Annotated in this window: 97 protein-coding genes, 3 rRNA genes and 1 pseudogene (2 of these 101 running past the window's edge); 78 read left to right on the top strand and 23 right to left on the bottom strand. The window is 65.4% G+C overall.

What is annotated here, in order from left to right:
- Together ispF and cysS are read left to right on the top strand one after the other, a co-directional pair.
- Window positions 1-456, top strand: partial view of a 2-C-methyl-D-erythritol 2,4-cyclodiphosphate synthase gene (gene ispF, locus BN3560_RS04515; RefSeq protein ID WP_096227165.1) — the 3' portion only. It extends 48 nt beyond the left edge of the window; the window shows 456 of its 504 coding nt (coding positions 49-504); its start codon lies off the left edge, out of view; its stop codon occupies window positions 454-456.
- A 112-nt stretch (window positions 457-568) separates the two neighbouring features.
- A complete protein-coding gene (cysS, locus tag BN3560_RS04510; RefSeq protein WP_096227164.1) occupies window positions 569-2080 on the top strand; it encodes a cysteine--tRNA ligase in 1512 nt (503 codons plus the stop codon).
- Window positions 2081-2198: 118 nt separating this feature from the next.
- On the opposite strand, the gene BN3560_RS04505 is transcribed toward cysS, so the two are convergent.
- Complete coding sequence (locus BN3560_RS04505) at window positions 2199-3410, bottom strand: ATP-binding protein (protein ID WP_096227163.1); 1212 nt, start codon at window positions 3408-3410, stop codon at window positions 2199-2201.
- Between the two features lie 224 nt (window positions 3411-3634).
- On the opposite strand from BN3560_RS04505, the gene BN3560_RS04500 reads away from it, so the two are divergent.
- From BN3560_RS04500 to BN3560_RS04475, 6 genes are all read left to right on the top strand, one after another.
- Window positions 3635-4882 carry a U32 family peptidase gene (locus BN3560_RS04500; protein ID WP_096227162.1) on the top strand — a complete coding sequence of 416 codons (1248 nt, stop codon included), beginning with the start codon at window positions 3635-3637 and terminating at the stop codon, window positions 4880-4882.
- 332 nt (window positions 4883-5214) lie between these two features.
- Window positions 5215-6051 carry a TspO/MBR family protein gene (locus tag BN3560_RS04495; RefSeq protein ID WP_087191556.1) on the top strand — a complete coding sequence of 279 codons (837 nt, stop codon included), beginning with the start codon at window positions 5215-5217 and terminating at the stop codon, window positions 6049-6051.
- 169 nt (window positions 6052-6220) lie between these two features.
- Complete coding sequence (locus BN3560_RS04490) at window positions 6221-7153, top strand: methylenetetrahydrofolate reductase (protein WP_096227161.1); 933 nt, start codon at window positions 6221-6223, stop codon at window positions 7151-7153.
- The gene (locus BN3560_RS04485) at window positions 7153-7848 is read left to right on the top strand and encodes a vitamin B12 dependent methionine synthase (protein ID WP_096227160.1); all 696 of its coding nucleotides are present in this window, start codon (window positions 7153-7155) and stop codon (window positions 7846-7848) included. The genes BN3560_RS04490 and BN3560_RS04485 overlap by 1 nt, the downstream gene beginning before the upstream one ends.
- Entirely contained in the window at window positions 7841-10486 is a 2646-nt protein-coding gene (locus BN3560_RS04480) for a homocysteine S-methyltransferase family protein (RefSeq protein ID WP_096227159.1), read from the top strand. The genes BN3560_RS04485 and BN3560_RS04480 overlap by 8 nt, the downstream gene beginning before the upstream one ends.
- An 85-nt stretch (window positions 10487-10571) precedes the next feature.
- Window positions 10572-10871, top strand: a complete 300-nt coding sequence (locus tag BN3560_RS04475; protein WP_015538660.1) for a hypothetical protein — start codon at window positions 10572-10574, stop codon at window positions 10869-10871.
- 169 nt (window positions 10872-11040) lie between these two features.
- Here BN3560_RS04475 and BN3560_RS04470 read toward each other — a convergent pair whose 3' ends face one another.
- Both BN3560_RS04470 and BN3560_RS04465 read right to left on the bottom strand, forming a co-directional pair.
- Window positions 11041-11388: a hypothetical protein gene (locus BN3560_RS04470; RefSeq protein WP_087191560.1), complete on the bottom strand. Its 348-nt coding sequence runs from the start codon at window positions 11386-11388 to the stop codon at window positions 11041-11043.
- 9 nt (window positions 11389-11397) lie between these two features.
- Window positions 11398-12177 (bottom strand): SDR family oxidoreductase, encoded by a 780-nt coding sequence (locus BN3560_RS04465; protein ID WP_087191561.1) that lies wholly within the window; start codon window positions 12175-12177, stop codon window positions 11398-11400.
- A gap of 470 nt (window positions 12178-12647) precedes the next feature.
- Between BN3560_RS04465 and BN3560_RS04460 the strand changes: the two genes are divergently transcribed.
- Window positions 12648-13091, top strand: coding sequence for a DUF3788 domain-containing protein (locus tag BN3560_RS04460; RefSeq protein ID WP_096227158.1), 444 nt, complete (start codon window positions 12648-12650; stop codon window positions 13089-13091).
- Entirely contained in the window at window positions 13088-13546 is a 459-nt protein-coding gene (locus BN3560_RS04455) for a pyridoxamine 5'-phosphate oxidase family protein (protein WP_087191563.1), read from the top strand. The genes BN3560_RS04460 and BN3560_RS04455 overlap by 4 nt, the downstream gene beginning before the upstream one ends.
- Here the strand turns inward: BN3560_RS04455 and BN3560_RS04450 are convergent.
- From BN3560_RS04450 to BN3560_RS04440, 3 genes are read right to left on the bottom strand one after another with little or no spacing between them, the layout of a single operon-like run.
- Window positions 13474-13986, bottom strand: coding sequence for a hypothetical protein (locus BN3560_RS04450; RefSeq protein ID WP_087191564.1), 513 nt, complete (start codon window positions 13984-13986; stop codon window positions 13474-13476). The genes BN3560_RS04455 and BN3560_RS04450 overlap by 73 nt on opposite strands.
- A gap of 50 nt (window positions 13987-14036) precedes the next feature.
- The gene (locus tag BN3560_RS04445) at window positions 14037-14468 is read right to left on the bottom strand and encodes a hypothetical protein (RefSeq protein WP_087191565.1); all 432 of its coding nucleotides are present in this window, start codon (window positions 14466-14468) and stop codon (window positions 14037-14039) included.
- Between the two features lie 54 nt (window positions 14469-14522).
- Window positions 14523-14960 (bottom strand): LytTR family DNA-binding domain-containing protein, encoded by a 438-nt coding sequence (locus BN3560_RS04440; RefSeq protein ID WP_096227157.1) that lies wholly within the window; start codon window positions 14958-14960, stop codon window positions 14523-14525.
- 177 nt (window positions 14961-15137) lie between these two features.
- Here BN3560_RS04440 and BN3560_RS04435 point away from each other — a divergent pair, with 177 nt between their 5' ends.
- The gene (locus tag BN3560_RS04435; protein WP_096227156.1) at window positions 15138-16184 is read left to right on the top strand and encodes a proline racemase family protein; all 1047 of its coding nucleotides are present in this window, start codon (window positions 15138-15140) and stop codon (window positions 16182-16184) included.
- Window positions 16185-16205: 21 nt separating this feature from the next.
- Here the strand turns inward: BN3560_RS04435 and BN3560_RS04430 are convergent, their stop codons facing one another.
- The 4 genes from BN3560_RS04430 to BN3560_RS04415 all read right to left on the bottom strand — a co-directional run bounded on the left by BN3560_RS04430 (window position 16206) and on the right by BN3560_RS04415 (window position 18886).
- Window positions 16206-17120 carry an SPL family radical SAM protein gene (locus BN3560_RS04430; RefSeq protein WP_096227155.1) on the bottom strand — a complete coding sequence of 305 codons (915 nt, stop codon included), beginning with the start codon at window positions 17118-17120 and terminating at the stop codon, window positions 16206-16208.
- Window positions 17117-17821: a GyrI-like domain-containing protein gene (locus tag BN3560_RS04425; protein WP_096227154.1), complete on the bottom strand. Its 705-nt coding sequence runs from the start codon at window positions 17819-17821 to the stop codon at window positions 17117-17119. The genes BN3560_RS04430 and BN3560_RS04425 overlap by 4 nt, the downstream gene beginning before the upstream one ends.
- Window positions 17822-17842: 21 nt before the next feature.
- The gene (locus BN3560_RS04420) at window positions 17843-18307 is read right to left on the bottom strand and encodes a zinc ribbon domain-containing protein (RefSeq protein ID WP_096227153.1); all 465 of its coding nucleotides are present in this window, start codon (window positions 18305-18307) and stop codon (window positions 17843-17845) included.
- Between the two features lie 111 nt (window positions 18308-18418).
- Window positions 18419-18886 carry a GyrI-like domain-containing protein gene (locus tag BN3560_RS04415; protein WP_096227152.1) on the bottom strand — a complete coding sequence of 156 codons (468 nt, stop codon included), beginning with the start codon at window positions 18884-18886 and terminating at the stop codon, window positions 18419-18421.
- Window positions 18887-19065: 179 nt separating this feature from the next.
- Between BN3560_RS04415 and BN3560_RS04410 the strand changes: the two genes are divergently transcribed.
- Window positions 19066-19893: a transposase gene (locus tag BN3560_RS04410; RefSeq protein ID WP_096227151.1), complete on the top strand. Its 828-nt coding sequence runs from the start codon at window positions 19066-19068 to the stop codon at window positions 19891-19893.
- 136 nt (window positions 19894-20029) lie between these two features.
- On the opposite strand, the gene BN3560_RS04405 is transcribed toward BN3560_RS04410, so the two are convergent.
- Together BN3560_RS04405 and BN3560_RS04400 are read right to left on the bottom strand one after the other, a co-directional pair.
- Window positions 20030-20944 (bottom strand): helix-turn-helix transcriptional regulator, encoded by a 915-nt coding sequence (locus tag BN3560_RS04405; protein WP_096227150.1) that lies wholly within the window; start codon window positions 20942-20944, stop codon window positions 20030-20032.
- Window positions 20945-20953: 9 nt separating this feature from the next.
- Window positions 20954-21574 carry a GNAT family N-acetyltransferase gene (locus BN3560_RS04400; protein WP_197702172.1) on the bottom strand — a complete coding sequence of 207 codons (621 nt, stop codon included), beginning with the start codon at window positions 21572-21574 and terminating at the stop codon, window positions 20954-20956.
- 359 nt (window positions 21575-21933) lie between these two features.
- On the opposite strand from BN3560_RS04400, the gene BN3560_RS04395 reads away from it, so the two are divergent.
- From BN3560_RS04395 to BN3560_RS04375, 5 genes are all read left to right on the top strand, one after another.
- Window positions 21934-23067 (top strand): serine hydrolase, encoded by a 1134-nt coding sequence (locus BN3560_RS04395; protein WP_096227149.1) that lies wholly within the window; start codon window positions 21934-21936, stop codon window positions 23065-23067.
- A gap of 9 nt (window positions 23068-23076) precedes the next feature.
- Complete coding sequence (locus BN3560_RS04390) at window positions 23077-24309, top strand: coiled-coil domain-containing protein (protein ID WP_096227148.1); 1233 nt, start codon at window positions 23077-23079, stop codon at window positions 24307-24309.
- A 631-nt stretch (window positions 24310-24940) separates the two neighbouring features.
- Entirely contained in the window at window positions 24941-26002 is a 1062-nt protein-coding gene (pheS, locus tag BN3560_RS04385) for a phenylalanine--tRNA ligase subunit alpha (RefSeq protein ID WP_096227147.1), read from the top strand.
- A gap of 281 nt (window positions 26003-26283) precedes the next feature.
- A complete protein-coding gene (gene pheT, locus BN3560_RS04380) occupies window positions 26284-28761 on the top strand; it encodes a phenylalanine--tRNA ligase subunit beta (RefSeq protein WP_096227146.1) in 2478 nt (825 codons plus the stop codon).
- A 104-nt stretch (window positions 28762-28865) separates the two neighbouring features.
- Entirely contained in the window at window positions 28866-29729 is an 864-nt protein-coding gene (locus tag BN3560_RS04375) for a DegV family protein (protein WP_197702171.1), read from the top strand.
- A gap of 77 nt (window positions 29730-29806) precedes the next feature.
- Here the strand turns inward: BN3560_RS04375 and BN3560_RS04370 are convergent, their stop codons facing one another.
- A complete protein-coding gene (locus BN3560_RS04370) occupies window positions 29807-30634 on the bottom strand; it encodes a hypothetical protein (protein WP_096227145.1) in 828 nt (275 codons plus the stop codon).
- Between the two features lie 159 nt (window positions 30635-30793).
- On the opposite strand from BN3560_RS04370, the gene map reads away from it, so the two are divergent.
- From map to BN3560_RS04350, 4 genes are all read left to right on the top strand, one after another.
- Window positions 30794-31678: a type I methionyl aminopeptidase gene (map, locus tag BN3560_RS04365; RefSeq protein ID WP_096227144.1), complete on the top strand. Its 885-nt coding sequence runs from the start codon at window positions 30794-30796 to the stop codon at window positions 31676-31678.
- Between the two features lie 87 nt (window positions 31679-31765).
- On the top strand, window positions 31766-32485 hold the full coding sequence (locus BN3560_RS04360) for a TVP38/TMEM64 family protein (RefSeq protein WP_096227143.1): 720 nt from the start codon (window positions 31766-31768) through the stop codon (window positions 32483-32485).
- A gap of 340 nt (window positions 32486-32825) precedes the next feature.
- A complete protein-coding gene (locus BN3560_RS04355; protein WP_096227142.1) occupies window positions 32826-33698 on the top strand; it encodes a hypothetical protein in 873 nt (290 codons plus the stop codon).
- A 5-nt stretch (window positions 33699-33703) separates the two neighbouring features.
- Window positions 33704-33958 carry a hypothetical protein gene (locus BN3560_RS04350; protein ID WP_123649878.1) on the top strand — a complete coding sequence of 85 codons (255 nt, stop codon included), beginning with the start codon at window positions 33704-33706 and terminating at the stop codon, window positions 33956-33958.
- A gap of 53 nt (window positions 33959-34011) precedes the next feature.
- Here BN3560_RS04350 and BN3560_RS04345 read toward each other — a convergent pair whose 3' ends face one another.
- From BN3560_RS04345 to BN3560_RS04335, 3 genes are all read right to left on the bottom strand, one after another.
- A complete protein-coding gene (locus BN3560_RS04345; RefSeq protein WP_015538641.1) occupies window positions 34012-34440 on the bottom strand; it encodes an FKBP-type peptidyl-prolyl cis-trans isomerase in 429 nt (142 codons plus the stop codon).
- A 216-nt stretch (window positions 34441-34656) separates the two neighbouring features.
- The gene (locus BN3560_RS04340) at window positions 34657-35091 is read right to left on the bottom strand and encodes an FKBP-type peptidyl-prolyl cis-trans isomerase (protein ID WP_096227140.1); all 435 of its coding nucleotides are present in this window, start codon (window positions 35089-35091) and stop codon (window positions 34657-34659) included.
- A gap of 99 nt (window positions 35092-35190) precedes the next feature.
- On the bottom strand, window positions 35191-36504 hold the full coding sequence (locus BN3560_RS04335) for a glutamate-cysteine ligase family protein (RefSeq protein ID WP_154270455.1): 1314 nt from the start codon (window positions 36502-36504) through the stop codon (window positions 35191-35193).
- Window positions 36505-36632: 128 nt separating this feature from the next.
- On the opposite strand from BN3560_RS04335, the gene BN3560_RS04330 reads away from it, so the two are divergent.
- From BN3560_RS04330 to BN3560_RS14285, 13 genes and pseudogenes are all read left to right on the top strand, one after another.
- Window positions 36633-38480: a polysaccharide biosynthesis protein gene (locus BN3560_RS04330; RefSeq protein ID WP_096227139.1), complete on the top strand. Its 1848-nt coding sequence runs from the start codon at window positions 36633-36635 to the stop codon at window positions 38478-38480.
- Between the two features lie 477 nt (window positions 38481-38957).
- Window positions 38958-39578 carry a recombinase family protein gene (locus BN3560_RS04325; protein ID WP_096227138.1) on the top strand — a complete coding sequence of 207 codons (621 nt, stop codon included), beginning with the start codon at window positions 38958-38960 and terminating at the stop codon, window positions 39576-39578.
- Between the two features lie 252 nt (window positions 39579-39830).
- Window positions 39831-40421 (top strand): transcription termination/antitermination NusG family protein, encoded by a 591-nt coding sequence (locus tag BN3560_RS04320; protein WP_157780543.1) that lies wholly within the window; start codon window positions 39831-39833, stop codon window positions 40419-40421.
- Between the two features lie 198 nt (window positions 40422-40619).
- On the top strand, window positions 40620-40862 hold the full coding sequence (locus tag BN3560_RS14665; protein ID WP_194167079.1) for a hypothetical protein: 243 nt from the start codon (window positions 40620-40622) through the stop codon (window positions 40860-40862).
- A gap of 105 nt (window positions 40863-40967) precedes the next feature.
- The gene (gene wecB, locus BN3560_RS04305) at window positions 40968-41525 is read left to right on the top strand and encodes a non-hydrolyzing UDP-N-acetylglucosamine 2-epimerase (protein ID WP_269456907.1); all 558 of its coding nucleotides are present in this window, start codon (window positions 40968-40970) and stop codon (window positions 41523-41525) included.
- On the top strand, window positions 41522-42430 hold the full coding sequence (locus tag BN3560_RS04300; RefSeq protein ID WP_096227136.1) for an ATP-grasp fold amidoligase family protein: 909 nt from the start codon (window positions 41522-41524) through the stop codon (window positions 42428-42430). The genes wecB and BN3560_RS04300 overlap by 4 nt, the downstream gene beginning before the upstream one ends.
- Window positions 42423-42899 (top strand): annotated as a pseudogene (locus BN3560_RS14975) (glycosyltransferase); the annotation flags it as partial. The gene BN3560_RS04300 and the pseudogene BN3560_RS14975, both read left to right, overlap by 8 nt.
- 154 nt (window positions 42900-43053) lie before the next feature.
- Window positions 43054-43494: a glycosyltransferase family 4 protein gene (locus BN3560_RS04290; RefSeq protein WP_096227134.1), complete on the top strand. Its 441-nt coding sequence runs from the start codon at window positions 43054-43056 to the stop codon at window positions 43492-43494.
- 16 nt (window positions 43495-43510) lie between these two features.
- The gene (locus BN3560_RS04285) at window positions 43511-44716 is read left to right on the top strand and encodes a hypothetical protein (RefSeq protein WP_096227133.1); all 1206 of its coding nucleotides are present in this window, start codon (window positions 43511-43513) and stop codon (window positions 44714-44716) included.
- Window positions 44709-45872: a polysaccharide pyruvyl transferase family protein gene (locus BN3560_RS04280; RefSeq protein ID WP_123649879.1), complete on the top strand. Its 1164-nt coding sequence runs from the start codon at window positions 44709-44711 to the stop codon at window positions 45870-45872. The genes BN3560_RS04285 and BN3560_RS04280 overlap by 8 nt, the downstream gene beginning before the upstream one ends.
- Complete coding sequence (locus BN3560_RS04275) at window positions 45862-47067, top strand: Coenzyme F420 hydrogenase/dehydrogenase, beta subunit C-terminal domain (protein ID WP_096227131.1); 1206 nt, start codon at window positions 45862-45864, stop codon at window positions 47065-47067. Before BN3560_RS04280 ends, BN3560_RS04275 begins: the two co-directional genes overlap by 11 nt.
- Complete coding sequence (locus BN3560_RS04270) at window positions 47051-48490, top strand: oligosaccharide flippase family protein (protein ID WP_096227130.1); 1440 nt, start codon at window positions 47051-47053, stop codon at window positions 48488-48490. The genes BN3560_RS04275 and BN3560_RS04270 overlap by 17 nt, the downstream gene beginning before the upstream one ends.
- A 6-nt stretch (window positions 48491-48496) precedes the next feature.
- Entirely contained in the window at window positions 48497-48991 is a 495-nt protein-coding gene (locus BN3560_RS14285) for an LbetaH domain-containing protein (RefSeq protein WP_123649880.1), read from the top strand.
- Between the two features lie 284 nt (window positions 48992-49275).
- On the opposite strand, the gene BN3560_RS14970 is transcribed toward BN3560_RS14285, so the two are convergent.
- Window positions 49276-49494, bottom strand: a complete 219-nt coding sequence (locus BN3560_RS14970) for a transposase (protein ID WP_227115054.1) — start codon at window positions 49492-49494, stop codon at window positions 49276-49278.
- A gap of 263 nt (window positions 49495-49757) precedes the next feature.
- On the opposite strand from BN3560_RS14970, the gene argC reads away from it, so the two are divergent.
- The 9 genes from argC to BN3560_RS04225 all read left to right on the top strand — a co-directional run bounded on the left by argC (window position 49758) and on the right by BN3560_RS04225 (window position 61392).
- The gene (gene argC / locus BN3560_RS04265; protein ID WP_096227129.1) at window positions 49758-50828 is read left to right on the top strand and encodes an N-acetyl-gamma-glutamyl-phosphate reductase; all 1071 of its coding nucleotides are present in this window, start codon (window positions 49758-49760) and stop codon (window positions 50826-50828) included.
- 54 nt (window positions 50829-50882) lie between these two features.
- Complete coding sequence (gene argJ, locus BN3560_RS04260; protein ID WP_096227128.1) at window positions 50883-52214, top strand: bifunctional glutamate N-acetyltransferase/amino-acid acetyltransferase ArgJ; 1332 nt, start codon at window positions 50883-50885, stop codon at window positions 52212-52214.
- Window positions 52211-53203, top strand: a complete 993-nt coding sequence (argB, locus tag BN3560_RS04255) for an acetylglutamate kinase (RefSeq protein ID WP_087192065.1) — start codon at window positions 52211-52213, stop codon at window positions 53201-53203. The genes argJ and argB overlap by 4 nt, the downstream gene beginning before the upstream one ends.
- A 90-nt stretch (window positions 53204-53293) precedes the next feature.
- Entirely contained in the window at window positions 53294-54562 is a 1269-nt protein-coding gene (locus BN3560_RS04250; RefSeq protein ID WP_096228578.1) for an aspartate aminotransferase family protein, read from the top strand.
- A 264-nt stretch (window positions 54563-54826) separates the two neighbouring features.
- Window positions 54827-55255, top strand: coding sequence for an arginine repressor (locus BN3560_RS04245; RefSeq protein WP_015538624.1), 429 nt, complete (start codon window positions 54827-54829; stop codon window positions 55253-55255).
- A 246-nt stretch (window positions 55256-55501) separates the two neighbouring features.
- Window positions 55502-56833: an argininosuccinate synthase gene (locus BN3560_RS04240; RefSeq protein WP_096227127.1), complete on the top strand. Its 1332-nt coding sequence runs from the start codon at window positions 55502-55504 to the stop codon at window positions 56831-56833.
- Window positions 56834-56847: 14 nt separating this feature from the next.
- Window positions 56848-58236 (top strand): argininosuccinate lyase, encoded by a 1389-nt coding sequence (gene argH, locus BN3560_RS04235; RefSeq protein ID WP_096227126.1) that lies wholly within the window; start codon window positions 56848-56850, stop codon window positions 58234-58236.
- A gap of 266 nt (window positions 58237-58502) precedes the next feature.
- Complete coding sequence (locus BN3560_RS04230) at window positions 58503-60812, top strand: transglycosylase domain-containing protein (RefSeq protein WP_231897342.1); 2310 nt, start codon at window positions 58503-58505, stop codon at window positions 60810-60812.
- Window positions 60813-60888: 76 nt separating this feature from the next.
- Window positions 60889-61392 carry a hypothetical protein gene (locus BN3560_RS04225; protein ID WP_015538621.1) on the top strand — a complete coding sequence of 168 codons (504 nt, stop codon included), beginning with the start codon at window positions 60889-60891 and terminating at the stop codon, window positions 61390-61392.
- 118 nt (window positions 61393-61510) lie between these two features.
- On the opposite strand, the gene BN3560_RS04220 is transcribed toward BN3560_RS04225, so the two are convergent.
- Window positions 61511-63763, bottom strand: coding sequence for a transglycosylase domain-containing protein (locus tag BN3560_RS04220; RefSeq protein ID WP_096227124.1), 2253 nt, complete (start codon window positions 63761-63763; stop codon window positions 61511-61513).
- Window positions 63764-63897: 134 nt separating this feature from the next.
- Between BN3560_RS04220 and BN3560_RS04215 the strand changes: the two genes are divergently transcribed.
- The 16 genes from BN3560_RS04215 (at window position 63898) to BN3560_RS04140 (ending at window position 84402) form a co-directional block, all read left to right on the top strand.
- Entirely contained in the window at window positions 63898-66387 is a 2490-nt protein-coding gene (locus BN3560_RS04215; RefSeq protein ID WP_096227123.1) for a U32 family peptidase, read from the top strand.
- Between the two features lie 151 nt (window positions 66388-66538).
- Window positions 66539-67750 carry a tyrosine--tRNA ligase gene (gene tyrS, locus BN3560_RS04210; RefSeq protein ID WP_096227122.1) on the top strand — a complete coding sequence of 404 codons (1212 nt, stop codon included), beginning with the start codon at window positions 66539-66541 and terminating at the stop codon, window positions 67748-67750.
- Between the two features lie 153 nt (window positions 67751-67903).
- Entirely contained in the window at window positions 67904-68395 is a 492-nt protein-coding gene (locus tag BN3560_RS04205; protein ID WP_096227121.1) for a hypothetical protein, read from the top strand.
- 24 nt (window positions 68396-68419) lie between these two features.
- Entirely contained in the window at window positions 68420-68911 is a 492-nt protein-coding gene (locus BN3560_RS04200) for an RNA polymerase sigma factor (protein ID WP_015538618.1), read from the top strand.
- Window positions 68908-69750, top strand: coding sequence for an anti-sigma-I factor RsgI family protein (locus BN3560_RS04195; protein WP_096227120.1), 843 nt, complete (start codon window positions 68908-68910; stop codon window positions 69748-69750). The genes BN3560_RS04200 and BN3560_RS04195 overlap by 4 nt, the downstream gene beginning before the upstream one ends.
- A gap of 488 nt (window positions 69751-70238) precedes the next feature.
- Window positions 70239-71746: ribosomal RNA gene (locus tag BN3560_RS04190) — 16S ribosomal RNA — on the top strand.
- A gap of 281 nt (window positions 71747-72027) precedes the next feature.
- Window positions 72028-74992, top strand: a 23S ribosomal RNA gene (locus tag BN3560_RS04185).
- A 112-nt stretch (window positions 74993-75104) separates the two neighbouring features.
- A 5S ribosomal RNA gene (rrf, locus tag BN3560_RS04180) occupies window positions 75105-75219 on the top strand.
- The 16S, 23S and 5S rRNA genes sit together here, the layout of an rRNA operon.
- Before the next feature lie 217 nt (window positions 75220-75436).
- The gene (locus tag BN3560_RS04175; RefSeq protein ID WP_096228577.1) at window positions 75437-76045 is read left to right on the top strand and encodes a hypothetical protein; all 609 of its coding nucleotides are present in this window, start codon (window positions 75437-75439) and stop codon (window positions 76043-76045) included.
- 294 nt (window positions 76046-76339) lie between these two features.
- The gene (gene acnA, locus BN3560_RS04170; RefSeq protein ID WP_096227119.1) at window positions 76340-79018 is read left to right on the top strand and encodes an aconitate hydratase AcnA; all 2679 of its coding nucleotides are present in this window, start codon (window positions 76340-76342) and stop codon (window positions 79016-79018) included.
- Between the two features lie 101 nt (window positions 79019-79119).
- Complete coding sequence (locus BN3560_RS04165; protein ID WP_096227118.1) at window positions 79120-81054, top strand: MFS transporter; 1935 nt, start codon at window positions 79120-79122, stop codon at window positions 81052-81054.
- A 394-nt stretch (window positions 81055-81448) separates the two neighbouring features.
- Window positions 81449-81970: a 50S ribosomal protein L10 gene (gene rplJ, locus BN3560_RS04160; protein WP_096228576.1), complete on the top strand. Its 522-nt coding sequence runs from the start codon at window positions 81449-81451 to the stop codon at window positions 81968-81970.
- 90 nt (window positions 81971-82060) lie between these two features.
- The gene (rplL, locus tag BN3560_RS04155; protein WP_015540270.1) at window positions 82061-82438 is read left to right on the top strand and encodes a 50S ribosomal protein L7/L12; all 378 of its coding nucleotides are present in this window, start codon (window positions 82061-82063) and stop codon (window positions 82436-82438) included.
- 240 nt (window positions 82439-82678) lie between these two features.
- Window positions 82679-83620, top strand: a complete 942-nt coding sequence (locus BN3560_RS04150) for a DUF4013 domain-containing protein (protein ID WP_096227117.1) — start codon at window positions 82679-82681, stop codon at window positions 83618-83620.
- A 209-nt stretch (window positions 83621-83829) separates the two neighbouring features.
- The gene (locus BN3560_RS04145; protein WP_096227116.1) at window positions 83830-84030 is read left to right on the top strand and encodes a hypothetical protein; all 201 of its coding nucleotides are present in this window, start codon (window positions 83830-83832) and stop codon (window positions 84028-84030) included.
- A gap of 90 nt (window positions 84031-84120) precedes the next feature.
- Window positions 84121-84402, top strand: coding sequence for a hypothetical protein (locus tag BN3560_RS04140; protein ID WP_123649852.1), 282 nt, complete (start codon window positions 84121-84123; stop codon window positions 84400-84402).
- A gap of 33 nt (window positions 84403-84435) precedes the next feature.
- Here the strand turns inward: BN3560_RS04140 and BN3560_RS04135 are convergent, their stop codons facing one another.
- On the bottom strand, window positions 84436-84861 hold the full coding sequence (locus BN3560_RS04135) for a hypothetical protein (protein WP_096227114.1): 426 nt from the start codon (window positions 84859-84861) through the stop codon (window positions 84436-84438).
- Between the two features lie 245 nt (window positions 84862-85106).
- Between BN3560_RS04135 and BN3560_RS04130 the strand changes: the two genes are divergently transcribed.
- Window positions 85107-86273 carry an iron-containing alcohol dehydrogenase gene (locus tag BN3560_RS04130; RefSeq protein WP_096227113.1) on the top strand — a complete coding sequence of 389 codons (1167 nt, stop codon included), beginning with the start codon at window positions 85107-85109 and terminating at the stop codon, window positions 86271-86273.
- On the opposite strand, the gene BN3560_RS04125 is transcribed toward BN3560_RS04130, so the two are convergent.
- Window positions 86270-86491: a hypothetical protein gene (locus BN3560_RS04125; protein WP_096227112.1), complete on the bottom strand. Its 222-nt coding sequence runs from the start codon at window positions 86489-86491 to the stop codon at window positions 86270-86272. The two genes, BN3560_RS04130 and BN3560_RS04125, sit on opposite strands and share 4 nt — an antisense overlap.
- Before the next feature lie 128 nt (window positions 86492-86619).
- Between BN3560_RS04125 and BN3560_RS04120 the strand changes: the two genes are divergently transcribed.
- The gene (locus BN3560_RS04120) at window positions 86620-87009 is read left to right on the top strand and encodes an MGMT family protein (protein ID WP_227153696.1); all 390 of its coding nucleotides are present in this window, start codon (window positions 86620-86622) and stop codon (window positions 87007-87009) included.
- Between the two features lie 171 nt (window positions 87010-87180).
- Entirely contained in the window at window positions 87181-87984 is an 804-nt protein-coding gene (locus BN3560_RS04115; protein WP_096227111.1) for a rhomboid family intramembrane serine protease, read from the top strand.
- 4 nt (window positions 87985-87988) lie between these two features.
- Here BN3560_RS04115 and BN3560_RS04110 read toward each other — a convergent pair whose 3' ends face one another.
- Window positions 87989-88627 (bottom strand): hypothetical protein, encoded by a 639-nt coding sequence (locus BN3560_RS04110; RefSeq protein WP_096227110.1) that lies wholly within the window; start codon window positions 88625-88627, stop codon window positions 87989-87991.
- A 558-nt stretch (window positions 88628-89185) separates the two neighbouring features.
- Between BN3560_RS04110 and BN3560_RS04100 the strand changes: the two genes are divergently transcribed.
- From BN3560_RS04100 to BN3560_RS04025, 16 genes are all read left to right on the top strand, one after another.
- Window positions 89186-91807, top strand: a complete 2622-nt coding sequence (locus BN3560_RS04100) for a DEAD/DEAH box helicase (protein ID WP_096227108.1) — start codon at window positions 89186-89188, stop codon at window positions 91805-91807.
- 238 nt (window positions 91808-92045) lie between these two features.
- The gene (locus BN3560_RS04095) at window positions 92046-92606 is read left to right on the top strand and encodes an RNA polymerase sigma factor (protein ID WP_096227107.1); all 561 of its coding nucleotides are present in this window, start codon (window positions 92046-92048) and stop codon (window positions 92604-92606) included.
- Window positions 92603-93406, top strand: coding sequence for a hypothetical protein (locus tag BN3560_RS04090; RefSeq protein WP_096227106.1), 804 nt, complete (start codon window positions 92603-92605; stop codon window positions 93404-93406). The genes BN3560_RS04095 and BN3560_RS04090 overlap by 4 nt, the downstream gene beginning before the upstream one ends.
- 17 nt (window positions 93407-93423) lie before the next feature.
- Entirely contained in the window at window positions 93424-94098 is a 675-nt protein-coding gene (locus tag BN3560_RS04085) for a hypothetical protein (protein WP_096227105.1), read from the top strand.
- Window positions 94095-94874, top strand: a complete 780-nt coding sequence (locus tag BN3560_RS04080; protein WP_096227104.1) for a hypothetical protein — start codon at window positions 94095-94097, stop codon at window positions 94872-94874. Before BN3560_RS04085 ends, BN3560_RS04080 begins: the two co-directional genes overlap by 4 nt.
- Window positions 94875-94896: 22 nt before the next feature.
- On the top strand, window positions 94897-95754 hold the full coding sequence (locus BN3560_RS04075; RefSeq protein ID WP_096227103.1) for an ATP-binding cassette domain-containing protein: 858 nt from the start codon (window positions 94897-94899) through the stop codon (window positions 95752-95754).
- A gap of 142 nt (window positions 95755-95896) precedes the next feature.
- A complete protein-coding gene (locus tag BN3560_RS04070; RefSeq protein ID WP_096227102.1) occupies window positions 95897-97099 on the top strand; it encodes an NADP-dependent isocitrate dehydrogenase in 1203 nt (400 codons plus the stop codon).
- Window positions 97100-97419: 320 nt separating this feature from the next.
- The gene (locus BN3560_RS04065) at window positions 97420-98259 is read left to right on the top strand and encodes a transporter substrate-binding domain-containing protein (RefSeq protein WP_096227101.1); all 840 of its coding nucleotides are present in this window, start codon (window positions 97420-97422) and stop codon (window positions 98257-98259) included.
- A gap of 14 nt (window positions 98260-98273) precedes the next feature.
- Entirely contained in the window at window positions 98274-101345 is a 3072-nt protein-coding gene (locus BN3560_RS04060; protein ID WP_096227100.1) for a mechanosensitive ion channel domain-containing protein, read from the top strand.
- A 302-nt stretch (window positions 101346-101647) separates the two neighbouring features.
- Complete coding sequence (locus BN3560_RS04055; protein ID WP_096227099.1) at window positions 101648-104239, top strand: YhgE/Pip domain-containing protein; 2592 nt, start codon at window positions 101648-101650, stop codon at window positions 104237-104239.
- Window positions 104236-106422: a YhgE/Pip domain-containing protein gene (locus tag BN3560_RS04050; RefSeq protein WP_096227098.1), complete on the top strand. Its 2187-nt coding sequence runs from the start codon at window positions 104236-104238 to the stop codon at window positions 106420-106422. Before BN3560_RS04055 ends, BN3560_RS04050 begins: the two co-directional genes overlap by 4 nt.
- 72 nt (window positions 106423-106494) lie before the next feature.
- Window positions 106495-108282: an ABC transporter ATP-binding protein gene (locus tag BN3560_RS04045; RefSeq protein ID WP_096227097.1), complete on the top strand. Its 1788-nt coding sequence runs from the start codon at window positions 106495-106497 to the stop codon at window positions 108280-108282.
- Window positions 108283-108557: 275 nt separating this feature from the next.
- Window positions 108558-109496 (top strand): NAD-dependent epimerase/dehydratase family protein, encoded by a 939-nt coding sequence (locus tag BN3560_RS04040; protein WP_096227096.1) that lies wholly within the window; start codon window positions 108558-108560, stop codon window positions 109494-109496.
- A 148-nt stretch (window positions 109497-109644) separates the two neighbouring features.
- The gene (locus BN3560_RS04035) at window positions 109645-110970 is read left to right on the top strand and encodes an FAD-dependent oxidoreductase (protein WP_096227095.1); all 1326 of its coding nucleotides are present in this window, start codon (window positions 109645-109647) and stop codon (window positions 110968-110970) included.
- A 100-nt stretch (window positions 110971-111070) separates the two neighbouring features.
- On the top strand, window positions 111071-112408 hold the full coding sequence (locus BN3560_RS04030) for a Y-family DNA polymerase (RefSeq protein WP_096227094.1): 1338 nt from the start codon (window positions 111071-111073) through the stop codon (window positions 112406-112408).
- The gene (locus BN3560_RS04025; RefSeq protein ID WP_096227093.1) at window positions 112401-112760 is read left to right on the top strand and encodes a YolD-like family protein; all 360 of its coding nucleotides are present in this window, start codon (window positions 112401-112403) and stop codon (window positions 112758-112760) included. The genes BN3560_RS04030 and BN3560_RS04025 overlap by 8 nt, the downstream gene beginning before the upstream one ends.
- Here the strand turns inward: BN3560_RS04025 and BN3560_RS04020 are convergent.
- Window positions 112757-113659, bottom strand: a complete 903-nt coding sequence (locus BN3560_RS04020; protein WP_096227092.1) for a Fic family protein — start codon at window positions 113657-113659, stop codon at window positions 112757-112759. The two genes, BN3560_RS04025 and BN3560_RS04020, sit on opposite strands and share 4 nt — an antisense overlap.
- A gap of 60 nt (window positions 113660-113719) precedes the next feature.
- A protein-coding gene (locus BN3560_RS04015; protein ID WP_096227091.1) for an excinuclease ABC subunit UvrA crosses the window boundary here: on the bottom strand, window positions 113720-115343 show its 3' portion. 899 nt of this gene lie beyond the right edge of the window; the window shows 1624 of its 2523 coding nt (coding positions 900-2523); its start codon lies off the right edge, out of view; its stop codon occupies window positions 113720-113722.

Genomic DNA, 115343 nt, shown 5'->3' with positions numbered 1-115343 from the left:
GACGTGCATGCGTTCGCCGAGGGGCGCCGGCTCGTTCTGGGCGGCGTGGACATACCGCATGCGCGCGGGCTCTTGGGGCACTCGGATGCCGACGTGCTCGCGCACGCCATTGCCGACGCCCTGCTCGGCGGCATCCGCGGGGGCGACATCGGGAAGCTCTTCCCCGACACCGACCCGGCCTTCAAGGATGCGGACTCGCTCAAGCTCTTGGCCGCCGTGGCCGACAAGGTGCGCGAGGAGGGCTACGCCATCCTCGACGTGGATTCCGTCATCGCCGCTCAAGCGCCCAAGCTCTCGCCGCACCGCGATGCCATGCGCGCGAACCTGGCCGCCGCCATGGGCATCCCCGTGGAGAACGTGGGCGTGAAGGCCACCACCACCGAGCACCTGGGCTTCGAGGGCCGCGAGGAGGGCATCTCCGCCACGGCCGCGTGCCTGCTCTGCCGATGTAGCTAGAAGGCCGGTTCCTTCGGGAAGCCGGCCCGCTCGGCCCGCTGTGCTAGAATTTCAGGTTGACGCGCGCCCGCATGGGGCGGCGTTTCGGACAGGCAGGATGCGAGGACACTCTATGATCAGGCTCTACGACACCAAGGTCCGCGAGAAGGTGGACCTCGAGACGCTCGAGCGCGGCAAGGTCGGCATGTACGTGTGCGGCCCCACCGTGTACAACTACATCCATGTGGGCAACGCGCGCACGTTCATCAGCTTCGACAACATCCGCCGCTACCTCATGTGGCGCGGCTTCGACGTGAAGTTCGTGCAGAACGTCACCGACGTCGACGACAAGATCATCGGCAAGTCGCTCGAGGAGGGCCGCCCGGCCGCCGAGGTGGCCGCCGAGTACACCGAGGCGTTCATCGAGGACATGCGCCGCGCGAACGTGCTCGACCCCGACGTGCGCCCGAAGGCCACCGAGGAGATCCCCGAGATGATCGAGCTCATCGGCGAGCTCGTGGACGGCGGCCACGCCTACGAGGTGGAGGGCGACGTGTACTTCAGCGTGCGCTCGTTCCCGGACTACGGGGCGCTCTCGGGCCGCAACGTCGACGAGATGGAGGGAGGTCACCGCGAGCTGCGCGCCGACGGCAAGGGCGTGGAGGACCGCAAGCGCGACCCGCTCGACTTCGCGCTGTGGAAGGCCGCCAAGCCCGGTGAGCCGGCGTGGGAGTCGCCGTGGGGCATGGGCCGTCCGGGCTGGCACATCGAGTGCTCGGCCATGTCGCGCAAGTACCTGGGGCTGCCGTTCGACATCCACGGCGGCGGCGGCGACCTCGTGTTCCCGCACCACGAGAACGAGCGCGCCCAGAGCGAGGCCGCGTGCGGCTGCACGTTCGCGAACCACTGGATGCACGGCGGCATGCTGCAGATCAACTCCGAGAAGATGAGCAAGTCGCTGGGGAACTTCAAGCTGCTGCGCGAAGTGCTGGAGACGACGCGTCCCGAGGTGCTGCGCTTCCTCATGCTGCAGACGCACTACCGCAGCCCCCTCGACTTCTCCGCCGACCGCCTGGACGAGGCCGCCTCGGCGCTCGGCCGCATCGAGAACGCGGTGAAGAACCTGGACTGGCTGCTGGCCAACGCCGAGGACATCCCCTCGCCGCTCGACCTGCGCGCGCTCACGGACCGCACGCGCCAGGCGAAGATGGGCTTCATCCTTGCCATGGACGACGACTTCAACACGTGCAAGGCGCTGGGCGAGGTGTTCGACTTCATCGCCGACGTGAACGCGCAGGCGGCGGGCAAGACGCTGTCGCTGTCCGACGTGCCGCCCGTGCGCGACGCCCGCGCGCTCATCGTCGAGCTCATGGGCGTGTTCGGCATCGACGTGGAGGCCGCCGCCGCGGATGCGGCGGGCGAAGGCTCTGCGTACCCCGCCGAGGTCGTGGCGCTGGCCGCCGACATCGCCGGCTACGAGGGCTCGGATGCCGCCGAGGCCGTGGACGCGCTCCTGGCCGCCCGCGCCGACGCCCGCGCCGCCAAGGACTGGGCCCGCGCCGACGCCGTCCGCGACGGCTTATGCGGCCTCGGCTTCACCATCGAGGACACCCCCCAGGGCGCCCGCGTGACGTACGAAGGGTAGGGCGGCGTCAAAGGATTCGCATGCGAAGGACGGCTCCGAGGGGCCGTCCTTTTCGTGTCGGAAGTTTTCCTGTTAGGGGACAAGGGGGCGGTTCTCTTGTCCCTCTCCTTGGATTTTCTCAGGGAAGCGGCGCTCCCAGCAGGAAATCGTACAGGTTCACGTGGCGCACGCCGTCGCGGCCGTAGTCGGTGCGGTCTTTCGTGATCAGCACGCGAGGGAATCCGTCTGAGAGCTTGGCGAAGGGGGTGAGCTCGCGTTCGAGCGTGGTGGGATCGAGCACGGTCTCGCTCACCTGAACATAGCTAATGCTTCTCCCGTCCTGCACGACGAAATCGATCTCGGCGTTGGGAAGCGTTCCGACACTCACGTCGTATCCCCGGCGGATGAGCTCGAGGAACACCATGTTCTCCGTCAGATGGCCGCGGTTGCCGGCGCGCAGCCCCAAGACGCGGTTGCGAAGGCCGGGGTCGACGACGTAGTATTTTCCGTTCGTGCGCAGGCGCTCCTTGCCGCGGATGTCGTAGCGGTCGCAGCGGTAGATGAGGTGGGCCTTCTGCATGAGCGAGAGGTAGTTGTCGATCGTCTCGGCGCTCACTCTGTGGCCGCCTGCCCTGAGGGCCTTCTCGATAGCCGAGGCGGAGGTTTGGTTGCCGACGTTGTCGAGCACGAACGAGGCCACGCGCGCGAAAGCCGCCTCGTTGCGAATCCTTCCGCGCAGCAGGATGTCTCGCGTGAACACGGAGTCGTAGATGCCGTCGAGGATGGCGTGCTTGAGGGCGTCGGTGGGGGCGAGCGCCACGGCGGGGAAGCCGCCTTCCCGCACGAGGAGCTCGTAGGCGTCTTCGGCCGCCTGGCGTTCGGAGACGTCGATGCCGACGAACTGGCAGAGCTCCGCTAGGGAAAGCGGCAGGACGTGCAGGCTCACGTAACGGCCGGAGAGGTACGTCATGTCCTCGCCCGAGAACATCCTCGCGTTCGATCCGGTGACGTAGATGTCCAGCCCGAATTCCGCGCGAAGCCCGTTGATCGTCGGTTCCCAGCGATCGAGCTCCTGCACCTCGTCGACGAAGAGGTACTTAGGGCCCTCGCGGTTCGCACGCTCGGCGACGTGGGCGATGAACGCGTCCGGATCGGTGAGGCTGCTGTTCGAGGGGAGCTCGAAGTCGACGTAGATGATGGAGTCGGGGGAGGTGCCGCCTTCCACCAGGTCGTTGCGGAGCTGTCTCATGAGGGTCGACTTCCCGCAACGGCGCACGCCGACGATGGCCTTGACGAGCTCGGGGGCCTTCAAGTCTTCGAGCTTGTTCATGTAAAGAGGGCGGCGAATCATAAAGGCTCCTTGCTCTATGGGTGATTTTAGGATAGCAGGTTTTCCGGTTAGCACTTGGAAAATTATCGAAAATGAAAAGTTTTCCAAGTGCTAACCGGAAAACTTCTCCATTTTTAAAGTTATCCGGTTAGCACTTAGAAAACTCGTGATAGTGAAGCCTTCCTCCGCGCTTGAGCTTTTGGCGATGGGTCGCGCCGCCGTCGTCCTGCGCTACAATACGGCGCATGCGAAATCAGACGGCACATATCCCGGAACTCCTCGCGCCGGCCGGCGGGCGGGCGCAGCTGGAGGCGGCGGTGCGCTTCGGGGCGGACGCCGTGTACTTCGCCTGCGATCGCTTCGGGCTGCGCCAGCGCGCCTCGAACTTCGCGCTCGACGACGTGCCGGCGGCGGTGGCCTGCGCTCATGCGGCCGGCGCGAAGGCCTACGTGGCCGTGAACGCGCTCATGGACGCCGACGATGTGGCGGCGCTGCCGGCGTACCTGGAGGCACTCGACGCGGCCGGCGCGGACGCGCTCATCGTGAGCGACCTCGGCGCGTTCTCGCTCGCGCGCAAGCACGCGCCGCATGCGGACCTGCACGTGAGCACGCAGGCGGGCGTCATGAACGCCGTCGCGGCCCGCATGTGGCACGAGCTGGGGGCGAGCCGCGTGGTGTGCGCCCGCGAGATGAGCGTGGAAGACATCGCGCGGATGCGCGCCGACGCGCCGCGCGATCTGGAGCTGGAGGCGTTCGTGCACGGGGCCATGTGCATGGCCGTGTCGGGGCGCTGCCTCTTGAGCTCGGCCATGGCCGGCCGCTCGGGCAACAGGGGGCACTGCGCCCAGCCGTGCCGGTGGAGCTACGCGCTGGTGGAGGAGCAGCGCTCCGGCGAGTTCTACCCGGTGGAGGAGGACGTGCGCGGCACCTACGTCATGAACGCGCAGGACCTGTGCATGGTGGAGCACCTGGACGATCTGGCCGCCGCCGGCGTGGACTCGCTCAAGATAGAGGGGCGCAACAAGAAGGCGTTCTACGTGGCATCGGTCGTGCACGCCTACCGCCGCGTGCTCGACGGGGCCGACCCGGCCGAGGGCGCGGCCGAGCTCGCGTGCGTGTCGCACCGTCCGTACTCAACCGGCTTCTACTACGGGGCCGCCGAGCAGTCGCCGGAATGCGACGGCTACGTGAGGGAGTGCCTGCATGCGGCCGACGTGCGCGTATGCGCCCCCGCCGGGCACGGCGCCTGGCGCGTGGAGGCGGTGTGCCGCAACCGCTTCTGCGAGGGCGACGAGCTGGAGGCCGTCGTGCCCGGACGCGCATCCTTCAGCGTGCGGGTGCGCAACCTGGCCTGGCTGCCGCGACCCGATGCGGACGATCCGCACCCCGCGCCCGTCCCCGCAGCTGTGGCGAACCGCTCCGCCGAGGCGTACGCGTTCACGGTCGCCGAAGAGCTCTCCCCGGGAGACTTCCTGCGCATAAGGACACCGTAGGCGATCTCCTCGTCATCCCATCAGCCGGCCGAGAGCTCGTGTGCTAGGGGAGCTGTCCGGCGCATACGGCAATCCCCGAGGTTGACCGCATGCGCCGGGGCGGCCGTCTCTGGTCGCATGGTTTCGGCTGGCTGATATGAGGGGGGACCTCCGGTTGGTGCGGGAAGGGCGGCATCTTCGTCATCGTTGAGCTTTGCGCCCCTCATCTGCGCCGAAGCGATGGATACCTGCCATGTGGCCGTAACGGCCCGGCCTCGGCGCCGCGCTACACTGGGCTGCACCAATCGAATCGAGGGCGCTCTCGGCGCCCCCTTAGGAAAGCGAGGTGCATCATGCCCAACCATGCCTATCATGCCACGGCGGCACCGGGCGTCGTGCAACGGGCTCGCAGCACGAAGGCCGGCCGCAAGCTTGAGCGCGGCGGCTACCTGACTGCCGAGACGGTGACGATGTGGGTGGTCTACGCGCTCACGCTCGTCGGCAACGCGGTTATCGAGGGAGGCCAGGTAGGGGGCAACACATCGGCCACCGTGGCCTACGGCGTGTTCACCTGGTTCACGCCGGCGGGCTACGTGTTCTCCATCTGGTCGCTCATCTACGTGGCGCTCATCGCGTGGCTCGTGTCCTACACGCGCGAGGCGCCCTTGCGCGCCAAGCGCTTCACCCCCGTGTCCGTGCTGTTCATCGGCAGCTGCGTGCTGAACGTGCTGTGGCTGGCGCTGTGGCACTTCGAGCTGGTGGGCATCTCGTTCATCGTCATCCTGGCCGAATGGGCGGTGCTCGCAGCCCTGTATCTGAACGTGCGCCGGTCGGCGAAGTCGGGCTGGGGCTGGGTGCCCATCTCCATCTACACCGCCTGGGTCACGGTGGCCGCGCTGGCGAACATGGCCATCCTCGTGACGCGCGCTTTGGACGGCGGCATCGCGTTCTTCAACGGGCTTTCGGTGCTGGCCCTCACGGCGGGCGTGCTGGCCCTCGGCTACGTCATGCGCAAGATGTACGACGACGTGGCGTTCCCCCTTGTGTTCCTGTGGGCCCTCATCGGCGTGGGCATCCACGTGGCCGAGGCGTCGTGGCTCGTGTCCTCCCTCGTGTTCATTCTCGTCATCGCGGGCGCGGTGCTCACGTTCGTGCCGCTGGGCAAGCTGCGCTCCGCCGTGCGGGGGTAGGCGGGCTTCCGGCGCGAGGGCGTTCGTCCGAGGCCTCGCAGGTGCTCCGGCGCCCTTCTTGACGGATGCCTGCGAAGGCTCGAGGCCGGCGCCGCCGATGGGGCCCCTTCCGGCGCGCCCGGGCCGCGGGGGTTTGCCGCGGCCCGGGCGCTTCCGTATAATGACCCCCATGAGAAGCGTTTCAGACATATATGCGGCCGCCCGCGCGGCGGGCCGCCAGCCGGTCTCGTTCGAGATATTCCCGCCGAAGGGCGATCTCACGCTCGAGACGGCGCACGAGGTGGCGGCCGAGCTGGCCGACCTGCTGCCCGATTTCGTGAGCGTGACGTACTCGGCGGGCGGCAGCGGCAACCGGCAGGCCACGGCCGACGTGGCCGCCATGATCCACGATGATTTCGACATCCCCACGGTGGCGCACCTCACCTGCCTGGGTGCCACGGAAGAGTCCATCTCGCGCGCCATCGACGACCTGAAACGCAAGGGCATTGCCAGCGTCCTCGCGCTGCGCGGCGACCGCACGGCCGACGCATCGGCGGCGGAGGGGCCGTTCCGCTTCGCGAAGGACCTGGTCATGCGCCTGGCAGACGAGGGGTTCTGCGTGGGTGCGGCGGCGTATCCCGAAGGGCACATCGAATGCACGGACTTCCGCGCATCCGTGGCGCACCTCAAGCAGAAGCAGGATGCGGGTGCGTGCTTCTTCGTCACGCAGCTGTTCTTCGACAACGCGTACTTCTACCGTTTCCGCGAGGCGGCCGACGCGGCGGGCATCTCCGTGCCAATCGCGTGCGGCGTCATGCCGTTTTTAGGGAAAGCGCAGATCCAGCGCATGGTGTTCATGTGCGGCGCCTCGCTGCCGTCGCCCATCATCAAGCTTCTGGCCAAGTACGAGGACGATGCGGTCGCACTGCGCGCGGCGGGCATCGAGTACGCTTGCGCCCAGCTGGTGGATTTGCAGGAGCACGGCGCGGACGGGCTGCACGTGTACACCATGAACCAGCCCGACATCGCCCGCGCCTGCGCGGGCGCGCTGCGTGCGACGTGGCGCCCGGCGGGCGAGGTGGCCGTGCGCGGCGCCGGGGAGCCTGTCGGCGGGCGCGCCTGATGGCGACGGAGGGCCTGCGCGTCGACCGCGACGAGGCGCTGCGCTACTTGGGCTACGACGGGCAAAAGCTCGACGCCGACCTCGCGCGCCGCTTCGACGAGGCCGTGGCCGCCTGCGAGCGCCTGCGCCCGCGCTGCCTCCATGCCGTGTTTCCCGTGGACCATGCGAGGTCGGATGCCGGGCACGTGGCGTTGGAGGGGTGCGGCCTCGTGCTGGAGGGACGCGACATTGCCCGCCATCTGGACGGTGCCGGCGAGGCAGTGCTCATGGCATGCACGCTGGGCGCCGAGAGCGAGCGGGCGCTGCGCCTGCGCACGGCCACGAGCCCTGTGGACGCGCTCCTGTACGGGGCTGCCGCGTCGGCGCTCGTGGAGGCGGCGGCCGACTTGGAGGAGTCCCGCATCGTGGCCGAGGCCGCCGCGCGCGGCCTGCGCACGAACTTCCGCTTCAGCCCCGGCTTCGGCGACCTGCCGCTTGCCGTGCAGCCCGCGTTCCTTGCGGCGCTCGATGCGCCGCGCCGCATCGGCCTCACGGCCACCGCGGGCAACCTGCTCGTGCCCACGAAGAGCGTCACGGCCGTCGTGGGCCTGTTCGAGGGCGAGCCGTCGAACGCCTCGGCGCGCTCGACGTGCGCTTCCTGCGCGCTGGCCGGACGCTGCGCGCTCAAAGACCAGGGAAGGACCTGCCATGGATGAGAACAAGCCCGCTGCTTCCGCCCCCGCCCGCTCGGGCGCGGGGCGTGCCGCTGGCGCTACCGCCCGCACCGCCGTTTCCGCCCCCGCCGGCCTGCCCGACCCGCTCGCGGGGCTGCGCATTGCCGACGCGCACCTCGAGCGCGTGCTGCGCGGGCAGGACTTCCTCGTGCAGGACGGCGCCATGGGCACGCTCTTGCAGGAGCGCGGCCTCACGGCGCACGGCGAGCTGCCCGACCTGCTGAACTTGCATGACCCGGACGCCATCGTGGACATCCACGCCGGCTACGTGCGCGCCGGGGCCGAGATGATCACCACGAACACATTCGGCGCCAACGCGCACAAGCTGGAGGGCCGCGCGACGGTGGCCGACGTCTACCGTGCGGCGGCGGCCAACGCCCGCACGGCCGGCGCCCGCTACGTGGCGGGCGGCCTCGGCCCCATCGGCGTGCTGCTGGAGCCCCTGGGCACGCTGCCGTTCGAGGCGGCCTACCAGATATTCGCCGAGCAGGTGCGCGCCGTGGTCGAAGCCGGGTGCGACATCGTGCTCATCGAGACCATGACGGACCTGCGCGAGGCGAAGGCGGCGGTGCTGGCGGCGAAGGACTTCTCCGACCTGCCTATCTTCGCCTCCATGACGTTCGGCGAGGACGGGCGCACGTTCCTCGGCACGCCCCCGGGCGTGGCGGCGGCCGTGCTGTCGTCGCTGGGCGCTCATGTGGTGGGCGTGAACTGCTCGCTGGGACCTGCGGAGCTGGAGCCGGTGGCTCGCGAGCTGGTGCGCTGTGCGCGCTGTCCCGTCGTGGTGCGCCCGAACGCCGGGCTGCCGCACGTCGTGGAGGGGCGCACCGTGTACGACGTGGAGCCTGCGGAGTTCGCAGCCGTCATGGAGCGCATCGTGGAGGCAGGCGCGAGCGTGGTGGGCGGCTGCTGCGGCACGAACCCGGCCTTCACCGCGGAGCTGGCGGCGCTCGTGGCGGGCCGCACGCCGGTGCCGCGCACGCCGCCGTCCGCGTTCACGGTGACGAGCGCCCAGGAGGTCGTGGAGCTGTCGGAAGGGCGCGCGGACGCGGTCGTCATCGGCGAGCGCATCAACCCCACGGGCAAGCCGAAGCTGAAGGCGGTCCTGCGCGAGGGCGATTACGACTACCTGGTGGGCGAGGCCGTGGCCCAGCAGGAGGCGGGCGCCGCCATCCTCGACGTGAACGTGGGTCTGCCGGAGCTGGACGAGCCCGCCGTGCTCGCGGCGGCCGTAGGTCGCCTGCAGGCCACGGTCACGGCGCCTTTGCAGGTGGATTCGAGCGATCCGGCGGCCATCGAGGCGGCCGTGCGCGGGTATGCCGGAAAACCGCTCGTGAACAGCGTGAACGGCAAGCGCGAGAATCTGGATGCCGTGTTGCCCGTGGTGGCGCGCTATGGCTGTGCGGTAGTGGGCCTCACGCTCGACGAGGACGGCATCCCGCCCACGGCAGAAGGGCGGCTCGCCGTGGCCGAGCGCATCGTGGCGGCCGCGGAGGCCCACGGCATCCCGCGCTGCGACGTGGCCATCGACTGCCTGGTCATGGCGGCGGCCACGAACCAGGACGAGGTGCGCGAGATCCTGCGTGCCGTGCGCCTCGTGAAGGAGCGCCTGGGCGTGCGCACGGTGCTCGGCGTGTCGAACGTGAGCTTTGGCCTGCCGCAGCGCGGCCTCGTGAACGCCACGTTCCTGGCCGCGGCGCTCGCGGCGGGGCTCGACCTGCCCATCCTGAACCCGCTGAACGCCCGCTGCCGCGACACCGTGGAGGCATGGCGCGTGCTGAACGGCCAGGACCGTGGGGCGGCGGCCTACGTGGAGCGCTACGCCGGGGCGCCCGACCCGTACGCGGTGCGTGGCGCGTCCGGGGCACCCGGGGGCGTTGCAGATGCCGGGGCCGCGGCGCCCGAAGGGGAGCGCAGTCCCGTGGCGGGGCCGGACGGAGCGGCAGGCATGCCGGTGCCGCCCGCCCTCGCGGACGCGGCCGAGGAGGTGCGCGCCATGGAGCGCCTCATCCTCACGGGACGCGCGACCCCCATGGCAGCCGCGACCGAGCGGCTGCTGGAGGGCCACGACGCGCTCGACGTCATCGACGGCGTGTTCATCCCGGCGCTCGACGCCGTGGGCGAGCGCTTCGAGCGTGGCGAGTTCTTCCTTCCGCAGCTCATGGCCTCGGCGGAGGCGGTGAAGGCCGGCTTCGACGTGGTGCGCTCGCGCCAGGGGGAGGCTGCCCCGACCGACGACGGCAAGGCCATCGTGCTGGCCACCGTGCAGGGCGACATACACGACATCGGCAAGAACATCGTGCGCATGCTCTTGGAGAACTACGGCTACCGGGTGATCGACCTGGGTCGCGATGTGGCTCCCGAGCGGGTGGTTCAGGCGGTGCGCGAGCACGGCGCGCGGCTCGTGGGCCTCTCGGCGCTCATGACCACCACGGTGAAGGCCATGGAGCAGACCATAGCGCTCTTGCACGAGCAGGTGCCGGGCACGGCCGTGTTCGTGGGCGGCGCCGTGCTCACGGCCGACTACGCGCGCGAGATAGGCGCGGACTACTATGGCAAGGACGCCGCCGAGGCCGCCCGCATCGCGGAGCGGTTCTTCGCCGCGCACCCGGCAATATGAAAACGAGATGCTTTTGCGGGTGCAACCTTCAGGAGTTCTTGCTATGATGTGTGCCAAGGCTTATTCCCGAGGAAAGGGGTCTGCTATGGGTGTGAAATCGGCGGAGGCGCTCGACGTTTCGTTCGACGAGCTGCCGAACTACCTGCACGCCAAGCATTCGGTGTACATGGAGGTCGGCGGCGCAACGTATTACCTGACCGATGTGAACGACCGCTACTGGCGCGCACAGGACACGGCCCAGTTCAACGACAAGGGCCACTACGTGGACGCGAGCGAGCTGGTGCCCACGGTGAGCGAGTTCATGACGCTCCCCTTCGTGGACGGCAAGTCGATAGGGGATGTGTTCGAGGAAGCAACCTTCTACGCCTCGGAAAAAACCGAATAGTGAAAACAGGGACGGCCGCGCAAGCGGCCGTCCTCCGTTGAGCGTGACAAGGGGACGGGGATAATGTCACGTCTCCGGGAGTTTTGCGGCCCCGCGCCCAGCGAGGAACGGGACATCATCCTCCCCGTCCCCTTGTCACGCGGCGCATGCCGTTGGCTCCGATGCGCGCCTATGCCGGGCGGATGACGAGCTCTTTGATAAGGCTGTCGTCCAGGCTGCATACGCCGTCGTTGCAGTTCTCGATCTGCGCGAGGGCGTGGATGATGGTGCCGTTGTAGTCGGCGTAGAAGTTCACTGTGCGCTCGTTCACGATTCTCGGGTCGCGCATGGTGAAGCCGCCGAACATGAACTTGTTGTGGAACGACATCTCGATGGCGTTGCGCCCGTACAGAAACGTGTTCTGCCGCTTCACCATGGAGGGGCAGTAGTCCACGAGGCGGCTGTCCTCGGTGAAGCATGCCGCGAGCCCCTTGTGGTCCTTGCCCTGCATCGCGGTGACGAAATCGTTGATGACCATGTGCGCCTCCTAGTAGACTTTCTCGGAATTGAGCAGGGCGTCGGTGCCGCCGTCCACGAACAGCACCACGCCGTTGATGCCGCTGGCCTCGGGGCTGGCGATGAACGCCATGGCGTTCGCTATCTCGATGGGCTCCATAAGCGGCTCCTCGCCGAAGTGCGTCGGCACGGGGATGGCCTCCATGGCCGCGCGTTGCTCGGGCAGCATGTTCGCGGTCATGGCCGTGCGCACGTTGCCCGGCGCGATGGCGTTCAGGCGCACGCCGCGCGAACCCCAGTCGGGGCTCATGCGCCGCACCCAGCGGGCGAGCGCGTACTTCGTGGAGGCGTAGTACACGTGCCCGACGGCCGGATCAACGTCCTTCACGAGCTCCAGGATGCGGTCCTCGTCGGCCTGGTTGTTCAGCATGCCTGCCACGTCCATGCGCGCCGCGCCCTGGGCGATGGAGTTCGACGACGTGATAACGCAGCTGCCGCCCCTCTTCTCCAGAAGGTCGCGCACGCCTTTGGCCATCTCGGTGGCGCCGAAGTAGTTGAGCGAGATGATGAGCGAGATGGGCACCTTGCCGCCCGATACGCCCGCGTTGCAGATCATGGCGTCGATGCCCTCGGGATAGCGCTCGTGCAGCTCGGCGATGGCGCCGGCACGGCCCTCCTTCGTGGCCAGGTTCGCCTCGATGTCGCCGTCCTTGAGGTCGATGTTGACCACCTCGTGGCCTCGTTCGCGCAGGATCTCGGCCGTCTTCGCGCCGATGCCGCTCGACGCGCCGGTGATGACGTAGATGCCCATGCGTCCTTCCTTTCATGCGGGGCCGCGCGCAGCACAGCCCTTATCGATACGCATTACTATTACGGGGTAAATCATATACCATGGCCCACGGCGTCCTGCCTGCGCCGGGGCCAACGGTAGCCGAGGCGTCATCCGCGGCGGCTCCCTTTCGGCCGGCGGCCTCGGCGGCTGTCGAAACCGTTGGAGGGGCAACAGCTGCGGGGTGGCGGGCACCTCGGGAGCATGGGCGGCGGGCAGGCGATCGGCTGTCGGGCGTCGTGGGCGGGCAGAGAAGGGGTTCGAAAGCCTACGGAGACGGGGTGCCTGCCGGGACCCGGCTGCCACCTCGGGCCTGCGAACCGGCCGGGGCGGGGAGCTCTGCTCCTGCGTGTCGTTCAAAATAAGGAACATAAGTTCTTAAATTCCCGATCATAAGCTCTAAATCCATGCTATACTGCCCCTAACCGCCCCATGACTCTTGGAGGATGCCCATGGTTGCTTGGCACGAGCTGTTTCCCGTAGGCCGCGAGCCGTCGATGGAGGATGTTGCCGACTACGTCGGCAACCCCTTATGGGATGCGTTCATTAGGTTCGTCGACGAGGCCTACGGCGCCCAGCCCCGTATCGAGTACAGCCGCTGCGGGGCCGCGCCGGGCTGGAACGTGAAGTACAAGGCGCGCGGGCGGGCGCTCTGCACGGTGTACCCGCACGACGGTTTCTTCATCTGCATGGTGTCGGTGGGATCGAAGGAGAAGCCCGAGGCCGAGGGACTGCTGCCCGCGTGCGATCCGTACGTGCGCGCGCTGTACGAGAGATCGGCCGACAGCAGCATGGGCCGCTGGCTCATGATCGAGGTGACGAGCGAGGCCATCCTGCGCGACGCCGAGGCGCTCATGATGCTGCGCGCCGCGCCGAAGAAGGAGGCGCGCTCATGATGCGCGACCCCGAGCAGACCATCGGCAACCTCGTCGACCACCAGAACGCGTCGTTTATCGGCTCGGTGGACGGGGACGGCTTCCCCGAGATCAAGGCGATGCTCCCGCCGCGCCGGCGCGAGGGCATCCGCACGTTCTACTTCACCACGAACACCTCGTCGATGCGGGTGCGACACTATCGCGCGCACCCGCAGGCGTGCCTCTACTTCATGGACCGGCGGTTCTTCCGGGGCGTCATGCTCAAGGGCACGATGGAGGTGCTCGAGGACTCGTGGGCGAAGGAGCTTATCTGGCAGGACGGCGACACGACGTACTATCCGCTGGGCGTGACCGATCCTGACTACTGCGTGCTGCGCTTCACGGCCGATGCGGGGCGGTACTATCAGAACTTCGGGTCGGAGGACTTCGTCGTGCCGGAGCCTGCTGGCGAGGAACCGGGCGCACCGGAGGCGTGACGCGCAGGCCGCTTGACCCACCAGGTTGCGGCCACGCTGAACAGGAGCGTCTGCGCGAGTATCTCGAGCGTTCCTCCGATGCTGATGCCCAGGGGCGCGTCCGTGGGCGCGAGGTAGATGAAACCCTCGATGGAGTCGGGCGAAGGGGCCGGCGTGTTGAAGATGCCAACGATGGCTATGACCGCCCACACGACGAGCCAGCCGTGCTTGCGCTCCATGAACGCGGGGCGAATGAGCCAGAGCACGAGGGCGAACAGAGCGCCGCGCACGATCTGGAACACAGGGGCCAGCCCGACGATGGGGTCGTCCAGGGGGCGCATGCCGATGGCCTCTACCGAGGATTGGTAGTCGAACAGGAACATTGCCGCAAAGCCGCACAGGGTGTAGGTGAGGACGTGCGCGACCGTGACCTTCGTGCCGAAGGCGAGCTTCTCTTTCATGGGTATGCCTTTCTGTTGGGTGATAGACGGGCGGGTGCAGGCGGCCGCGCTCAGCGGCGGTTCTTCTCGCGGTAGCGGGCGAGGGCCTGGTCGTAGCCGCCGGCAGTCTTCTTGAAGTAGACGGTGTAGCCCGCCGTGACGCCCGCGAGGATGAACAGGTACACGATGGCGAAGGCCGCCCAGACGCCGGGATCGTCGAGCGGGAACCACGGGCCCGCCCAGGCGCAGAGTGCCAGCACGGGCAGGCCGCAGGCGCCGAAGCCCGCTATGCGCGCCGGGTAGGCGAGCTTCCTGAACACGGCGCCGGTGAACCAAAGCGCCTGGAGAGCCGCCATCCCGAAGGCGGCGCCGAACACGCTCATGGTGAGGTTGAGCCCATAGCTCGGCCCGGCGAACAGGTAGCCCATGCCCGTGAACCACAGCATGACGATGGTGAACATGATGCACGCGGCGGAGGCGGCTTGGACGATGATCTTCTTCATGGCGAACTCCTTCGAAATGAGACACGGGGACGGGGTTGACGTCTCATGCGGTGGCTACAGCCCGAGCTTCCGCTTGATGGCGGGCGCGTACTGGCGCGACACGATGACGGCCTCGCCGTTGTCCAGCATGAGCTGCAGGCGCGCGTTCAGGGCGGGCCGGATTGACGCGACGTGGTCGAAGTTCACGAGCATCTGCTTCGATGCGCGCACGAACTCGGTGCTCGCCAGCCGCTCCTCCAGCTCGTAGAGCTTGAACGGCGCCTGGTACACGGCATCGGCCGTGTAGAGGAACGTTTTGCCGTCCACGGTCTCGGCGTAGCAGACGTCGTCGACGTCGAGCCGGTACGTCGCCCCGTCGCGCTCGCCGACGAGCACGCGGTCGAACGCGCCGAGCGCAGACACGATGCGCTGCACGCGCTCGTCGATGCGCGGGCATGCGATGGCGACTTCGACGTCGTCGAGCGCGGGGTTCTCGGTGATGGTCACGTTCATGGTGCGCGCCTTCCGTCGTCAGGTTGCGGTGGTTGGCCAACGACGCCAGTATGCCCGACCGCGCGGGGCCCGCGCAAGGCCGTCGGGGCCCAGTTGCATGCGGGGCCGCGCAAGTTGCACGGACGCGTCGTGTGGTATGCTCGGGAAGCAAGGCGAGGCAGGCGAAGGGGAGGGCGCATGGACGTGGAGGCGAACGTGGATCTGGGCCGGTTCGAGGCGGCCGTCAAAGTGGTGGACGTGCATGCGGCCGGGGAGCCCTGCCGGGTGGCCGTGGGAGGCTTTCCGGAGCCTGCGGGCGCCACGATGATCGAGAAGCGCCGCTGGATGGAGCGGCACGCCGATGACTTGCGGCGGGTTCTCATGCTGGAGCCGCGCGGCCACCACGACATGTTCGGCGCGTTCCTGTGCCGGCCGGTCGACCCCCGGGCCGACGTGGGCGTGCTGTTCATGGACACGGGCGGCTACCTCAACATGTGCGGGCACGGCGCCATCGCCGTGGTCACAGCCGTGCTGGAGGCCGGGATCGTGGAGGCGCGCGAGGGTGGGAACGAGGTCGTGCTCGAGGCCCCCGCCGGGCTTATCCGTGCCACGGCCTTGGTGCGCGGCGGTGCGGTGGAGTTCGTGTCGTTCGAGAACGTGCCGTCGTTCGTCTACCGGGACGATGTCGCGGTGCAGGTGGAAGGGCGCACCGTGCCGCTGACCATCGCCTTCGGCGGCAGCTTCTTCGCGCTTGCGGACGCTGGCGGCCTGGGTCTCGGCGACATCGGCCCCGAGACGGCTCCCGCCTACGCGCGCCTCGGCATGCTCGTGCGCGACGAGGTGAACCGCACGGTGGCCGTGAGCCATCCGGCGCTCGACATCGACACGGTGGACCTCGTGGAGTTCTCGGCATCGGGGGCGCCTGCGGCACCCGATGCCCCGGCGGCGCTGCGCCATGTGGTGGTGTTCGGTGCCGGGCAGGTGGACCGCTCGCCGTGCGGCACGGGCCTGAGCGCAAAGCTCGCCGCACTCCACCGCGCGGGCAAGGTTGCCGTGGGAGAGCCGGTGGTCTGCGAGAGCGTGATCGGGACCCGCTTCACCGGCACCATCGACCGGACGACGCAGGTTGGCGACCGTGCGGCAATCGTCCCGCGTATAACGGGCAGCGCCTACCTCACCGGCTTCGGCACCTGCCTCGTCGACCCGAACGACTCGCTCGGCCATGGCTTCCTGCTGCCGCGTTGACCTTACCGTGCTGTCGCCCGGTCAGAACAGGCTGCCCTGCGTGCCGATGGGCTGGGCGGGCTTGTACGCCTTGACGATGTCGGACATGCGCCATAGCAGGCCGTGCTTTTTGCAGAGGGCGCGGAACAGGGAGCGATTTTCGTTTGCGCGCGGGCTGTTGCAGAAGTAGCGCTCACCGTACGCAGTGCGGTAGCGCTCGGGCAGCGCGGGGTCGACGGCGGCGATGCGCTCGAGGAAGTGCTCGCGCTGGCGGTCGCGCATCGTGACGCCCGTCATGTGGAAGACGAACCGCGCGCCGGCCGCCGCCGCGCCCTCAACGACGCCGCGGATCGTGGCGTCGTCGTCCGTCACCCAGGGCAGCGTCGGCGTGAACAGCACGCCGCAGAACACGCCGGCGTCCGCCAGCTCGGCCAGCGCTGCGAAGCGCTCGCTCGGCGAAGGCGCGTGCGGCTCGATGATGCGCGCAAGCTCGTCGTCGGCCGTGGTGACGGTGACCTTCGCGATGGCGCCGCCCACGCGCCCGATGGCGCTCAGCAGGTCGGCGTCGCGGGTGACGAGGGTGCTCTTCGTGTCCACCGAAACGCCGAAGCCGAACTCCTCCACCAGCTCAAGCGCTCCGCGCGTCACGCGCAGCTCCCGCTCGAACGGGTTGTACGTGTCGGACATGGCGCCGATGCCCACGACCCCGCGCACACGGCGGCTGCGCAGCTCGCGTCGCAGGATGGCCAGCGCGTCGAACTTGACGCTCACCTGGCCGAAGTCGTCGATGCGGTAGCACTCGCTTCGGCTGTCGCAGTAGATGCAGCCGTGGCAGCAGCCCCGGTAGAGATTCATGTTGTAGTCGATACCGAACCACTCGTCGCCGTGTGCGCGCACCTTCTGGAGGATCGACCGCGCGCGCACGACGGGGCAGGGGCTTGGCGCGGCATCGCTCATGCGGATGCGGGCTTCACGGGGTGGCGCAGCACGGTGCGCAGGTTCTCCGGCTTCGTGCGGCGCGGATCGCCCAGGTAGATCTCGTGGTGCAGGCGCACCGAGGGAACTCCGCCGTCCGCGTCGAGCGCGTCCATCAGGGCCTCGGCGCTCGGCGGGTCGGCGATGTCCCCCGCGCGTCCCGTCGTGCGGACGAACTCCTCGAGAGCGGCAACCGTGGCGGGCTCGTCGTCGTAGGGCCCCTTGTGCATGATCTGCGCGCAGGGTCCTTCGGCGAAGCGCACGAGCCGCGCACGGCCGACGTCGAGCCCGGGCTTCTTCGCCGCGACCTGCTCGCGTGCCCAGCGATATACCTCCGGCCTGACGAAGTCGGGCTGGCGGATCATCGACACCCAGTTGAGCGCGTCCTTGTCCTCGATGCGCCCTCCGTCGAAGCCGCCTCCCCACCACAGCCCTTCGAGCGGCGGCACGACGTAGTCGAAGTAGCCTTCCGGCTGCCAGTCGCCCATCTTCGCCATCTTCACGGTGAACGAGAAGGCGTACAGGAGGCCGAGTGCCTCGGCGTAGTCGCCATTCTCCTCGTTGGGGTTGCCCGAGCCGGCGACCGCGATGAACGACATCGCCGGCACGTCGATGAGCATCGGCTTCGTCTTCGGCAGGTAGAGGTCCTTGTATTCCTTCTTGAAATCGAATGCTGCGCCCATGGGGTCCTCCTTCTTCGTCGTTCAGTCGGCGGCTGCGCCTTTCCAGCGTTCGAGCGTGGGCAGCAGCGATTCCATGTAGGCGCGCGCCTCTTCCTCGGTGAAGGGCGCCTCGGGGCCGGCCATGTTCTCCACGCAGATCTCAACCATGTCCTCCATGGTGCATTCGCCCAGGTAATCGCCGTTCGCATAGCACCACTTGCAATGATGTTCGCTGGGCGAGCCGTCCGCCTCCGTGCCCAGCAGGCTTGCGTCCGCGAGGGGCATGCCGCAGCTCTGGCACACGGCCTGCAGGGGCATGTCGAGCAGCTTCTCGATGGGCACGTTAAACGTGGTGGCGATCAGTTTGAGCGCGTCGACGCCTGGCTGCGTGTCTCCGCACTCCCAACGCGACACCGCCTGGCGCGTGACGAACAGGCGGTCCGCCATCTCCGCCTGGGTGAGGCCGTTTCGCTCCCTGATCTCGATGAGCGTGTCCTTGATCGCCATGAAGGGCTCCTTTTCCCGGTGTCGATACTCAGGTTCCATGGAACCATGGCGCACGCGGCCCCGTCAAGCAACAGCCGGTTGCCCGACGGGGCCGCGCGTTCGGCGCGGGCGTTATCGCAGGGCCACGTACACGTCGATGTCGGCGCAGGACATGTCCTCGCCCGGAAGGTACGCCTCGAAGTCCACGGTGTACGCGCGCTGCGCCGTCAGCTCCTCGTCGGCCCAGATCTCCTCCCAGGCCTTGGCCACGCTCGCCACGCAGTCGCCGCCGCGGATGGCGATCTTCGCGTAGCGGCCTGCGGCGATGGTCTGGGCTTCCATGCCCTCGGGCGCGTCAGCGGGCGTCTCGCAGCCCACGAGCATCGTGTAGCCCATGTCGCTCATATCGTAATCGTAGTACAGCCCGAAGCAGCCATACGGCTCGACGCGCGTCTCGGGGATGGTGCGGTCCATGCCCTCGCCCATGAAGCGTCCCCACAGCTGGCCGATCGCGGCCACTTCCTCGGGGGAGTTGTTCGACGTGCGGATGGTGGGGCCCACGATGGTGCGCTCGGGAAGCTCGACTATCTCATACTGCATGGTTCGTTTCCTTTCGAAGCGGTGAATGTTGACAAGGAGCACGATACCGAACATAACCGGACAGGGCGTGTCCGGTTATGCGGGAAAGTTAGAAAAGACAAGGGGAGACAAGGGGACGGTTCTCTTGTCTTGCTCGGCGATTTCAGCTCCGTCGTGGATACGAGGACGCTATAATTAAAATGATGCAAAGCATCATCTTCTTCATTCAGGGAAGGGAGATGCGCATGCCGAGACAAGCACGTAGGAAAAGCGAGTCGGGCCTGCACCACGTGATGGTGCGCGGGATAAACCAGACGCAGCTCTTCTACGACGATGAGGACCGGCGGGCGTTCATGGAGCGACTCCGCCGCTATAAGCTCGAATGCGGTTTTATGCTGCATGCATGGTGTCTGATGGGGAATCATGTCCATCTTCTTGTCGAGGAGGGGAGGATCGATCTGTCCTCGATGATGAAGAAGATTCTTCTGAGCTATTCGCACTACTTCAACAGGAAATATGATCGAAGGGGCTATCTTTTCCAAGATCGTTACAAAAGCAAGCCGATCGAGGGCGACGAATATCTTTTGTCCGTTGTCCGCTACATACACAGGAATCCGCTCGAGGTGGGGCAGACGACGGCGTACTGGACGAGCTTCGACGAATATATGAAGACGCCCCGACTTGCCGACACGGAGCGCGTGCTCGATATGCTTGACGCTGATCCGAGCAAGGCCAAGTCGGCTTTCAAACTTCTCGTGGAAGGCGAATCGGATGGCGGCCTGCCGCCTTGCGGGACCGACAAACCGGCGTGGGTGAGCGATCGGGAGGCGATGTTGCTCATCCGGGAGCTTGCCGGTGTCTCGGAATGCGCCGAAGTATGTTCGCTCGACAAGGCAAGGCGAGAGGAGGCGGTGCTTCTTTTGCGGGCGCGCGGTCTCTCCATCAGGCAGATTTCCCGACTCACGGGATTGAGCAAGGGGATCGTCGAGCGAGTGAAAGCGGGAAAAGGCCAACTTCCTCGCGGCTAGCTGGAGCAGGCGAAAAGGATAAGCAGGACAAGAGAACCGTCCCCTTGTCCTGCCTCCCTTGTCCTGCCTTGGGGCGTGTCCGGTTATGCGGGAAAGTTTGGGAAATCGTCGCAGCGTCGCGCGTTGGGCGCTAGGGTCAATCCTCTGCGTAGCGCTGGGCGACGGCTTCGCCCTGCTCGCGCAGCCAGGCGCGCACATCAGCGGGTTCGAGCACTTCGAGCAGCTCGCCGAATGACAGCAGGTAGTAGCGCGTGCGCTCCCCGATGTCGCAGACGAGCGTCACCAGCCAGCTGCCGTCTGCCTCGCGCTCGATCGTCTCCGGAGCGAACTCCTCGCGCACCCGTGCTTCCGCTTCGGGGGCGAAGCGCATGACCAGCCGGTCGCTTCCCCTCATGTGGCCGCCCTCGTCGAACGCGGGCATCGGGCGCGCCTCGAACGTGTCGGGCGTGACGCTGATCGTCTCCCAATCGATGCGGAACAGCTTGAACGTGCGCCATGCCTCGCGTTCGCGGCACCAGGCGCGCAGGTACCACGACGATTCCTTGAACACGAGCTGCGCGGGCTCCACCGTGCGCTCGGTGCGGTTGCCGGCGGCGTCGAAGTACGCAAAAGACAGCGGGTGCCGGCCGATGGTGGCGCTGCGGATGGCATCGAACGCGGCGCGGTAGTTCGGCGGCGCGCCCCAGAACGAGAAGTCCATGTCGAGCCAGTCGACGTTCTCGCGCTGGAACAGCCGTCCGAGGCGCGCAGCCGTCTCGTCGCTCGCCTCGTCTGCCGCGCCGGTGCGGTTGAGCGCCGAGAGCGCCGCCATGATGTCGCTCTGCTCGCGCTCGCTCAGCACCGAGCGGTCCAGCACGTAGCCGTCCATGAGGTGCACGCCGCCGCCCTTGCCGCGCGTCATGTACACGGGCACGCCCGCCGCCGACAGCGCGTCCACGTCGCGACGCACCGTGCGTTCGGACACTTCCAGCTTGGCCGCCAGCTCCGCCGTGGTGGAGGTGCCGCGGTCCATCAGCAGGTAGACGATCTCGAACAGGCGCTGGGGCTGCATGGCGGTTTCCTAAGCGCGCTGACGCTGCGCGGCCGCGGCGTTCGCGCGGGCCAGCACGTCGTCCACGACGGCAGCGTCGCGGCACAGCAGGGCGGGGAAGGGGACGGGCGCCTCCGGTGCGGGGTCGAAGGCCGCCAGGGGCAGGAAGAGCCATGCCACGTCGCGCCAGGCGCCGCAGGTGTAGCCGGCGTTGCGCTGGATGCCCATGAGCTGGAAGCCGAACGCCTCGTGCAGGCGCTCGCTGGCCGCGTTCGGCAACGTGACGCGCGCGTAGGCGCATTTCATGCCCTGCAGGCGCACGAGCTCGATCAGGGCTCCGTAAAGCGCGCTTCCCTGCCCGGCGCCTTGGGCGCCGTGGGCCAGGTACACCGACAGCTCGGCGTTCCAGGCGTAGGCCGCCCGCTCGGCCTGGGCGTGCGCATAGGCAAAGCCCACCACGCGTCCGTCCTGTTCGGACACAAGGTACGGGTAGCCGGCGAGCACGCCTGCGACCCGCTTGCGGAACGCTTCGGCCGAGGGCGCCTCTTCCTCGAACGTGACGGGTGTGTCCAGGAAGGGCGCGTACACGGCGAGGATGGCGTCCGCGTCGTCGGCGGTCGCGAGGCGTATGCGGGTGGGAGCGGGTCTCACGTGACGTCTTTCCGGTCGGGGAGGGGCATTGTCCCGCCCATACTACCACGGAGCCGTCGCCGTCGCCCATGGCAGGGCGGTGCAGGCGTCGGCCAAGAGGGGCGCTCGCTCTCGGAAAACACCGTCCCCGAGGAACGAAAGCGCTGGTGATAACAAGCGTTCAATCCCCTTTCCCCCGCGGGGGGGACCATGCGAACAGACCGTGGCGCTGTTGTGTTGTTCGGTTGCGTCGTCTTGTCGTTGCCCGGCTGTTACGGAATACTCGGTGGGGAAAAGGGCAGAACAGCCGCCCCGGAAAGCGCGGCGCGTTAGAAGCACGGCGCAGGGTTGCGGCAGGAAGGAAGCGAAACGGCGAAACCATGGGGAAGGGTTCGGGCATACGGCGGCTGCGCCGACGGATAAGGCACCTGCCGACGTGGTCGAAGGCGGCCGCGCTTGCGCTCGTGGGCGTCGTGGCCTTCTTCGGCGTGGCGATCGGGGCGGGGGCTGCCGCCGAGCGCCCCGAGGAGCCGGCCGTGTCGCTGGGTGCGGCCGACGCCGCTCCGGATATCCCTGTCGCCGTGGCGGACGAAGCGGTCATGCCGCCCGACACGGCGACGGCATCGGCACCCGCGGCGAGCGACGTGGAGCCGACGGTGCTCGACGCGGCATCTGGCACGGCCGACGTCAACCTCTTCGACGCCTCGGGGGCCCAGCGTCCCGTCGACCCGTCCGAGGTCCCCGACGTGGCTACGGCGCTCGAAGCGTTCCGCAGCGCTGGTTGCGACGCCGGCTTCGTCGTATACGATTTCGCCTCCCAGCGCGGCCTTGGCTGCAACGCCGATGCGGCCTTCTCCTCGGCGAGCACCATCAAGGCACCGTTCGTCACGTACGTGGCCCAGGCCCTGGTCGACGAGGGAAGGGCGGCGCTCGACGACGTGGTCTTCGAGGACACGGTCATGGAGGGCACGGGCATCATGGCCTCCGACGGCCAGAGCACCTACGACCTGGCCACGGTGCTCACGGACACCATCGTCTACTCCGACAACACCGGTTACGCGCTGCTCCGCAACCGCTACGGCGAAGGCTTCGAGGCGTGGACGGCGGCGGCCGGCGTGGACGCTGCGGCCTGGGGTGGCGAGTGGTACCCCTCCTACACGCCGCGCGACTTGGCGAAGCTCTGGCTTGGCGTGGGCGGGTACCTCGGGGGCGGGGGCGGCTTGGCCTCCTTCTGCGAAGGGCTGTTCGCGCAGACCGGCACCTCGTTCATCCGCGAGGTGCTCGGATCCGACCATCAGGTGCTCTCGAAGGCCGGCTACGAGATCGACACGCCCCTGTACGACATGGGCGCGCTCAACGACGCCGGCATCGTCGAGTCCGTCGCAGGCGACTACCTGGTGGCCGTCATGTCGGATGCCGACTACGATGACGCGTACTTCACCGACAACGAGCCGCTCATCCTTAACCTGATCGCCGCGCTCGACGAAGCGCACGACCGGCTGCTCGCAGCCTAAGGACTTCTTATGAACCCGAACGCGTACCCGGCCACGAACGTCCCGTCCGCCGAACCCGCCGGTCCGCAGCGCCGGCGCCCCGTTACTCCGTTTGCCGCACGCGCAGTGCTGGGCTGCCTGCTGGCGGCGCTTCTGGCCTGCGGGCTCGTTCCCTTCGCGCCGCGGGCGGCTGGGGCCGACGAGGTTGACGAGGCCGCCGTGGCCGAGGCCGAGCGCTCCGTGGAGGAGGCCCAGAGCGCGCTCGACGGCGCCGAGTCGAGCCGGCAGGGCATCGCCGCCGACCACGAGGCGCTCGTCCAGGAGGTCGCCGAGCTGCAGAAGCGCATCGACGAGACTACGGCCCAGGCTCTGGAGGCCCAGCAGGAGGTCATCGACGGGCGCGCAGCCCTGGCCAAGGCGGCGGTCTACGAGTACCGCGGGGGCTCGGCCCAGTCGCTCGTCATGCTGCTGCTGGAGGCGCAGAGCTTCGACGAGCTCGTGCGCAACCTGGTCTACCTCTCGAGTGTGGTGCAGTACCAGGTGGATGAGGTCGAGGCGCAGAAGGAGCGCTCGGCCCGCTTCGACGCGCTCATGGAAGATCTGAACGCGCAGAAGGACGAGCAGGAAGGGAAGCTGGCCGAGCTCGAGGAGAAGAAGGTTCAGGCCGAGCAGACGGTGTCCGACGCCTCGACGAGGCTGCAGGGGGCGCAGAGCGAATACTCCTCCATGTTGGAGGAGCTGCAGCGCAAGATCGAGGAGGCGGAGGCCCAGGGCTCCGCGCCTACCGAGCCGGTGGCCGTCGACGAGTCGAACACGAACACGTCGCGCCCGGGCGACCAGATGACGGACGTCGCGCCCGACCCGTCGCCCTCTCCGGCACCCGACGGCGGCTCGGGGTCCGATCCGGCGCCGGAACCCGCGCCCGATCCCGGCGTCGGCTGGTCCACGGGAGTCGCCTCGGCGTACGGCGGTTCCACCGACCCCTACACGCCCAATCCCGGCACCACGGCCACGGGCGCCGTCTGCGACGACTGGTCCATGGGCGTGGCCGTGCCGATGGCGTGGCCACGGTACTGGCAGTACTACGGGCGCACCGTCGAGATCTCCTACGGCGGCATGACGGTGCTCGCCACCGTGAACGACTGCGGCTACATGGGCGGCGGCAGCCGCTCCCTCGACCTGCAGCCCGGCGTGTGGAAGGCGTTCGGCTTCTCGTCGTGCAACGACTGGGGCCTGCGCACCGTGAGCTACCGCTTCCTGTAGGGGCGTGGCAAAAGCCCGGGGATGATTTCGCACGGAGACGATGTCGTGTTAGGGGGGGCGACGCCATGCTCCCCGACGCCAGGGTTCTGCGAGATTGCCGAGAATGCGACATCGTCTCCGGGGATGACGCAGCAGGATGACGCAGGACGGGGATAATGTCGTCAAATCCGATACCTCGGATTTGACGACATTATCCCCGTCCCCCTGTCTCGTTTGTGCTAAACTGCAACGTTACATGCGATGACGAAGACAGCGCCGTGCGGCGCGGTTGCCATCAGAGACGGGTGCCACCGGCTGAGAGCACCCGGGCGGCCAGTGCGGCGATTCCCTTCCGAGCAGCGCGTTTGAATGCGGATGCGGCCCGGCGGCAGCGGGGCGGCAAGACGTGCAGTAGGACGCGACGGGTGCTCCCGTTACCGAGCGCAAGAGCGGGCGGCTTTAAGCCGCACCCCGTGTCGCCGTAGGGCGGGCGGGTGTGCAGCGAAGGCACGCCAACCGAGGTGGTACCGCGAGAGCCTTCTCTCGTCCTTGGACCGGGGCCGTGCCCCACACGACAAGGACGAGAGAAGGCTCTTTTTCATTGCGCCGGCTGCGGCGGGCGCGGGGAGAGACGGAAAGGAAGCACGAGGACATGGGTATCGTGGACGAAGTGGCGGCGCTGCGCGAGCAGACGCTCGCCCGCATCGCGGAGGCGGCCGACACCGCCGCGCTCGAGCAGGTGCGCATCGGCGTGCTCGGCAAGGCCGGCACGCTGACGGGCTATCTGCGCAGCATGGGACAGGTGCCGAAAGAGGAGCGCGCGGCCGTCGGCAAGACGGTGAACGAGGTGCGCGAGGCGGTGGAGGAGGCGCTGGCCGCACGCAAGGCGGCCCTCGATGCCGCCGAGCTGGCCGCGGCCATCGACGCGGCGGCCGTGGACGTGACGCTGCCGGGCCGCGCCCAGCAGATGGGCACGCGCCACCTCATCAACCGCATCACCGACGAGATCTCCGAGATATTCCTCGGTCTGGGCTACACGGTGGCCGAGGGCCCCGAGGTGGAGACCGACTACTACAACTTCGAGGCGCTCAACGCCCCGGCCGACCATCCCAGCCGCAGCCTGGCCGACACGTTCTACGTGGTGGACCGCTCCGGCGACGAGGCCGCCGTGCGCGGTGAGTCCGACGTGCTGCTGCGCACGCAGACCTCGGGCGTGCAGGTGCACGCGATGGAGGACAACGAGCTGCCCATCTTCGTCATCGCGCCCGGCAAGGTGTACCGTCGCGATGTGGCCGACCCGTCCCACCTGCCCCAGTTCACGCAGATCGAGGGCTTGGTGGTGGACGAGGGCATCACGTTCGGCGACCTCAAGGGCACGCTCGACTACCTGTGCAAGCAGCTGTTCGGCGAAGAGCGCAGGACGCGGTTCCGCGCCCACTACTTCCCGTTCACGGAACCGTCGGCCGAGGTGGACGTGAGCTGCGGTATCTGCCACGGCGAAGGCTGCCGCTTCTGTAAGGGCACCGGCTGGCTGGAGATCCTCGGCTGCGGCATGGTGGACCCGAACGTGCTGTCCATGTCCGGCATCGACCCCGAGAAGTACTCCGGCTTCGCCTTCGGCATGGGGGTGGAGCGCATCGCCTGCCTGAAGTACAACGTGCCGGATCTGCGCATGCTGGTGGAAGGCGACATGCGCTTCCTTCGGCAGTTCTAGGGTTTCTGGCGGCGACGGCGGGGCGGCGCCCAGTCGCTCGAACAGTCCTCGCTGCGCTGCGGAACTCGCTTGGTGGGCGCCGCCCCGCCGTCGCCTTCACATGGTTGACGTTGTTGCGGCTCGCCTGATGACCGGTGTTCGGACTCGGGCCGAAGGGGGTCAGGCAGGCGTGGGCATGGTGAGAGGGGTTGACCTGCGCGTTTTGCTTTCTTGGGAGGCGCGAGGGGCGGGAGTGGTTCGGAATAGTATGCGCGACGCGCATAGACGATAGGAAGAACGATATGAAAGTATCTTTGAAGTGGCTGAGCGAATATGTGGACGTGCCTTCGGACACGAAGGCGTTCTGCGATCGGCTCGATCTGACGGGCACGGGCGTGGAGGCGGTGGAGAGGACCGGCGCGGCGCTCGACGGGGTGGTCGTGGGGCACGTGCTCACCTGCGAGCTGCACCCGGACAGCGACCACCTGCACGTCGTGACGGTTGACGTGGGCGCAGGCGAACCCGTGCAGATCGTGTGCGGCGCGCCGAACATCGCGGCGGGCATCAAGGTGCCGGTGGCCACCGTGGGCGCGGTGCTGCCGGGCGACCTCAAGATCAAGAAATCGAAGCTGCGCGGCGTTCCCAGCTGCGGCATGTGCTGCTCGCAGCGCGAGCTGGGGATGGGCGGCGATCATGCGGGCATCTGGATCCTGCCCGAGGACGCGCCCGTAGGCATGCCCATCGCCGATTTCGCGCAGCTCTCCGACACGGTGCTCGACCTGGAGATCACGCCGAACCGTCCCGACTGCCTTTCCATGGTGGGCATGGCGCGCGAGGTGGGCGCCATGTACCGCACCGACTACGAGAGCCCGCTCGGGCGCATGGCGGGCAAGCTCGTGCTGGACGCCTCCTCGGCGCCCGTCGACGAGACGGTGAGGATCACCATCGAGGACGCGGTGCGCTGCCCGCGTTACACCGCGCGCGTCATCCGCGGGGTCAAGGTCGGGCCGAGCCCCGACTGGATGGTCGAGCGCCTGGCGGCTATCGGCCAGCGCTCCATCAACAACATCGTGGACGTGACGAACTATATCCTGTTCCTGTTCGGCCAGCCGCTGCACGCCTTCGACCTGGACAAGCTCAAGAATGCGGACGGCGTGGCGCATATCGTGGTGCGCGCGGCCGCCGAAGGCGAGCGCCTGACTACGCTCGACGGCGAGGATCGCGCGCTCACGTCCGATATGACGGTCATCTCCACGCCGGAGCTCGGTGCCGTGGCGCTCGCGGGCGTCATGGGCGGCCTGGACACCGAGGTCACGGACGGGACGGTGGACATCCTGCTGGAGGCCGCCACGTTCGAGCCGGGCCGCACGAGCCGCACGAGCCGCAACCTGGGCCTGTTCAGCGAGAGTTCCATGCGCTACGAGCGCGGCGTGGACGACCACGGCATCGAGGAGCGTTCGGCCGCGGCCGCCGCGCTCATGGTGGAGGTGGCCGGGGGCTCGGTGAGCGCCGCCGTCCGCAACGGCGAGGGCATCGTGGACGAGTGGCCGGCGCCCTCGACGGCGCCCGATTTGCGCTTCCGCATCCCGCGCTTCTGCGCCATGATGGGGGCTGACATCCCGCGCGCCGACATCGAGGACATCCTGCGCCGTCTCGGCTGCGCGGTGGCCGACGATCCGGCGGGCAATGCCGACGTTCTGCCCGTGACGGCGCCCACGTTCCGCCCGGACCTCGAGCGCGAGATCGACCTGTACGAGGAGGTGCTGCGCCTGTGGGGCATGGACCGCATCCCGGCCACGCTGCCTGGCGGCCCCGGCCGCGTGGGCACGCGCTCGCAGATGGAGCACGTCATGGGCACGGTGAACGCCGTCATGCGCGCGAGCGGCCTCAACGAGACGATGACCTACTCGTTCGCCGAGCCGGGCGACCTCGACCGCCTGCGCATGCCGCACGAGGGCCTGGGCGAGCCTGTCGAGCTCATCAACCCCCTGAACGCCGACCAGTCCGTCATGCGCCAGAGCATCGTGCCGGGCCTTCTGCGCAGCGTGGCCTACAACCAGAGCCGCGGCGTGAAGAACGTCCAGCTCTACGAGGCGGGCGCCGTGTTCTTCGCGGCCGAGGGGCGCAAGCAGCCCAAGGAGCGCCGACGCCTGGCGGGCGTGCTGGCGGGGGCCATGGGCGATACGGGCTGGAACGCCGCGCCGGCCCCGTTCGACTTCTTCGACGGCAAGGGCGTCGTCGAGAGCCTGGCGCGCGAGCTGGCGCTGCCGAAGCTGCGCTTCAAGCCGCTTTCCGCCGAGGAGGCCCCGCACCTGCAGCCCGGGCGGGCCGCCGCGGTGCTGTCGGGCGGAGCCGAACTCGGTTGGGTGGGCGAGCTGCACCCGCTGGCCGTGGAAGCCTTCGAGGCGGACGCGCCGGTGGTGGCGTTCGAACTGGACGTGGAGGCGCTCGCGAAGGCGTCGCGCCCCGCGCGCGACTACCGCGACGTGCCCACGTTCCCTGCCGTGACCATGGATGTGGCGTTCGTCGTGGACGAGGGCGTCGCGCACGAGAAGCTCGTGCAGTGCATGACCTCGGCGGGCGGCAAGCTGCTGGAGGACGCGCGCCTGTTCGACGTGTACCGCGACGAGGAGCGTTTGGGCGCGGGCAGGAAGTCGATGGCCTACGCGCTCACGTACCGCGCGACCGACCGCACGCTCACGAGCGACGAGGTGGACAAGGCTCATGAGCGCTTGGTGAAGAAGGTGTGCACGGCCACCGGTGCCGAGGTGCGCGGCTAGCCGATCGGCCATAATGGTAGGGTAAGCAAGAGGGACGGGATTCGGGGCCCGTCTGCATCGGGCGGCGGGGGAATCCCGTCGCCTGCTGTCTGGGAGGGCAACAGGTGGAAAAGAGCATCGCAGTCGCGACGGACACGAACAGCGGCATCATGCAGGAAGAGGCCGAGCAGCTGGGCGTGCACGTGGTGCCCATGCCCTTCGTCGTGGACGGGGAGGAGTGCTTCGAGGGCGTGAACCTGGACGCCGAGCGCTTCTATGCGCGCCAGACCGCAGGCGCGGACATCGTCACGTCGCAACCGTCCATCGTCGATCTGGGCAAGCGCTGGGCCGAGCTGCTCGAAGCGTATGACGAAGTCATCTACATCCCTATGTCCAGCGGCCTGTCCGGCTCGTGCGAGACGGCGTGCCAGGTGGCCCGGCACTGCAACGGGCGCGTGCACGTGGTGGACAACCAGCGCATCTCGGTCACGCAGCGCGAGGCGGTGCTCGACGCGCTGCGTTGGATCGGCGAAGGTCGCACGGCGGCCGAGACATGCGCGCTGCTGGAGCGCACGAAGCTCGACGCCAGCATCTACCTCATGGTGGATACGATGGCCTACCTGCAGAAGAGCGGGCGTATCACGCCGGCTGCCGCGGCCATCGGCTCCGTGCTCAAGATCAAGCCGGTGCTGCAGATCCAAGGCGAGAAGCTCGATGCCTTCTCGGTTGCCAAGTCGTTCAAGGCCGCGAAGCGCACCATGGTAAAGGCGCTCTCGCGCGACGTGAGGGAGCGCTTCGGCGGCGTGGACGGCGTGCACCTCTACGTGGCGCATACGAACCGCGACGAGGACGCCCAGGCGTTTGCCGACGAGGTGCGCGCCCACTTCGGCACGGACGACGTCTACGTCGACCGCCTCCCCCTGAGCATCGCCTGCCACGTGGGCCCCGGCGCCCTGGGCATCGGCTGCGCCAAGAAGCAGTTCGCGTAGGGCTGCAGGTTGCCGAGCTGCCCATCTTAACGATTTTTCGGCAACGGCGCAGCCGAGGATTCCTTTTATGCGGCCTGTCAGCTCGGTGAAGTGTCCATTTTGTCGAAGATGCCGATGGCTTCCAGCAGGCTCTGGTTCTGGGAGGCCAGCACGCCCTCGCGCGTGTAGACGGTGAGCGTGTAGGAGGTGAAGCCGTACGCAGCCGATTCCCCCTGCAATTGCTGGCTCGACACGCTCATGCGCCACAAGACGCCGGCGCTCCCTGCCGGACAGCTCCCGATGCGGGTAACGGTGCGCCAGTCGAAGCGGTGGCTCTCTTCCACGGTGCGGGACAGCTCGTCTCCGAGGCCGGCCGCCTCCAACAGCGATGCGCATACGGCCTCCGCCTCATCCTCGCCGGCGAGCGGGGCCATGATGCCCATGCCCACGGCCTGCGGGCGCCTTCCCTCCAGCATGAGCTCGGGTGATGTCTCGCCCCCTTCGACGGCGAAGAAAAGGCGCGTCCTGGAGCCCGCGGGCGAGCACGGCGTTTCGGCGGAAATGCTCTCCCAGGCTCCCGTGGGGGCTCCCATCTCGTATTCGAACCCGAGTCTCTCCAGCGTGGCAGGGATCCAAGCCGGGTTGAGCAAGAGGATGGCTTCAAGATCGTAGGCCGAGCAGACTGGAGCGGAGTTGGAAGAGGGCGCTGCCGCCGGTCCTCCGTCGCAGGCGTCCCCTGATGCGGGGAGGCCTTCTCCAGCATCGGGCTCCTGGTCGCGCGCTTCTTTGCCGAATGCATCGGCTGCGAACGGAACGCCCTCGTCGACGGGCCTTTGCGCAGGGGCGGCGCATCCGGCGATGGCTGCGCAGGCGAGGGCTATCGCCGCGCACCGGGCGATGGTGGTCGGTCGACGCTGGTTCGGCATGAGGCGTCCTTTCCGTTCGGCCTTTCGGCGCGCCATCGGGAGGACGGGCGCCTACCCCCTATACACGATCCAAGCGGTCGAATTGTCGGGACTTTCCTTCCGCCCGCTGCCGCTCGCGGCGTTGCGCGGTACAATAGCCCGCGAGCGAAAGGAAACCGCATGTATGACGGAGTGGAGCAGCCCGGTCGCAACGACGTATGCTGGTGCGGCAGCGGGCGTAAGTACAAGAAATGCCACCTGGCCTTCGACGAACGTCTCGAGCAGCTGTACGATCAGGGGTGCGAGCTGCCTGGGCGCGAGCTGCTGAAGTCGGCGGACGACCTCGAGGGCATCAAGCGCAGCGCGGCCATCAACGTCGGCGTGCTCGACTACGTGGCCGAGCGCATCGGCGTGGGCACCACGACGGGCGAGATCGACCGTTGGGTGCACGACTACACGGTTGAGCATGGCGGCATCCCGGCCGATCTGGGCTTCGAGGGGTATCCGAAGAGCGTCTGCACGTCCGTGAACGACGAGGTGTGCCACGGTATCCCGTCCGACGACGTCGTGCTCCGCGAGGGCGACATCGTGAACGTGGACTGCTCGACCATACTGGACGGATACTACTCCGACTCATCGCGCATGTTCTGCCTAGGCGAGGTGTCCGAGGACCGTCGGCGCCTGGTGGAAGAGACGAAGAAGGCGCTGGAGGCGGGTCTGGACGCCGTGAGGCCGTGGGGCTTCCTGGGCGACGTGGGCGCAGCCGTGAACGCTCATGCGCAGTCGTGCGGCTTCTCGGTGGTGCGCGAGTTCGGCGGCCACGGCATCGGCCTCGATTTCCATGAGGATCCGTTCGTGAGCCATGTGGCCGAGGCAGGTACGGGCATGGTGCTGGTTCCGGGTCTCGTGTTCACCATCGAGCCCATGGTGAACGCCGGCGGACCCGATATCGACATGGGCGATCCGAACGGCTGGACCGTGCGCACGGCCGACGGTTCCGACACGGCCCAGTGGGAGGTCCAGGTGGCCGTGACCGAAGGCGGGTACGAAGTGCTGTCCTGGTAGGAACGGCAAGGGCTGCGTGCGGAATCGTTTTCCGTCCGTTGACGGGCGGCGACCTTTCGCGCTTTCCCGGGGCGCACAATCTGCCCCATGGAAAAGAACACTCCCAAGGACGCGGGACGACGGCGCATAGGGCGCATTGTCGTAATCGCCGTGATCGCGCTGGCGGCGGCGTCCATCGCCTGGTGGCTGCTCGTGTACGGGCGCGACGTGCTCGCGCTGCTCACCGACGGGCGCCGGGTGCAGGAGCAGGCCGCGCGCCTCGGGCCGCTGGCCCCGGTGGCCCTGGCGGGGCTTGTGGCGGTGCAGCAGCTATCGGCCGTGCTGCCGGCCGAGCCGCTCGAGCTGGCCGCCGGGTACGCCTTCGGCTTCTGGAAGGGCGCGCTCGTCTGCTTCGCGGGCAGCCTCGTGGGCGCCGTAGCCATCATCGTGCTCGTACGCCTCGTGGGCGACCGGGCCCTCGCGCTCTTCCTCTCGCGCAAGCGGCTGGACGACCTGGAGCGCTTCGCGGCCTCGCCGCGCTTCGAGCTCATCCTGTTCGTGTACTTCCTCGTGCCCGGACTGCCTAAGGACCTCATGACGTACGCGGCCGCGCTTGCCCGCGTGAAGCCCCTGCGCATCCTTCTCATCACTTCGGTCGGCCGCGTGCCGTCCATCGCGGCGTCGGTGCTGGCCTCGTCGTTGGCCGCCGACGGGGATTGGCGAGCCGCAGGAGTCGTGCTGGCCGGCATCGTCGTTCTTGTGCTTGCGGGCGCAGCCGTGTATGCACGCGTCAGGATGCGCCATCGCTCCCGTTCGCAAAGTCCCTAGCATTTAAAACAAATGTTCGTAAAAATGTGCTATACTGCTAGCGAAACGAAGGAGCCAGTGCAAGCGCTGTTTCGTCCGCCGCGGCAGAAGGCGGGCGCAGCCCATAGATGGCGGCGGTGTTCCGCGCCGCCCGTACCACGCTTGCAAGATCCTCCCAGCCCAGGAACCGAAGGGAAGCGAGGTGTCTTGCCATGTTCGCATGCGCGTCTACGGCAGGGTGCGCGAAGGCGGCCGCGAAAGCCCGCCATGATGACCATCCCTCGAAAGCGGGGCCGCATGTTGCCGTGACTGCATGTTTCGAGGGCAATGCTGGGCCGCGCCGTAGCGAGGGGAGGCTGCCATGAGCGGCGGGAGCCTGTGGGAGCGTGAGCACCTGCGTCCGCGCGACCTGCCCAGCCTCCAGGAGGTGCTCGGCGCATGTGACCGGTCCCTTCTGCGGCGCGTGATCATTGAGGATTTCGCCGAAGTCCATGCCTGCGCTGACAAGGCTCGTCGCAATGCGATGGCGCAGCGGCTCGACGGCTCGCTCGATGCCATGGCCTCCCTCGAGGTGCGGCGCGGGCCGACGAGAGGCTGGGTGCTGGCCCCGCGGGAGTCGTATGTGCTCGATGCCCGAGGCGGCACGCTGACATGGCGGCTCCACGCCGCGCTCGTCCCGTTGCTCAATGTGGCAGCAGCCGAGCGCCTCGTCCGTGTCGCTCAAATGCCCGCGACGACGTATGCCCAGGCGAGGAAAGTCGACAAGCGCCTGCGGTCCCTTGCGGTGCGCGCGGCGGACGTGAAGGGCAGCGCAGGCGACGTGGACGACTGGGGCGAGCGCTGCTACGCGCTCGCCCCCTGGGAGGAAACGCTCGGATGCAAGGTGTGGCTCGGCGGGGATTGGTGCTGCCGTGAGCGCTACCGCGTGCTCGCAAGCGCGTTCTGGGAACTCACGTTCTACGGATTCGAGTACGACCTGGTTCGTGCGCGCACCGCCCGCGAGAAGGCTGCGCGGTTGATGGGCGGGTCCGATCCGACAGGCGAGGAGGCCGGCGCCCGCATTACGGCGTCCCCCGGAGGCTTGGCGGCCGCTTGCGGCCTGCAGCCGCCCGACCGCTTTACCGGCGAGGCGCTCGGCCGCCTCGCCCAGCGCGTCGCCGTGCTGAACCACCAGGCCCACTGCGCCTTCTTCGAGCAGATGCTCGATTTGGCGCGCCGCATGGAGAGGGGGTGAGCAGCATGGACGTCTTGCAGCTGTCGCACACGGGGAGCGTGCGGACCCTCTGCCGGCTGATCCAGGGGATGGATCGGCCGGTCGTGGTCGCAGACGGGGCCGATGAGGTCATGGTCGTGTTGTCCCCGTCTGCTTTCGAGGGCGTGCTGCTGCGAAGCGGGCAGGGAGGACGGGGAGGTCGCACGTTTGGCGCCGGCTGCGCCTCGGAGGGCCGCGCCGAGGACGCCTGCGGATGCGGAGCATGCCGTCTTGCAGAATGACGGAAGGCGCCCTCGGGCGCCTTCCGTGGTCGTTGCCATGTTGGGGGGTGGCGTTAGCCGGCGACCTCCACCAGCGTGATCTCGAAGTTCAGGTCCTTGCCCGCCAGCTCGTGGTTCATGTCGAACGTGACGATGCCGTCCTCGATGGCCTCCACGAACACGGGGAACGACTGGCCGGCCGGGCCGCGCATGTACACGGTCTGGCCCACGGGAAGCTGGTCGCCGTTGGGAATCTGGCTCACGGGCACCTTCTGCACCATTTCCTCACGGCGCTCGCCGTACGCCTCGGCGGCAGGGATGTGCACGGTCTTGGTCTCGCCCTGCTCCATGTCCTTCACCGCTGCGTCGAAGCCGGGGATCATCTGGCCGGCGGCGCAGGTGAACTCGATGGGCTCGCCGCGATCGACCGACGAGTCGAACTTCGTGCCGTCGTCCAGCGTGCCCGTGTAGTGGACCTTGACCTTCTTGCCTTCGTTGCTCATGAACGAGCTCCTCTCGATTTGAAACAAAGTAGATCCAGTCTACCCCACTGCAGAACGCGGCCCCTCCGCTGGACGCAAACCCTCTCCAAGTTGCCACAAGTTCGCCCAGGGGGGAGTTCGCCAAGAGCTGCCTGCGATGTCGGAGCTGGGATAGCGCAGGCAGCTCTTGGCGAACCCCCCCCTTTTTTTTTTCTTCGAGGGTGCGGCGCGCGGGCCTCAACGGCTCGGCAGCTCGCTCACGTCCAGCAGCGTCATCTCGAAGTTGAGCGCCTTCGCGATAGCCTCGTGGTTCAGGTCGAACACGGCCTTCTCGTCCGTGAGCTCCACGAGCCTGGCCGGGTAGGTCTGGCCCGTGGGGTCCTCCAGGTTCACCATCTCGCCCACCACGAGCTTCACCGAGGCGGGTATCTTCGCGCGCTCCACCTCCATCACGCGCTCGTCGGTGCGCTCCTCGTAGGCCTCGTTCGCGCCCACGTGCACCTGCCGCGTCTCGCCCACGGCCATGCCCCGAACGGTGTCGATGAACGCCGGCGGCATCCATCCGTCCAGGCAGGGAAACTCGACGGGCTGCTCCGTCTGGTCGATGAACACGGAGCCGTCGTCGAAGAACCCCTTGTACGCCACCTTCACCATCTTGCCCGTGTTGTCCACGTCGGGCCTCCTCTCCTCGTGTATTCCGCTCGCATGCTGGAAGGTCGTCCCTCCATCGCGCTGCTGCGGCTGTTGCGGCTTCGAGATGCGGACGCCGGTTTAACCCTTGCGCTCGGCCAGGTCGGCCAGCGTGACGCGCTGCGCTGCCAGCTGCGCGAGCGGCTCGAGGAAGCCCTGCTCGCCAGCTGCTAGGCCCCGCCGTGCCAGCGTCATCACCTCGTCGACCAGCTCGGCCGCAGGCCTTCCGTACACCTCGGCCTCGTATCCTGCGGCCATAAGCGCATCCTTGGCCGCCTCCACGGCCGCGCCGTCCACGCCTTCGAACAGCGCGTCGAGCGCGTCGAGGTTCTCCGCATGGTAGAACAGCCCTTTGATCAGCGCCGCGTACGCCACCACGTAGGGCACGGGCATCGCGTCGGCCGGCCTGATCTCGATATAGGTCTTCAGACGCACGTCGTTGAAGAACATGGACACGGCGTGCTCCACCTCGGCGCGCGTCATGGTGCGCTCGGCGTATATCTCGCCGAAGGTGCGCTCGGAGTAGCACCACTGCTCCTTACGGCACGGTATGAGGATAGCAGGCGTGTCCAAAAGGTACTCGGCATAGCGGCGCAGGTCGAAACCCGGGTCCATCACGCCGGGCACCAGGCCGCAGCGGTCGGGGTCGCAGAACCGCCAGATCTCGGTCCGCACCAGCTCGTGGGCGCGCGGCGCGCCCTCGAACACCGGCGAGTTGTCGCAGACGAGCGAGAACAGCGGCACGAGCGCGAACGCCAGCCGCAGCTTCCGCAGGCAGTCCGCCGTCGACCAGTAGTCTATCGACACCTGGGTCGACGCGCTGCCCCGCATCATGCGCGGCCCGAACGGCCCCTTCTCGCCCAGGTACAGGTTCATGAACTTGTAGCGCCGCTTGGGGATGAGCTCCAGGTCGAGCGCCTTGGCGGAGGGGTGGTAGCCCACCGTGAGCGCGCGCTCGCCGTGCGGCGCCAGCGCGTCGTCCAGCGTGCGCTCGAACCGCTCGAACGTCGCCCGCGCGTCCTCGAGGCTCGCGAACGGGCCCGCCGAGAGCTCAACCTGCGCCGCCGGCTCGATGGTCACGGCCTCGCCGGGCCGCGCCACGCCCAAGAGGTCGCCCTCCGGGTCGCGCGTCGTGCGGGGGAACTCGGCTTCCAGCTGGCCCAGCAGCCATTCCACGCCGTAGGGCCCGCTGTACGGCACGGGGCTCATGTCGTCGTGCACGAGGGTGTGCTCCAGCTCGATGCCCAGCTCGCCGGCTGCCCCGGCCGGCGTGATGCCGCTCTCGAAATAGGCTACGATGGCGTCGATGTTGCTTGTGCGTGCAGGCTGGTCGCTGGGGGTTTCCGGTTCCCCGGGGGCTGCGATGGCTGTGCCGGGAACGGCTGTTTTATTCATGTAGCAGGCTCCTGTAAAGCATTGGTCCGTGCAAGGTTACGTTACTTTGTATACAATACCCTTTTGGTTGCCGCGCTTGTCGGCAAAATGGCATCAATTCGCTTTTCCACTCGGGGACGAGGCTGCGCTTGGACGCTCATATCACAAAAAGAACAGCGGTCCTGCTGCTGCTCGACATCGTTGCGACGTACGCCGCCTACTGGCTCGCATCCTTGCTCACCGCCGTCGAGGACGAGGTCTTCGTAAACAACGAGATCTACTTCATGCTGGGCATCCTGGCGCTCATCAACGTGGCGGTGCTCGGCCTGTTCCGCCTCTACAACAACCTGTGGGAGTACGCGAGCGTCGACGAGGCCATCCAGATCATGCTCGCGGTGGTGCTGTCCACGCTCATCGGCGCCGTGTTCCTATGGATCATCGACGTGCGCCTGCCCATACGCGTGTTCTTCGTCTCGTGCTTTCTGCTCATATTCTTCATGGGGGGCATACGCTTGGTATTCCGCGTCATGCGTCAGAAGAAGCGCGTGCTGGGGTCGGCACAGCGCGCCTGTGACCGGCCGCGCACGCTCATCGTGGGCGCGGGGGAGACGGGCTCGCTCGCCATCGGCCGCATGGCCTCGAAGGATCCGCTCATGCCCGGCGTGGCCATCGTGGCCACCGACGACGACGTTTCGAAGCGCGGCAGCCGCATTCACGGCGTGAAGGTGGCCGGCACCACGGACGACATTGTGGAGCTGGTGGACCGCTACGACATCGAGCAGATCGTCGTGGCCATTCCCTCGGCCTCGCTCGAGGAGCGCAAGCGCATCTACGGCGAGTGCACGAAGACCGAATGCAAGCTGCGCACGCTGCCCAACATTCGCGAGCTGTCGCTCGACGAGATAGGCGACGTGCGGCTGCGCGATGTGGACGTGGCCGACCTTCTGGGGCGCGAGGAGATCATCCTGAACACCCGCGCCGTGTCCGGATACATCGCCGGCGAGTGCGTGCTGGTCACGGGCGGCGGCGGCTCCATCGGCAGCGAGCTCTGCCGGCAGCTGTGCCGCGTGGCGCCCGCGCGCATCGTCATCTTCGACATCTACGAGAACGACGCCTACATGCTGCGCAACGAGCTGCTGTCCGAGTACGACGACATCGAGATCGTCATCGAGATCGGCAGCGTGTGCGACGAGGCCCGCGTGGCCGAGGTGTTCGCGAAGTACCGTCCTGGCGCCGTGTTCCATGCCGCGGCGCATAAGCACGTGCCGCTCATGGAGGCGTGCCCGCGCGAGGCGCTGCACAACAACGTGTTCGGCACGCTCAACGTGGTGAAGGCGGCCGACGCGTTCGGCGCCGCGCGCTTCATCTTCATCTCCACCGACAAGGCCGTGAACCCCACGAGCGTCATGGGCGCCACGAAGCGCATGGGCGAGATGGTGATGCAGCTGTACGCGCGCACGTCCAAGACCGTGTTCTCCGCCGTGCGCTTCGGCAACGTGCTGGGCTCGAACGGCAGCGTCATCCCTGTGTTCCAGCGCCAGATTGCCGCCGGCGGCCCCGTCACGGTCACGCACCCCGAGATCGAGCGCTTCTTCATGACCATCCCCGAGGCATCGCGCCTGGTCATCCAGGCAGGCGGCATGGCGCATGGCGGCGAGATATTCATTCTCGACATGGGCGAGCCCGTGAAGATCGTCGAGCTGGCGAAGGGTCTCATCCAGCTGCAGGGCCTCGTGCCCGACGTGGACGTGAAGATCACGTTCACGGGCCTGCGCGACGGCGAGAAGATGTACGAGGAGCTGCTCATGGACGAGGAGAGCACGCTTCCCACCGACAACAAGTCCATCATGATATCCACCGGCCAGGAGATCAGCTACGACGAGGTGGCCGCCAAGCTCGGCGAGCTGGAAGCCGCCATCGGCAAATCGGACGAGGAAGCCGTCCACATCCTGGAATCCGCCGTCCCCACCTACCACCACACGAAGAACTGCGCGTAGGCCGCGCCGCCCGCGAAGCGGTGCGCCCAGTCGCAATAAAAGTGTAGCGCGGCTTCGCCGCTTCTTAAGCTTCCTAATAAAGAAGAACGAGAAAGGCGAGCTCCCAACTTTTCCGATGGCTAGGTCCCGCTTCGAACTCCCCGTCGATCGTTCGCTCCTTCTCAATATCAGCCGGCCGAGACTATGCGCGCAGAAAGAGCCATCCGGCGCACTCGGAAACACCCGAGGTTAATCGAGAGCTCCTCGAACTGTTCCCGCCCCCAGCCCCTCTCGCCTTTAGAAACCTGACCACCCGACTCTCCAATGTTGTCGCTGCGGATTCCCTTGCCGACCCTGCCCTCGGAACGGCCCGGACGGCTTCCGTTCGCGATAATTGCCCCATGCCGACCGGCCGTGCGCCTGCCGGCATCTCTTTTGGCGGCCGATGGCAAAGCGGCCCGGAGGGGGCTCGCTTTGACGGGAACGATGGGGTGAGCGATGGAGCGAGAAGGAATCGTGTACGGGTATGCGCGCGTGTCGGCGAAGGACCAGAAGCTCAGGCGGCAGATCGACGCCCTCACGGGCTTTCCCGTGGCGGAAGAGCGTATCTACGCCGACAAGGCGAGTGGCAAGGACTTCGAGCGGCCGGAGTACCGCAAGCTGGTCAAGCGCCTTCGGCCCGGCGACGTAATGGTGGTGAAGAGCATCGACCGGCTGGGGCGGAACTACGACGAGATCCTCGAGCAGTGGCGCATCCTCACGAAGGTGAAGCGGGCGTTCGTCGTGGTGCTCGACATGCCGCTTCTCGACACGCGCAACGACCAGCACGGCATCACCGGCGTGTTCCTGGCCGACGTGGTGCTGCAGCTGCTCAGCTATGTTGCGCAACTTGAGCGCGAGAACATTCGGCAGCGCCAGGCGGAGGGGATCGCGGCGGCTCGGGCGCGTGGCGTGAGGTTCGGCCGGCCGGCCATCGAGGTGCCGAGCGCTTATCGGCCGATCAAGGCCGCATACCTATCGGGCCAGATCACGCGCAAGGAAGCGGCGGAGCACCTCGGTGTTTGCCCCCGGACGTTCGACCGGTGGCTGAAGAGGGACGCCGAGGGGGAAGTTGCTTAGCGTTTATGGCGACCGGGGTGTTGAATAACCCGCTCGGCATGGTTTTCGTTGCCAAAACGTAGACTTTTTGGCGGAGATGCCCGATAATCTCATTCGAAAGAGAAACAGCAGATCGGATGGGCGCCCTTGCATGAGGGCGGGCAAGTTTTACGTGAGACAAAAAGTCTACGTTCTTGCGGCCGTCGGTGCGGCAGCAACGTGCACCGACGGCCGCAGCATCCGATTATGCGAGCGAGCGTAGGAGAGGGCGTAATGGCAACGGAGGCACGGCAGCGCGAGGGTTTGCCGACGGGTTTCCTGTCCGAAGGGCCGTCGCGCGACGGCGACCTGCGCTGGTACGCCATTCATGTGCCCGAGGGTCGCGAGGACGCGGTGGCGGGCAAGTGCCGCCAGCTCCTCGGCTCCGACCTCGTGGAAGACTGCTTCGTTCCCAAGTACGAGCGGTACATGAAGCGCGAGGGCGCCTGGCGCATCGTCGTGCACCCCATGTTCAGCGAGTACGTGTTCGTTTCCACGCGCGACGTGCGCGCGCTTGCCAAGGCGCTCGGGCAGCTGTCGTTCCCGGCACCGCTCGTGGGCCGGAGGGGCCGCACCTACGCGCCGCTCTCGCCGAGCGTGCAGGCGTGGCTCGAGTCGGTCCTCGACGAGGCGCACGTGCTGCGTGCGAGCGAGGGCCGCATCGAGGGCGGCGTCCTGCAGGTGGAGCGGGGCCCGCTGCGCGGCTGCGAGGGCCGCGTGCGCAAGATCAACCGCCACAAGCGGATGGCCTACCTCCGCTTCGACGAAGGGGGCGAGGGCGACTGCGTGCTGCAGGCCGCCCTGAACGTCCCGGTGAAGAACTAGCACGACCCCGGTTTCCCGCCGGGAGCCCAAGGCGCAAGGCGTTGGGCTCCCGGCGGGAAACCGCGACGAACATATCCTGAGCAAGCGCAGGCGGTGCCATCGGCGGGCCAAGCGGAACCAGGGGAATGAATACTCTCGATGCCGCGGGCCGGAGGCCCGAATGGCGAAGCTATGTCCGCCTGAGCGAGGAGGCCCTCCATGTGGTATGTGATTCAGGTTCTTTCCGGGCAGGAGGACAAGGCGTGCGAGCTCATCAACCTGCATGCGGCGGGGCAGCGCTCGAAGGACGGCAGACCCGTTCTCAAAGAGTGCTTCGTGCCGCGCTACCAGGTGGAGCTCGCTCGCGCCTCCGAGGTCATGCGCGAGAGCGGGATCCCGCCTACGTCGTCGGCGCGGTGGAGTCGGTCCTGGACGTCGCGCCCGAGGGCGCGGTCGTGGTGATCGAGTCTACGGTGTCCCCGGGCACGATCGACCGCTACGTTCGCCCGGCGCTCTCGGAGCATCTGGGTTACGGGCAACACCGGCATCGACGCCCTGCGAACCACAGTGAGGGAGGGTTACTCCCATTCGGTTCTCGACTGGGCCGCAGGGTCTCGCCTCGTGCTCATCACGGCGCATCGCCGCGAGAACCTGGGTGCGCCCATGCGCTCCATGTTCCGCGCCATCCGGCGCGTGATGGAGGAGCGTCCCGACGTCAAGGCGGTCTATCCCGTTCATATGAACCCTCTTGTGCACGAGGCCGCCCACGCGGAGCTCGACGGCTTCGACCGCCTGCGGATGATCGAGCCCTTGGAGGTTCTCGACTTCCACAACCTGCTCGCGCGCTGCCATCTCGTCCTGACCGACTCGGGCGGCATCCAGGAGGAGGCTCCCTCGCTCGGCAAGCCCGTGCTCGTCATGCGCGATACCACCGAGCGTCCCGAGGGCGTGGAGGCTGGGACTTTGAAGCTTGTAGGTACCCAAGAAGACGCAATTTGCCGCGAATTCGATCGCCTGCTTTCCGACGAGAGGGTTTATTTGGCCATGAGCCATGCGTCTAACCCATACGGAGATGGTCATGCCAGCGCGCGGATAGCGGACGTGCTCGAAGGAAGGCGCGTATGAGGCTCAAGAAACGCTTCATGCTATCCTTGAAGAACAGCCTCAGGTTCCTTCCCGACAGGCAGTACATCAAGATTTACTACTGTGCAAAGTTCGGCGGCTTACCGAATATCGACGAGCCGTCGACGTTCAATGAGAAACTGCAGTGGATGAAGCTCAACTGTCAAGATCCTCGCATGGTTTCTCTTGTGGACAAGTGCAAAGTGCGTGACTTCGTCGAAAAGCGGATCGGTTCGCAGTATTTGGTACCGCTTATTGGCGTCTATAATACTGTTGAAGAGTTCCTCGGTGCCGACTTGCCTAATGAATTTGTCGTCAAGTGTACACACGATTCCCAGAGCGCTCACATCTGCATAGACAAAGCGACCTTCGATTTCGGGGCGGCGGCTCGTGGATTAGAGACGGCGCTCAAGCGCAATTGGTACTGGCAAGGACGCGAATGGGCGTACAAGGGCGTGAAGCCTCGCATCATTGTCGAGGAGTATCTGAGAGATCGAGAACGAGCAACGCCTAATGATTATAAGTTTTATTGCTTTGATGGTGTCTGTAAGATGATCCAGTGCGACGCCGATCGTTTTGAAAACCACAAAGAGCAGTTCTTTTCACCTGCTTGGGAGTCTTACGGCGATTGGCATGTCAGCCATGTGCCAGAAGGCGAGCTGCTTGCTAAGCCGGACGGTTTTGAAGAAATGCTGACGCTGTCGCAAAGTTTATCCGAAAGCTTCCCTCACGTTCGTGTCGATTGGTACTGCATTGAAGGAAAGCCTTTCTTTGGTGAACTCACTTTTTACACAGGCGGGGGGTTTGATCCTTTCCATAGCAAGGAAGATAAGCTTCGCGATCCATTAGATAGATATCTTGGCGATTGCTTGGTACTGCCAGAACAAGTGCGGACTCTTTATGTATAAAATTTTAATGATAGGCCCAGATAGCTCCCGCGCGTCCGGCGGAATGGCGTCGGTTATTCGGTCATTGAGTAAAAGCGAAACCTTAGCTTCCCGCTTCACAATTTTAGAGTTTCCCTCTTGCAGGGACGGAAGTCTTGCATCTCGGCTTTTCTTCACCGGGGTGCAGTATATGCGCTTTATCATTAAGCCTTTGAAAGCTGACATATGCCATATACATATTGCATCATATTCGAGTACCTGGAGAAAACTTTTGTATGGGAAAGCCGCGAAACTCAAGGGATCTCGAGTTGTTTATCATGTACATGGTGCCGAATACAAAAAGTTTTTTGCGTCATTAAGCGAACGGGGGCAGAAACGCCTTCGGCATAGTTTTTCGCAAGCAGACGCGGTGATAGTTCTTTCAAATTCATGGAAATGTTTTTTTGAAAACACTCTCGATCTGAAAAACGTTGTTGTAATAAATAACTCGATAGACTGCGCGAAATCGAACTTTAAGCACGGATTTCCGGCAAGCATCGCTTTTGTAGGACGCCTTGGCGTTCGCAAAGGCGCGTACGACTTAATTAAGGCATTGGGCATGCTACAGAGTAAGGGGATGAGGTTCTTCTGCACGTTTGCGGGTGATGGAGAAATTGAAAAGCTGCAAGAAGCGGCCAAGGTTGCTGGTGTTTTCGCAAAGTACGCAATTCACTGGATGGCTTGGCGAGGAAAAAGTCCAGGACATCCTCTCGTCATCCTCCATCATGGTTCTGCCCTCGTACGATGAAGGCTTTCCCGTCTCGATCATTGAGGCGATGGCTGCTGGCAATGCCGTGGTCAGTACCTGTGTTGGGGGTATACCCGAAGAAGTATGCCGTGCGGGTAGTGTGCTGATCGGGCCAGGTGATGTAAGCGCCTTGGCTTGTGCCCTCGAGGAACTGCTTGTTGATCAAGATCGAGCTTATCAGATGGCGGATGCAAACCAAGAGTATGTTTTAGGCAAACTTGACAACAAGGTTGTCCATACGCAGTTAGCTAATTTGTATTTGAGATTGCTGGATGACGATGCTGAGCAGAATACCTAACAAGTTTAAACATGACATGACTTGCATTGAGCTTTTAGCTCTGATTGCCTTTAACTTACTGCTATTCCAGCCGATCATCGAGATAATTCTGCCTCCTTTTTCTTATTATGATGAGATTTTGGCGGTATCCTCGCTCCTTTCTCTGTTCTTTTCCATGGCGATGCGCAAATCTCGTTTTACGAGGGAAATGAAGATCGCGCTGTGCCTGTTATTTGCGATCGTCGTTATTGGGCTTTTTGGAAACTTTCTTTCTGGCATAGTTTCCGATACTTTTTTTATTCTGGTCGATATATTAGCTTGCTCAAAGTTCTTTATCATTTACTTTGCCCTGAAATCTATTCTCGGAAACACTTCTTATTTCGTTAGCTATATGGCCAGAGAGAGCAAGGTCCTTTTAGTATTGATGCTTGCATGCTTGGCGATTAATCAATTCGTAGACATTGGAATGACATATGAGATGCGCTACGGCTTGAAGGCTTTCCAATTTGTATTTATTCATCCTACTCATATGGTCACCCTCTCTCTTGCTTGTATGGCGTTTATTTATTCGGATGCCAGTAACGGGTGGAAAAAATATATCGGTATCGCTTTGATTCTGATGGCGATGTCTCTACGAAGCAGGTGGGTAGCGCTTGCATTGGTGATCGTTCTGATTATTATATTTGTAAGAAAGGGGTCTACGCGCGCTCCCTTTGTCGTAATTGGTGTAGGATCGGTTTCTGCTTTCCTCGTCGGGCAAGCGCAGATGTCCGTGTATTACGGTAGCGCTTCCGAGTCTGCGCGAGGTCACCTGATGACAACTGCTCTTTCAGTGTTTCAAAACTTTTTCCCTTTGGGTGCTGGTTTCGCTTCTTTCGGGTCGGGAGTCACGAAGACAATTTATTCCCCACTTTACTATCAATACGGCTTGCAAAACGTCTACGGATTGGCTCCAAATAATCCTAGCTACTTAACAGATACATTTTGGCCTGTCGTGTTGGCTCAGTTTGGCTTTTTAGGACTGATCATTTGGCTTCTTCTGCTAATCATGCTCGTAGTCGACTTTTATCGTTTAGGGATTGCCTCGGGGATGCTGGTCCTATCGCTTACGATGATCGCGGCGATTCTCATCTCGACTACTGCTTCTGGGTCGATTTTTTCGATGCAGATGATCACATTGCTCGTTGCTTTTATGACCGCTATGAAAGCCAATATAGATAGAGAAGCTTGTGAACGTGCCTAAGCTTGGACTTTGCGCATGCTATAGCAACCATAATTTCGGGAGTATGCTCCAGGCTCTTGCCACATGCAAAGCCATTGATGCTCTGGAAGTTGAGTACGAGCTCATCAGGTACAAAAAGAAAATTTCCCCCCTAAGAGTTGTCCAGATCGCTCGTAAGGTTATTACTGCAGATGCTTGGCTGGGCTTAACCGCAGAACTTAAGTGGAGAGCGTATTTAAGCAAACATAGCGCTCAGAAGGCGAAACAAGAACTGAGATCCGAATCCTTTGGAGAATACTGTGATCGTAGATTCACCAAACTAAGCCCCGTATACGAAGGGTACTCTGCCTTGCAAGATGGCTCAAAAAAGTATGATGCAGTCTTGGTTGGCAGCGATCAACTGTGGTTGCCTTCTGGGTATAGCTCTGGTTTTTACACTCTTGAATTCGCTTCTGAGGGGGTCAGGCGAATCTCATATGCGACCAGCTTCGGCATTTCCTCAATGCCGAAGTCTTCTGCCGCTAGGGCCGCGCGATTCATATCCAAAATCGATTATTTGAGTGTTCGGGAAAAAAGTGGGATTGAAATAGTGGCCAGCGTTACGGGCGGCGATGTCAAGCCAAAACTGGTCGTTGATCCCACTCTGCTGTTCGATCAGGCTGGATGGCTCAATATCATTCCCGAAAAAAGGATCGTCGAAGGGGATTATATCCTGTGCTATTTCTTGGGCATCAATCCTGAGTCAAGGCGTATGGCTGCTGAGCTCAAAAAGAGGACGGGACTTCCGGTGGTGATGCTGAAAGATTGGCGTTATCATCTTGACGAAGACGATCTTATCAATGACTTTGATTTTTACTCGGCCAATCCTGACGATTTTGTAAATCTGATACGGCATGCGAATTATGTTCTGACGGACTCTTTTCATGGAACAGTGTTTTCGCTTATTCATCATAAAAAGTTTGCGACCTTCTATCGTGATATCGATGGGGGTAATAGCAGAAACACACGAATAGACAGTCTGTTCTCTCAGCTAGATCTCCGCTGCTGCTTGATGGATCATGCGGATCCGGGGCGTCTTGAAAGCTTGGTGGTTGATTTTGCAACCGTTGATGAGAGTTTAGACAATTGGCGTTGCGATTCTTGGAATTTTTTGAAAGAAGCTGTCGATGGTCTGTAGGTCGAACGTTTCCATTATGGATGAATCAAGTTGCTCGGGGTGCGGGTTGTGCTCGTTCGTCTGTCCGATGCGCTGCGTTGAAATGAAAGAAAACGAAAGAGGCTTTATTCTTCCGGCTGTTGGAAATAATTGCATAGCTTGCGGCAAGTGTTTGGCTGATTGTCCATCAATCAACCCTCCGGTTTCAGATTATCTCGATATTGGGCTTGTTGCACAATCGGGCGTCAGTGAAAACTTGGTCGCATCAACCGGGGGCGGAATGCATCTCCATCTCGCGAATTCGATGATGGCGCTCGGTGGTGTTTCGTACGGCGCTGCTTTTTCTGACGAATGGGCTGTTGAACATATCGAGTGCCATACTGCTGAGGAAGTGATGAGGTGTCGTGGATCTAAGTATGTTCAAAGCAGCTTGACGAACAAGGTGTTCGCCAGTATTAAGAAAAACTTGGAACAAAATATCCCCGTTCTCTTCACCGGCTTGCCGTGCCAGACGGCCGCAGTAAAAACTGCCTTCGGCGACAATGCGAGCCTTTTTCTTGTTGACTTGGTTTGCCACGGGGTCGCTTCGCCTATGGCCTGGCGGCAATATTTGTCAGATATGCAATTTGGGCGAATCGAGTCAATAAGATTTCGCAACAAGACTTACGGGTACCATATGAGCACAATGAGAGTTGTCTATGAGAGCGGAGTTTATAGCAAAAGCGGAAGAATCGACCCGTATTTGCGAGCTTTCTTTTCTGGCATCGCTCACAGGAAATCTTGCAACGAATGTAAGTTCAAGGGAAGGCGACGCTATTCCGACATAACGCTCTTTGATTGCGGGCGGTATTGTGAGCTGACTGGAGACAACGATGATGATCTTGGCCATACAAGTGTTTTAGTTAATACGAAGAAGGGCGAGAAGCTGTTACTTGAGCTTGGAAAAGAAGAGGTCGTTTTTTCGGCAATTGATAGAGGGATGGGCGAGCAGTTAAATGGCAAGATGATAGAGGGCTGCACCCCGAAGCATCCGCGATCGGATTCCTTTTACTCTCAAATTCTTTCAAACTCTTTTTCTTCGGTGGTTCAGAGCTATCTGCCTATTAAGCTTTCGGACTATTGCATCGAAGCCGTCAAGGGGTTGGCATGCAAAACGGGCATCCTCACGTTTCTTCGAAAAGCAAAAGAAAGAAAACTGCTTGTCACCAAGCATTAAAAAGAACTTTGCCTTCAGCCTAGCGTATGAAGTGCTTGCTTTTGCAATTCCTCTAATCACGGCACCCTATCTTTCCCGTATTCTGGGTCCAGACGGAATTGGGGCCTATTCATATTCTTATAATGTTGCATATTACTTTGGAATGTTTGCGACGCTGGGAATGCTGCGCTATGGGACCAGGAGTATTGCCTCAGTCAGGGATCTGCAGGCTACGAAAGATCAGTTGTTTTGGGAGCTCTTTTTTACCCAGCTTCTTACGGCTGGGTTTGCACTCGCCTTGTATTTGGTCTATCTTTTCCTATTTGGTGATTCGCTTAGTGCAATATGGATACTTTACATTTTGTCAACCGCTTTGGATGTAACTTGGCTATTCAGGGGCGAAGAGGATTTCAAGATTACAGTTGTTCGCAATTCAGTAATAAAGTGCTTAACCGCTTTCTGCATCTTTGTATTCATTAAAGGTCGTGACGATGTTTGGTTATATGTCGCGATAATGTCGCTCGGATACTTTATTTCTCAGGTGGTGCTGTGGCCCTATGTGAAGAAGCATATCGCAAGTTTCCACATCCCAAAGTTTTGTAAGCTGATACGGCATTTAAAACCAAGTGTGATTTTGTTCGTTCCCCTGATTGCTACAAGCGTATATAGGGTGTTGGACAAGATTCTCATCGGCTTGCTTTCAAGCAGCGCCCAACTCGGTTTTTTCGATTGCGCGGACAAAATCATCATGGTTCCTCTAGGCGTGATTTCCGCGCTTGGGGCGGTGGTACTTCCGAGGATGTCGTATTTAATATCGACGGGCGAAGAACGAAAGGGGGTCAAGTTCATCCGCTCGACCATGTCCTTTTCGATGATTATTGCGATTTGTCTCATGTTCGGCTTGATTGCTACAGGCGATCTATTTGCAGTGGTCTATTTTGGCGACAATTATACAGAGACGGGATATCTGCTCGTTGTTATGAGCGTGACCGTGCCGATGATTGCTTGGGCCTCAGTGATCAGGGAACAATACTTAATTCCGAAAAGATTAGACAAACAGTATATTTCCTCGGTTGCGGTGGGCGCGGTCTTCAACATCATGCTAAATCTATGGGCGATTCCGAGGTGGAATGCGCGGGGCGCTGCATTGGTGACTATAGCAACAGAATTGCTCGTTTGCGTAATGCTTACTGCTTCAGCTAGAAAGTATTTGGATATAAAACAATATGTTTCCGATTCTCTCCCGTACCTTGGGATCGGGGTTTTGATGTGCATCTCGGTGAAGGTCTTAGCTCGGGTTCTGTCGATTGGCAAGGTGAGCCCCCCGCTTCTTTTAGTTCTTGAAATCATCTTTGGGCTGATAGTTTTTGGAGCGCTTCTCGCTGTATTAGCGAGGCATAGCACGAGCCATAGAGCGATTATAGGATCACTAATAAAAAAGTAGGCTTGCATGTTCTCAGTTTCTGCCCTCGTGCGTCTTTATCGGTATCCCATTATTGGGCATCTTGCTCAACGAATGGTATTGCGAAGAGGCGCCGATATTCCGCGCAGCGTTAAAATCGGCCATAGGGTTTCGTTCCCGCACAACGCTTTGGGGACCGTTTTGCATCCAGACACAACCCTCGAAGACTACGTCAAGGTCTATCAAAACGTGACTATTGGTAGAGGGAATATTTGGCTCGACTATCATGCTGAATCGCGCTTGCGCTTTACGGTTAAAATGGGAGCAATCTTGTGTGCTGGATGCAAGATTATTTGCAGCGAAGATGAACTCGTCGTTGGAAAAAACACGGTGATTGCCGCAAATGCCGTGCTAACCCGCTCAACAGGGGACAACGAGATATGGGCGGGAATCCCTGCAAGAAAAATTCGTGATCTGGGAGTTGGTTCTGAACAAACTACGATAATCAACTCGCCATCAGGCAAAACTTTTGAAATTGATTGATTCTTTGACAACCAAAACCCCTGTTCAAATCCAAATCTGGCACAACGATTTGCGCCTTTGACAAGGCAGTTTTTTGCAAGCATTATTTTCAGTGCCTTCGGGGCGCGTCTAGGCCATACGCATCAGCTTCCCTTGGCGCAGAAGCGCAGTTTTGCTCAAGAGCCTCACCTCCTGGTTTGCAAGGATGATTTGCTAGAGTCTTAGATCCTCGAACTTCACCCCGTTGAGCCTTATGCCGCGCTTGATGATGCGCATGTAGCCAAGCGAGAGCAGGCAGCACCTCCTCATGCGTTTGAAGGTCTTGATCCGTGGCTCATCCGCTTCATCGCCTTGATGGGGCTGTTGAGCCCCCCGGCGGTGACGTTGGTTTTGTTGAGCTTATAACTGTTCGGCACACCTTCGCGGTTGCGCTTCAGGGTCTTGGCTGCCGCTTCATCTCGAAGACGCCGCTTCTTTGGGCGAGGCTTATCCAATTGGCGAGCGAGTCGCGCTTGTCTGCGCACCACGGCATGTCCGGCCAGCCGCGGAACAGGTGCATGAGCTCATGGACGTTGAGGTCGGGGTCGGCTTCAAACAATCAACTCTCACAACCACGCTCCCGGTCTTCATGTAACTATTTCATTTCCCACCTTGTCAAACCGGTGGTTCTTTCTTACGATGATCCGTAATGATGTCGTGGCGCGTTTTTGTGCAGGTGCACGAAAGTAGCTTCGCGCCCGGCAGGTTGGACAACACGTCCGGCGCAACAAGCAAGCGAGGGATCGACATGGCCATCAAGACGGGTATCGTGGGTGCGGCGGGGTTTGCGGGCATCGAGCTGGTGCGCCTCGTGCTGCGCCATCCCGACCTCGAACTCGTGGTCGCCACGTCCAACGAGCTGGCCGGCACGCGCGTGACCGACGAGTACCCCGGCTTCGCCGGCGCCACCGACCTCGCCTTCGCCACGCACGACGACCCGGCGCTCGACTCATGCGAGCTCGTGTTCCTGGCCGTGCCGCACACGGCGGCGCTCGCCATGGCGCCGCGCCTCGTGGCAGGCGGCGCGACCGTCGTCGACCTCTCGGCCGACTTTCGCCTCAAGGACCCCGCCGTCTACGAGCAATGGTACAACACCCCGCACACGGCAACCGAGCTTCTGGCCCGCGCGGCATTCGGCCTGCCCGAGCTTTTCCCCGATGACTTGGCGCGCGCAGCCCGCGCCCGCGCCAACGGCGAGCCCGCGTTCGTCGCCTGCGCCGGCTGCTATCCCACGGCAACCTCGCTCGCGGCGGCGCCCGCAATCCGCGCCGGCCTCGCGGCTCCAGGCGGCACCATCGTCGTCGATGCCATCTCGGGCGTCACGGGCGCGGGCAAGAAGGCCACGGCGCGCACGCACTTCTGCTTCGCCGACGAGAACCTGGAGGCCTACGGCGTGGGCACGCACCGCCACACGCCCGAGATCGAGCAGATCCTCGGCATCGCAGGGCAGGGGCGCCTCGTGTTCACGCCGCACCTCGCCCCGCTGAACCGCGGGCTGCTCTCCACGGCGAACATCCCGCTCGCGCCCGACGCGCCCGATGACGCGGCCTTCTACATCGACCAGTACCGCGCCTTCTACCGCGAGAGCCCCTTCGTGCACGTGCTCGACGCCGGCTCCCTGCCGAAGACGTCCTCGGTCGCCGGCACGAACAACGCCCATATCGGCCTTGCCGTGAACGCGCCGGCGCGCATGCTCGTCGCCGTGTGCGCCATCGATAACCTGGGAAAAGGCGCGGCCGCTCAGGCCGTGCAGTGCGCGAACATCGTCTGCGGCCTGCCCGAGCGACGAGGCTTCGACGCCGTCGCCGTACCCGTCTGATCGAAGGAACCCGCTAGCGAACAGCCTAAGCAACGCAACCAGAAAGAAGCCGCCATGACCGACACGCATGCCGCATCCGCCCCGTCATCCACCAGCAGCGTAACGCCGCTGCGCGCGGAAACCGCCGCGCAGCTTCCCGACGCCCTCGCGGTTGTCGAGGGCGGCGGCGTCACCTCGGCGCGCGGATTCCGCGCGGCCGGCGTCCATGCAGGCTTCCGCAAAGATCCCAACCGCCTCGACCTTGCGCTCGTGGCCGCTGACAAGCCGTGCGCATGCGCGGCCGTGTTCACCCAGAACGTGTTCTGCGCGGCGCCCGTCGCGGTGTCCCGCGAGCATTTGGAGGACTGCGGCTACGGCATCGCGCAGGCCGTGGTCGTAAACTCCGGCAACGCGAACGCCGCCACGGGGGAGCGGGGGCTCGCGGCCGCGCGCGAAACCGCGGCCATTGCAAGCGACGTCCTCGGCTGCGCGCCTGCCGAGGTGCTGGTGGCCTCCACCGGCGTGATCGGCGAGCACCTGCCGCTCGAGCCGTTCGCCACGGGCATCCCCCTCGCCGCCCTCGAGCTCTCGGTGGTCAGCGGCGGCGCCAACGCGGCGCGCGCCATCATGACCACCGACACACGCCCGAAGGAGGTGGCGGTCACGTTCTCGGGCGACGGCATCGGCTACGACGGCTGCACGTTCACGGTGGGCGGCATGGCGAAGGGCTCGGGCATGATCATGCCGAACATGGCCACCATGATAGCCGTGCTCACCACCGATGCGCCGGTGCGCCCCGACGCGCTGCACGCCGCCCTCTCCCGCGCAGTGGGCGTGAGCTTCAACAAGGTCACGGTCGATTCCGACACGTCCACGAACGACTCGTGCTTCCTGTTCTCCAATGGCGGCGCCACGTCGAGCACCGTTCCCTTCCACCCGGGTTCCCCGGCGCTCGCCCGCTTCGAGCAGGCGCTCGACGCCGTATGCCAGAACCTCGCGCGTCAGATGGCCGCCGACGGCGAGGGCGCCACGCGCCTCGTCACCGTGAACGTGACGGGCGCCGCCACGCCGGCCGACGCCGACGCCGCCGCACGCGCCGTCGCGAACTCCCCGCTCGTCAAGACGGCCGTCTACGGCCACGACGCCAACTGGGGCCGCGTGGCCATGGCCATCGGCAAGTCGGGCGCCGCCTTCCGCCAAGAGGATGCCGCCATAGACATCATGGGCCTGCCCGTGTGCCGCGGCGGGCTCACCGTCCCCTTCGACGAGGACGAGGCGCTCCGGCGCTTCGAGAACCCCGAAATCGCAATCGACGTCGACCTCGGCGCCGGCGATGCCGCCGCCACGGTTTGGACCTGCGATTTCAGCCACGATTACGTCACGATCAACGGAGATTACCGCTCATGAAGTACGCAAAGGATACGCGCCCGAAAGGCGTATCGCACAAGGCCGCGGAAGTGCTCGTCGAGGCCCTTCCCTGGATCAAGAACATCACCGGCAAGACCGTCGTCATCAAGTACGGCGGTTCCGCCATGGTCGATGCGCAGCTGCGCGCCGACGTCATGAACGACATCGTGCTGCTGAAGATCGTTGGCGTGAACCCCGTCATCGTGCACGGCGGCGGCAAGGCCATCACCGAGGCCATGGAATTCGTGAACCTGCCCGTGGAGTTCAAGGACGGCCAGCGCGTCACCACGCCCGAGGCCATGGATCTCGTGCGCACCGTGCTCATGGGCAAGGTGAACCAGGAGCTCGTGGAGGCCCTGAACGAGCACGGCAACTTCGCCGTGGGCGTGTCCGGCGCCGACGCGGGCGTCATCGTGGCCGAGCAGGCCAGCCCCGACCTGGGCCGTGTGGGCCGCATCACGCGCATCAACCGCCCGCTGCTCGACGACCTCGTGAACGCCGACTACATCCCCGTGGTCGCGTCGGTTGCGCTCGGCGAGGACGGCGGCTTCTACAACGTGAACGCCGACATGGTAGCGGGCCACATCGCGGCCGCCATCGGCGCGCACAAGGTGGTGTTCCTCACCGACGTGGACGGCCTCTACGAGAACTTCGAGGATAAGTCCACGCTCATCTCGAACCTCACGCTCTTCGAGGCCCAGTACATGATCGAGAACAACGTGGTGTCCACCGGCATGATACCCAAGCTGAAGTCGTGCGTCACCGCGCTCGACGCCGGTGTGTTCCGCGCGCACATCCTGAACGGCACCACGCCGCACTCGCTGCTGCTCGAGCTTCTGACCAGCACCGGCGTGGGCACCACCATGCACTCCACGGAGGAGGCGTGCAAGTTCGACTCCCATCCCCTGGGCAACTTCGCCTCCAAGCTGCTGGAGAACCGCGAGCAGGCGGCTGCTCAGGCAGCCGCTGCCGAGCGCTTCGCCGGCTGACTGACCGCCATCGCCGACCGTCGAAGGGGTCGGCCCTTCCCCCTGCTTTGCGCGAGGGGGATGCTGCAGCAACCGAACGGAAGGACCGACATGAGCCTCGAGGAACAGCAGGAACTGGAAGAGAGCTACGTCATGCACACGTTCGGGCGCAAGCCCGTCGAGTTCGTGCGCGGCTGCGGCATGGTGCTCGAGGACGACAAGGGCCGCGAGTACCTGGACTTCATTGCCGGCATCGGCGTCATCAGCCTGGGGCATTGCCATCCGGCCGTCGTCCGCGCGCTGCAGCAGCAAGCGGAAAAGCTCATCCACGTGAGCAACTACTACTATATCGAAGGCCGCGGGGAAGTGGCGCGCCGCCTCTCCGACCTGCTCAACCACGGCGCTCCCGCCGGCGCGGAGCCCTGGCAGAGCTTCTTCGCGAACTCGGGCGCCGAGGCCAACGAGTGCGCCATCAAGCTGGCGCGCCTGCATGCCCGCAAGCTCGCGGAGGCGCAAGCGCTCGCCGACGGGGCGGGAGAGGACGAGGCCCGCGCCGCTGCGTCCGCCGCACCCCGCGTCATCGTCACGCTCGACCGCAGCTTCCACGGGCGCACCATGGCCACGCTGGCCGCCACGGCCCAGCCCGCCAAGCAGGAGGCCTTCCGGCCGCTGCCCGACGGCTTCGCCCATACGCCGCTGAACGACGTGGCCGCGCTCGAGGCCCTGTTCGCCGAGCGTGGCAGCGAGATCTGCGCCGTCATGGTGGAATGCGTGCAGGGCGAGGGCGGCGTGCATCCGTGCACGCCGGAGTTCCTGCAGTCTGCGCGCCGCCTTACCGAGGAGCGCGGCGCGCTGCTCATGTGCGACGAGGTGCAGACGGGCGTCTTCCGCTGCGGCGCGCCGTTCGCGTTCCAGCGCTTCGGCATCGTGCCCGACGTCGTGACCATCGCCAAGGGCGTGGCCTCGGGCATGCCCACGGGCATGTGCGCGGCCCGTGCCGACGTGGCCGCCTCGTTCGCTCCCGGCGACCACGGCTCCACGTTCGGCGGCAGCAACCTGGCAGTCGTCGCCGCGCAGGCCACGTTGTGCACGCTCGCGGACGAGGGCTTCGGCGAGCGCGTCGAGCGCGTAGGCGCCTACCTGCGCGCGCGCCTGGCCGAACTGACCCACGTCGTGGAGGTGCGCGGGCTGGGGCTCATGGTGGCTGCCGACCTGGCCGAGGGCGTCGATGCGAACGACGTCGTCCTGCGCGCACTGGGCGAGGGCCTCGTCATCAACGCCACCGGCCCGCATACGCTGCGCTTCCTGCCCCCGCTCGTCTGCGAGGAGCAGCACGTGGACCAACTCGTCGAGCGCCTGCCCCGTTTGCTGGGCGCATAGGCTGCGCGCGACGGAGCGCACGGCCCGGGAGTGCCTGCTGGCTCCCAGCCCGTGTGCGTCCCGCCCGTACCGTCGTTCCACCGGCCAGCAACGACCGCTTCGCCGAATTTTTCGTACTTTTGGAAATTCCTGCTTCGCAAACGCAGCGTCATGAGGTACTATTCACTGCATAAATTTTGCCGGTCTTGCGCTTTTCTGCATAACCGTGCGAATGGCTGTGAAACTGTATGTGATAGTGCTCCGCAAGGACAGAGAGTCGAGGGCATGAGGAAACGTCAGCAACGGCATGACATCATCCGCGATATCATTCGCGAGCATAATGTCAAGACGCAGCGCGATCTCGCTGATCAGCTGCAAGCCGCAGGCTACGATTGCACCCAGGCCACCATCTCTCGGGACATCATGGACATGGGCCTGGTGAAGTCGCGCGAAGGCTATTACGTGCTGCCGGAGGAAATGCGCCTCCAGCGCATGGTTTCCGAACTGGTTGAAGAGGTACACGTGGCAGGCAATCTCATCGTGGTCAAGACGTTCTCCGGCGGAGCCGCCGGCGTCTCCGCTGCGCTCGATAAAGCGAGCTTGCGCGGCGCGCTCGGCACCGTTGCCGGCGACAACACGATCATGATCGCTGCCGAGAGCCCCGAGGCCGCTCTTGAAGTTGAGCGCGCCATCGACCGACTGCGACGACGTTAGTCGTCTACTTTAGCGTGAGGGACGCTTTTCTCCCTCCTTTCCCCCAAGGCTGCCCAGCAGCATGAAGTCGTGAGAGCCGCCCGGCGCTCACGCCACCGCGAAAAGCCGCGATGCACACGGGACCCCGTGTATTCGCACGCCGAGAACGGCAGGGCGGAGCCAAGGCCAACCCGTACCCGCATCGGAGACCCGGGCACGAACCAGCTAAAACAAAAAGAAAAAGCAAACGCAGGAAAGGGATTCATCATGGCAGATCAGAAGGAAAAAGCGGTACTGGCATACTCCGGCGGCCTCGACACGTCGTGCTGCATCAAGTGGCTCCAGGAGAACAAGGGCGTCGACGTCATCGCCGTCGTGGGCGACGTGGGACAGGAGCACGAGGGCCTCGAGAAGATCAAGCAGAAGGCGCTCAAATCCGGCGCGCTCGACTGCCTGGTGGTGGACATGCGGGAGACGTTCGCCAAGGAGTACCTGGCCAAGGCACTCGCTGCCAACGCAATGTACGAGAACAAGTACCCGCTGGTCTCGGCGCTGTCGCGGCCGCTCATCTCCAAGCACCTCGTGGACGCCGCCCACAAGTTCGGCGCGAAGTACATCGCGCACGGCTGCACGGGCAAGGGCAACGACCAGGTGCGCTTCGAGTCGAGCATCACGATGCTGGACCCCGACATCGAGATCCTCGCCCCGGTGCGCGAGTGGGAGCTCAAGACCCGGCCCGAGGAGATGGAGTGGGCGCAGGCCCACGGCATCGAGGTGCCCACCACCAAGAAGTCGCCGTACTCCATCGACGACAACCTGTGGGGCCGGGCCATCGAGTGCGGCGTGCTGGAGGATCCGTGGATCGAGCCGCCAGCGGACATCTACACCATGACGAGCGATCCGATGCAGGCTCCCGACCAGCCCGAATACGTTGAGCTCACGTTCGCGCGCGGCCTGCCTTACATGATCAACGGCGACCAGAAGAGCTTCCTCGGCATCATCTACGCGCTGAACGAGATCGCCGGCAAGCACGGCTTCGGCCGCATCGACATGATCGAGAACCGGCTTGTGGGCGTGAAGAGCCGCGAGTGCTACGAGGTGCCGGCGGGCCTCGCGCTCATCCAGGCGCACAAGGCGCTCGAGGACCTCGTGCTCGAGCGGGAAGTGCTGCACTACAAGCTGGGCATGGAGCAGGCCTGGGCCACCGCCGTGTACAACGGCCAGTGGTTCTCGCCGCTGAAGGAGGCCATCGACGCGTTCATGGCCTCCACGCAGCGCTGCCTGTCCGGCACGGTGAAGCTGAAGTTCTACAAGGGCTCCTGCACCGTGGTCGGCCGGAAGAGCGCCTACTCGCTCTACGACTACGCGCTGGCCACCTACGACAAGGACGACGCGTTCGACCACACGGCCGCCAAGGGCTTCATCAAGCTGCAGACGCTCTCCGGCAAGACGTGGGCCTCGAACCGTCGGCAGGAGGGCGCCCCGGCCGAGCTCTTCGATGCCGAGAAGCAGCAGGGCCCTCTCAAGAAGGGCAAGTACGAGGACGTCACCCCGCTCGGCCAGCAAGTGGTCGAAGAAGCAGAAGCCGTCTTGGCGTAAGCGAAAGGAAACCCATGGCACTCTGGTCTGGCAGGTTCACGGAGAACGTGAGCGAGTTCACGCAGCGTTTCGGCGCCTCGCTGCCGGTTGACAAGGCGCTCTACGCGCAGGACATCGCCGGCTCGAAGGCGCACGCGGCTATGTTGGCGAAGGCGGGCGTCATCGCGCAGGCCGACGCCGACGCCATCGCGGGCGGGCTCGGGCGCGTGCAGGAGCGCATCGAGGCGGGGGAGTTCGCCTTCGACGTCAACGACGAGGACATCCACATGTCGGTGGAGCGCGCGCTGATCGCGGACGTCGGCGACGCCGGCGCGCGCCTGCACACGGGCCGCAGCCGCAACGACCAGGTGGCCACCGACACGCGCCTGTTCGCCAAGCAGCGCTGCGAGGACCTCATGGCGGCCAACGTCGCTCTGCGCCAGGCGCTCGTCAAGCAGGCCGAGGCGCATCCGGACGTCATCATGCCGGGCTACACGCACCTGCAGCACGCCCAGCCCGTGCTGTTCGCGCACCACATGCTCGCCTACGTGTGGATGCTCGCGCGCGACTTCGAGCGCCTGGCCGCCGCCCATCGTGCCGCCGACGCGAGCCCGCTGGGAGCGGCGGCCCTCGCCGGCACCACGTACCCGCTCGATCGCCAGATGACGGCGGAGTCGCTCGGCTTCTCGCGCGTGATCCCCAACTCGCTCGATGCCGTGTCCGACCGCGACTTCCTGCTCGACCTGTCCTACGCGTGCAGCGTGTCGTGCATGCACCTGTCGCGTCTGTGCGAGGAGATCGTGCTGTGGTCCACGGCCGAGTTCGACTTCATCGAGCTCTCCGACGCGTTCTCCACGGGATCGTCCATCATGCCGCAGAAGAAGAACCCCGACTTCGCCGAGCTCATCCGCGGAAAGACCGGGCGTGTGGTGGGCGACCTCGTGGCGCTGCTCGTCACCATGAAGGCGCTGCCGCTCGCGTACAACAAGGACCTGCAGGAGGACAAGGAGGGAGCCATCGACGCCGCCAAGACGCTCGAGGACTGCCTCGTGTGCGCCGCCGGCATGATCGAGACGATGGCCGTGAAGCCCGAGAGCATGCGCGCCCAGGCGAAGAAGGGCTACCTGGCCGCCACCGACGTGGCCGACTACCTGGCGAAGAAGGGCATGCCGTTCCGCCGCGCCCACGAGGTGGTGGGGCACCTCGTGCTGTTGTGCGAGCAACGCGGCTGCGACCTGGACGACCTCGCGCTCGCGGACTTCCAGGCCGAGAGCAGCCTTTTCGAGGCCGACATCACCTCCGCACTCGACCTCGACGCCATCGTGGCCGCCCGCACCACCGAGGGCGGCACGGGCCATGCCGTCGTGGCCGAGCAGCTGGCGCTCGCGAAGCAGGTTCTCGCCGCCGATGAGGCCGCGCTCTAGCCAGCTAGGGCGTGACAGGGGGACGGGGATAATGTCACGCCCCCGTATCTGCCTGAAGGTTGTGAGAGCCCCGTGGGCGTGACATTATCCCCGTCCCCCTGTCACGCACCTTCAACCTCGCGTTCATGCCGCCGGATTATCCGGCGGCATTTTTATGCCTCTCATCGGCCCTTTTGCCTTGTGACCATTTTCCAACAAACTTGTGTTGATTCAAGAGGGCCTGTCCCCCGATGATACAATGGCGAAAGTTTTTTGGAGGTGTTCACGTGGCTTCACGTTCAATGAAGAACCGGCCCAGTGCCAAGAAGAAGCATCCCAAGATCGGGCTGCTCGTCGTCGTCAGCGTGCTGGCGGCCGTAATCGTCGCCGGCGGCGTGGGCGTCTACGCCCTCGGCATGTCCTGGATCGGCGATCTGACGGAGTACGATGTCTCGAATACGGACAATCTCAATACCTCGCTCCCGAGCGAGGCGTGGGACAGCACCAAGACCGTCCAGCTTGCCAAATTCCAGCTGGACAACCGCGAGCCGGTTGAGCTGAACCAGATCAGCCAGTATGTTCTCGACGGAACGGTGGCAACCGAGGACGAGCGCTTCTACGAGCACGGCGGCTTCGACCTGGCCGGCATCGCCCGTGCACTCGTGGTGAACATCACCGGATCGGGTCGCGAGGGTGCCTCGACCATCACGCAGCAGTTCGTGCGCAACACCATCCTCTCCGACGAGATGGATGAGATCTCCATCAAGCGCAAGGTGCGCGAGATGTACCTTTCCGTCAAGCTCGAGGAAGTGTACTCGAAAGACGAGATACTGCGCATGTACCTCAACACCATCAACTACGGCAATGCCACGTACGGCATCCAGGCCGCCTCGCAGCGCTACTTCTCGAAGGACGCGACCGACCTGACGCTGGCCGAGGCTGCCGCCCTCGTGGGCATTCCCCAGTCGCCGTCTTACAACAACCCGCTTGTCGACGGCGGCAAGAACTGCATAGAGCGACGCAATCTCGTGCTCGACCGGATGCTGTCGAATGGCTATATCACCCAGGAGGAGCACGACGCGGCGCAGCAGGCTCCCCTCGAGGTCAACGAGACCATCCCCACGAACGACGGCATCCTCGCCTACCCGTACTTCACCAGCTACATGCGCCAAGAGCTCAAGGAAGAGCTGGGAATGTCGGAGGCGGAGATACTCAAGGGCGGGTTCACCATCGTCACGACGCTCGACGTCACCGCCCAGGAGGCGGCGGAGCAGGCGGCGAGGGACAAGGCCGCCCAGGCAAATGGGACTGCCGGCCTTGACAACGTGTTCGAGTCTGCCATGGCGGCCGTCGACCCCGAGACGGGCCACATCAAGGCGCTCGTCGGGGGCAGGGATTACTCTGAGAGCCAGGTGAACCTCGCAACGGGCACCGGCGGGGCCGGCCGTCAGTCGGGTTCCTCGTTCAAGACGTTCACCCTGGTGGCGGCTATCAAGGCGGGTATCGATCCGCAGACCCTCATCAACTGCTCGGCCACGGCGAAGTTCCCCGGGTGGTCCGTCGAGAACATCAACAAGACGGAGTACGGCACCCGCAGCATCGCGCGTGCATTCGCCGTGTCCTCGAATACCGGTTTCGCGCGCCTCTGTCTGTCGCTCGGGCCCGACGCCGTGGCTTCGGTTGCGAAGGAGATGGGCATCCATTCCAATCTGTCGAGCACCGGTTCCATCACGTTGGGCGTCGATGCGGTGACGCCCCTCGAGATGGCCGAGGCCTACGCCACGCTTGCCAGCGGGGGCATCCACCACAACACCACTCCTGTTCTCCAAGTTTACGATCGCGATGGCGGGCTGGCCGTGGACAATACCACCACTGAGGGAGAACGGGTGCTCGAGCCCGAGGTCGCCCATGCGGCCCTCAAGGTCATGGAGGGCGTTGTGCAGAGCTCCGAGGGTACCGGCACCGATGCCGCCTTGGCGAACGGGCAGGTTGTCGCAGGCAAGACGGGCACCTCGGACGATTACAAGGACAGTTGGTTCTGCGGTGTGACGCCTCAGATGTCGGTGGCTTTCTGGCTTGGCGACCGTCGCGATTACTTTGGAGACAACTCCTGCGAATCGATCCCGCCGTCGGTTACGGTGGCAAGCGCCTTCGCCAGCTTCATGAACGTGGTGCTCGAAGGGCAGCCTGCGGTCGATTTCGCCAATGCCGCCAACCCGCCGTACAAGGCCTACACCGATGCGAAGTACGGCATCGGGGGCACCGCCGGCTCTTCGGGCGAGGATACTTCGAAAGACTCGGACAAGAAGGACAAAGACACCGATTCCAACAGCGCGAACGGGACCAACAACGGCTCGAACTCGGGCGGCACTAACGGATCCAACACGCCGGGAGGGCCATCCGGCGGTGGGACCGACAAGCCCGATCCGGCTCCAACCCCGGACCCCGAGCCCACGCCGGACCCCGAGCCCACGCCCGATCCGGAACCGGAGCCGACTCCCGATCCCGAGCCCACGCCCGATCCGACGACCCCGTCCGCGGCAAGTTTCTCTCTGCCAACGATTTGGTCGCGCACGCTTCAAATGCTCGCCGCATAACGGGTACACTGTTCGCAGGTTGTTTTCACGCGCCGCACTCGAGCGGCGCTTTACTCGAAAGGGAAGTAGGTTGTACATGAAACGTTCCATGCTCATCAAAGCCGTCGGCGTCATGTGCGCGGCCTTCGTGGCGGTTGCCGCGCTCGCCGGCTGCACGTCGCAGGAAAGCGCCGCGACGAAGCAGCAGTCCGAGAACCGGCAGTACATGACGCAGGTCAACCAGACGATGGAGGACCTGCAGAGCCGGCTCGACGGCTTCACCGACGCCGTGTCGCGCGGCGACCTGGTAGGCATGCGGACACAGGCCGACAACGCCTACAAGGCGCTCGACGAGCTGGGCAAGCTGAACGTCCCCGATGATCTCAAGGACATCCAGCAGGAGTACGTCGATGGCACGAACAAGCTGAAGGATGCCTTGAACGCCTACATCGAGCTCTACACGGAGATCGACAGCGCCACCGAGGCGCAGCCTTTCGACTATTCGACGTACGACCAGCGTATAGCCGATATCAAGAGCCAGTACGACGAGGGCATCGGCAAGCTTCAGTCGGGCGACAACAAGGCCTCCGAGAAGAACTAGCGGCAGCCTGCGGCGGATCGGCCCTATACGAAAACGCACGCTTCATCTAACCAAAACACCCCCTTCCGTAGTTCGCGGAAGGGGGTGTTCTCTATGCGGGAAAGGGCAAAACGTCGAATCATGTGCCGTCAGGCGGTGGATCGGGGCTTGGATCCAGGTTGGGAGGTGGCTCCGGGTCAGGGGTGGGCGTGGGATCTGGCGTGGGGGTTGGGTCAACCGGCTTCGGACCCTTCGACACCACGAGCACTATCTTGCCGTTCTGCACGCTCTGGTTGATGACGGTGCCCGCTGCAACGCTGCTCGAATACTCCTCGGTATAGGAGACGTCGTACCCGTTCAGCAGGGAGGCGGCATCGCTTAGGGAAAGCCCCACGGCAGCTGCCGCCTTGGCGGCAAGCTCCTTGTCCTTCTCTTCCTGCGTCTCCTTCGCGTACTTCTCCTTCTGCTCGGTGTTGAAGGCGTTCTTGTACTCGGGATCCTTCGTCTCGGGGAAGGGCACGACCTCCGTGCCCTCGAGGGCCCGCGACATGAAGTCCTGCCACAGGTCGTTGGCTTTGAGGTCCTCGTCGGTGGACTCGTAGTTGCGGTCGCCGATCCAGGCGGCGCACGACAGCTGCGGTGCGTACCCTACGAGCCAATGGTCGGTGAACTGCTGCCCGGTGCCCGTCTTGCCTGCCACGGGCTGGCCGTTGGACGGGCCCTGTCCGTAGGCCGTGCCTTCCGAGCTTTCAAAAACGGTGCGCAGCGTCTTCGTTACGGCGCCGGCGACTTCTTCGGATATCACCCGGGTCGGTTCGTTGCCGTCGGTCGCCGCATCGTATACGACCGTGCCGTCCTTGCCAATGATCTTGGTTATGGCCACGGGATCGTGCCTGACGCCGCCCGACGCGAACGTGGCATAGGCGCTTGCCATGTCGAGGGGGGTCGTGTTGTCGGTGCCGAGCGTGATGATCGGGTAGGGGTTAAAGTCGGCGGTGACTCCGAGCCGATGGGCCATGTCGATGGTGGCGGCAGGCGTGACTTTCTCCATCAGACGAAAATAGCCGGTGTTTGATGAAACCGCCGTGGCTCGCTGTATGGAGCGTATGCCGTAGTTTATGCGGCCGAAGTTCCAGAGGTCGTCGCCGTTGGAGAGCTTCAAAGGGTTGGTGCAATCGATGAGCGTGTTCGGGTTGATGCCCTGCTCGATGGCGGTTGCGAGGGTGAACGCTTTGAACGACGAGCCCGTCGGCCGACCGCCCTGGGTCGCTATGTTGAACTGGTCGGTGAAGTAGTCTTTGCCTCCCACGAGGGCCTTCACGTAGCCCGTAGAAGGCTCGATGGCAACCAAGGAAGACTCGAGCTCGTCGGCCATGCGGTCGTTCTGGGCCTCGCAGGCCGCCTCGGCCTTCTCCTGCAAGGCCGGGTCGAGCGACGTGTAGATGGTGTAGCCGCCCTCAAACAGGTCGGCGTAGGAGAGGCCGTAGGGATTGTCCTCGGCCGTCAACAGGTCGCGCACGTAGCTTGTGAAGTACGGGTAGGCGTAGATGCCTTGGGCTGGGGCGTTCGGGGCCAGCTTCAGATCCTCCTCCAGCGGTACCGCCTGGGCTGCATCGTGCTCCTCTTGGGTGATGTCGCCGGCCGTGAGCATGCGGTCGAGCACCACGTTGCGGCGCTCCTGGCAGGCCTCCGGGTTCTCCTTCGGGTTGAGGTACGTCGGCGACTGGGGGATGCCCACAAGGGCGGCAGCCTGCGACAGCGTCAGGTCGAGCGCCGACACTTGGAAGTAGTTCTGCGCCGCCGCCTCTATGCCGTAGCAGCCGTCGCCGTAGTTGATGGTGTTCAGGTACATGAGGAGTATCTCGTCTTTGGAGTACATCTTCTCCATGTCCACCGCCAGCTGCGCCTCGCGGATCTTGCGCTCGAACGAGATGTTGTTGGCCTCCTCGGACAGCACGGTGTTGCGCACGAGCTGCTGCGTGATGGTGGAGGCGCCCTCGAGCGCCCCGCCGCCCAGGTTGACGAGCACGGCGCGTGCGATGCCGGGAAGGTCCACGCCGGTATGCTCGTAGAAGCGCACGTCCTCGGTGTCCACCGTGCCCTTGAGCACGTAGGGGCTCACCTGGTCGGCCGAGGCGAGCGGGTCGCGCTTCTCAAGCTGGAACTCGGCCAGAAGCGTGCTCTGGTCGCCCGCGTACATCGTCGACTCCTGCGCGTAGTTGAACGCGTCGGTGCTCGACAGGCTGGGGAGGTCGCTCGTCCAATCGTCTATGACGTGAAGTACGCCCTGGACGCCTTGATACGCCACGAAGCAGAAAGCCGCTGCTGCGACAAGCAGGAGCCATTTCGCGGCATGGGTGCGCGTTTCGCGCTGTTTTCGCCGTATTTTCATGGTTCGACTATACTACCATACTGCCGTTGCCGAACCGTTACAACGCGGGCCGGCGCACAGAAAAGAGCATAAAGCGGCTGCTCGCACGCATAATGCACGTGCGGTCGCATGAGATACGCAGTTAGGAAGCAACTATGTCGAACCAGCAAGGCGCGGCGCTGCCGTCCGTGGAACTGCTTGCCCCGGCGGGGGGCGCAGAGGCGCTGCACGCGGCGGTGGCAGGTGGGGCGGATGCCGTCTACCTGGGATTGGACGCGTTCAACGCACGGCGCAACGCCGACAACTTCACGCTTGAGACCCTTGGCGAGGCCTGCGACTACGCGCATCTGCGCGGCGTGCGCGTGTACGTGACGCTGAACACCGCCATCCTGCCCTCGGAGGTCGACCGCGCCCTGGAGTGCGCGCGGCAGGCGTACCGGGCCGGCGCCGATGCCTTCATCGTGCAGGACGTGGGCGTGGCCGCCGAGCTCGCCCGGTCGCTTCCCCAGGCGCGCCTGCATATCTCCACGCAGATGAACACCCACAACGCAGCCGGCATCGAGGCGGCCGCCAAGCTGGGCGCGCGCCGCGTGACGCTCGCGCGCGAGCTGTCCCTGGCAGAAGTTGAGCACCTGGCCGGCGTTGCGTCCGGCCTCGGTCTGGAAGTCGAGGCGTTCGCCCACGGCGCCCTGTGCGTGTGCTATTCGGGCCAGTGCTTCATGTCCTCGATGATCGGCGGCCGCTCGGCGAACCGGGGCCTGTGCGCCCAGGCGTGCCGGCTTCCCTACGAGCTGCGCAACCGCGCACAGCGCAAGGAGCTGCCGTCGCCGGGCGAGCACCTGCTCTCGCCGCAGGATCTCTGCGCCATCGACCTCATGCCCGAGCTGGTGGCAGCCGGTGCCGCCTCGCTCAAGATAGAGGGGCGCATGAAGTCCGCCGACTACGTGTTCGCGGTGACGTCCGCCTACCGGGCGGTGCTCGACCGCGTGCTGGCCGCGCATGCGATGGGCGAGGCGGCGGAGAATGGCCCCGTGCGCGCCACCGGCGATGAGCGCCGCGCGCTCGAGGAGGCGTTCTCACGTGGATTCACCACGGCGTACCTGACAGGCCAACGCGGCAACGACATCATGAGCTACGGGCGCCCCAACAACCGCGGCGCCTTCGTGGGCCGCGTGGCCTACGCGCGCGACGGGGTGGCGGCCATCGCCGCCGAGGAGGAGCTGCACGAGGGCGACGTGCTGGAATTCTGGACGAACAAGGGTCGCTTCGCCCACACGCTCGGCCCTCTCGAGGCCGACAAGGCGGGCAACGTGTGCACGGCTCCGCAGCGGGCGGTGGGCAAGGGCGACCGCGTGTTCCGCGTGCGCAACGCCGCCACCGGCTTCGCCGACGACCCGTTGGCGCCGCGCGTGCGCGTGGTCGGTTCGGCGCGGCTGCGCATCGGCGAGCCGCTGCGCATCGAGTTTCGGCTCGCCGGCGCGGAGGCCGATGTCGCCGGCGCCATCGGCGTGGCGGAGGGCGACGTCGTGGAGGCGGCGCGTACGAAGGCCGTGGCCGCGACGGACGTCCGGGCGCATATCGACCGGCTCGGGCAGACGCCGTTCCAGCTCGACGCGCTCGATATCGACCTCGATGAGAACGTGGGCATCGGCTTCTCCCAGCTGCACCGCGTGCGCGCCGACGCGCTCGACAACCTAAGCGCGAGCCTGTTGGCCCCCTATCGCAACCGCGCTCTGCCGCGCGTGCAGGAGCGGCCCCGCCGGGTTCCGGCCGAGCGCCGGGGCTGCACGGTTGCCGCATGGGTGACGAACCCCGCCTGCGCGCGCGCCGCCAAGCGCGCCGGCGCCGATACGGTCTACGTTCCGGCCCTCAACTACAAGCGCGGCGAGGCGGTCATCGCCGGCCAGCGCACGGGCACGGCAGAGCAGGCCGGCTACCCGAAGCAGTGCGTCACGGCGCTGCCCGTGGTCGACCATGACCCGGTGGCCGGCACCCGCGAGGATCTGCTCGGCTTCGACCCCTGGCGCTACGTGAAGCCCGGGAAGCCCGTGCTCGCAGAGAGCCTGGGCGCGGTGCAGCGCGCCGCCGAGCTGGGCGCCGTCGTGGAGGCGGGCCCGCATCTGCCGCTTGTGAACCGCCTCTCGCTCGAAACGATGGCCGACTGGGGGGTCGAGCGCGTGTGGCTCTCGCCCGAGCTCACGCTCGGCCAGGTGGCCGACCTAGCCGAGAACGCGCCCGTCGCGCTCGGCCTGACCATCATGGGGGCGCAGGAGCTCATGGTGTGCGAGCACTGCCTGCTCATGAGCCAGGGACCGTGCAACGAGCGATGCGACGAGTGCGCGCGCCGCAAGAGCCCGCACTACCTCAAGGACCGCAAGGACTACGAGTTCCCCGTCGTCACCGATGCGCTGGGACGCAGCCACGTGTACAACGGCGTGGTGCTCGACGTGGCCCAGGTGGTCCCCGACCTCATTGCAACCGGCCTCTCGGGGCTCATGGTGGATGCCACGCTCATGAACGTCGAGGAGACGGCCGCCGCCGTGGCCCGCGCCGTCCGCGCCCGCGACGTGGCCCAGCGCGACGGCAATGCGCTCGCCAAGACTCCCGGCACCACCAGCGGCCACCTCTACCGAGGGGTTTCGTAAGGGGGAAGCACCACGATCAGGGGGTGACAGAGGGACGGGGATAATGTCACCCCCGCAAGCCGGCCCCGCAATCCCGGGCATGTGAAACGCCCCTTGTCGACCACCGATGTGCTAGAATCTCCAACACTATATATAGTAAGGAGAGAGATCGATGCTATCCGCTGAAGAACAACTGCACACCATCGCCTCCGGCGCGGCGCAGATCGTGCCGGAAAGCGCGCTGCTCGAGAAGCTCAAGCGCGGCAAGCCCCTCAACATCAAGCTGGGCGTGGACCCCACGGCACCCGACATCCACCTCGGGCATGCCGTGCCACTGCGGAAGCTCCGCCAGTTCCAGGATCTCGGCCATGGCGTCACGCTCATCATCGGCGACGGCACCGCGCTCATCGGCGACCCGTCGGGCCGTAACTCCACGCGCCCGCAGCTCACGTCAGAGCAGATCAAGGCCAACGCTCAAACCTATGTGGACCAAGCCTTCAAGATCCTCGATCCCGAGAAGACCACGCTGCGCTACAACTCCGAGTGGCTGCTGTCCCTCAACATGGAGGGCCTCTTGAAGCTGGCCAGCAACTTCACGGTGGCCCGCATCCTCGAGCGCGACGACTTCCACAACCGCTACACGTCGAACCAGTCCATCAGCCTGCACGAGTTCCTTTACCCGCTCATGCAGGCCTACGACTCGGTGGTCATCGAGGCCGACGTGGAGCTCGGCGGCACCGACCAGCTGTTCAACCTGCTGGCCGGCCGCGAGCTCATGGAGAAGATGGGCATGGAGCCGCAGGTGTGCCTGACGCTGCCCCTGCTCGAAGGCACCGACGGCGTACAGAAGATGTCCAAGAGCTACGGCAACTACATCGGCCTCACCGACGAGCCGGCCGACATGTTCGGCAAGGTCATGTCCATCCCCGACGAGCTCATGGTGAAGTACTACCGCCTGGCCTCCGCGCTGCCGGTGGGCGAGATCGACGAGATCGAGCGCGGCCTGGCAGCCGACGAGCTGCATCCCAACAAGGTGAAGCGCGCGCTGGCGCGCAACATCGTGGCGGCCTACTACGACGAGGCCGCGGCGCAGGCGGCCGAGGAGCAGTTCGACCTCGTGTTCAAGCAGCACGCCGTGCCCGACGACATCCCCGAGTTCGCGGCCGACCTCGCCCCCAACGACGAGGGCACCGTCTACCTGGCCAAGCTCCTCGCCGATGCGGGCCTGGCCGCCAGCGCCGGCGAGGCCCGGCGCCTCATCGACGGCGGCGGCGTGAAGGTGAACGGCGAGCCCGTTCCCGCCAAGTCCTACAACGTGGACCCGGCGATGCTGGCGGGTGCCACGCTCCAGGTAGGCAAGCGCAAGTTCGTGCGCCTGGTCTAGGAAATCTGCCGACGAAGGCCCGTTCCGCCCTTGGCGGGGCGGGCTTTTTCGCATCAAGGGAAAGAATTTGGAAAACGTTGCAAGGATTCGCCTCGCCCGCTCGTGTTAGCGGTGAAGGAAGAAGCGAACCGAACCAACCAGGAGGACCGAAGCATGAAGAAGAGAACCGTCGCCATCGCCCTTGTCGCGTTGCTGGCAGTTGCCGCCGTGCCCACCATCGCCTTCGCCAGCGCCCAGGGCGGCGCCACGACGACGGAGCCTGTCGTCGTGCGGGGGATTGCCGATTCGGCGCCGGCGGCGCAGAAGGCCGTCGAGGCGGCATCGACCGCCGCGCCCGCGTGTCCGGGCTATGTCGATGCCGATAACGATGGCGTTTGCGACAACTACGCAGCCGGCACGTGCGCGCAGGGCGGACACCATCGCGGCTATGTCGACGCCGACAACGACGGTGTCTGCGACAACTACGCCAGCGGCGCGTGCGCCGGTCAAGGCAACGGCTGTGGCCAGGGTGCCGGCTACGTCGATGCGGACGGCAACGGCACGTGCGACAACTACGAGGCAGGCACCTGCCCGGGCAACGGCGCCGGCCACGGTCACGGCCAGGGGGCCGGCGCGGGCCGCGGCCATCACGGCCGCGGCTGCTAGCGCCGTCGTCGCACCGGGCAGGGCATGAGGCCGCACGAGGACATAGAGCAGGCGATGGACGCTCACGGCTCCACGGTGTGGCGTGTGTGCGTCCTCTACTTTCGTGCTTCGGCCGATGCCCAGGATGCGTTCCAGGACACCATGGTCAAATACGCCCTTGCCGACACCGTCTCGTTCAACGACGACGAGCATCGCAAGGCCTGGCTCATTCGCGTGGCTGCCAACACCTGCAAGGACATGCTCAAGGCATCCAGCCGCGCGAACGTTCCCCTTGACGAAGGCGCCTGCGGCGACAAGCTCGTGTCCTGCGACGAGGCGATGCAGCCCGCATCGTTTTCGAGCGAGGTCGTGGACGCCCTGCGCGGACTGACCGACCCGCCGCGCACGCCCCTCTACCTTTCTCTCTATGAAGGCTACACCGCCCCGGAAATCGCGACGATGGTCGACGCGCCCGTCAACACCGTGTACTCGTGGATTGCACGTGGCAAGATGCTTCTGAAGGAGGCCCTCTCATGAACGATTTGGAGCAACGCGTTCGCGAGGCCTTCGATGAGGTGTCGCTTCCTCCCGAAGTGAGGGCGCGCACGCTTGCCGCCATCGACGATCTGGTACAGCCCAGGGAAGCTTTGCCTTCGAAGCCCCCTGCGCCGCGCATTGTGAAGTGGCGCCGTGCCGCCATCGCCCTTGCAGCGTGCTTGGCGCTGACGGCCGTGGGCCTCATAGGCTCCCGCCTGTACTTCGAGGAGACGGCATTCGTGGGCATCGATGTGAATCCGTCTATCGAGCTTGGCATCAACCGCTTTGACATCGTTGTCTCGGCGAAGGCCTACAACGAGGACGGCGAGGCTCTGCTCCGTGACGTATCGGTTACGGGAAAGCCCTACGACAGCGCCGTGGCAACGCTCACCTCGAGCACCGCCTTCGCGCCTTACCTGGAAAGCGATGCCTACATTGCGATAAGCGTGGCTTCCAACGATGCAGGCCAGTCCGACACGCTGCGCACGCAAAGCGACGCCTGCCTGCGCAGCCTGCCTTGCGAGGGCTCCTGTCATACGGTTGACGCGGAGACGCGCGCGGCCGCTTCGGCTGCCGGCATGGGTGCAGGCCGCTATCAGGCGGCACTCCGCCTGCTGGAGCTGGACAGCAGCTTGACGCTCGAAGACTGTGCCTCCATGAGCATGCATGAGCTGCGCAGCCGTATCGCCGCCCTCGAAGGCGGCGAGCCAGAGGGGGAGGGCGGCCAGCAAGGCGGCGCAGGCTGGGGATCCGGTCACGACGGCCCCTCTGGCAACGGCCACGGGCAGGGGGTAGGCCAGGGAAAGGGCGCTTCGGGCAAGGGTCACCACGCCGAATAAGCGCAAGTTTGAAGGATATGTGGCGCCATCCACGATAAGCTTGAAGCTTAATAGTGCTTCATCAGGCGTTTTACCAAAAGGTGTCGAAAAGTTTTCAAAAACTTGCATTTTCCCATTGCGTTGGTAATAGCTTACCGGTATTATACAAAACCCGCGCTTGAGGAGAGCGTGGGTCGTTCCTTCTGAAGAGAGCTTTTAGGAGCACGAAGATTGCGAGTCCGTTTCAACGGCATCTCGAAAATCTTCGAAAGTTCCTGAAAAAAGTCCTTGACAGGATGGCAACGGGAAGGTAAAGTATCTCCTTGCGCCGCTCGCCCGGAAGGGAGGCGGCGAGGCCCCCCGGAAGGGGAGGCGGGAACCTTGAAAACCGGATATTGCGAGATGAATCGAATCGAGAGATGCCCGCCAGGCGAGCCCAGCCCACCGAAGGGCCGGGGGAGCCGGCGAAAACCAAGATCGAACAGATGCGGCAGCGATGCCGCTCTCTTCAAACGGAGAGTTTGATCCTGGCTCAGGATGAACGCTGGCGGCGTGCCTAACACATGCAAGTCGAACGATTAAGGCGCCTTCGGGCGCGAATAGAGTGGCGAACGGGTGAGTAACACGTGACCAACCTGCCCCCCTCCCCGGGATAACGCGAGGAAACCCGCGCTAATACCGGATACTCCGCCCCTCCCGCATGGGAGGGGCGGGAAAGCCCCGACGGAGGGGGATGGGGTCGCGGCCCATTAGGTAGACGGCGGGGCAACGGCCCACCGTGCCTGCGATGGGTAGCCGGGTTGAGAGACCGACCGGCCACATTGGGACTGAGATACGGCCCAGACTCCTACGGGAGGCAGCAGTGGGGAATTTTGCGCAATGGGGGGAACCCTGACGCAGCAACGCCGCGTGCGGGACGAAGGCCTTCGGGTTGTAAACCGCTTTCAGCAGGGAAGAAGTTGACGGTACCTGCAGAAGAAGCCCCGGCTAACTACGTGCCAGCAGCCGCGGTAATACGTAGGGGGCGAGCGTTATCCGGATTCATTGGGCGTAAAGCGCGCGTAGGCGGCCCGTCAAGCGGAACCTCTAACCCGAGGGCTCAACCCCCGGCCGGGTTCCGAACTGGCAGGCTCGAGTCTGGTAGAGGAAGATGGAATTCCCGGTGTAGCGGTGGAATGCGCAGATATCGGGAAGAACACCGATGGCGAAGGCAGTCTTCTGGGCCGCGACTGACGCTGAGGCGCGAAAGCTGGGGGAGCGAACAGGATTAGATACCCTGGTAGTCCCAGCCGTAAACGATGGGCGCTAGGTGTGGGGGGATCATCCCTCCGTGCCGCAGCCAACGCATTAAGCGCCCCGCCTGGGGAGTACGGCCGCAAGGCTAAAACTCAAAGGAATTGACGGGGGCCCGCACAAGCAGCGGAGCATGTGGCTTAATTCGAAGCAACGCGAAGAACCTTACCAGGGCTTGACATGCTGGTGAAGCCGGGGAAACCCGGTGGCCGAGAGGAGCCAGCGCAGGTGGTGCATGGCTGTCGTCAGCTCGTGTCGTGAGATGTTGGGTTAAGTCCCGCAACGAGCGCAACCCCTGCCATATGTTGCCAGCATTCAGTTGGGGACTCATATGGGACTGCCGGCGTCAAGCCGGAGGAAGGTGGGGACGACGTCAAGTCATCATGCCCTTTATGCCCTGGGCTGCACACGTGCTACAATGGCCGGTACAACGGGCCGCGACCTGGCGACAGGAAGCGAATCCCTCAAAGCCGGCCCCAGTTCGGATCGGAGGCTGCAACCCGCCTCCGTGAAGTCGGAGTTGCTAGTAATCGCGGATCAGCATGCCGCGGTGAATACGTTCCCGGGCCTTGTACACACCGCCCGTCACACCACCCGAGTCGTCTGCACCCGAAGCCGCCGGCCGAACCCGCAAGGGGCGGAGGCGTCGAAGGTGTGGAGGGTAAGGGGGGTGAAGTCGTAACAAGGTAGCCGTACCGGAAGGTGCGGCTGGATCACCTCCTTTCTAGGGAGACACTGACGTGTCCGGACATGGTCGAGCTTCAGCTCCCATGGCCTGGAAGAAGATTTTAAAACCTATTGATTCAAGGGCCCTTTCGGTCGTCGCTCGCAATACCCGGTTTCGAGGGCTCCCGCCCTCGAGGCGCCCGAGGGCGCCCGCGCACCTTGACAGTTGCATAGCGAAAGCATCGATATAAATGAGAATCAATGATTAGCGATAGTCATATGATTCGCATCTGAACGATCGCGAACAAGAACGATATGGATACCTGAATTACCTTGTAGGAAGAAGATGTCAAGGGCGCACGGCGGATGCCTTGGCACAGGAAGCCGATGAAGGACGCGGCAAGCCGCGATAGTCTGCGGGGAGGGGCAAACACCCTTCGATCCGCAGGTTTCCGAATGGGGGAACCCGGCCGGGGTCATGCCCGGTCATCCCCGCCTGAATCAAATAGGGCGGGAGAAGGCAACCCGGGGAACTGAAACATCTAAGTACCCGGAGGAACAGAAATCAACCGAGATTGCGCGAGTAGCGGCGAGCGAAAGCGCACCAGCCCAAACCCATGCACGTGCAAGCTTGAGGGCGTTGCTGCATGCGGTGTTGTGGGACCTTCCCCTCCCAGGGCCTCAGACCTGGGACGGAGTTACAAAGCGTCGCGGTAGCGGAACGGCATGGAAAGGCCGGCCGCAGCGGGTAAGAGCCCCGTACGCGAAACCCCGACGCCTCCGAGGAAGGCACCCGAGTAGTGCCGGGCACGTGAAACCCGGTGCGAATCCGGGGGGACCACCCTCCAAGGCTGAATACTCTCCTGTGACCGATAGCGAACCAGTACCGTGAGGGAAAGGTGAAAAGCACCCCGAGAGGGGAGTGAAACAGTACCTGAAACCGTGCGCCTACAAGCAGTCGGAGCACTCCTGCAGTGTGACGGCGTGCCTTTTGTAGAATGAGCCAGCGAGTTGCGGTAAGCGGCGAGGTTAAGGTTGGAACCGAGCCGCAGTGAAAGCGAGCCTTTAAGATGGCGACAGAGTCGCTTGCCGCAGACGCGAAGCCGGGTGAGCTATCCATGGGCAGGCTGAAGCGGGGGTAAGACCCCGTGGAGGGCCGAACCCACTTCGGTTGAAAACGGAGGGGATGACCCGTGGATAGGGGTGAAAGGCCAATCAAACCCGGAGATATCTCGTTCTCCCCGAAATAGCTTTAGGGCTAGCCTCGGTCGTTCAGTCGCGGAGGTAGAGCACTGGATCTTCTAGGGGGCTTCACCGCCTACCGAAAAGAACCAAACTCCGAATACCGCGACTTAAGAGACCGGGAGTCAGAGCATGTGGGCTAAGCTGTGTGCTCGAGAGGGAAACAGCCCAGACCGCCCGCTAAGGTCCCCAAGTTCATGCTGAGTGGCAAAGGATGTGCGTTTGCCTAGACAACCAGGATGTTGGCTTAGAAGCAGCCATGCATTTAAAGAGTGCGTAACAGCTCACTGGTCAAGTGGACATGCGCCGACAATTCACGGGGCTAAGCATGACACCGAAGCGGCGGACTGATCTATCAGTGGTAGGGGAGCTTCCCATGGGGGGCGAAGCCGAGGGGCGACCCTCGGTGGACCGCATGGGAGTGAGAATGCTGGCATGAGTAACGAGAGAGGGGCGAGAAACCCCTCCGCCGTAAGCCTAAGGGTTCCTGGGCAAGGCTAATCCTCCCAGGGTCAGTCGGGAGCTAAGGCGAGGCCGGAAGGCGTAGCCGATGCACAACGGGTCGACATTCCCGTACCGCTGACGAGCGTTTGACCGACGGGGTGACGGAGAAGGGTAGCCGGGCGGGGTTCTGGACGTCCCCGTGAAAGCGCGTAGGGGGGCTCGCATGGAAATCAGCGAGCCACATGCCCCGAGACGCGAGACGAAGCCATCAGGCGAAGTCGGCGAGCCCATGCTTCCGAGAAAAACCTCTAGGGAGCTTTGTCGGCGCCCGTACCAAAACCGACACAGGTAGGCGGGTAGAACATACCGAGGCGATCGGGAGAACCATGGTTAAGGAACTCGGCATACTGGCTCCGTAACTTCGGGAGAAGGAGCGCCCTTCCCGGTGAAGGCCCTCGCGGCCGGAGCGGGGAGGGGCCGCAGCGAAACGGCCCAAGCGACTGTTTATCAAAAACACAGGACTCTGCCAAGCCGCAAGGCGACGTATAGGGTCTGACGCCTGCCCGGTGCCGGAAGGTTACGCGGATGGGTTAGCGGAAACGCGAAGCTCTGAAGCCAAGCCCCGGTAAACGGCGGCCGTAACTATAACGGTCCTAAGGTAGCGAAATTCCTTGTCGGGTAAGTTCCGACCTGCACGAATGGCGTAACGATTTGGGCGCTGTCTCAACCATGGACCCGGTGAAATTGTATTATTCGTGAAGATGCGAATTACCTGCGGAAGGACGGAAAGACCCCGTGAACCTTTACTGCAGCTTGACATTGGTCGTTGGCTCGGCGCGTAGAGGATAGGCAGGAGGCTTCGAAGCGGGGACGCCAGTTCCCGTGGAGCCGGCCTTGGAATACTGCCCTCGTCGTGTCGGCGACCTAACCCGTGGCCGTGATCCGGCACGGGGACCGTGTCAGGCGGGTAGTTTGACTGGGGCGGTCGCCTCCCAAAATGTAACGGAGGCGCGCAAAGGTCCGCTCAGGACGGTCGGCAACCGTCCCGAGAGCGCAAGAGTGCAAGCGGGCTTGACTGCGAGGGCCACAACCCGAGCAGGTGCGAAAGCAGGTTCTAGTGATCCGGCGGCCCAGAGTGGAATGGCCGTCGCTCAACGGATAAAAGGTACTCCGGGGATAACAGGCTGATCTTGCCCAAGAGTCCACATCGACGGCAAGGTTTGGCACCTCGATGTCGGCTCATCGCATCCTGGGGCTGAAGTCGGTCCCAAGGGTACGGCTGTTCGCCGTTTAAAGCGGTACGCGAGCTGGGTTCAGAACGTCGTGAGACAGTTCGGTCCCTATCCTCCGCAGGCGCAAGAAGATTGAGGAGATCTGCCCCTAGTACGAGAGGACCGGGGTGGACGGACCTCTGGTGGAGCGGTTGTCGACCAACGGCACCGCCGCCTAGCTACGTCCGGCACGGATAACCGCTGAAAGCATCTAAGTGGGAAGCCGCCTCCAAGATGAGTCTTCTCTTCGGTAAGGGCCCAGGTAGACCACCTGGTCGATAGGGCGCAGGTGCAAGCACGGCAACGTGCTCAGCCGAGCGCTACTAATAGCCCGAGCTCTTCTTCACAACAGGCAGGAACGTCCGCGTTCCGCGGTCCTCGATGCTGCGCTATGCGACCGCCAGGGTGGCGCGGTGCCGCCTGGGCGGGGCAGATTCTGCCCGCGGGAGCATCCCCCGCGAGCGCGACCATGGAGGCGGGGATCACCCGATCCCATTCCGAACTCGGAAGTTAAGCCCGCCATCGCCGAAAGTACTGCGGAGTCAGTCCGTGGGAGGATAGGGCGTCGCGCTCGCGGAGGATGCTTTTGCATTCTGCAGGCCCCCGGACCGACACGGCCCGGGGGGCCTGCTCGCGTTGGGGGGGGGGTCCTCTAGGGGGCGGGGGCTTGTTCGCGTTCCGGGTCGTGTTTATTCTGCGCGGGGGAGGCGGGGTTCGCCGGGGCGAGGGTATAATGAAATGCTAGGCATGGTGTTTGCGTGCTTTTGATAACGAGGATGGAGGAACGTCTGGTGAGCGACAAGGCGCAAGAGGCAGCGAAGGTGGCCGCATCCGCGATACGCGACGAGGCCAAGCTCGGCGAATTGACGGAGGCTCTGTCGGGAGGATCGCGACGCGCCCGTCAGAACGCCGCATCGGCTCTTGCCATCGTCGCCAAAGAGGCGCCCGAAATGCTCGTTCCCCATGGATCGGCGTTCGTCGATGCGCTTAACCGTCCCGAAGCGCAAACGCGCTGGGAATGCCTTGATATCCTTACCGCATTGGTGGATTGCGACTCGCGCACGTGCGACAAGGCCGTGCCGGGTGCCGAGGCTGCGTTGTTCGACGAGGAGAGCGGCCCGGTGCGCCTTGCCGCGATGCGCTTCCTATGCAAGCTGGGCGCCACGACGGAGAACCGTTCCGAGAAAGTCTGGCCGCTTGTCGACGAGGCCATACAATGCTGGCATGGCGACCTGGAGTTCCAAGACATGCTCGTGGCGGTGGTTGACTTCTCGGCCGGCAAGCTTGCTTTGCAGGTGAAGGAAGAGTTGCGGGATCGTATGAAGTTCGACGCGGAGAACGGCAAAGGGGCTCTCAAGCGCCGTGCTCAGCAGATCGTCGAGAACGTGCAGGCTGGCTAGCCTTTATCTTTCCTTATCTTCTAGCGGTTCTTAACCGCCGCTTTCCGCGTCTTCTCCGTTCCCCATGTAAGGGGTGACATCAGGAAAGCAGGGCGCGGTGTACTGCGCCACCCATCCAAGGGCTGGCAGTGGCGCGGAGATTATCGGTGCCATGCGCAGTGTGATAAGCTCATGGCGCAGAAGGCATATGACGCCGTCTTTGGCGGGCGAGTAAGAGAGGGAGGCGCGACGGGACGGGCGGGAGCCGGCCTTCGCGCGCGAGGGCCGCCTTGGGGCGGCGGATTGGAGTCATGCATGACTGACGAGACCAGCCGTTTTGCCGACACGCTCGAAGCGGGCGGTACAATCTACACCTACTATCCGGTGGCGGGCATTCCTGGCTCGGAGACGCTTCCCTATGCTCTGACGGTGCTGCTGGAGAACGCCCTGCGCAACGCCGAGAGCCCGGAGGAAGCCGAGGAGCTGGCCGGGCGTATCGTGGCGGCAGGCAATGCGGGCGAGGTGGGAAGCGAGGTGGAGTTCTCGCCGGCGCGCGTGCTGTTCCAGGACTTCACGGGCGTGCCGGTGTTCGTGGACTTCGCGGTCATGCGCGAGGCGTGCGCCGAGCTGGGGGGCGATCCGGCGAAGATCAACCCGCAGATCCCCTGCGATTTGGTGATCGACCACTCGGTCATCGCGGACGCGGCCGGCTGTGCGGGCGCGCTGGAGCAGAACATGGAGCTGGAGTTCGCGCGCAACAAGGAACGCTACGACTTCCTGAAATGGTCGCAGCAGAGCTTCGACAACGTGCGCATCGTTCCACCGGGGGCGGGCATCTGCCATCAGCTGAACATCGAGCAGTTCGCGCACGTAGTCATGACGTCGGATGACGCGGGGGTGGCGCGCGCGGACGGCGAGCGCCCGGTGGCGTACTTCGACACGCTCGTGGGAACCGACAGCCATACGCCCACGGCGAACGGCATCGGCGTGCTCGGTTGGGGCGTGGGCGGCATCGAGGCCGAGGCTGCGGCGCTCGGCCAGCCCATCACGACGCTCGTGCCGCGCGTGGTGGGCGTGCGCCTGACGGGAGAGCTCGCCGAGGGCGTGGCGGCCATGGACGTGGCGCTGACGTTCGCCCAGATGCTGCGCGAGAAAGGCGTGGTGGGCTCGTTCGTGGAGTGCTTCGGGCCGGGTCTTGCCAGCCTGAACGCCACGCAGCGCACGTGCATCTCGAACATGACGCCGGAGTACGGCAGCACCTGCACGCTGTTCCCCGTGGACGATGCAACGCTGGCGTACCTGCGCCTGACCGGGCGTAGCGAGGAGCAGGTGGCGCTTGTGGAGGCGTATGCGAAAGCGCAGGGATTCTGGAACGAGCCGGACGCACCGGCACGTAGGTACGCCGAGGTGATCGAGCTGGACCTGAGCTCTGTCGGCCGCTCGCTCGCCGGTCCTTCGAGGCCGCACGATCGCATTCCGCTGGAAGGCGTGCAGGAGCGTTTCCGCGCCGTGTGCGATGAGCGCGAGCTCGACCGCGGCAAAACCGTGGAGCTGGAGCTGGCGGGCGAGGTCCACGCGCTCACGCATGGTGCGCTTGCCATAGCGGCCGTGACCAGCTGCACGACGGCCACCGATCCGCGCATGATGCTGGCGTGCGGCCTGGTGGCCAAGAAGGCCGCCGAGGCGGGGCTTGCGCCCAAGCCGTGGGTGAAGACGGTCCTCGCCCCGGGCAGCAAGGCCACCGAGCTTCTCCTCGAGCGCGCCGGGCTCATGGAGGGCCTGCGGGCGCTGGGCTTCTACACCTGCGGATTCGGATGCATGAGCTGCATCGGCAACTCGGGGCCTATCTTGCCGGCGCTGCACGACGTGGCCGACGACATCGAGCTGGCGAGCGTGCTTTCCGGCAACCGCAACTTCGAGGGGCGCATCTCGCCCGACGTGTCGCAGAACTACCTGGCCGCCCCGGCCATGGTCGTTGCCTATGCGCTGGCGGGCACGATGGACGTTGATCTGGCGCATGACGCGCTGGGGTGCCGTGAGGACGGCACGCCGGTGCGACTGGCCGACATCTGGCCGAGCGACGAGGAGATCGACGCGTTGGTGGCGGATTGCGTGAACCGTGCTCTGTACGAGGACGGCGCGCGCGGGCTGTACGACGGTGACGCGGCTTGGCAGGCGCTCGGCAGCGAGCCGAGCGACACCTTTGCTTGGGAGGACGCGTCTACCTATGTGCGCCGCGCCCCTTACTTCGACGGCATGCGGCGCGAGCCATCGGCACCCGAGCCCATCGTGGGCGCCCGGGCGCTCGCACTGCTCGGCGACTTCATCACCACCGATCATATCTCGCCGGCAGGCTCGATCGCGGCGGACTCGCCGGCAGCGCACTACCTCGAGGAGCATGGGGTGGTCCCGGCAGACTTCAACACGTATGGTGCCCGGCGCGGCAACCACGAGGTGATGATGCGCGGCACGTTCGCTAACGTGAAGCTGCAGAACAAGCTGGCCGAGGGAAAGAAGGGTGGCTGGACGCGCGATTTCCTGGCAGACGAGGTGCGCCCGCTGTTCGATGCGGCTATGGATTTCAAGGCTGCAGGCGTGCCGCTCGTGGTGGTGGCCGGCAAGATGTACGGCAGCGGATCGTCGCGCGACTGGGCAGCGAAGGGCCCGGCGCTTCTGGGTATCCGCGCGGCGTTCGCCGAGAGCTTCGAGCGCATCCACCGGTCGAACCTCATCGGCATGGGCATCCTGCCGCTGCAGTTCGCGGAGGGGGAGAGCGCCGAGAGCCTGGGGCTCGACGGCTCCGAGCGCTACACGGTGGCGCCGATCGACTTCTCGGCGGGGCTGCCCGAGCCGCGCGAAGTGGACGTGGAGGCCGAGCGGGCCGACGGCTCGACAGCAGCGTTCAAGGCGACCGTGCGCGTGGACACGCCCACAGAGGGCGCCTACTACGAGCATGGCGGTATTTTGCCGTACGTGCTGCGAAGCCTATTGTAAAGACGAGGTAACGGTGGCGCCCGGTTGCGATGAGCAAACGGGCGCTTTGCCGTATAATGAAATGTTGATTCTAGCAATCGAGGGATATAGAAAGGGATGCCGTGAAACAGACATCCGGAATCGATGCGCTGCTTGAAGCGCTCAGGCAATCAGGGGTCAACGTGGACGGGCGCTTCGACGCTGACGCAGAGGCTCCTTCGGACGGCGCGGGCCGCGCCGGCAGGGGAGGCGGCGGAGGCTCGCAGCCGCCGCACGTTCACGTCGAGGTGCCGTTCGCGGACCGTATGGCCGCATGGGGCAAGAAGGCCCTTATCATCGCCGCCATCGTGATCGTGCTGGTAGGCCTGGCCGCCTACTGGTGGTTCCACCCGCCCATCAACATCCATTCGACGGACACCTGGATGTTCGTGGCCGTGTTCATCCTGCTGCCGCTGTTCCTGGTGTTCTGGAGCCGCTCGCACAGCTACAAGGAGGGCACCGCGAAGGTCGAGGCGAACCCGGGCAAAGCGAAGGCGTTCAAGTTCGCGAGCTACGTGCCGGTGGCCGTGGCCGTGCTGGGCGTGCTTGGTGCCGTGATGTCGCTCTCCATCTTCCCCGGCAACGCCGAGAAGTACGCCACGGTGCTGCAGACGACGGAGGACAACTTCGCGCAGGATATCAAGGAGGTGAACTACTCGGAGATCCCCGTTATCGACCGCGACTCGGCCGTGCTGCTGGGCAACCGCGAGATGGGCTCCATTCCCGAGTACGTGAGCCAGTTCGAGATATCGCCGCTGTACAGCCAGATCAACTACCAGAGCTCGCCGGTGCGCGTGAGCCCGCTGGGATACGCGGACCTGTTCAAATGGTTCACGAACCGCGAGGCCGGCATCCCCGCCTACGCGCTGGTGAACATGACGACGCAGGATGCGGAGATCGTGCGCCTTGAAGACAATCCCATCCATTACTCCGAGTCCGAGCCGCTCGTGCGCAACATCGACCGCCACGTGCAGCTGAGCTACCCGTTCTACATGTTCGACCAGAAGTCGTTCGAGATCGACGACGAGGGGCATCCCTGGTGGATCTGCCCGGTGCAGTCGCGTACCATCGGCCTGTTCGGCGGCACGACCATCGAGCGCGTGGTCATGGTGGACGCCACGACAGGCGAGACGCAGGACCTGGCCATCGGGGACGTGCCGCAGTGGGTCGACCACGCCTACCCGACCGATCTGCTGCTGGAGCAGTACAACTGGTCCGGCAAGTACAAGGACGGCTGGCTGAACTCCGTGTTCGGGCAGAAGAACGTGGTGCAGACCACGCCGGGCACCGATGGCAACCTGGGCTACAACTACATTGCCAAGGACGATGACGTATGGGTGTACACGGGCGTGACCTCGGCCACGGCCGACAACTCTATCGTAGGCTTCGTGCTGATCAACCAGCGCACGGCCGAGTCGCACTTCTACCCGGTGGCCGGCGCCACCGAGGAGTCGGCCATGCAGTCGGCCGAGGGCCAGGTGCAGAACCTGCGTTACCAGGCCACGTTCCCGCTGCTCATCAACGTGTCGGGCCAGCCGACGTACTTCATGGCGCTGAAGGACAACGCGGGACTCGTCAAGCAGTTCGCCATGCTGGACATCCAGCGCTACCAGAACGTGGCCGTGGGCAACACGGTGGCCGAGTGCCAGAAGGCCTACCAGGCCCTGCTCGCCACGAACGGCGTGCTGGCCGAGTCGGGCGTGGACACGGGCGCGGCTGAGAAGCAGGGCACGATTGCCCACATCGCCCAGGCGGTGGTGGAGGGTAACTCGCACTTCTATGTGAAGCTGGACGACGGCAGCGCCATCTACGACTTCGCGCTTCCCGGGCTGATAGAGATCGTGGGGTACAAGGAAGGGGACGCCATCACGTTCACCTACGTGGAGGCGGAGCCGACGAACCCTGTGGAGGAGATTGTCGGCGCCGACGGCGCGAAGACCGGTAACGGGGCCGATGCTGCGAAGGAGGCGGAGAAGGAGGCCGATGCCACCGCCGACGCGAAGGGCGACGCGGCGTAGCGTTTCGACGGCAGAATGCTTGCTCGGGAACCCCCGCGATCGGGGGTTCCCGTGGTTTTCGAGCGGGAAGGCGATCGATGGCCTGGGGAGCACGGTGCTCGGTGAGCGCGCCAGAGGGCGGGCTTTTCCGTGTTTTGGGTTGACAAATGGCGGAATGATGGCAGAATATAACGGTTGCTTCTTCGGGAGCACGACGTATAGCTAGTTCCGCTGCCCAAGACAGCTGGTACCGAGAGGTTTAATCGCAGGGATGCGGCCCGCCGAGGTGGTTGTATAAGTTTCGCGCTTAGACGACCCCTGCTGTCATGAGACGGCGGGGGTCGTTCCTTTTTCTTAGGCGACGATCCCAGACGAGGGAGCGGAACCCGAGTTCGAGGAAAAGGAGGTGTACTACATGCCCAACGTGAAGAACCAAGAGACGCTTTCCAAGATCAAGGAGGATCTCGACGGCGTTTCCGCTGTGTGGGTCGTGGACTACTGCGGCCTGACGGTGAAGGACATCCAGGCGTTGCGCGTGGCCATCCGCGAATCCGGTGCCAGCATGAAGGTGTACAAGAACACCCTGATGCACATTGCCCTGGACGAGGCCGGCCTGCCCACGCTCGACGATATCCTGGAGGGTCCGAGCGCGTTCGTGTTCGCCGGTGACGATGTGGCTGCTGCCGCAAAGGCCGTGAAGACGTTCGCGAAGACGAACCAGAACCTGGAGATCAAGGGTGGCTTGATGGAAGGCGAGCAGGTTTCCGCCGCACAGGTGGAGGCTATCGCTTCTCTCCCGTCCCGCGAAGAGCTCCTGGCTCAGATCGCCGGCGCTATCTCCGGTGTTGCCCGCGGCCTTGCCGTGGCGCTCAACGGCGTGCCGAGTGGTCTGGCGCAGGTCACGAAGGCCGTGGCCGACCAGAAGGAAGCTGCTTAACCGCAGCGTAGGCGGCGCGGCGAGCGCTGCCTGACGATAGGCAAAACACACCGGTCGGGAAGGACCCGGCCGCTTTGAAAGGAAACGAACATGGCTGTTACGCGTGAAGAGATCATCGAGGCCCTCAAGGAGATGTCCCTGCTCGAGGCTTCTGAACTGGTGAAGGACATCGAGGAGACGTTTGGCGTTTCCGCCGCCGCCCCCGTGGCCGTGGCTGCTGCCGCTCCTGCCGAGGGTGGCGCTGCTGCCGAGGAGAAGACCGACTTCGACGTCGTGCTCGAGGGCTTCGGCGACAACAAGATCGCCGTCATCAAGGTTGTCCGCGAGATCACGAGCCTGGGCCTGAAGGAGGCCAAGGAGCTGGTCGAGGGCGCCCCGAAGCCGATCCAGGAGGGCGTTGCCAAGGACAAGGCCGAGGAGATCAAGGCCAAGCTCGAGGAAGCCGGCGCGGCCGTCACCCTCAAGTAAATTGGTTCCGGCGGCCTGACGGCCATCGAGACTGCTTGAAGAGAGACCCCCAGACCTGGGGGTCTCTTACTGTCTGGCGGGATGCGCGTTACGTGCGGCGGGTCGTCGCGCTTAAGATGGTTTCGCCTTACTGACGGAATGGCAACGGTTCGCACGCGCTTAGGGCGCGCGCGTTTATAGTAGAACGCGCTAACTGACAGACTGCGCATTAGCGCAGCTGATGAGGATAGGAGGGGCGCTATGCAGGCCGGTTACTTCAATGCTGCTTGGCATGATATAAAGAATTCGCCCGGCTGGTTCGGCAAGCTGCTGGTGCTGGGCCTGGTGAGCCTTGTTCCCATCTTCGGGTGGATCGTGGTGGCGGGCTACCTGTACGGCTGGGCGCGCGACATCGCGTGGGGCGTGCATGCGCCGCTGCCCGCCCATGTGTTCGGCAACGAGGACGGGCGGCTGTACAGTCGCGGGTTCTTCGTGCTCGTTATAAGCTTCGTGTGCTCGCTCATTCCCTGGGCGGTGGAATTGGTGGGGTCTATCCTGACCGGAGGCTCCTTCGGGATATGGTCGGGCTGGGGCTATCATTCCGGGTTCCTGTCGTTTCCGCTGGGCCTTGCCTCAGGCCTTGTCGGCATGGTGTTCTTCGCCCTGTCCATTGCGGCGTACCTGTTCACGGCGTTCTTCACCTGGGTGGGCTCCATGCGCATGAGCATCTACGGCCGGCTTTCGGCCGGATTCCAGTTCGGCAAGATCTGGAGCATGCTGCGCCATGACTTCGCCGGGATGCTGCGCATCCTGGGCATGGCCGTGCTGATGGCCATTGCGACGACCGTGGTGGTGACCATCCTCATCGTGGTGGTGGTATTCCTGTGCATGGCCATAGGGTTCGCGGTCACGGGCGGCAACCTGAACATCAACTCCAGCCGTTTCGATGCGGCTATCGTCGGCATGGTGTTCGGGGTTGGCGGCGTGGCGATCGCGCTCTCGCTGCTGGCGGGATTCGCGTCCATGGTGGTGGCCGTGTTCTTCACGGCGATGATCACGCGGGCGCTGGGCTACTGGACGCAGCAGTTCAACGTGCCGGCGTGGCGCGGGCAGGACGATCCGATGCCGTTCGAGCTGGCAGGTGCTGCGGGCGGGTCCGGCGGGGGCGGACAGCCGCCGTACCAGCAGCCGCCGATGCGCTGAGGTCCGAACCACCCGGCCTCTTAGGCCCGAGGGTAGGCCGTCCGCTTGCCGCGGCTCGGGAACGGGCTTGCCGAACCCCCTTCGACCTGCCGGTCGGAGGGGGTTCTTCTTCGGAAGGGCTGCCGCACGTGCGTTCGGGCGCTATACTGGTGCGCGAGGCGCACGCCGCCTAGGGGCGCGCTGCGCGTATTCGGGGGAAAGGGGCAGCTATGGAGTACGGGGAATTGAAGGAGCAGATCGACGGTTTGGGCGAGCGGCAGCGCCGGGGATGCGCTCGCGTGCTCTCGCTCGTTTCCCTTGGGGGCGGGGTACGGCCCGAGTTTCGAGGGCACTTGGACGGTGCGTCGACGTACCGCGAGTTCTTCGAGGCGCTCTACCGCGACGACGACCTGCGTTTCACGCGCGCTTGAGCCGCTTGGGCGAAACTGGACGGCAAGCAGTGGGTCGGGCGGTTCGACCCGGTGCGCGCGTCGGCGCGCGTGCCGTTCGGCGGCCGCGGGATGCCCGTTGTGCTCTCCGGTGGCACCATGCTCGTACCCCTGGCCGGCCATGGGAAGCAGGCGCACGTCCTGGAGTTCGAAGACGGTGCCTTCAATGAAGACGCGGCAACGTACTTCACGTCCATCGAGGGCGCCTTCACGTGCGCCGAGATGGCATTCGAGGGCATCTACGACGTGTTCACGAGCGGGAACGCGGTGCTGTTCGAGCGCTGGGCCCTCAACGAGAAGGGCGCCCGCGTGAAGGCGGCCCAGCTGGCGCAGAGGTACGGCCTGACCGGTTGACACTGATGCGGCGGGCCGGTCGGCCCGACAAGCTTAGAACAGGCGGTTGCGGCGCTGCATCGACAGCACCGCCCTCACGCCGAGGAGGGCGAACGCGGCGATGGCCACGGCGCCTGCCGCGCCTCCGGCGATGAGCCCGCTGACGACGGCGATGCCGCTTGCCTGCGGGCGCGCGTTCTGCGAATTGTTCCCGTGCGGGGATGGATGCGAGGGGCTGGGTTCGCCATCTTGCTGCCTGAACCCGGCACCGTCCGAATGGCCGACGCTCGAAGAGGCTTCTGCCTGGTCGGTCTCCCGCGTGCGGTCGGTATCACCGGCGTCTTGCGCACGTCCGTTGTCGGTTCCGCGGGCGCTTTTCTTTTCGGTGCCCCCTTGTACGTCGCGTTCGCCCATGAGGGTGTCGAGCCCGCGCCCCAGGGCGGTGGGGCGCGCGGCGGTGTTGTCGTCCCTTGCGATCATAGTTGCTCCTTTCCGGTTGCCTTGCGCATAGCCCGATACGATAGCCGCAGTGAAAAATGGTGCAGCGGGCGGCTGCGCGGTGTGAACCGTGCGCCTTCCATCCGTTACGCGGGCTGCCTCTTCCGGCGGCACGGAAGGTGGTGCAGTCACGGTTTTCCGACAATCCGGAAGATGCTTCTTGACTTAGAGTGAGCTCCAAGGTGCATGATGGTCCAAGAAGAACCTCACGGACCAAGGAGAGAGCCATGCTCGGAAACTTCACCTACGACAACCCCACCCGCCTGCATTTCGGACCCGACGCCCTCGAGCGGCTGCGTGACGAGCTGCCTGCGTTCGGCCCCGTGGTCCAGCTGGCCTACGGTGGCGGCTCCATCAAGGAGACGGGTCTGTACGACCAGGTGGTGGCGCTGCTGAAGGAGTGCGGCAAGACCGTGGTGGACGATGGCGGCGTCATGCCGAACCCCACGGCGGAGAGGCTGCTGGAGGGTCGCGACAGGGCGCGCGAGAAAGGCGTCGACTTCATCTTGGCCGTGGGCGGCGGCTCGGTGGCGGACTACGCGAAGGCCGTGAGCGTTTCGGTGCACTGCGACGAGGATCCGTGGGAGCGCTACTACCTGCGCTTCGAGGAAGTGGAATGCGACGTCGTCCCCGTGGGCTGCGTGCTCACCATGGCGGGCACGGGCAGCGAGATGAACGGCGGCGCGGTCATCACCAACCGTGGGCAGAAGCTCAAGATCGGGCACGTGTTCGGCCCCGAGGCGTATCCCAAGTTCGCCATCCTGAACCCGGAGCTCACGTTCACGGTGCCGAAGCGCCAGATGGTGGCCGGCGTCTTCGACGTCATGTCGCACGTGATGGAGCAGTACTTCTCGGGCGAGGACGACAACGTGTCCGACTACCTGATGGAGGGCCTCATGCGCTCGCTTGTTGCCAGCTCGCGCGCGGCCGTTGCCGACCTGCGCGACTACGAGGCGCGCAGCAACATCATGTGGGCGGCCACCTGGGCGCTCAATACGCTCGTGGCCATGGGCAAGTCCACCGATTGGGAGGTGCACATGATCGGCCAGGCCGTGGGCGCCTACACCGACGCCACGCACGGCATGACGCTCTCGGCGGTGTCGCCCGCGTACTATCGCCTGATCGCGCCGTATGGCCTGCCGAAGTTCGCGCGGTTCGCCAGCACGGTGTGGGGCGTGGAGGGCGATGGGCGCGCGGACGAGGAGCTTGCCGAGGCCGGCATTGCCGCGCTCGAGGCGTGGGCGCGCGAGATCGGCTGCGTGATGCGCCTGTCGGAGCTCGGCGTGGACGAGGGCATGCTCGACGGCATCGCCGAGGCGACGCTTCCCATGGAGGGCGGCTACCACCCGCTCTCGCGCGACGAGGTGGTGGAGGTGCTGCGGGCGAGCCTTTAGAGAGCGGTTCGGCGATGCCCGGTTGGGCGTTTGGACGAACTTGACGGTGCAGGGCATGACGAGCCCGCCGCCGCGAGCACGCTCATGGCGCGCGGCGGCAGCTTCGCCAGCACCTCCTGGCTGGGCGGTTGAATGATCCAGGTGCAGAACGCGGCCAAGGCATCGAGCGCGAGGCCGATTGCGAGCCGTGCCTGGCCGAGCACGAGCAACGGGCGCATTGGGCCATTCCATACGATCGGGCTGGCATCCACGATTGCCGAGCAGGCGCGCTTTCCGGAGTTTGGGCGTTTCGCGGGACGTTTTCCGCTGCTATGATGAGGTGGACGGAAGGTGAGGGGGGTGCGCGATGGGCCAGGCGAAGGGCTCGGGGATGATCGAGATGGACGAGGAGTTCTTCGAGCGCGTGTACGCGCAGGTGCGGCGCGTGCCGGCGGGCTCGGTGTGCACGTACGGGACAATCGCCGAGCTGGCGGGGTATCCCAAGGCGTCGCGCGAGGTGGGCCTGGCCATGAGCCGCGTGCAGAGCGGGTGGAACCTGCCGTGCCACCGCATAGTGAACGCCAAGGGAACCCTTGCGCCCACCTACGCGTTCGGCGGCCAGCGCGTGCAGCGGCAGCTGCTGGAAGACGAGGGCGTGGCGTTCGTGGACGACGAGACCATCGATATGGCACGGCATCGCTGGCCGCCCTGCGATGAGCCGGGTGGGCCCGAGCAGCTGGCGCTGCCGCTGGGATAGCGGCGGGTCCCGGTACGGGAAGGCTGCTGGCACGGCAGGCGCGGCACGCACGGCGGCGCGCCCTGGGTGCTGGCGAGTACGTGAAGGGAGGCCCGCGGGCCTCCCTTCACACGGACGGTGATGGTATGCTGGTTCGGACTTTCGGCAGAACGAATCAGCAAGGAGCCTTCCGTGCCTTACAAGGTGAACGACCCCGACGCGCCTGCGCGGCCCGTCATCGACGACGAGCAGTTGAAGCGCATGATGAACGCGAACACGCCCGGGTTCTTCGAGCGCAACCGGTTCCGCCTGGTGACGCTCGTGCTCATCGCGCTCAATGTGATCGTGTTCGCGGCCGAGGCGGCCATATCGCTGCTGGCCGGGGCGCGCATGGGGGTCTCGCTCGACATCCCCACGCGCGTGCTCGTGGACATGGGCGCCATGTACGCGCCGCTCGTTCAGGCGGGCGAGCTGTTCCGGTTCGTAACGCCCATGTTCCTGCACATGGACCTCATGCACCTGGGCTTCAACATGGTGGCGCTGTTCAGCGTGGGCGAGGTGCTGGAGCGGGTGCTGGGGCGCGGCAACTTCCTCGCGCTCTACTTCGTGGGCGGCATTACGGGCAATGCCGTGTCGTATATGGCCGACGTGCTGGCGGGCGGGATGCCCACGGTGAGCGCGGGCGCATCGACGAGCGTGTTCGCGCTGTTCGTGGCCGTGGCTCTTCTCGGCGTGCTGCACAAGGGCAATCGGCATGTGTTCGCCCAGTACAGCAAGAGCATGCTCGCCATCATCGGCATCAACGTGGTGTACACGTTCCTGGTGCCGGGCATATCCGTGAGCGGGCACTTGGGCGGGGCGCTGGGCGGGCTCATTGCCATGCTCATGATCCCGGCGAAGAACCTGCGCGTCCCGAACGGCGTGCGCGTGGTGGTGGCGGTGCTGTGGATCGCGGCGATGGCATGGGTCGTTGCGGGCGCGCTGGGGCTGGGGTAGCGCACTACTTCTCGTGAGCGGGACAGCGCACCCCCATCGTGGCGAACGCGCCGGCTACGCGCTCCATGCGCACCTCGTCCCAGCCAAGGCGGTCGAGCTCGGCGATGTCGGCGAGATCCTTGGGCCGGTCGCTCGCCATCTTCGCCGCGCGGCAGGCCTCCACGGTAGACACGCCGGCGCGCGTGCCGTCGGGCAGCTTGCGCATCTCCACGAAGTCCTCCTCCGCAAGCCCTTCGATCGTCGCCTCGAGCAGCGCGTCGTAGCCGGCAAAGGCCCGGTGCTGGGCGTTGCGTTGTATAAGCAAGCCGTCGCGCAGGAAGAAGGGCGCGAAGCTTGCGAGCACGCCGTCGATGCGCGCATGCATGCCGAAGTCCTCGCCTGCGGCATTGCAAGCCAAACGGCGCGAGTCGAGGTCGGGGTCGTAGTGTCCCGCGCTTTCGAGCCACGTGCGCACGACGGGCATGTCCGCGAGGCGCACCGAGAAATCGACGTCGCCGTGCTTGCGGCCCGAATCTCCGCCGCCGAGCACCCACGGCATGAGCCCGCCTTCCAAGAACACCTTGCCAGAGAGCTCGGGCGCGCGAAGAACGCGCAGAGCCGCGGTCTTCGCCTGTGCGCAGCTTGCCGTATCCTGTTCGCTCATTGGACCTCCCTCGATTCAGCGCATCCCTTGACAGCCGAGTCCTTCATCACATTGGCAGTGGAGACTTGAACGTTGGCCATGATGCCGTGCGACGCCAGCGAGCTGCGGTCGGCAAACTTGTTCGCTGCGAACTCGGCGATGTCTGTGGAGTAGAAGTATAGCAGCATGCGTAGCGCGGGCGGGAGAAAGTGGAAGGCGCGCCCATCGCACGATGGACGATGTTTCGCCTTCATGGGCCTTCCAAGTCACCGTTTTGGCCGCCCTGAAGCTTAATGCACCTCGGTCAGGAGAGGTCGGCCAAAGCTGGCAGGGAAAACGCTGCCGGAATATTCGCTAGGGCGCGCAAAACCGGCTTCGGCATCATCTGATAACTTCAGAGCAGCCAAAACGGTGACTCGGAGGCGCCTTTTTCGCGAAACGCAGCCAGCTCGCGTGCGCCTGTTGCCTGCCTTATGCGGGCCGACGCATGTTCTTTTGCCGCCGTACAAGGCTCTTGGCGGGAAGTCCGGGTAGAATACGCAGTCGACGAGACGATCGAACCATTGCGGAGGCTTCCTCATGACAGAACAAGCGGCAGACGGAACGGCGGCGCGTGACGAATCCGTCGAGAGCGAGGCCTTTGCGCACGGGTCGCTCGGGCGGCTGGCGCCCACGTGGTGGGAGCCGGAGGAGGGCGAGGGTGAGCCGGAGCCGTGGCTCACGGCCGACGAGGCGCTCGACCGGTTCCTTGGCTGGGTGGCGGCGCGCGGCATCGAGCTGTGGCCCCACCAGGAGGAGGCCCTGATGGATCTCATGGTGGGCGACCACGTGATACTGGGCACGCCCACGGGCTCGGGCAAGTCGCTCGTGGCGCTCGGCCTGCACTTCATGGCGCTGGCCACCGGCCGCCGTGCATACTACACGGCACCCATCAAGGCGCTCGTGAGCGAGAAGTTCTTCGACCTGGTGGACATCCTCGGGCGCGAGAACGTGGGCATGATCACCGGCGACGCGCACATCAACGCGGAGGCGCCCGTTATCTGCTGCACGGCGGAGATCCTGGCCAACCAGGCGCTGCGCGAGGGCGAGGGGGCCGACGTGGGCTGCGTGGCCATGGACGAGTTCCACTTCTACGGCGACGCCGACCGCGGCTGGGCATGGCAGGTGCCGCTGCTCACGCTGCCGAAGGCCCAGTTCCTGCTCATGAGCGCCACGCTGGGCGACGTGAGCGCCATCGCGGCGTCCCTCAAGGAGCGCACGGGCACGGACGTGGACGTGGTGGCCGACGCGCCGCGCCCGGTGCCGCTGGAATACGAGTACGTGGAGATGCCTCTTGAGGGCACGGTGGAGCTGGCGCTGCGCAAGGGGGAGGCGCCGCTGTACCTGGTGCATTTCTCGCAGGATGCGGCGCTCGCCACCGCGCAGGCGCTGTCCAGCTACGGCGTGGCCACCAAGGAGCAGCGCGAGCAGGTGAAGGAAGCGGTCAAGGGGACGCGCTTCACCACGGCGTTCGGCAAGACGCTCAAGCGCCTGCTGGCCAGCGGCGTGGGCGTGCACCATGCGGGCATGCTCCCGCGCTACCGCCTGCTGGTGGAGAAACTGGCCCAGCAGGGGCTCCTGCCGGTTATCTGCGGCACGGACACGCTGGGCGTGGGCATCAACGTGCCCATCCACACCGTGGTGCTCACGGCGCTCACGAAGTTCGACGGCCATAAGATGCGCCGGCTGCGCGCCCGCGAGTTCCACCAGATCGTGGGCCGTGCCGGGCGTTCGGGCTTCGACACCGAGGGCATGGTGATTGCCGAGGCGCCCGAGCACGACATAGAGAACGCGAAGCTGGTGGCGAAGGCGGGCGACGACCCGAAGAAGCTGCGCAAGATAAAGAAGAGGCAGCCGCCCGAGGGGTTCGTCACGTGGAACAAGCAAACCTTCGAGCGCTTGATAGCCGCCGTGCCCGAGACGCTGAAGCCACGCATGAAGATCACGCATTCCATGGTGCTGTCCGAGGTGGTGCAGGGCGGCGACGCGTACGCTCGCGTGCGGAAGCTCATCGCCGACTCGGCCCAGACCGACGAGGAGAAGGCGGCGCTCTCGGTGCGCGCCGACGAGATATTCGACACGCTCGCCAACGCAGACGTGATCGAGCAGGTGGAGGGCGAGGACGGCGCCGTGGAGTACGTGACCACGGTGGACTTGCCGGAGGACTTCGCGCTCGACCAGCCGCTATCGCCGTTTTTGCTGGCGGCGCTGGAGCTTCTGGACCCCGAGAGCGAGACCTATGCGTTCGATGTCATATCGATGGCGGAGGCCACGCTGGAGGACCCTCGGCAGGTGCTGCGCGCCCAGGAGCGCGCGGCGCGCGACAAGGCCATGGCCGACATGAAGGCCGACGGCGTGGAGTACGAGGAGCGCCTGGAGAAGCTTGCCGACGTCACGTACCCGCGGCCGCTGGAGGACCTGCTGGAGGCGGCGTTCGAGCGCTACTGCGCCGAGGTGCCGTGGGCGCGCGACTTCGCGCTGGCGCCGAAGTCGGTGCTGCGCGACATGCTGGAGGGTGCGGCGGACTTCAAGGGCTACGTGCAGCGCTACGGCATCGCGCGCTCGGAGGGCACGCTTCTGCGCTACCTGGCCGACGCCTACCGCGTGCTCGATCGCACGATTCCTGCCGACAAGCGCGACGAGCGGCTGGAGGACATCATCGCATGGCTCGGCTTCGTGGTGCGCTCGGTGGACTCGAGCCTGGTGGACGAATGGGAGAGCGCGGGCTCGATGTTCGAGGCCGCGCCGCCCTCGGCTGCCGACGCCGTGGTGCGCGACCGCCGAGGCCTCACCGTGCTCGTGCGCAACGCGCTCTTCCAGCGCGTGCGGCTGGCGGCGCAGGGCCGCACGGCGGAGCTGGGGAAGCTCGACCAGGAGTGGGGCTGCGGCGAGCCGCGCTGGCAGCGCGCGCTCGACGCGTACTTCGAGGCGCACGAGGCCATTGCCATCGACGCCGACGCCCGTTCGGCGGCCTACCTGGCGATCGACGAGGCGAACGAGAAGGCGGAGCGCGTATGGCACGTGCGCCAGATATTCAGCGACCCGGAGGGCGACCACGACTTCGCCATCGCGGCCGACGTGGATCTGGACGCCACCCAGGAAGAAGGCGAGGCCGTGTTCAAGAACTACCGCGTGGGGTTTGCGGAGGAGCTGGGGGAGTAGGCTCCGACGCGCTTGGTTGAGACGCGGCCGTGTCGGCACGGCTGCGCCCGCGACCGTGCGAGGCCATTCCGGCAGACAGAATCGACGGGCCCGGAGCATGCGCTCCGGGCCAGCTGCATTTGAGGGCGATTTTTGAGGCGGACGGTGCGGTTGCGAAAAAATCGGGAACCCGTGAACCTCGCGCTTCTTCGGCGCTACTAAGGGGTTGAACGCGACGACGGGAATGAGGGGCGGTGACATGGAGGAGTGCGAAGCGGACGATGGGCGGGCACGCGCCGCGCTTGCGCGCATGGCGCGCGGCGATGAAGGCGCGCTCGAGGAATTGTACCGATGCTACGCGCCGGCCGTGCTCGCGTTCGCCTTGGCGCGCTGCCCGGATCGCCAGCTTGCCGAAGAGGCGGCCGCCGACGCGTGGCTGGGCTGCTGGCGCTCGGCCCGCGCGTTTCGCGGCGACAGCCGGGTGCTCACGTGGCTGCTGGGCATCACGAAACGCCAGGTGTACGTGCGTATGCGACGCGCCCGTCCCGTCGAATGCGCGCTCGATGACGGGACGGAGCAGCTGGCCGACGAGACGGGCGATGCGTTGGAGGTGCTGCTTGCGCAAGCGGGTCTCGACGAGATCGTGGCCGCGCTTGACGCCCTCGAGCCGGCGTTGGCTGAAACGGTGCGGCTCGCTTGGCTGCACGAGCTTCCCTATGCGGAGATCGCCCAAGTGACCGACGTGCCGGTGGGCACGGTGAAGTCGCGCGTGTCCCGCGCGCGAGCCCTGTTGCAGAAGACCTTGGGGAGGCGAGTATGAACACGGATGAAACCGAGCCGCGCGCGGCGTTGCGCGAGGCGATGAGGATGCAGGAACGGGCGTGCGCGTCCGACGTGCCCCCGTTCGCGTGCATCGCGGCGCACATCGAGGGCGAGCCGTCGATCTTCGAGGCGCCGGCTTGGTCGGTGCGCAAAAGCGCGCGGCTGGCGGCGAGCTTGGCGGCTGCGCAGGTGCGCGCGATGCCGTGGGCGGTGCTGCCGATGGCGCTCGTCATGGCCGCGCTGGCGGTGGGTGTGGCGTGCTTCGTCGACGCAGGCTGGGATGGGGATGGGGCTGTCTGGTGGCTCTCGGCGCTTTTGCTGTTGGGTGCGGCGCTCACCGTGACGGCCGCGCTCTCGACCGATGCCGCCGGCCTGCTGGCGTTGGCCATGCCGCTGGGGCCGCAGACCGTGCTGCTCGCGCGGCTGGCGGTGGTGCTGGGCGTCGATGCGCTCGCCGGGCTCGCTGCCTCGGCGGCGTTCGCTTGGTGGGGCGCGCCGGTTGAGCTCGGAGCGCTCGTGTCCTCGTGGCTCGTGCCCCTCGCCGTTGTCGCGGGCGCCTCGGCGTTCGTCGCGGTGTGGTCGAACGCGCCGTGGTCAGGCGCGGTGGTTGGCGCGGTTCTCGTGCCGCTCGTGGTACCGGTAGGTCGTGTGGCGGCGGGCGGCGGTGCACTTTCGGTGATCGCGCAGCTGCAAGGCGCCGTCGGGCCTGGAGCGATGGCGGCGGCGGGATGCGTCCTGCTTGCGGTTGCGGTGGTCACGGCGCGCAGGGCGCTGGTCGCTCACATGGAGGCGGCATGAGATTGAGGAGGCTTCGCATGGATGCAGGGTATGGCAGCGGCAACGGCCGCTTGACCGGATCGCAGCTGCGCGCGCTCGCAGCTGCGCAGACGCGGCGGGTGCGGGCCGTGGGCATCGTCGTGCCGGTGGCCGTTGGAGCGTGCATCGCCGCCGTCGGCGCATGCTGGGTGCTCGCGGCGGGCGCGATGGCGGCTACGCATGCGATGCTCGCCTTCACGCAGGCGTATCCCCTTGCGGTGGGCGTCTGCGCCGTCGCCGTGTTCACGGGCGACCCGCTCGTAGAGGTGCAGGCGGCCACGCCGGCGGAGTTCCGTGCGGTGCAGACGCTGCGCGGAGCCATTGTGCTGGCGGCGGCAGCAGTCGGCGCGCTCGTGATGTTCGTGCCGCTCGAGGCGCTGGGCCTCGTGTACCGCGACATCGGGTGGGCGGGAGCCATCACGCCGGTGGGCGGCGCGACGCTTATGGTGCTGGCGGCGTACGCGGCCGCGGCGCTCGCGGGTTCTTCGCGCAGCGCCGCGCTCGTCATCGTGGCGGTTTGGCTGTTCTTCGCACTCGTTTGGGATCCGAACGTGCCGCAGCTCGTGCTGCAGCGCGGGCTGCCGCTGCTCGTGCTGTGCTTGCTCTGCGCTTGCGTCTGGCGCGCACTTGGCGCGTCCGAGTACGCGTGGCGCAAGCTGGGAGGTGCGCGATGAGGTTCTTGTCGTTGGCGGGCACGCATTTCCGCTTAGCCGCACGGCAGCGGGCGCTTTGGATCGTGTCGTTCGCGCTCGCGTTGCTGTCGATCACGATCACCGTGAACCCCGGGCTTTCTTTTGAGACGGGCAATCCGACCGCGCTCGCTTTGACGGCGCAGATGCTCGCGCTGCTGCCTCCCATCGCCTACGCGGCGGCCTTCACCGACCTGGCCGCCGAGGCGGAGCGACTCGGCATCTCGGAGATCGAGGCGTCCGCACCCGTGCTTTCGTTCGAGTTGGTTGCGGCGCGTGTGGCGGGTTCCCTTGCGGCGATGGCGCTGCCGTCCGCAGGGGTGCTGCTGTTCTGCGCGGGTGGCCAGATGCTGCACGGCAACGCGTGGGCGATGCCCCAGGCGGCTTTCCTGCTGATCGGCATAGTGTTGCCGTCCGCGCTCATCGCGGCGTCGCTTTCGGCGTTTGCCGGCTCGTTCCTGCCGCGGGCCTTTGCGCGGATCGCGGCTATCGTCGCCTGGATCGGGGTGCTCTTCCTCACCGTGTTCGTGCCGACTCCCACTGCCGGAGGCGGCTTGCGGGTCCATATCGCGGCCAATCCCGTGGCGCAGGCATTCTTCGGCAGCACGCCGTTGCTCGATTCCCCTGAATCCGCCGCAACCGTCGCGGCTGCTACGCCCCTCGAGTCCGTCGTGCTGCTCGCCCTCGAGCTCGCCATCGCCGTCGCGCTGATCGCGGCGGCCGGCGCCATCGCCCGCAGGCGAGCCTACTGGCGCCGCTGAGCACTCAAGAAAGGAAACCCCCATGTTCATCTCCCTCGACTGTCTGGGCAAGGACTTCCCGAAGAAGCCCTGCGCCCTCGACGGCCTCACGCTCGACCTGCCTTCCGGCATGATCGGGCTCATCGGTCCCAACGGCGCCGGCAAGACCACGCTCATGCGCATCCTCTGCGGCATCGTGGGCCCCACGCGCGGACGCGTGCTTGTTGACGGGCGCGACCTGTCCGAGCCGCGCAACCGCCGCGCGCTCAAGAAGGCCCTCGGCTACTTGCCGCAGGACATCGAGCCCTATCCCAACCTCACGCCGCCCGAGTTCCTCGACTACGTGGGAGTCCTCAAGGGCATGGACGACCGGCGTGCGCGGCGCCGCCAGGCCGACGAGCTCATCGAGCGCGTGGGGCTGACCGATGTGCGTCGGCGGCGGATCGGCGGCTTCTCGGGCGGCATGCGGCGGCGCGTGGGCATCGCCCAGGCGCTCATGGGCGACCCTCGCCTGCTCGTGGTGGACGAGCCCACGGCCGGCCTCGACCCCGAGGAGCGCATGCGCTTCCGCACGCTCCTGGCCACGCTCGGCGGCGAGCGCACGGTGGTGCTGTCCACACACATCCTCGACGACGTGGCGCAGACCTGCCCTTACGTGTGCGTGCTTCGCGGGGGACGCCTGCAGTACGACGGTGCCACCGCAGGCCTCATCGACGGCGCGCACGGACGCACCTGGCTCACGCCGCCGCTCATGGCCCCACCGGCGGGAGCCGTCGTGGTGAATGCGGCGACCACGGCCCAGGGCACGCGCTACCGCATAGTGAGCGACGCGCCGCCCGCAGGATCGGCGCCCGTTGAGCCCACCCTTGAAGACGGTTACATGGCGCTCGCTGCCCGATGAGCCCTTTGTTTCGCGCTCATTTCCAAAAACCGGTGATGTCGTTGGTTTTGCGCGCGATGCGCCTGCGCGGGCCTGGGCTGGGGTATGATTGCGCAGTACACACGGGATGCGGGCGAGCCGCGCAACGAGGGAAAGGCTGACAATGGCGAAGATTCAGATGACCACGCCGCTGGTGGAGATGGACGGCGACGAGATGACGCGCATCATCTGGCAGATGATCAAGGACGAGCTGATCTGCCCGCACGTCGACCTCAAGACCGAGTACTACGACCTGGGCCTCGAGCACCGCAACGCCACCGATGACCAGGTGACCGTGGATTCCGCCGAGGCCACCAAGCGCCTGGGCGTGGCCGTGAAGTGCGCCACCATCACGCCGAACGCCGCGCGCATGGACGAGTACGACCTGAAGCAGATGTGGAAGAGCCCCAACGGCACCATCCGCGCCCTGCTCGACGGCACGGTGTTCCGCACGCCCATCACCGTGGCGGGCATCGAGCCGTGCGTGCGCAACTGGGCAAAGCCCATCACCATCGCCCGTCATGCCTACGGCGACGTGTACAAGAACACGGAGCTGCGCGTGCCCGGTCCCGGCACGGTGGAGCTCGTGTACACTGCGGCCGACGGCACCGAGACGCGCGAGCTCGTCCACGAGTTCGACGGCCCGGGCATCGCCCAGGGCATGCACAACCTCGACGCGTCCATCGAGAGCTTCGCACGCAGCTGCTTCGAGTACGCCCTCGACGTGAAGCAGGGCATCTGGTTCGCCACGAAGGACACCATCTCGAAGAAGTACGACCACCGTTTCAAGGACATCTTCCAGGAGATCTACGATGCCGAGTACGCCGCGCGCTTCGAGGAAGCCGGCATAGAGTACTTCTACACGCTCATCGACGACGCGGTGGCGCGCGTGATGAAGGCCGACGGCGGCTTCATCTGGGCGTGCAAGAACTACGACGGCGACGTGATGAGCGACATGGTGTCGAGTGCGTTCGGGTCGCTCGCCATGATGACGTCGGTGCTGGTGAGCCCGCAGGGGTACTACGAGTACGAGGCCGCGCACGGCACCGTGCAGCGCCACTACTACAAGCACCTCAAGGGCGAGGAGACGTCCACCAACTCGGTGGCCACCATCTTCGCGTGGTCGGGGGCGCTGCGCAAGCGCGGCGAGCTGGACGGCCTGGACGACCTCGTGGCGTTTGCCGACCGCCTGGAGCACGCCACGCTCGACACCATCGAGGCTGGCGAGATGACGGGCGACCTGGCCCTCATCACCACGCTGCCGAACCCGGTGAAGCTCTCCACCCGCGACTTCATCCTCGCCATCGCGAAGCGCCTGGCGGCGTAAAGGCGCGGCGGCGCGCCCCTCCCTCACTAAGTTCCTCGGCGCCCGGGATCCTTCCCGGGCGCCGCTGTTTTCCGCATGCGAGGTTGTCGGCATAGAAGCACATACCCTCGTCTGAACAGCCCCTTAAAAAAATTTTGAACCGGCAATCGCGCATGTTCGCAAGTTCCGGTTTGGCATACTTACCTTCTTGGAGCCGCGCCGCCGCGGCTTTGATGCGCTTTGCCGCCTTTGCGCGGCCGAGCGCATGTTTCGGGGCAGGCCCGCAGATGCGTGACAGGCATGCGGGGCCGGGCGGAGGTTTATCCGATGGGAGGAAGCACATGGGCAAGGTGAGGACGAGGGGCGCGACGCTTCTACTCGTCGCCCTGGCGCTGGTATGGGCGCTTGCAGGGCTGGCAGGATGCGGCAGTGGCGAGGGCGCCAAGGGCACCCCGGCGAACGGCGAGGCGCTGCGCGTGGGCGTTCGCAGCGACGTGGTGGGCTTCGGCTACCTGAACGAGGGAACGGGCAAGTACTACGGCTTGGAGATTGACATCGCCGAGGAGATGGCCGCGCGCATGGGCTACGGCACCGTGGAATTCGTGACCGTGACGCCCGACACCCGCAAGGACATGCTGTCAAACGGCGACGTCGACTGCATGGTAGCCTGCTATTCCATCGCCGAGTCGCGCGAGAAGAACTTCGATTTCTCGCCGTCCTACTACACGGACGCCTCCATTGTGATGGTGGAGAACAGTTCGCTCGTGTCGGGCATCGATGGCCTCAAGGGCCTCACGTTCGGCACCATGGCGGGGACGAACACCGCCCCGCAGCTGGCGCTGAAGCTGACGGAGTCGGGCTTCACGTCGGGCGAGGCGCTGGAGCAGACCGAGGACCACTCGATGACCCGGTTCGACAACTTCCGCCTCGTGCAGATGGCGTCCTACCAGGACCTCAGCCGGGCGCTCGAAGAAGGATCCATCGATGCGGCCTGCATGGACGGCGCCATTGCGCATACCTACCTGAACGCTGACCGCAGCATCCTCGACTACGTCATCGACACGCAGGAATACGGCGTTGCCACGCAGAAGGGCTCCGCGTTGAGCAAGCCGGTCTCCGACGCCATCCAGGGCATGCTCGACGACGGCACCATTGCGGTGCTCACGGACAAGTGGAACTAGGGAGGCGATGGGGCATGTCGAGAAAACTCAAGGTCAAGATCGCCGTCCTCGTTTTGGTGGCAGCCGCGAGCATGGCGGTCATGGGCGTTCTGCTGTCCACGATGCAGACCGAGCTGTCGCTGGACGGCTACGCGAGCGAGATGCGGCAAGAATCCGACGCGCTGGAGGGCCTGTTGGCGTCAGCGGACGAAGGCGTGGAGCAGAATACCGTCACCTTCGACGAGATATACCAGTCCAAGGCGGCGAGCGTGGCTTTCATGGCGAACAACGACGCCGGCTTCGCAGCGACCGATGCGAAGATGGTCGAGTACCAGGACCTTTTAGGCGTCGACAACGTGCTCGTGGTGTCGCGCGACGGCGCTATCGTCGCGAAGGCGCAGGACACCCCGGCGGACTTCGCCTACGCGCGTTTCAACCAGTTGCGCACCGTGTTCGATGACGGCGAGCCCTCCGCGGCCGTGGAGGTGGAGCTGCCCGAGCAGAACTGGCTCAAGCGCTACTACGCTGCCCGCATCGACGATGGTTCCATGGTGGTGGTCGAGCAGGACCCGGCCGAGCTGCGCCAGCTCGTGGAGGACACGGGCTCAACGAAAAGCGTGCTCAAGAACATCGCCATCGGCCAGCATGGCTTCATGTTCGCCGTGTCGGCGCAGGATTGCTTGGTTGAGTACCATCCGAACGACCTTCTTGTGGGCACCGACGCCATCGATGGCGGCATCGACGTAGCCGACCTCGAGGACGGCGCGTACGCGTGGATGGTTCTTGCCGGCGAGAATCTGTACGGCCATGTGAGCAAGATCGGCGACACCTACTATATCGCCGCCGTGCCCGAGAGCGACATGGCCGCTACCCGCAACGTCACGGTGGGCGTGATCCTCTTCATATTCTTCGCGGTCATGGCCGTGGTCATCATGTACGGCATCTTCGTCATGCGCGAGGACGAGCGCGAGGGGCGCAGTCCCGAGGACTACCGTCACGTCGGGCCGCTGCGCTACAACAAGGTAATAGGGCGCAAGGCCGCCGTGCTGTCGTTCGTGGGCTTTCTGGCCATCCTGGGCGTATCGTTCTACATGCAGACGCTGTTCGCCCTGTCATCCCAATCCGTGGCAAACAACGAGCGCGCCGCCGAGGTGGTGGAGACCACCCAGCGTACCCAAGCGCGCATGGACGAACTCATCAGCCAGTATGACGAGCGCTATCTGGGCAAGGCGCGCGTGGCCGGCTACATCCTGGACCAGAACCCGGCGCTCGAGAACCGCGACGACCTGCAGAAGCTGGCGGACGTCCTCATGATCCAGTACGTGTTCACGTACGACGGGAACGGCGTGATGACCGCAACGAACTCCTCCTACGCGAACTTTACCCTGAGCGAGGACCCCGAGGACCAGTCCTCCGAGTTCCGCAAGCTGCTCCAGGGCGCGGACTCGGTGGTGCAGGAAGCGCAGCCCGACGAGATATCCGGGCAGCTGCGCCAGTACATCGGCGTGCCGCTGCACGACGCGGCCGGCACCGTGGACGGCGCCGTGCAGATCGGCATTCGCGCGACGCGCCTGGAGAACCTGCTGGAGACCGTCACCGTCGACAGCGTGCTGGGCGGCGTGAAGGTGGGCTCCGAAGGGTTCGCATTCGCCGTGAGCAAGGATGACCATACGTTCGCGTACTTCCCTGACCAGCGACTTGTCGGCAAGGATGCGCTCGCGCACGGCATGACGGAGAGCCAGCTGAAGGACGGCTACTGCGATTACCTCACCGTGGAGGGAACGACGTACTACGTCTCGTCGGCCGAGGCGGAGAACTACTTCCTGTACGTTGCCGGCACCGAGGGCGAGCTCATGGCCGAGCGCGTGCCGCTCACCGTGGCCACGGGCGGTGTGGCCCTCGTGTGCCTCGTGGTGATATTTCTGCTGCTGGCCTTCGAACCGAGGGGCAGCGTGACCGTGGCCAAGGCGCCGGTCGAGGCCGACGCGCGCATGATCGACGTGAAGATGCCGAGCGGGCGCACGGCCAAGACCGAATCGGCAGCCAGCCGCTGGATTGCCCGCTCGTTCAAGTGGAGCGAGAAGACGGCCGAGCAGAAGACGGCTACGGTGGTGCGCTGGCTCGTGGGCGTGTTCGTGATCGCCGTGTTCGCAGCTGTGGTGTTCCAGGAGAGCATCTTCGGCCAGGGCTCGATCTTCTCTTACATCCTGGGCGGTAATTGGGAGCGCGGCGTGAACGTGTTCGCCCTCACGGCGTGCATCATGTTCGTGTGCGTGGCGCTGACCGTGGTCACGCTCGTTCAGAAGCTGCTGAACCTGCTGGCTACTGTGCTGGGCGCGCGCGGCGAGACCGTGTGCCGCCTGCTGGGCAGCTTCATCAAGTACGCCACCATCATCGGCATGGTGTACTACTGCCTCATGCTGGTGGGCGTGGACACCACCACGCTTTTGGCCTCGGCCGGCATCCTGTCCATCGCCATCAGCTTCGGCGCGAAGGAGCTGGTGAGCGATATCCTCTCCGGCCTGTTCATCATCTTCGAGGGCGAGTTCCGCGTGGGCGACATCATCAAGGTGGGCGACTGGCGCGGCACCGTGGTGGAGATAGGCGTGCGCACCACCAAGGTGGAGGACGGCTCGCAGAACATCAAGGTGATCCGCAACAGCGACATCAGCAACGTGGTCAACATGACGAAGGAGACGTCCTACGCCTCGTGCGATGTGGGCATCGAGTACGGCGAGTCGCTTGAGCGCGTGGAGAACATCCTGTCCAAGGAGCTGCCGAACATCCGCAAGCGGCTGCCGGCCATCATCGACGGCCCGTTCTACAAGGGCGTGGTGGAGCTGGGCGACAACAGCGTGACCATCCGCATCGTGGTGCAGTGCGCCGAGAGCGACCGCCTGCAGCTGGAGCGCGACCTGAACCGCGAGATGAAGCTGATCTTCGACAAGCACGACATCAGCATCCCGTTCCCACAGGTGGTGATCAACCAGCCCACCGTGTTCAAGAAGGCCACCGAGTACGAGAAGCGCAGCGCCGACCAGTTCAACAAGCAGCAGAAGGCCGCCGCCAAGGAGCTGGGCAACGACGAGGACGACGAGACGCGGTAGCGCCCGCGTTTGCGGGGGAGCGGCGGGCCCCGGGGCATCACGCCCCGGGGCCCGCCATACGTCGGGAGGCGGATTGAACGCCGGGGTCCTGTCGGGTTCGGGCGAGATGGAATGCGCGCGGCGCTTCGGCTTCGCGCGGTGCGGGCCGTCCGGTTCGGCACGCCGCGTTCCGCCCGCCTCGGCTGCCGGCAGCCGAGAGGTTGACGAATGTAACGTGTTCGTCAATCTTGCGTGACGTTACGTGCCGAGAGGGTTATCATTGTTCGGTATTTATCAGGCGGAGAAAGGGCGCGGCAGCGGCTATGGGAAACGTTTTGCGGGTGCTCAAGCGCGATGTGCTGCGCTTGCTCAAAACGCCTCCGGCGCTCGTGGTGGTGCTGGCGCTGCTCGTGCTGCCGTCGGTGTACACCTGGTACAACGTCGTGGGCTTCTGGAACCCCTACGACAATACGGGCGCGCTGCGCGTGTGCGTGGTGAACGAGGACGAGGGCGGCTCGAGCGAGCTGACCGGCGAGCTGCGCGTGGGCGACATGATAGTGGACGAGCTGCACGGGAACACGCAGCTCGACTGGGTGTTCGTCGACCGCGACGACGCCATGGCGGAGCTTGACGCGGGGAAGAGCTATGCCGCGTTCGTGATACCCGCGGACTTCACCTCCCAGCTGCTCTCGCTCACCACCGGCGATTTCACGCAGCCCAAGCTGGAATATTTCGTGAACGAGAAGGCGGGCCCGGTGGCACCGAAGATCACCGACACCGGCGCCAGCACGCTCGACGAGACCATCAACTCCACGTTCGTTTCCACCGTGAGCGACGTGGCCGCCGATGCCATCGACCAGGCGCTTGGCGAGTCGCGCGAGAAGCTGGACGCGTCCCGCTCGCAGGCGGTGGAAAAGATCGCCCAGGCCGTGCAGACGGTAGGCGAGGCGCGCGATTCGCTTGCGGGCATCGAGTCGGCCACCGACGAGGCGCAGGCCAAGGTGGGCGGCGCGAAGGACGCGCTCTGCCGCGTGCGCGCCGACCTGGGGACGGCGTCCGACGCGCTGCAGACCGTGTCCGGCCTGACGACGCAGATGCAGGACGGGCTGGCGAGCTTCTCCGCCGCGGCCATGCCGGCGGTGGGCACGGGCCTGTCATCGGTGTCGCAGGCCTCGTCGAAGGCGAACCAGGCGGTGGGGGACATCGCGGGCACGATCGGTGAGGCGCAGGGAAGCGTGCGGGCGACGCTCGCGCAGGCCCAGGCCGTGGTGGACGAGGACAAGGCGCTGGCGGCGTATCTGAAGAGCGTCGCCGACGGGCTTCCCGAGGACAACCCGGGCAAGCAGCCGCTTGCCGAGGCTGCCGCGCAGCTGGAGCAGCAGGCTGCAGACGCCCAGGCCACGCTCGATGACCTCACCCGCATCAGCGCAGACACCGAAAACATCTCGCAGGCCACGGCCCAAGCGGGCAACGACCTGAACGCCGCCGTCCAGCAGGCCGTCGCGGGCGCCCAGGCCTATTCGGACAACCTGTTCGGCACCACGATCCCCGCCGTGAACGGGAGCCTGGCGCAGCTGGGCGCGGCGTCGTCGTCGCTGGCAACCGCTGTCTCGAACCAGCGTTTGCTGGTGGACCAGACCTCGCTCGTGTTGGACCAGCTGGTATCCACGCTCTGCACCGCGAAGGACGCGCTCGGGCAGACCGACGGCATCCTGGCCAGCCTGGAGGAGGGGTTGGACACCGTGCGCACGGACGTGCTGTCGCTGGGCGAGTCCGGCGTGCTGGCGAAGCTGGTGGGAGAGGACGGGCTCGACGCGTCGAAGATCGCCGACTTCATGGGATCGCCCACCGAGCTTAAGACAGAGGAGCTCTACCCGCTGAACGCCTACGGTTCGGCCATGGCGCCGCTGTTCATGAACCTGACGTTTTGGATCGGCGCGTTCATGCTGTTGGTGATCATGAAGCAGGAGGTGGACGGCGAGGGCATCCGCAATCTTACCGTCACGCAGCGCTATCTAGGGCGCTTTGCGCTGCTCGCCGTGATGGCCGTGCTGCAGGCGGTGATCTGCTGTGCGGGAGTGCTGGTCATCGGGGTGCAGGCTGTCAGTGCGCCGGCGCTGTTCTTCGCGGCGGCGGTGGCGTCGCTTTCGTACCTCAGCATCATCTATGCGCTCTCGGTGACACTGCAGCATATTGGCAAGGGCATCTGCATCGTGCTCGTGTTCGCGCAGATCCCCGGGGCTACAGGGCTGTACCCCATCGAGATGACCTCGGGTTTCTTCCAGGCCGTGTACCCGTTCTTCCCCTTCACGTACGGCATCTCCGCCATGCGCGAGGCTATCTGCGGCTTCTACGGCTCGCACTACGGCGACGCCATCGGCATGCTGGCGTTCTTCTTCGTGCTGTTCATGGCCTTCGGCATCCTGCTGCGGCCCCTGATGGCGAACGTCAACCGCATGGTGGCCGGCCAGGTGCGGCAGGGCGGCATCTTCAACGGCGAGGACGTGGAGATCCCCGCGCGCCCGTACCGTTTCTCGCAGCTGTTCCGCGCGCTGTCGGGCAGGGATGAGTACCGCGAGGAGCTGCGCGTACGCTACGAGCGCTTCACACGCTGGTACCCGCGGCTTATCCGCGGCTCCGTGGCCCTGGGCCTTGCGGTGCCGGTGGCGCTGGCGGTGGTGTTCGCGCTCACGCCCGCCGAGAAGGTGTGGCTGCTCACGGCGTGGCTCGCGTGGCTTGTGGCCGTGTTCGTATTCCTGGTGGTGGTCGAGAGCCTGCGCGACAGCTTCGAGCGCCAGATGAGGCTCGACGACATGACCGACGAAGGGCTGCTGGAGCTGGGCGCCTCGCGCAACGAGATGGAGCGCTCGGCCGCGGACGGCGACGACGGTGCGGAAGGGGGTGCCGTGCGATGAGCAACGTCTGGCACCTGTTCCGCGGCGACATGAGGCGCCTGTTCTCGAACGCCATGAACATCATCATCACCGTCGGGCTCGTGGTGATGCCGTCCATCTTCGCCTGGTACAACATCATCGCGTGCTGGAACGTCTTCGATAACACGGGCAACCTCACCGTGGCCGTGGCGAACGTGGACGACGGGTACGAGAGCGACCTCGTGCCCCTGCGCGTGAACATCGGCGAGCAGGTGGTGTCCGCCTTGCGCGCCAACGACGAGATCGACTGGACGTTCACCACCGAGGAGGATGCGGTGGATGGCGCGAGGTCGGGGCGGTACTACGCGGCCGTGGTCATCCCGCACGATTTCAGCCGCGACATGCTGACGTTCTACTCCGATGACGTACAGCACGCCAAGATCGTGTACTACGCGAACGAGAAGAAGAGCGCCATTGCCCCCAAGATCACCGACAGGGGTGCGGACTCGGTGTCATACCAGGTGAACGAGGTGTTTGCCGAGACGCTCTCCGAGGTGGCGTTGAGCATTGCCGAGTCGCTTTCCCATTACGCCGACGAGTCCGACGCGGGCGGCCGCATCGCCGATCTGTCAGCGCATGTGCGCTCCATGGGCGACCAGGTGGACCGTATGGCGTCGGTGCTCACGCTGTACTCGTCGCTGGCGGGGGCCGCCCAGTCGCTCGTGGGCGAGTCCGCCCAGCTGGTGGAGGCTGCGCAGCACCAGGCGGACGGCCTGGGGAGCACGGCGTCGCAGGGTGCGGCCTCGGCCGCAAGCCTGGTGGATGCGCTGCGGCAGGCGGCGGATGGATTGTCCCAGGCGCTCGCGGACGGCGGGCAGGGCTTCGCCGCCGTGTCGGCATCCGCGGATGCGCTGTTCGATGCCGCCGCCACCGGCTCGCAGGACAGCGTGGCCGCGCTGCGCGGGCAGGCCGATGCCCTGGACGGGCAGGTTGCGGCATGCCGGAGCATCGTCGCGCAGCTGGAGGCGCTGCGCGACCAGGTGCCCGACGAGTACCTGCAGGCGCTCGAGAGCGTCATCGCGCGCATGAACGCCACCATCGGCCTTTTGGAGAACATGCGCGACACCATGAGAAGCGCCGCCGACAAGCTGGAGGCGGGCAGCGCCGACGTGCAGGCGGAGCGCGCGGAGATCAAGCGGTTGGCCGACGAGGCGCAGCAGGGTGCGGCTACGATGCGGGACGAGTTCGACACTAGCCTGAAACCGGGGCTCCAGAAGCTGGCCGACGAGGCGTCCTCGCTGGTCGCGAGCGTGGGATCAGGCTTGGACGGGCTGCGCGCCGCGGGATCCGGGCTGTCGGATTCGGCCGATTCCGCTGCGGCGGTGCTGGGCGGGGCGGCGGAGAAGATAGATGCGACCGTGGGCGAGCTGCACGGCGCCTCCGCTACGCTGCGCGAGCTGGCCGACGGCATCGACCAGGCGCTCGTTGCCGGGGATGCCGACCTGCTGCGCGAGGTGCTGGGCTCCGACACGCAGGTGCTGTCGAAGGCGCTTGCGGCGCCTGTGGGCATCGACCGCGTGGCCGTGTTCCCCGTGGACAACTTCGGTTCGGCTATGGCGCCTTTATATACTACGCTCGCACTGTTCATCGGGTCGTTGCTGATACTGGTGGTAGTGAAGCCTACCGTTCCCGGCCGGGTGCGCGCGCAGCTGGCCGATCCGCAGCCGCGCCAGCTGTTCTTCGGGCGCTTCGGCGTGATGGCCTTCCTGTCGCTGTCGCAGACCACGGTCATGGGCCTGGGGAACCTGCTGTTCTTGCAGGTGCAGGTGACGCACCCGCTGCTGTTCATGCTGTGCTTCTGGCTCGCCGGGCTCGTGTTCACGTTCCTGATATACGCGCTCGTGGCTGCGTTCGCGAACCTGGGCAAGGCCGTGGCGGTGCTGCTGCTCATCATACAGGTGACAGGGTGCGGCGGGTCGTTCCCGCTGCAGCTGCTGCCGCCGTTCATCCAGGGGCTGAGTCCCTGGCTGCCGGCCACCCACGTGGTGAACGCCATGCGTGCGGCCATGTTCGGCACCTACGGGGGCGACTTCTGGTGGGAGATGGGCCTGCTCGCGCTGTTCCTGGTACCGGCGGCCGTCATAGGCCTCGTGCTGCGCAAGCCGCTGGCGAAGTTCATGAGCTGGTACGTGGAGCAGGTGGAGTCCTCGAAGCTGGTGGGGTAGGGCGCGCTGGCCGCGCGGCCGGGGTTGCACGGGTGTGCGATAATCTTCTTGAAATACGAGAAGGAGAATCCTATGGCACGATCCGCTGCTCCGTCGACGACGCGACGCACGCTGCACTACTTCTGGCTGGTCACCCGAAAGCACCTCGGGCTGTTCGCCACGCTCATGACCGCGACGCTTCTGTTCGTGGCGCTGCTGTCGTACGGCAACCCCTACGTCATGAGTCTCGTGGTGGACCGCGTGAGCGCGGGCTCGGTGGGCACGTCCGAGGTGTTCGCGGTGTTCGGCCCCTACATCGTCGCGCTCATCCTCATCAACGTGGCCGGCCAGGCGGCCAGCAAGGTGCAGGACTACGCCATGTACCGGCTGCAGATCGCCGCCTCCTACGACCTGGCCACCATGTCGTTCGACGCGCTGTCCAACCAGTCGATGTCGTTTCATTCCAATCGCTTCGGCGGCACGCTGGTGAGCCAGACGACCAAGTTCATGAGCGCCTACCAGCTGCTGCTGGAAACCATCACCTTCCCGTTTCTGCCGGTCATCTGCTCGGTGGTGTTCACGTGCGCCATCCTCGCGCCGCGCGTGCCGGTGTACGTGGCCATCCTCATGGCGCTGCTCGCGGTGTACGCGGGCGTGTCCTACTACATGTACAAGCGCATCCTGCACCTGAACGAGCAGGCGGCCAGCGCGCAGAACCAGCTGTCGGGCGAGCTGTCCGACTCGGTTGCCAACATCCTGGCGGTGAAGACCTACGGGCGCGAGGACTACGAGCGCGGGCTGTTCGACCAGGCGAACCGCGAGGTGGTGGCGCGCGACTCGAAGCGCATGTGGGCGTCGCTCACGCGCGGCATCGTGACGGCGTGCATCACCATCGCCATCATGAGCGTGGTGGCCGTGTTCATCGCGGGCGGGAACGCGTGGTACGGCATCACGCCGGGCACGCTCGTGGTGATGTTCACGTACACCTACACGGTGACGAACCAGTTCAACTTCATCAACAACGGCCTGCAGCGCTTCAACCGCGCGTTCGGCGACGCGAGCGGCATGACCGTGATCCTCGACGAGCCGCGACTGGTGGCCGACAAGCCGGGCGCGCCCGAGCTCGAGGTGCGCGAGGGCGCCATCGACTTCGAGGACATCGGCTTCTGGTACACCGACGGCGAGGCGCGCACGCGGGTGTTTGACGACCTCGACCTGCACATCCCCGCCGGCCAGCGCGTGGGCCTCGTGGGTGCGAGCGGGGCGGGGAAGACCACGCTCACGAAGCTTTTGCTGCGTTTGTCCGACATCCAGGAGGGGCGCATCCTCGTGGACGGGCAGGACATCTCCGAGGCCGCCCAGCAATCGCTGCGCCGCCAGATCGCCTACGTGCCGCAGGAGGCGCTGCTGTTCCACCGCTCCATCGCGGAGAACATCGCCTACGGGAGGCCCGACGCCACGATGGAGCAGATCCGCGAGGCGGCGCGCCAGGCGAACGCGCTCGAGTTCATCGAGCGGCTGCCACAGGGCTTCGACACCGTCACGGGCGAGCGCGGCGTGAAGCTGTCGGGCGGCCAGCGCCAGCGCATCGCCATCGCGCGAGCGCTTCTGGCCGACTGCCCGGTGCTCGTGCTGGACGAAGCCACGAGCGCGCTCGACTCCGAGAGCGAGCAGCTGGTGCAGGACGCGCTGGCCACGCTCATGCGCGGGCGCACGGCCATCGTGGTGGCGCACCGGCTGTCGACGGTGGCCAGCCTCGACCGCATCGTGGTGCTCGACGGCGGCCGCGTGGTGGAGGACGGCCCGCACGCCGAGCTCATCGAGGCCGGCGGGGCCTACGCGAACCTGTGGAGCAGGCAGACGGGGGCGTATCTGGAGTGAATGCCCCAATAGGGGGCGGTCCCATTCGGGACATTTTCGTTCAGCCGCGCTTCGATCCTTGGCGGGAGATGCCGCCCTTGTGGCCGGAGGCTTTGTTGGGCCCCAGGCCCTTAGTTGCGCGCAGTTGTTGGCCGCGTGGCTGGCCTGCAACTTTTCCCTTGCCGCCGTTCGCCCATGCGTCCCTGCCGGGGTTCTTCGCCATCGGTCGCCTTTCCCTCTTCGACGCCGGATAGTGTACCATGGGGCGCATCGACGCCTGATGGAAGGGGAGCGCCATGCGCGTGCTCGTGCTCGGGGGAACGCAGTTCGTGGGACGGGCCGTGGCCGAGGGGCTGATCGCGCGCGGCTGGGACGTGTCCATCCTCACGCGCGGCCGCCTGCCGGTGGCGTACGGCGGCCTCGCCAGGCACTACCGAGCCGACCGGCGCGACCCGGCCAGCCTGCGCGAGCTTGCAGGCGAGCGTTTCGACGCGGTGGTGGACGTGTCCGCTTACACTGCCGCCGATGTGGCTCCCGTGCTCGACACGCTTCGGCTCGACGGGGCGCGCTACGTGCTCGTGAGCTCGGGGGCGGTGTACGCGCCCTCCGATGCGGCACGTGCCGAGGACGCGCCGACGGGCGAGAACGAGGTTTGGGGCGCCTACGGGCTGGGGAAGCTCGAGGCCGAGCGGCTGCTCGTAGCAGAGCGTCCGCAGCGCGGCTGCTCCCTCACGATCCTGCGACCCGCCTACTTCTACGGCCCCGGCAATAACCTCTACCGCGAGGCCTATCTGTTCGACCGCCTCGAATGTGGCCATCCCGTCCCCGTGCCCGTCGGCGGCGCGCTCACGCAGTTCCTCCACATCGACGACTTCGTGCGCCTCGTCGTGAGCGTCCTCGAGGCCGAGCCGTGGGAAGCCGAGGCCTTCAACTGCGCGCACCCCGAGCCGGTGGGATGGGGCGACCTCGTCCGAGCCGCCGCGGCGGCGGCCGGCGTCGAGCCGCGCATCGTGCCGGTCGACTATCGCGGCGCCATGGAGGCGCGCGAGTTCTTCCCCTTCCGGGATCAGACCTACCTGCTGGACACGGGAAAGGCCACGCGGTTCGGCCTGGCGCAGCCGAGCGTGGCGCTCGCCGAGGGCATGCGGAGCGCTTACGCATGGTATTGCCGCGAGCGCCCGCGGCTCGCCGATCCCAAGATGACGCGTGTTGGGGAGGCGCTGCGACGCGGGTGAGGCCAAGGTGCGCGAATGGCGTTTCCGCTCACGTGTGCGAAACCGTTCGGCAAAGCGCGGCAAACGCGCTCTGGCGGGCCGCTTTCCTAGTGGCGGGCGGGGGTACCCTGATGCCTGATCGTTCCTCTTGAAGACGAAAGGGCTCGGCATGACCTCTCTCTGGGAAGCGAGCGCCGTGCGGCCGCAGGGCTACGCGAAGGCGCTCGAAGGCGACCGTTCCGCCGACGTGCTGGTGATAGGCGGCGGCATGGCGGGCGTGCTCTGCGCGTATTTGCTGTCGGAGGCGGGATGCCGCTGTGCGCTGGTGGAGGGCGGCCAGGTGGGCGCCGGCGTGACGGCGAACACGACTGCGAAGGTAACAGCCCAGCACGATCTCGTGTACGACCGGCTGATCAAGAAGAGGGGCGCCGATGCCGCGCGCCTCTACTTCGAAGCGAACCAGGCGGCGGTGGCGGGGCTGCGCCAGCTGGCCGATGATGCTCCCTGCGACTTCGAGGAGAAGACGGCCTACGTGTACGCCACGGGCTCCACGGCGGGCATCGAGCGCGAGCTTGCCGCCTACGAGCAGCTGGGCATCCCGCACCACGTGCTGCCCAGCGCGCCGGTGCCGGTTGCGAACCGGGGCGCTCTGGGCATGGAGCGTCAGGCGCAGTTCAACCCGCTGAAGCTGTTGTTCGGGCTGCTCGGGCTCATGCCGTCCGTCGACGTGTACGAGCACGCGTTCGTGACGGACGTGAGCGGGAACACGGCGCGCACGGACCGCGGCTCCATAACCGCCGACCATATCGTGTTTGCGACGCACTATCCGCTGGTCAACGTGCCGGGATTGTATTTCATGAAGGAGCATCAGGAGCGCTCCTACGCGGTGGCGCTGGAAGGCGCCCCGCTTGTTGACGGCATGTTCATAGGCGACGCGGGCGGTTTCTCGTTCCGCACGTACGGCGAGTACCTGCTGGTGGGAGGAGGCGGGCACCGCACGGGGCAGGGGCCGAAGCCCACGGAGGGCTATGCCAAGATACGGGCGTTCGCCGCCGAGGCGTACCCGGGCGCGCAGGAGCGCTACGCGTGGGCGACGCAGGATTGCATGAGCCTGGACCACGTGCCCTATATCGGCGTGCATCGGCGCAGCCGACCGAGCCAGTACGTGGCCACGGGGTTCAGCAAATGGGGCATGACGGGCGCGCTCGTGGCCGCGCGCGCCATCGCCGACCTCGTGCTGCGCGGTCGGAGCCCGGTGGAGGCCCTGTTCTCGCCGCAGCGATCCATGCTCACGCCCAGCCTGTTCTCGAACGCGGGCGTGTCGGCAGCGAACCTGGTGAAGCCGGGGCGGCGCTGCTCGCATTTGGGCTGCTGCTTGGAGCGCAACGACGTGGAGGGCTCGTGGGACTGTCCTTGCCACGGCTCGCGCTTCGCTGCCGACGGGTCGGTGCTGGAAGGGCCGGCCAAGCGCCCGATCGCACCTGAGCGCCGGTAGCGGTTGAATGAGTGCCGCCGGGCTGCGCTCTCCGCTTGCGGGCTGTGGTATACTTCACGAACAAACGTTTCATCAAACGAGAGTTCGGAGGAGGGCGGCGGTGGCGAAGGAGCGCACGTACGTGTGCATCGACTTGAAGAGCTTCTACGCCAGCGTCGAGTGCGTCGATCGCGGGCTCGACCCGCTGAAGGCGAACCTCGTCGTGGCCGATCCCGACCGCACGGAGAAGACCATCTGCCTGGCCATCACGCCGTCGATGAAGGCGCTCGGCCTGTCGAGCCGCTGCCGCGTGTTCGAGATTCCCGAGGGCGTGGACTATGTCATGGCGCGCCCGCGCATGCAGCGCTACATGGAGGTGTCGGCCGACATCTACTCGATCTACCTGCGCTACGTGTCGCCCGAGGACGTCCACGCGTACTCCATCGACGAGTGCTTCATCGACGCGACGCCGTACCTCGCGCTGTACCGGATGGGCGCCAAGGAGTTCGCCGTCATGCTCATGGACGCGGTGCTGGCCGACACGGGCGTCTGCGCCACCGCGGGCATCGGTCCGAACCTGTTCCTCGCCAAGGTAGCGCTCGACATCACGGCGAAGCACGCCGAGGACCATATCGGTTACCTCGATCAGGCCGAGTTCGAGCGCTCGATCCAGACCCACCGGCCCATCACCGATATCTGGAACATCGGCCCCGGCATCGCGAAGAGGCTGGCGAAGTACGCCGTGTACGATCTGCACGGCGTGTGCGAGATGAGCGAGGCCACGCTCTACCGCGAGTTCGGGGTGAACGCCGAGTACCTCATCGACCATGCCCATGGCGTTGAACCGTGCACCATCGCCGACATCCACGCCTACGAGCCGAGCGGTCATTCCCTGGGGAACGGCCAGGTGCTGCCCTGCGACTACTCGTTCGAGGAAGCGCGCGACGTGCTCAAGGAGATGGTGGACCAGCTCGTGCTCGACCTCGTGGAGAAGCGCCTCGTAGCCGGATCGATATCGCTGTACGTGGGGTACGCGAAAGGTCCAGGCGAGCCTGCGGGCGAAGCGGACGGCGCTTTCTTCGACGGCGGCCACGGCAGGCGCCCCGCAAGCGGCCGCCGCGGTTTCCCTCACACCGGCTCCACGCGCAGGCAGGCGGATCGCACGAACCTCTACTCGAAGCTCATGCCGCGCTTCCTCGACCTGTTCGACGAGACCACGCGCAAAGACGCGCCCATCCGCCGCATCAACGTGGGCGTCGGCGGGGTGCTCCCCGAGGAATTCGCCACGATGGATCTGTTCTCGGATGCGGAGGCGGAGGCCGAGGAGCTCCGGCTGCAGCAGGCCGTGCTGGCCGTGAAGGGGCGCTTCGGGAAGAACGCGCTTCTGCGCGGGACCAGCTTGAAGGAGAAGGCCACGGCGCGCGAGCGCAACGAGCAGATCGGGGGCCACCATGCCTGAGCGCCGACCGCGCGCCGACCGCGCCCAGCAGTTCATGCCCTTCGCCGCGCTCAAAGGCTACTACGATCTCATCCGCGAACGCGAGCGCGTGGTGGAGCCGAAGCGCGAGCTGACCGACGAGCAGGCGCTCGAGCTGTCGCAGCGCCTCGCCCGGATGGAGCGCCGCACGATGGCGAGCGTCGTCCACTACGACGGCGAGGCGTACGTCACGACGCACGGCCTGGTGAGCGACATCGACCTCGCGGCGCGCACCGTCACCATCGTCCGCACCCGCATCGCCTTCGAAGATATCTGGGAGATCGTCGCCGAGGAGCGAGATCCGTCTGCGGAACTCGGAGGGGAGGGGCGTTAGCTTCTCGCCTGCTCCAGTTGCAGCATGCGCTGGCCGACGGAGTCTTCCAGCCGATGGGCGACGAGGTCGACCATCGCTGAGCCGTTGCGACCCTCGATGTCGCGCGTGAACGACTCGATGGCCCGGTAGTACGCGGCGATGCCCGCTTCGTCCGCTTTGAGGCTCACGGCGGGGTAGCCGGCGCTCATCAGCATGAAATTGAGCAGCACGCGTCCCGTGCGACCGTTGCCGTCCTGGAAGGGATGGATGTCCTCGAAGACGAGGTGGAAGAGCGCCGCCGTCTCGATCGCGGGGCCCTCGGCCTTCGCCGCCCAGGCGATCAGGCCTTTCATAAGCTGGGGAACGCGTGCGGGAGGCGGTGGGATGATAGGGGAGGATGAGATATAGCGCTGGTCCCAGCGGTACTCCCCCGGCTCGCAGTCGTCCAAATGCGCCGACGCGGCTTCGTGGATGGCGAGGACGGCTTTCTCTGAAACCGGTGTGCCGTTGCGCACGAACTCGACCATGAGGTCGAACGCACGGGCGATGTCGACGACCTCCAGGTGCTCGCTCAAGGGTTTTCCGGGAATGACGGCGTCTTCCTCGAGCACCAATCCGGTCTCTTTAAGCGAGAGCGTGTTGCCCTCGATGCGCGCGGTGGTATGTACGAAGTCAACCTTGACGGTCTCGAAGATATGGTCTTCCTTCGTGGGGTCGAAACCGTGCTCGGCGAGGATCGTTCTCTGGTCCCCAAGACGCTCGATAAGGGCTTTGTCGCTGTTCGGAGCTGCGGGGTGATTGTCGAAGCGATGAAGTTGATATTGAAGAAGGCGCAGATAATCTTCGCGCTCGCCGGTGACGCCGTACATCTTCTCATAGCCGGTGGCGTAATCGAGATCGCTTAAGTCCTGTTCTGTCATGGAGGCCTTCCCTGTCTTCGAGGCTGTTCGAAGGTCGCACTTTTAGATTCTACCACGCCTCTACAGGTACCTTCCCGTGACGCTGTCCGGGTTGGCGGCCACCTGCTCGGGCCTGCCGGCGGCGACGACGCGGCCGCCGGACGCGCCGCCGCCGGGACCGAGGTCGATCACGTAGTCGGCGTTTGCGATGACGTCCAGGTCGTGCTCGATCACCACCACGGTGGCGCCTTGCACCACCAGGCGGTCGAACACCTCGAGCAGCTGCGCCACGTCGAGCGGGTGCAAGCCGATGGTGGGCTCGTCGAACACGAACACGGCATCGTCCTGCGTGCGCTTCATCTCGCTGGCCAGCTTCAGGCGCTGCGCCTCGCCGCCGGAAAGCGCCGGCGTGGCCTCGCCGAGGGTGAGGTACCCCAGCCCCAGGTCGCAGAGGGTTTGCAGCTTAGCGGCCACCTTTCTGAGGTCGGAGGTGGCGGCCAGCGCCTCGCTCGCGCTCATGGCCATGAGGTCGGGCAGTGACACGAGGTCCACCGGGTCGTCGGCGTGCGGGCGGCGGATGCGATCGGCATCGGGGGCGTAGCGCGAGCCGCGGCAGGCGGGGCAGGTGATGTCCACGTCGGGCAGGAACTGCACGTCTAGGCTGATGGAGCCCGTGCCGTCGCATACGGGGCAGCGCAGCTTTCCCGTGTTGTACGAGAAGTCGCCCGCCTTGAGCCCCGCCGCCTTCGCGTCCGGCGTGCGGGCGAAGGCGCGGCGCAGTTCGTCGTGCACGCCCGCGTAGGTGGCCACGGTCGAGCGCACGTTGATGCCGATGGGGGAGGCGTCGATGAGGTTCGCCCGCTCGATGCCCGCAGCCTCGAGGGCGCGCACGTGGGCGGGCGGCCTCTCGCCGGCGGCCCACGCCTTCAGCGCAGGCACGAGGCTCTCCAGCACGAGCGTGGTCTTGCCCGAGCCCGACACGCCGGTGACGGCGGTGAGCCGGCCGCGGGGAACGTCCACGGCAAGCGGCTTGACCGTGTGGAGCGCGTCCGTCTCCAGATGGATGCGGCCGAGGGCGAACACGTTGTCCGCATCTGCCCGGTCGCGCACGCAGACGGTGCGCGCACCCGACAGGAACGGCCCGATGAGCGAGGCGGGGTCGGCCTCGATCTCGGCCACGGAGCCCTGCGCGATCACGCGCCCGCCCGCGGCGCCCGCTCCAGGGCCTATCTCCACGATATGGTCGGCCGCGCGCAGGATGCGCGCGTCGTGGTCCACCATGGCCACCGAGTTGCCGTCGGCCAGAAGGTCGCGCATGACCTCCACCAGGCCGTCGACGTTCAGGGGGTGCAGGCCGATGGACGGCTCGTCCAGCACGTAGAGCACGCCGGTGGTGCGGTTGCGCACGGCGCGGGCCAGCTGCACGCGCTGCCGCTCGCCGGTGGAGAGCGTCGAGCCCGCGCGGTCGAGCGAGAGGTACCCCAGCCCCAGGTCCACGAGACGGCGCGCCGTGTGCTGGAACGACTCGCAGATGTTTCGCGCCATCGGGCGCATCTCGGGGGCGAGCCCGCCCGGCACGGCGTCCACCCAACCGGTGAGGCCGTCGAGCGTCTTCTCGGTGGCCTCGGCCAGGTTGACGCCCGCCACCTGCGGCTTCAGCGCGTCGGCAGACAGGCGCGTGCCGTGGCACACGGGGCAGGTGCCC

Origin of the sequence: Gordonibacter urolithinfaciens, from assembly GCF_900199375.1 — a bacterium.
Lineage (GTDB): Bacteria > Actinomycetota > Coriobacteriia > Coriobacteriales > Eggerthellaceae > Gordonibacter > Gordonibacter urolithinfaciens.
This window is presented reverse-complemented; position numbering and strand designations above follow the sequence as displayed.

Bases quoted from the DNA above. Each gene is read 5' to 3' on its own strand.
- BN3560_RS04250 (WP_096228578.1), top strand. From the start codon at position 53,294: ATGAGCCTCGAGGAACAGCAGGAACTGGAAGAGAGCTACGTCATGCAC.
- cysS (WP_096227164.1), top strand. From the start codon at position 569: ATGATCAGGCTCTACGACACCAAGGTCCGCGAGAAGGTGGACCTCGAG.
- rplJ (WP_096228576.1), top strand. From the start codon at position 81,449: ATGCCCAACGTGAAGAACCAAGAGACGCTTTCCAAGATCAAGGAGGAT.
- BN3560_RS04020 (WP_096227092.1), bottom strand. From the start codon at position 113,659: ATGACAGAACAGGACTTAAGCGATCTCGATTACGCCACCGGCTATGAG.
- BN3560_RS04130 (WP_096227113.1), top strand. From the start codon at position 85,107: ATGCTCGGAAACTTCACCTACGACAACCCCACCCGCCTGCATTTCGGA.
- BN3560_RS04060 (WP_096227100.1), top strand. From the start codon at position 98,274: ATGTCGAGAAAACTCAAGGTCAAGATCGCCGTCCTCGTTTTGGTGGCA.
- BN3560_RS04425 (WP_096227154.1), bottom strand. From the start codon at position 17,821: ATGGGCGCAGCATTCGATTTCAAGAAGGAATACAAGGACCTCTACCTG.
- BN3560_RS04470 (WP_087191560.1), bottom strand. From the start codon at position 11,388: ATGGTCATCAACGATTTCGTCACCGCGATGCAGGGCAAGGACCACAAG.
- BN3560_RS04450 (WP_087191564.1), bottom strand. From the start codon at position 13,986: ATGAAAGAGAAGCTCGCCTTCGGCACGAAGGTCACGGTCGCGCACGTC.
- BN3560_RS04480 (WP_096227159.1), top strand. From the start codon at position 7,841: ATGGATGAGAACAAGCCCGCTGCTTCCGCCCCCGCCCGCTCGGGCGCG.
- BN3560_RS04360 (WP_096227143.1), top strand. From the start codon at position 31,766: ATGGAAAAGAACACTCCCAAGGACGCGGGACGACGGCGCATAGGGCGC.
- BN3560_RS04430 (WP_096227155.1), bottom strand. From the start codon at position 17,120: ATGAGCGATGCCGCGCCAAGCCCCTGCCCCGTCGTGCGCGCGCGGTCG.
- BN3560_RS04070 (WP_096227102.1), top strand. From the start codon at position 95,897: ATGGCGAAGATTCAGATGACCACGCCGCTGGTGGAGATGGACGGCGAC.
- acnA (WP_096227119.1), top strand. From the start codon at position 76,340: ATGACTGACGAGACCAGCCGTTTTGCCGACACGCTCGAAGCGGGCGGT.
- rplL (WP_015540270.1), top strand. From the start codon at position 82,061: ATGGCTGTTACGCGTGAAGAGATCATCGAGGCCCTCAAGGAGATGTCC.
- BN3560_RS04100 (WP_096227108.1), top strand. From the start codon at position 89,186: ATGACAGAACAAGCGGCAGACGGAACGGCGGCGCGTGACGAATCCGTC.
- BN3560_RS04110 (WP_096227110.1), bottom strand. From the start codon at position 88,627: ATGAGCGAACAGGATACGGCAAGCTGCGCACAGGCGAAGACCGCGGCT.
- BN3560_RS04065 (WP_096227101.1), top strand. From the start codon at position 97,420: ATGGGCAAGGTGAGGACGAGGGGCGCGACGCTTCTACTCGTCGCCCTG.
- BN3560_RS04355 (WP_096227142.1), top strand. From the start codon at position 32,826: ATGAGCGGCGGGAGCCTGTGGGAGCGTGAGCACCTGCGTCCGCGCGAC.
- BN3560_RS04195 (WP_096227120.1), top strand. From the start codon at position 68,908: ATGAACGATTTGGAGCAACGCGTTCGCGAGGCCTTCGATGAGGTGTCG.
- BN3560_RS04350 (WP_123649878.1), top strand. From the start codon at position 33,704: ATGGACGTCTTGCAGCTGTCGCACACGGGGAGCGTGCGGACCCTCTGC.
- BN3560_RS04455 (WP_087191563.1), top strand. From the start codon at position 13,088: ATGATGCGCGACCCCGAGCAGACCATCGGCAACCTCGTCGACCACCAG.
- BN3560_RS04405 (WP_096227150.1), bottom strand. From the start codon at position 20,944: ATGCAGCCCCAGCGCCTGTTCGAGATCGTCTACCTGCTGATGGACCGC.
- BN3560_RS04390 (WP_096227148.1), top strand. From the start codon at position 23,077: ATGAACCCGAACGCGTACCCGGCCACGAACGTCCCGTCCGCCGAACCC.
- BN3560_RS04095 (WP_096227107.1), top strand. From the start codon at position 92,046: ATGGAGGAGTGCGAAGCGGACGATGGGCGGGCACGCGCCGCGCTTGCG.
- BN3560_RS04325 (WP_096227138.1), top strand. From the start codon at position 38,958: ATGGAGCGAGAAGGAATCGTGTACGGGTATGCGCGCGTGTCGGCGAAG.
- BN3560_RS04145 (WP_096227116.1), top strand. From the start codon at position 83,830: ATGGAGTACGGGGAATTGAAGGAGCAGATCGACGGTTTGGGCGAGCGG.
- BN3560_RS04085 (WP_096227105.1), top strand. From the start codon at position 93,424: ATGGATGCAGGGTATGGCAGCGGCAACGGCCGCTTGACCGGATCGCAG.
- BN3560_RS04240 (WP_096227127.1), top strand. From the start codon at position 55,502: ATGGCAGATCAGAAGGAAAAAGCGGTACTGGCATACTCCGGCGGCCTC.
- BN3560_RS04205 (WP_096227121.1), top strand. From the start codon at position 67,904: ATGAAGAAGAGAACCGTCGCCATCGCCCTTGTCGCGTTGCTGGCAGTT.
- BN3560_RS04485 (WP_096227160.1), top strand. From the start codon at position 7,153: ATGGCGACGGAGGGCCTGCGCGTCGACCGCGACGAGGCGCTGCGCTAC.
- pheT (WP_096227146.1), top strand. From the start codon at position 26,284: ATGAAAGTATCTTTGAAGTGGCTGAGCGAATATGTGGACGTGCCTTCG.
- BN3560_RS04420 (WP_096227153.1), bottom strand. From the start codon at position 18,307: ATGGCGATCAAGGACACGCTCATCGAGATCAGGGAGCGAAACGGCCTC.
- BN3560_RS04345 (WP_015538641.1), bottom strand. From the start codon at position 34,440: ATGAGCAACGAAGGCAAGAAGGTCAAGGTCCACTACACGGGCACGCTG.
- BN3560_RS04410 (WP_096227151.1), top strand. From the start codon at position 19,066: ATGATGCAAAGCATCATCTTCTTCATTCAGGGAAGGGAGATGCGCATG.
- BN3560_RS04460 (WP_096227158.1), top strand. From the start codon at position 12,648: ATGGTTGCTTGGCACGAGCTGTTTCCCGTAGGCCGCGAGCCGTCGATG.
- BN3560_RS14665 (WP_194167079.1), top strand. From the start codon at position 40,620: ATGTGGTATGTGATTCAGGTTCTTTCCGGGCAGGAGGACAAGGCGTGC.
- BN3560_RS04395 (WP_096227149.1), top strand. From the start codon at position 21,934: ATGGGGAAGGGTTCGGGCATACGGCGGCTGCGCCGACGGATAAGGCAC.
- BN3560_RS04465 (WP_087191561.1), bottom strand. From the start codon at position 12,177: ATGGGCATCTACGTCATCACCGGCGCGTCGAGCGGCATCGGCGCGAAG.
- BN3560_RS04505 (WP_096227163.1), bottom strand. From the start codon at position 3,410: ATGATTCGCCGCCCTCTTTACATGAACAAGCTCGAAGACTTGAAGGCC.
- argC (WP_096227129.1), top strand. From the start codon at position 49,758: ATGGCCATCAAGACGGGTATCGTGGGTGCGGCGGGGTTTGCGGGCATC.
- tyrS (WP_096227122.1), top strand. From the start codon at position 66,539: ATGCTATCCGCTGAAGAACAACTGCACACCATCGCCTCCGGCGCGGCG.
- BN3560_RS14285 (WP_123649880.1), top strand. From the start codon at position 48,497: ATGTTCTCAGTTTCTGCCCTCGTGCGTCTTTATCGGTATCCCATTATT.
- BN3560_RS04285 (WP_096227133.1), top strand. From the start codon at position 43,511: ATGACTTGCATTGAGCTTTTAGCTCTGATTGCCTTTAACTTACTGCTA.
- BN3560_RS04500 (WP_096227162.1), top strand. From the start codon at position 3,635: ATGCGAAATCAGACGGCACATATCCCGGAACTCCTCGCGCCGGCCGGC.
- BN3560_RS04320 (WP_157780543.1), top strand. From the start codon at position 39,831: ATGGCAACGGAGGCACGGCAGCGCGAGGGTTTGCCGACGGGTTTCCTG.
- argH (WP_096227126.1), top strand. From the start codon at position 56,848: ATGGCACTCTGGTCTGGCAGGTTCACGGAGAACGTGAGCGAGTTCACG.
- BN3560_RS04495 (WP_087191556.1), top strand. From the start codon at position 5,215: ATGCCCAACCATGCCTATCATGCCACGGCGGCACCGGGCGTCGTGCAA.
- BN3560_RS04335 (WP_154270455.1), bottom strand. From the start codon at position 36,504: ATGAATAAAACAGCCGTTCCCGGCACAGCCATCGCAGCCCCCGGGGAA.
- BN3560_RS04440 (WP_096227157.1), bottom strand. From the start codon at position 14,960: ATGAACGTGACCATCACCGAGAACCCCGCGCTCGACGACGTCGAAGTC.
- BN3560_RS04290 (WP_096227134.1), top strand. From the start codon at position 43,054: ATGGAGAAATTGAAAAGCTGCAAGAAGCGGCCAAGGTTGCTGGTGTTT.
- BN3560_RS04040 (WP_096227096.1), top strand. From the start codon at position 108,558: ATGCGCGTGCTCGTGCTCGGGGGAACGCAGTTCGTGGGACGGGCCGTG.
- argJ (WP_096227128.1), top strand. From the start codon at position 50,883: ATGACCGACACGCATGCCGCATCCGCCCCGTCATCCACCAGCAGCGTA.
- BN3560_RS04075 (WP_096227103.1), top strand. From the start codon at position 94,897: ATGTTCATCTCCCTCGACTGTCTGGGCAAGGACTTCCCGAAGAAGCCC.
- BN3560_RS04050 (WP_096227098.1), top strand. From the start codon at position 104,236: ATGAGCAACGTCTGGCACCTGTTCCGCGGCGACATGAGGCGCCTGTTC.
- BN3560_RS04125 (WP_096227112.1), bottom strand. From the start codon at position 86,491: ATGCGCCCGTTGCTCGTGCTCGGCCAGGCACGGCTCGCAATCGGCCTC.
- BN3560_RS04415 (WP_096227152.1), bottom strand. From the start codon at position 18,886: ATGCAGTATGAGATAGTCGAGCTTCCCGAGCGCACCATCGTGGGCCCC.
- argB (WP_087192065.1), top strand. From the start codon at position 52,211: ATGAAGTACGCAAAGGATACGCGCCCGAAAGGCGTATCGCACAAGGCC.
- BN3560_RS04120 (WP_227153696.1), top strand. From the start codon at position 86,620: ATGGGCCAGGCGAAGGGCTCGGGGATGATCGAGATGGACGAGGAGTTC.
- BN3560_RS04475 (WP_015538660.1), top strand. From the start codon at position 10,572: ATGGGTGTGAAATCGGCGGAGGCGCTCGACGTTTCGTTCGACGAGCTG.
- BN3560_RS04080 (WP_096227104.1), top strand. From the start codon at position 94,095: ATGAGGTTCTTGTCGTTGGCGGGCACGCATTTCCGCTTAGCCGCACGG.
- BN3560_RS04045 (WP_096227097.1), top strand. From the start codon at position 106,495: ATGGCACGATCCGCTGCTCCGTCGACGACGCGACGCACGCTGCACTAC.
- BN3560_RS04150 (WP_096227117.1), top strand. From the start codon at position 82,679: ATGCAGGCCGGTTACTTCAATGCTGCTTGGCATGATATAAAGAATTCG.
- BN3560_RS04435 (WP_096227156.1), top strand. From the start codon at position 15,138: ATGGACGTGGAGGCGAACGTGGATCTGGGCCGGTTCGAGGCGGCCGTC.
- BN3560_RS04035 (WP_096227095.1), top strand. From the start codon at position 109,645: ATGACCTCTCTCTGGGAAGCGAGCGCCGTGCGGCCGCAGGGCTACGCG.
- BN3560_RS04025 (WP_096227093.1), top strand. From the start codon at position 112,401: ATGCCTGAGCGCCGACCGCGCGCCGACCGCGCCCAGCAGTTCATGCCC.
- BN3560_RS04135 (WP_096227114.1), bottom strand. From the start codon at position 84,861: ATGATCGCAAGGGACGACAACACCGCCGCGCGCCCCACCGCCCTGGGG.
- BN3560_RS04140 (WP_123649852.1), top strand. From the start codon at position 84,121: ATGCCCGTTGTGCTCTCCGGTGGCACCATGCTCGTACCCCTGGCCGGC.
- BN3560_RS04245 (WP_015538624.1), top strand. From the start codon at position 54,827: ATGAGGAAACGTCAGCAACGGCATGACATCATCCGCGATATCATTCGC.
- BN3560_RS04090 (WP_096227106.1), top strand. From the start codon at position 92,603: ATGAACACGGATGAAACCGAGCCGCGCGCGGCGTTGCGCGAGGCGATG.
- pheS (WP_096227147.1), top strand. From the start codon at position 24,941: ATGGGTATCGTGGACGAAGTGGCGGCGCTGCGCGAGCAGACGCTCGCC.
- BN3560_RS04225 (WP_015538621.1), top strand. From the start codon at position 60,889: ATGAAACGTTCCATGCTCATCAAAGCCGTCGGCGTCATGTGCGCGGCC.
- BN3560_RS04220 (WP_096227124.1), bottom strand. From the start codon at position 63,763: ATGAAAATACGGCGAAAACAGCGCGAAACGCGCACCCATGCCGCGAAA.
- BN3560_RS04055 (WP_096227099.1), top strand. From the start codon at position 101,648: ATGGGAAACGTTTTGCGGGTGCTCAAGCGCGATGTGCTGCGCTTGCTC.
- BN3560_RS04490 (WP_096227161.1), top strand. From the start codon at position 6,221: ATGAGAAGCGTTTCAGACATATATGCGGCCGCCCGCGCGGCGGGCCGC.
- BN3560_RS04275 (WP_096227131.1), top strand. From the start codon at position 45,862: ATGGTCTGTAGGTCGAACGTTTCCATTATGGATGAATCAAGTTGCTCG.
- BN3560_RS04370 (WP_096227145.1), bottom strand. From the start codon at position 30,634: ATGCCGAACCAGCGTCGACCGACCACCATCGCCCGGTGCGCGGCGATA.
- BN3560_RS04300 (WP_096227136.1), top strand. From the start codon at position 41,522: ATGAGGCTCAAGAAACGCTTCATGCTATCCTTGAAGAACAGCCTCAGG.
- BN3560_RS04215 (WP_096227123.1), top strand. From the start codon at position 63,898: ATGTCGAACCAGCAAGGCGCGGCGCTGCCGTCCGTGGAACTGCTTGCC.
- BN3560_RS04200 (WP_015538618.1), top strand. From the start codon at position 68,420: ATGAGGCCGCACGAGGACATAGAGCAGGCGATGGACGCTCACGGCTCC.
- BN3560_RS04445 (WP_087191565.1), bottom strand. From the start codon at position 14,468: ATGAAGAAGATCATCGTCCAAGCCGCCTCCGCCGCGTGCATCATGTTC.
- map (WP_096227144.1), top strand. From the start codon at position 30,794: ATGTATGACGGAGTGGAGCAGCCCGGTCGCAACGACGTATGCTGGTGC.